The organism is Cellulomonas sp. P5_E12 (assembly GCF_054049315.1).
In genome coordinates this window covers 1-111,688 of sequence record NZ_JBFUMP010000005.1, presented here as the reverse complement: position 1 = coordinate 111,688, position 111,688 = coordinate 1, and the positions used below count along the sequence as shown (strand labels likewise).

113 protein-coding genes, 1 tRNA gene and 1 other RNA gene (1 of these 115 cut by a window edge) are annotated in these 111,688 nt (G+C 71.9%); 59 read left to right on the top strand and 56 right to left on the bottom strand.

What is annotated here, in order from left to right:
• Positions 1-152, top strand: partial view of a polyprenyl synthetase family protein gene (locus tag ACXJKA_RS05930; protein ID WP_456824254.1) — the final stretch only. The gene continues 970 nt to the left of window position 1, outside the view; 152 of the gene's 1,122 nt are visible here — the last part of the coding sequence; the start codon falls outside the window, past its left edge; its stop codon occupies positions 150-152.
• A gap of 24 nt (positions 153-176) precedes the next feature.
• Here the strand turns inward: ACXJKA_RS05930 and ACXJKA_RS05925 are convergent, their stop codons facing one another.
• Positions 177-590, bottom strand: coding sequence for an Rv2175c family DNA-binding protein (locus tag ACXJKA_RS05925; RefSeq protein WP_456824253.1), 414 nt, complete (start codon positions 588-590; stop codon positions 177-179).
• 140 nt (positions 591-730) lie between these two features.
• Between ACXJKA_RS05925 and ACXJKA_RS05920 the strand changes: the two genes are divergently transcribed.
• Positions 731-1,900 carry a LysM peptidoglycan-binding domain-containing protein gene (locus tag ACXJKA_RS05920; RefSeq protein WP_456824252.1) on the top strand — a complete coding sequence of 390 codons (1,170 nt, stop codon included), beginning with the start codon at positions 731-733 and terminating at the stop codon, positions 1,898-1,900.
• 48 nt (positions 1,901-1,948) lie between these two features.
• Positions 1,949-3,982, top strand: coding sequence for a Stk1 family PASTA domain-containing Ser/Thr kinase (pknB, locus tag ACXJKA_RS05915; protein ID WP_456824251.1), 2,034 nt, complete (start codon positions 1,949-1,951; stop codon positions 3,980-3,982).
• A 49-nt stretch (positions 3,983-4,031) separates the two neighbouring features.
• Here pknB and ACXJKA_RS05910 read toward each other — a convergent pair whose 3' ends face one another.
• The 3 genes from ACXJKA_RS05910 to ACXJKA_RS05900 all read right to left on the bottom strand — a co-directional run bounded on the left by ACXJKA_RS05910 (position 4,032) and on the right by ACXJKA_RS05900 (position 7,465).
• Complete coding sequence (locus tag ACXJKA_RS05910; RefSeq protein ID WP_456824250.1) at positions 4,032-5,384, bottom strand: class II 3-deoxy-7-phosphoheptulonate synthase; 1,353 nt, start codon at positions 5,382-5,384, stop codon at positions 4,032-4,034.
• Entirely contained in the window at positions 5,381-6,601 is a 1,221-nt protein-coding gene (locus ACXJKA_RS05905) for a pyrophosphate--fructose-6-phosphate 1-phosphotransferase (RefSeq protein WP_456824249.1), read from the bottom strand. Before ACXJKA_RS05905 ends, ACXJKA_RS05910 begins: the two co-directional genes overlap by 4 nt.
• Positions 6,602-6,679: 78 nt before the next feature.
• Positions 6,680-7,465 (bottom strand): lysophospholipid acyltransferase family protein, encoded by a 786-nt coding sequence (locus tag ACXJKA_RS05900; RefSeq protein WP_456824346.1) that lies wholly within the window; start codon positions 7,463-7,465, stop codon positions 6,680-6,682.
• 149 nt (positions 7,466-7,614) lie between these two features.
• Here ACXJKA_RS05900 and ACXJKA_RS05895 point away from each other — a divergent pair, with 149 nt between their 5' ends.
• Complete coding sequence (locus ACXJKA_RS05895) at positions 7,615-8,220, top strand: hypothetical protein (protein ID WP_456824248.1); 606 nt, start codon at positions 7,615-7,617, stop codon at positions 8,218-8,220.
• A gap of 30 nt (positions 8,221-8,250) precedes the next feature.
• Here the strand turns inward: ACXJKA_RS05895 and ACXJKA_RS05890 are convergent, their stop codons facing one another.
• A complete protein-coding gene (locus ACXJKA_RS05890; protein WP_456824247.1) occupies positions 8,251-9,198 on the bottom strand; it encodes an ROK family glucokinase in 948 nt (315 codons plus the stop codon).
• A gap of 209 nt (positions 9,199-9,407) precedes the next feature.
• Here ACXJKA_RS05890 and ACXJKA_RS05885 point away from each other — a divergent pair, with 209 nt between their 5' ends.
• Positions 9,408-11,222, top strand: a complete 1,815-nt coding sequence (locus tag ACXJKA_RS05885; protein ID WP_456824246.1) for an AMP-dependent synthetase/ligase — start codon at positions 9,408-9,410, stop codon at positions 11,220-11,222.
• Between the two features lie 4 nt (positions 11,223-11,226).
• Here the strand turns inward: ACXJKA_RS05885 and ACXJKA_RS05880 are convergent, their stop codons facing one another.
• Both ACXJKA_RS05880 and ACXJKA_RS05875 read right to left on the bottom strand, forming a co-directional pair.
• A complete protein-coding gene (locus ACXJKA_RS05880) occupies positions 11,227-11,448 on the bottom strand; it encodes a hypothetical protein (RefSeq protein ID WP_456824245.1) in 222 nt (73 codons plus the stop codon).
• A gap of 45 nt (positions 11,449-11,493) precedes the next feature.
• Positions 11,494-12,753 (bottom strand): NYN domain-containing protein, encoded by a 1,260-nt coding sequence (locus ACXJKA_RS05875; protein ID WP_456824244.1) that lies wholly within the window; start codon positions 12,751-12,753, stop codon positions 11,494-11,496.
• A gap of 199 nt (positions 12,754-12,952) precedes the next feature.
• Between ACXJKA_RS05875 and ACXJKA_RS05870 the strand changes: the two genes are divergently transcribed.
• On the top strand, positions 12,953-14,866 hold the full coding sequence (locus ACXJKA_RS05870; protein ID WP_456824243.1) for a DEDD exonuclease domain-containing protein: 1,914 nt from the start codon (positions 12,953-12,955) through the stop codon (positions 14,864-14,866).
• Positions 14,867-14,874: 8 nt separating this feature from the next.
• Entirely contained in the window at positions 14,875-15,156 is a 282-nt protein-coding gene (locus ACXJKA_RS05865; RefSeq protein WP_456824242.1) for an Lrp/AsnC family transcriptional regulator, read from the top strand.
• 23 nt (positions 15,157-15,179) lie between these two features.
• Here ACXJKA_RS05865 and trpD read toward each other — a convergent pair whose 3' ends face one another.
• Entirely contained in the window at positions 15,180-16,247 is a 1,068-nt protein-coding gene (gene trpD, locus ACXJKA_RS05860; protein WP_456824241.1) for an anthranilate phosphoribosyltransferase, read from the bottom strand.
• Positions 16,244-16,681 carry a hypothetical protein gene (locus ACXJKA_RS05855; protein ID WP_456824240.1) on the bottom strand — a complete coding sequence of 146 codons (438 nt, stop codon included), beginning with the start codon at positions 16,679-16,681 and terminating at the stop codon, positions 16,244-16,246. The genes trpD and ACXJKA_RS05855 overlap by 4 nt, the downstream gene beginning before the upstream one ends.
• A 293-nt stretch (positions 16,682-16,974) precedes the next feature.
• Here ACXJKA_RS05855 and ctaE point away from each other — a divergent pair, with 293 nt between their 5' ends.
• From ctaE to ACXJKA_RS05830, 5 genes are all read left to right on the top strand, one after another.
• Positions 16,975-17,622, top strand: a complete 648-nt coding sequence (gene ctaE / locus ACXJKA_RS05850) for an aa3-type cytochrome oxidase subunit III (RefSeq protein WP_456824239.1) — start codon at positions 16,975-16,977, stop codon at positions 17,620-17,622.
• A gap of 69 nt (positions 17,623-17,691) precedes the next feature.
• Positions 17,692-18,477 (top strand): cytochrome bc1 complex diheme cytochrome c subunit, encoded by a 786-nt coding sequence (qcrC, locus tag ACXJKA_RS05845; protein WP_456824238.1) that lies wholly within the window; start codon positions 17,692-17,694, stop codon positions 18,475-18,477.
• A complete protein-coding gene (qcrA, locus tag ACXJKA_RS05840; RefSeq protein ID WP_456824237.1) occupies positions 18,474-19,514 on the top strand; it encodes a cytochrome bc1 complex Rieske iron-sulfur subunit in 1,041 nt (346 codons plus the stop codon). Before qcrC ends, qcrA begins: the two co-directional genes overlap by 4 nt.
• Entirely contained in the window at positions 19,511-21,247 is a 1,737-nt protein-coding gene (gene qcrB, locus ACXJKA_RS05835; protein ID WP_456824236.1) for a cytochrome bc1 complex cytochrome b subunit, read from the top strand. The genes qcrA and qcrB overlap by 4 nt, the downstream gene beginning before the upstream one ends.
• 121 nt (positions 21,248-21,368) lie before the next feature.
• The gene (locus tag ACXJKA_RS05830) at positions 21,369-21,995 is read left to right on the top strand and encodes a superoxide dismutase (RefSeq protein ID WP_456824235.1); all 627 of its coding nucleotides are present in this window, start codon (positions 21,369-21,371) and stop codon (positions 21,993-21,995) included.
• 129 nt (positions 21,996-22,124) lie between these two features.
• Here the strand turns inward: ACXJKA_RS05830 and ACXJKA_RS05825 are convergent, their stop codons facing one another.
• The 4 genes from ACXJKA_RS05825 to ctaC all read right to left on the bottom strand — a co-directional run bounded on the left by ACXJKA_RS05825 (position 22,125) and on the right by ctaC (position 25,688).
• Positions 22,125-22,532: an META domain-containing protein gene (locus ACXJKA_RS05825; protein WP_456824234.1), complete on the bottom strand. Its 408-nt coding sequence runs from the start codon at positions 22,530-22,532 to the stop codon at positions 22,125-22,127.
• Positions 22,533-22,603: 71 nt separating this feature from the next.
• Positions 22,604-23,002 carry a cytochrome c oxidase subunit 4 gene (locus ACXJKA_RS05820; protein ID WP_456824233.1) on the bottom strand — a complete coding sequence of 133 codons (399 nt, stop codon included), beginning with the start codon at positions 23,000-23,002 and terminating at the stop codon, positions 22,604-22,606.
• Positions 22,999-24,807 carry an aa3-type cytochrome oxidase subunit I gene (ctaD, locus tag ACXJKA_RS05815; protein ID WP_456824232.1) on the bottom strand — a complete coding sequence of 603 codons (1,809 nt, stop codon included), beginning with the start codon at positions 24,805-24,807 and terminating at the stop codon, positions 22,999-23,001. Before ctaD ends, ACXJKA_RS05820 begins: the two co-directional genes overlap by 4 nt.
• Positions 24,807-25,688, bottom strand: coding sequence for an aa3-type cytochrome oxidase subunit II (gene ctaC / locus ACXJKA_RS05810; RefSeq protein WP_456824231.1), 882 nt, complete (start codon positions 25,686-25,688; stop codon positions 24,807-24,809). The genes ctaD and ctaC overlap by 1 nt, the downstream gene beginning before the upstream one ends.
• A gap of 246 nt (positions 25,689-25,934) precedes the next feature.
• Between ctaC and ACXJKA_RS05805 the strand changes: the two genes are divergently transcribed.
• The gene (locus ACXJKA_RS05805; RefSeq protein ID WP_456824230.1) at positions 25,935-27,128 is read left to right on the top strand and encodes a cysteine desulfurase family protein; all 1,194 of its coding nucleotides are present in this window, start codon (positions 25,935-25,937) and stop codon (positions 27,126-27,128) included.
• Positions 27,128-27,346 carry a sulfurtransferase TusA family protein gene (locus tag ACXJKA_RS05800; RefSeq protein ID WP_456824345.1) on the top strand — a complete coding sequence of 73 codons (219 nt, stop codon included), beginning with the start codon at positions 27,128-27,130 and terminating at the stop codon, positions 27,344-27,346. Before ACXJKA_RS05805 ends, ACXJKA_RS05800 begins: the two co-directional genes overlap by 1 nt.
• Positions 27,347-27,394: 48 nt before the next feature.
• Here ACXJKA_RS05800 and erpA read toward each other — a convergent pair whose 3' ends face one another.
• Positions 27,395-27,757 (bottom strand): iron-sulfur cluster insertion protein ErpA, encoded by a 363-nt coding sequence (gene erpA / locus ACXJKA_RS05795; protein ID WP_370503438.1) that lies wholly within the window; start codon positions 27,755-27,757, stop codon positions 27,395-27,397.
• 112 nt (positions 27,758-27,869) lie between these two features.
• Entirely contained in the window at positions 27,870-29,051 is a 1,182-nt protein-coding gene (locus ACXJKA_RS05790) for a glycerate kinase family protein (RefSeq protein ID WP_456824229.1), read from the bottom strand.
• 49 nt (positions 29,052-29,100) lie between these two features.
• Here ACXJKA_RS05790 and nadA point away from each other — a divergent pair, with 49 nt between their 5' ends.
• Genes nadA through ACXJKA_RS05770 form a run of 4 tightly spaced genes read left to right on the top strand, consistent with a single transcriptional unit; the run spans position 29,101 to position 31,766 of the window.
• Positions 29,101-30,291 carry a quinolinate synthase NadA gene (gene nadA / locus ACXJKA_RS05785; RefSeq protein WP_456824228.1) on the top strand — a complete coding sequence of 397 codons (1,191 nt, stop codon included), beginning with the start codon at positions 29,101-29,103 and terminating at the stop codon, positions 30,289-30,291.
• Between the two features lie 2 nt (positions 30,292-30,293).
• The gene (locus ACXJKA_RS05780; RefSeq protein WP_456824227.1) at positions 30,294-30,893 is read left to right on the top strand and encodes a DJ-1/PfpI family protein; all 600 of its coding nucleotides are present in this window, start codon (positions 30,294-30,296) and stop codon (positions 30,891-30,893) included.
• Positions 30,890-31,219 carry an antibiotic biosynthesis monooxygenase family protein gene (locus ACXJKA_RS05775; protein WP_456824226.1) on the top strand — a complete coding sequence of 110 codons (330 nt, stop codon included), beginning with the start codon at positions 30,890-30,892 and terminating at the stop codon, positions 31,217-31,219. Before ACXJKA_RS05780 ends, ACXJKA_RS05775 begins: the two co-directional genes overlap by 4 nt.
• Positions 31,220-31,238: 19 nt before the next feature.
• Positions 31,239-31,766 (top strand): acyl-CoA thioesterase, encoded by a 528-nt coding sequence (locus tag ACXJKA_RS05770; protein ID WP_456824344.1) that lies wholly within the window; start codon positions 31,239-31,241, stop codon positions 31,764-31,766.
• An 89-nt stretch (positions 31,767-31,855) separates the two neighbouring features.
• Here the strand turns inward: ACXJKA_RS05770 and ACXJKA_RS05765 are convergent, their stop codons facing one another.
• A complete protein-coding gene (locus ACXJKA_RS05765; RefSeq protein WP_456824225.1) occupies positions 31,856-33,241 on the bottom strand; it encodes a M20/M25/M40 family metallo-hydrolase in 1,386 nt (461 codons plus the stop codon).
• A 26-nt stretch (positions 33,242-33,267) separates the two neighbouring features.
• On the opposite strand from ACXJKA_RS05765, the gene ACXJKA_RS05760 reads away from it, so the two are divergent.
• Both ACXJKA_RS05760 and ACXJKA_RS05755 read left to right on the top strand, forming a co-directional pair.
• Complete coding sequence (locus ACXJKA_RS05760) at positions 33,268-33,849, top strand: DUF3043 domain-containing protein (protein WP_456824224.1); 582 nt, start codon at positions 33,268-33,270, stop codon at positions 33,847-33,849.
• Positions 33,850-33,870: 21 nt separating this feature from the next.
• A complete protein-coding gene (locus ACXJKA_RS05755; protein ID WP_456824223.1) occupies positions 33,871-34,881 on the top strand; it encodes an aldo/keto reductase family protein in 1,011 nt (336 codons plus the stop codon).
• A gap of 40 nt (positions 34,882-34,921) precedes the next feature.
• Here the strand turns inward: ACXJKA_RS05755 and yczE are convergent, their stop codons facing one another.
• Together yczE and ACXJKA_RS05745 are read right to left on the bottom strand one after the other, a co-directional pair.
• On the bottom strand, positions 34,922-35,548 hold the full coding sequence (gene yczE / locus ACXJKA_RS05750) for a membrane protein YczE (protein ID WP_456824343.1): 627 nt from the start codon (positions 35,546-35,548) through the stop codon (positions 34,922-34,924).
• 38 nt (positions 35,549-35,586) lie between these two features.
• Positions 35,587-35,721 carry a hypothetical protein gene (locus ACXJKA_RS05745; RefSeq protein WP_456824222.1) on the bottom strand — a complete coding sequence of 45 codons (135 nt, stop codon included), beginning with the start codon at positions 35,719-35,721 and terminating at the stop codon, positions 35,587-35,589.
• Between the two features lie 63 nt (positions 35,722-35,784).
• Here ACXJKA_RS05745 and yczR point away from each other — a divergent pair, with 63 nt between their 5' ends.
• Positions 35,785-37,245 carry a MocR-like transcription factor YczR gene (gene yczR / locus ACXJKA_RS05740; protein WP_456824221.1) on the top strand — a complete coding sequence of 487 codons (1,461 nt, stop codon included), beginning with the start codon at positions 35,785-35,787 and terminating at the stop codon, positions 37,243-37,245.
• A 4-nt stretch (positions 37,246-37,249) separates the two neighbouring features.
• On the opposite strand, the gene ACXJKA_RS05735 is transcribed toward yczR, so the two are convergent.
• From ACXJKA_RS05735 to ACXJKA_RS05720, 4 genes are read right to left on the bottom strand one after another with little or no spacing between them, the layout of a single operon-like run.
• Positions 37,250-37,462 carry a hypothetical protein gene (locus ACXJKA_RS05735; RefSeq protein ID WP_456824220.1) on the bottom strand — a complete coding sequence of 71 codons (213 nt, stop codon included), beginning with the start codon at positions 37,460-37,462 and terminating at the stop codon, positions 37,250-37,252.
• Positions 37,462-38,526: a quinone-dependent dihydroorotate dehydrogenase gene (locus tag ACXJKA_RS05730; RefSeq protein ID WP_456824342.1), complete on the bottom strand. Its 1,065-nt coding sequence runs from the start codon at positions 38,524-38,526 to the stop codon at positions 37,462-37,464. Before ACXJKA_RS05730 ends, ACXJKA_RS05735 begins: the two co-directional genes overlap by 1 nt.
• Before the next feature lie 5 nt (positions 38,527-38,531).
• Complete coding sequence (locus ACXJKA_RS05725; protein WP_456824219.1) at positions 38,532-38,951, bottom strand: hypothetical protein; 420 nt, start codon at positions 38,949-38,951, stop codon at positions 38,532-38,534.
• Positions 38,948-39,307, bottom strand: coding sequence for a hypothetical protein (locus ACXJKA_RS05720; protein ID WP_456824218.1), 360 nt, complete (start codon positions 39,305-39,307; stop codon positions 38,948-38,950). Before ACXJKA_RS05720 ends, ACXJKA_RS05725 begins: the two co-directional genes overlap by 4 nt.
• A 70-nt stretch (positions 39,308-39,377) precedes the next feature.
• Here ACXJKA_RS05720 and ACXJKA_RS05715 point away from each other — a divergent pair, with 70 nt between their 5' ends.
• Positions 39,378-40,862: a leucyl aminopeptidase gene (locus tag ACXJKA_RS05715; protein ID WP_456824217.1), complete on the top strand. Its 1,485-nt coding sequence runs from the start codon at positions 39,378-39,380 to the stop codon at positions 40,860-40,862.
• Positions 40,863-40,911: 49 nt separating this feature from the next.
• Here ACXJKA_RS05715 and ACXJKA_RS05710 read toward each other — a convergent pair whose 3' ends face one another.
• Positions 40,912-41,250, bottom strand: coding sequence for an oxidoreductase (locus ACXJKA_RS05710; protein ID WP_456824216.1), 339 nt, complete (start codon positions 41,248-41,250; stop codon positions 40,912-40,914).
• Between the two features lie 190 nt (positions 41,251-41,440).
• Between ACXJKA_RS05710 and lpdA the strand changes: the two genes are divergently transcribed.
• The 3 genes from lpdA (at position 41,441) to ACXJKA_RS05695 (ending at position 45,674) form a co-directional block, all read left to right on the top strand.
• Entirely contained in the window at positions 41,441-42,826 is a 1,386-nt protein-coding gene (gene lpdA, locus ACXJKA_RS05705; RefSeq protein WP_456824215.1) for a dihydrolipoyl dehydrogenase, read from the top strand.
• Positions 42,827-42,856: 30 nt separating this feature from the next.
• Entirely contained in the window at positions 42,857-44,689 is a 1,833-nt protein-coding gene (gene sucB, locus ACXJKA_RS05700; protein WP_456824214.1) for a 2-oxoglutarate dehydrogenase, E2 component, dihydrolipoamide succinyltransferase, read from the top strand.
• A gap of 97 nt (positions 44,690-44,786) precedes the next feature.
• On the top strand, positions 44,787-45,674 hold the full coding sequence (locus ACXJKA_RS05695) for a TIGR01777 family oxidoreductase (RefSeq protein WP_456824213.1): 888 nt from the start codon (positions 44,787-44,789) through the stop codon (positions 45,672-45,674).
• A gap of 2 nt (positions 45,675-45,676) precedes the next feature.
• On the opposite strand, the gene ACXJKA_RS05690 is transcribed toward ACXJKA_RS05695, so the two are convergent.
• From ACXJKA_RS05690 to ACXJKA_RS05680, 3 genes are read right to left on the bottom strand one after another with little or no spacing between them, the layout of a single operon-like run.
• Entirely contained in the window at positions 45,677-46,930 is a 1,254-nt protein-coding gene (locus ACXJKA_RS05690) for a hypothetical protein (protein ID WP_456824212.1), read from the bottom strand.
• A gap of 60 nt (positions 46,931-46,990) precedes the next feature.
• Positions 46,991-48,016 carry a Gfo/Idh/MocA family protein gene (locus ACXJKA_RS05685; RefSeq protein WP_456824211.1) on the bottom strand — a complete coding sequence of 342 codons (1,026 nt, stop codon included), beginning with the start codon at positions 48,014-48,016 and terminating at the stop codon, positions 46,991-46,993.
• Between the two features lie 5 nt (positions 48,017-48,021).
• On the bottom strand, positions 48,022-50,247 hold the full coding sequence (locus tag ACXJKA_RS05680) for an MMPL family transporter (RefSeq protein WP_456824210.1): 2,226 nt from the start codon (positions 50,245-50,247) through the stop codon (positions 48,022-48,024).
• Positions 50,248-50,297: 50 nt separating this feature from the next.
• Here ACXJKA_RS05680 and ACXJKA_RS05675 point away from each other — a divergent pair, with 50 nt between their 5' ends.
• Genes ACXJKA_RS05675 through ACXJKA_RS05660 form a run of 4 tightly spaced genes read left to right on the top strand, consistent with a single transcriptional unit; the run spans position 50,298 to position 53,254 of the window.
• Positions 50,298-50,768 carry a MarR family winged helix-turn-helix transcriptional regulator gene (locus ACXJKA_RS05675; protein WP_456824209.1) on the top strand — a complete coding sequence of 157 codons (471 nt, stop codon included), beginning with the start codon at positions 50,298-50,300 and terminating at the stop codon, positions 50,766-50,768.
• Positions 50,769-50,778: 10 nt separating this feature from the next.
• Positions 50,779-51,444 (top strand): lipoyl(octanoyl) transferase LipB, encoded by a 666-nt coding sequence (gene lipB / locus ACXJKA_RS05670; protein WP_456824208.1) that lies wholly within the window; start codon positions 50,779-50,781, stop codon positions 51,442-51,444.
• A gap of 51 nt (positions 51,445-51,495) precedes the next feature.
• Positions 51,496-52,497 (top strand): lipoyl synthase, encoded by a 1,002-nt coding sequence (gene lipA, locus ACXJKA_RS05665; RefSeq protein WP_456824207.1) that lies wholly within the window; start codon positions 51,496-51,498, stop codon positions 52,495-52,497.
• 40 nt (positions 52,498-52,537) lie between these two features.
• Positions 52,538-53,254 (top strand): DUF4191 domain-containing protein, encoded by a 717-nt coding sequence (locus ACXJKA_RS05660; RefSeq protein ID WP_456824206.1) that lies wholly within the window; start codon positions 52,538-52,540, stop codon positions 53,252-53,254.
• A 22-nt stretch (positions 53,255-53,276) separates the two neighbouring features.
• Here the strand turns inward: ACXJKA_RS05660 and ACXJKA_RS05655 are convergent, their stop codons facing one another.
• Positions 53,277-53,801: an RDD family protein gene (locus ACXJKA_RS05655; protein WP_456824205.1), complete on the bottom strand. Its 525-nt coding sequence runs from the start codon at positions 53,799-53,801 to the stop codon at positions 53,277-53,279.
• Positions 53,802-54,020: 219 nt separating this feature from the next.
• Between ACXJKA_RS05655 and glnA (ACXJKA_RS05650) the strand changes: the two genes are divergently transcribed.
• Positions 54,021-55,445, top strand: a complete 1,425-nt coding sequence (gene glnA / locus ACXJKA_RS05650) for a type I glutamate--ammonia ligase (RefSeq protein ID WP_456824204.1) — start codon at positions 54,021-54,023, stop codon at positions 55,443-55,445.
• Between the two features lie 135 nt (positions 55,446-55,580).
• On the opposite strand, the gene ACXJKA_RS05645 is transcribed toward glnA (ACXJKA_RS05650), so the two are convergent.
• From ACXJKA_RS05645 to ACXJKA_RS05625, 5 genes are all read right to left on the bottom strand, one after another.
• Positions 55,581-57,107: a Ppx/GppA phosphatase family protein gene (locus tag ACXJKA_RS05645; RefSeq protein ID WP_456824203.1), complete on the bottom strand. Its 1,527-nt coding sequence runs from the start codon at positions 57,105-57,107 to the stop codon at positions 55,581-55,583.
• A 59-nt stretch (positions 57,108-57,166) separates the two neighbouring features.
• Positions 57,167-57,943, bottom strand: coding sequence for a hypothetical protein (locus ACXJKA_RS05640; protein ID WP_456824202.1), 777 nt, complete (start codon positions 57,941-57,943; stop codon positions 57,167-57,169).
• 202 nt (positions 57,944-58,145) lie between these two features.
• Positions 58,146-58,301 carry a hypothetical protein gene (locus tag ACXJKA_RS05635; RefSeq protein ID WP_456824201.1) on the bottom strand — a complete coding sequence of 52 codons (156 nt, stop codon included), beginning with the start codon at positions 58,299-58,301 and terminating at the stop codon, positions 58,146-58,148.
• A gap of 211 nt (positions 58,302-58,512) precedes the next feature.
• Positions 58,513-59,076 carry a YqgE/AlgH family protein gene (locus ACXJKA_RS05630; protein WP_456824200.1) on the bottom strand — a complete coding sequence of 188 codons (564 nt, stop codon included), beginning with the start codon at positions 59,074-59,076 and terminating at the stop codon, positions 58,513-58,515.
• Between the two features lie 75 nt (positions 59,077-59,151).
• Positions 59,152-59,697 carry an NUDIX domain-containing protein gene (locus ACXJKA_RS05625; RefSeq protein WP_456824199.1) on the bottom strand — a complete coding sequence of 182 codons (546 nt, stop codon included), beginning with the start codon at positions 59,695-59,697 and terminating at the stop codon, positions 59,152-59,154.
• Between the two features lie 118 nt (positions 59,698-59,815).
• Here ACXJKA_RS05625 and ACXJKA_RS05620 point away from each other — a divergent pair, with 118 nt between their 5' ends.
• The 7 genes from ACXJKA_RS05620 to ACXJKA_RS05590 all read left to right on the top strand — a co-directional run bounded on the left by ACXJKA_RS05620 (position 59,816) and on the right by ACXJKA_RS05590 (position 69,443).
• Positions 59,816-62,062 (top strand): GAF domain-containing protein, encoded by a 2,247-nt coding sequence (locus tag ACXJKA_RS05620; protein ID WP_456824198.1) that lies wholly within the window; start codon positions 59,816-59,818, stop codon positions 62,060-62,062.
• Positions 62,059-62,448, top strand: coding sequence for a response regulator (locus ACXJKA_RS05615; RefSeq protein WP_456824197.1), 390 nt, complete (start codon positions 62,059-62,061; stop codon positions 62,446-62,448). Before ACXJKA_RS05620 ends, ACXJKA_RS05615 begins: the two co-directional genes overlap by 4 nt.
• Positions 62,441-63,571 (top strand): adenylate/guanylate cyclase domain-containing protein, encoded by a 1,131-nt coding sequence (locus ACXJKA_RS05610; RefSeq protein WP_456824196.1) that lies wholly within the window; start codon positions 62,441-62,443, stop codon positions 63,569-63,571. Before ACXJKA_RS05615 ends, ACXJKA_RS05610 begins: the two co-directional genes overlap by 8 nt.
• A complete protein-coding gene (locus tag ACXJKA_RS05605) occupies positions 63,568-65,106 on the top strand; it encodes a peptide ligase PGM1-related protein (protein WP_456824195.1) in 1,539 nt (512 codons plus the stop codon). Before ACXJKA_RS05610 ends, ACXJKA_RS05605 begins: the two co-directional genes overlap by 4 nt.
• Positions 65,103-65,705 (top strand): histone deacetylase, encoded by a 603-nt coding sequence (locus ACXJKA_RS05600; RefSeq protein ID WP_456824194.1) that lies wholly within the window; start codon positions 65,103-65,105, stop codon positions 65,703-65,705. Before ACXJKA_RS05605 ends, ACXJKA_RS05600 begins: the two co-directional genes overlap by 4 nt.
• A 94-nt stretch (positions 65,706-65,799) precedes the next feature.
• Positions 65,800-67,785 carry a pectate lyase family protein gene (locus ACXJKA_RS05595; protein WP_456824193.1) on the top strand — a complete coding sequence of 662 codons (1,986 nt, stop codon included), beginning with the start codon at positions 65,800-65,802 and terminating at the stop codon, positions 67,783-67,785.
• 119 nt (positions 67,786-67,904) lie between these two features.
• The gene (locus ACXJKA_RS05590; RefSeq protein WP_456824192.1) at positions 67,905-69,443 is read left to right on the top strand and encodes a DUF4153 domain-containing protein; all 1,539 of its coding nucleotides are present in this window, start codon (positions 67,905-67,907) and stop codon (positions 69,441-69,443) included.
• Here the strand turns inward: ACXJKA_RS05590 and ACXJKA_RS05585 are convergent.
• Positions 69,440-71,134: a hypothetical protein gene (locus tag ACXJKA_RS05585; RefSeq protein ID WP_456824191.1), complete on the bottom strand. Its 1,695-nt coding sequence runs from the start codon at positions 71,132-71,134 to the stop codon at positions 69,440-69,442. The two genes, ACXJKA_RS05590 and ACXJKA_RS05585, sit on opposite strands and share 4 nt — an antisense overlap.
• Positions 71,135-71,418: 284 nt before the next feature.
• On the opposite strand from ACXJKA_RS05585, the gene ACXJKA_RS05580 reads away from it, so the two are divergent.
• Positions 71,419-72,606, top strand: coding sequence for an AI-2E family transporter (locus ACXJKA_RS05580; protein WP_456824190.1), 1,188 nt, complete (start codon positions 71,419-71,421; stop codon positions 72,604-72,606).
• On the opposite strand, the gene ACXJKA_RS05575 is transcribed toward ACXJKA_RS05580, so the two are convergent.
• Together ACXJKA_RS05575 and glnA (ACXJKA_RS05570) are read right to left on the bottom strand one after the other, a co-directional pair.
• Positions 72,597-75,578 (bottom strand): bifunctional [glutamine synthetase] adenylyltransferase/[glutamine synthetase]-adenylyl-L-tyrosine phosphorylase, encoded by a 2,982-nt coding sequence (locus tag ACXJKA_RS05575; RefSeq protein WP_456824189.1) that lies wholly within the window; start codon positions 75,576-75,578, stop codon positions 72,597-72,599. The two genes, ACXJKA_RS05580 and ACXJKA_RS05575, sit on opposite strands and share 10 nt — an antisense overlap.
• A gap of 68 nt (positions 75,579-75,646) precedes the next feature.
• Positions 75,647-76,984, bottom strand: a complete 1,338-nt coding sequence (gene glnA, locus ACXJKA_RS05570; RefSeq protein ID WP_456824188.1) for a type I glutamate--ammonia ligase — start codon at positions 76,982-76,984, stop codon at positions 75,647-75,649.
• 142 nt (positions 76,985-77,126) lie between these two features.
• On the opposite strand from glnA (ACXJKA_RS05570), the gene ACXJKA_RS05565 reads away from it, so the two are divergent.
• Complete coding sequence (locus ACXJKA_RS05565; RefSeq protein ID WP_456824187.1) at positions 77,127-78,815, top strand: NAD+ synthase; 1,689 nt, start codon at positions 77,127-77,129, stop codon at positions 78,813-78,815.
• Positions 78,816-78,838: 23 nt separating this feature from the next.
• Positions 78,839-79,651: a 3-methyl-2-oxobutanoate hydroxymethyltransferase gene (gene panB / locus ACXJKA_RS05560; protein WP_456824186.1), complete on the top strand. Its 813-nt coding sequence runs from the start codon at positions 78,839-78,841 to the stop codon at positions 79,649-79,651.
• 26 nt (positions 79,652-79,677) lie between these two features.
• On the opposite strand, the gene ACXJKA_RS05555 is transcribed toward panB, so the two are convergent.
• On the bottom strand, positions 79,678-79,851 hold the full coding sequence (locus ACXJKA_RS05555; protein WP_456824185.1) for an SPOR domain-containing protein: 174 nt from the start codon (positions 79,849-79,851) through the stop codon (positions 79,678-79,680).
• Positions 79,852-79,923: 72 nt separating this feature from the next.
• Here ACXJKA_RS05555 and map point away from each other — a divergent pair, with 72 nt between their 5' ends.
• The 5 genes from map to ACXJKA_RS05530 are packed head-to-tail and all read left to right on the top strand — an operon-like array spanning position 79,924 to position 83,090.
• Positions 79,924-80,796 carry a type I methionyl aminopeptidase gene (gene map / locus ACXJKA_RS05550; protein ID WP_456824184.1) on the top strand — a complete coding sequence of 291 codons (873 nt, stop codon included), beginning with the start codon at positions 79,924-79,926 and terminating at the stop codon, positions 80,794-80,796.
• Entirely contained in the window at positions 80,793-81,569 is a 777-nt protein-coding gene (gene ppgK / locus ACXJKA_RS05545) for a polyphosphate--glucose phosphotransferase (protein ID WP_456824183.1), read from the top strand. Before map ends, ppgK begins: the two co-directional genes overlap by 4 nt.
• 3 nt (positions 81,570-81,572) lie before the next feature.
• A complete protein-coding gene (locus ACXJKA_RS05540) occupies positions 81,573-82,346 on the top strand; it encodes an MBL fold metallo-hydrolase (protein WP_456824182.1) in 774 nt (257 codons plus the stop codon).
• A gap of 5 nt (positions 82,347-82,351) precedes the next feature.
• Positions 82,352-82,645: a DUF6191 domain-containing protein gene (locus tag ACXJKA_RS05535; protein ID WP_456824181.1), complete on the top strand. Its 294-nt coding sequence runs from the start codon at positions 82,352-82,354 to the stop codon at positions 82,643-82,645.
• 34 nt (positions 82,646-82,679) lie between these two features.
• Positions 82,680-83,090 (top strand): VOC family protein, encoded by a 411-nt coding sequence (locus tag ACXJKA_RS05530; RefSeq protein ID WP_456824180.1) that lies wholly within the window; start codon positions 82,680-82,682, stop codon positions 83,088-83,090.
• Here ACXJKA_RS05530 and ACXJKA_RS05525 read toward each other — a convergent pair.
• The 3 genes from ACXJKA_RS05525 to ACXJKA_RS05515 form a co-directional block, all read right to left on the bottom strand.
• On the bottom strand, positions 83,083-83,532 hold the full coding sequence (locus ACXJKA_RS05525) for a GatB/YqeY domain-containing protein (protein ID WP_456824179.1): 450 nt from the start codon (positions 83,530-83,532) through the stop codon (positions 83,083-83,085). The two genes, ACXJKA_RS05530 and ACXJKA_RS05525, sit on opposite strands and share 8 nt — an antisense overlap.
• 196 nt (positions 83,533-83,728) lie before the next feature.
• Entirely contained in the window at positions 83,729-85,303 is a 1,575-nt protein-coding gene (locus ACXJKA_RS05520; protein ID WP_456824178.1) for a hypothetical protein, read from the bottom strand.
• A gap of 729 nt (positions 85,304-86,032) precedes the next feature.
• Entirely contained in the window at positions 86,033-86,584 is a 552-nt protein-coding gene (locus ACXJKA_RS05515) for a hypothetical protein (RefSeq protein ID WP_456824177.1), read from the bottom strand.
• Positions 86,585-86,749: 165 nt separating this feature from the next.
• Between ACXJKA_RS05515 and ACXJKA_RS05510 the strand changes: the two genes are divergently transcribed.
• The 3 genes from ACXJKA_RS05510 to ACXJKA_RS05500 all read left to right on the top strand — a co-directional run bounded on the left by ACXJKA_RS05510 (position 86,750) and on the right by ACXJKA_RS05500 (position 89,708).
• Positions 86,750-87,748 carry a hypothetical protein gene (locus ACXJKA_RS05510; RefSeq protein WP_456824176.1) on the top strand — a complete coding sequence of 333 codons (999 nt, stop codon included), beginning with the start codon at positions 86,750-86,752 and terminating at the stop codon, positions 87,746-87,748.
• 241 nt (positions 87,749-87,989) lie between these two features.
• Positions 87,990-88,949: a hypothetical protein gene (locus ACXJKA_RS05505; RefSeq protein ID WP_456824175.1), complete on the top strand. Its 960-nt coding sequence runs from the start codon at positions 87,990-87,992 to the stop codon at positions 88,947-88,949.
• A 123-nt stretch (positions 88,950-89,072) separates the two neighbouring features.
• Positions 89,073-89,708, top strand: coding sequence for a hypothetical protein (locus ACXJKA_RS05500; protein WP_456824174.1), 636 nt, complete (start codon positions 89,073-89,075; stop codon positions 89,706-89,708).
• A 185-nt stretch (positions 89,709-89,893) separates the two neighbouring features.
• Here ACXJKA_RS05500 and ACXJKA_RS05495 read toward each other — a convergent pair whose 3' ends face one another.
• From ACXJKA_RS05495 to ACXJKA_RS05470, 6 genes are all read right to left on the bottom strand, one after another.
• The gene (locus tag ACXJKA_RS05495; RefSeq protein WP_456824173.1) at positions 89,894-90,793 is read right to left on the bottom strand and encodes a hypothetical protein; all 900 of its coding nucleotides are present in this window, start codon (positions 90,791-90,793) and stop codon (positions 89,894-89,896) included.
• Entirely contained in the window at positions 90,790-91,053 is a 264-nt protein-coding gene (locus ACXJKA_RS05490) for a hypothetical protein (protein WP_456824172.1), read from the bottom strand. Before ACXJKA_RS05490 ends, ACXJKA_RS05495 begins: the two co-directional genes overlap by 4 nt.
• 42 nt (positions 91,054-91,095) lie before the next feature.
• The gene (locus ACXJKA_RS05485) at positions 91,096-91,353 is read right to left on the bottom strand and encodes a hypothetical protein (RefSeq protein ID WP_456824171.1); all 258 of its coding nucleotides are present in this window, start codon (positions 91,351-91,353) and stop codon (positions 91,096-91,098) included.
• Positions 91,350-91,820 (bottom strand): hypothetical protein, encoded by a 471-nt coding sequence (locus ACXJKA_RS05480; RefSeq protein ID WP_456824170.1) that lies wholly within the window; start codon positions 91,818-91,820, stop codon positions 91,350-91,352. The genes ACXJKA_RS05485 and ACXJKA_RS05480 overlap by 4 nt, the downstream gene beginning before the upstream one ends.
• Positions 91,817-92,536 (bottom strand): hypothetical protein, encoded by a 720-nt coding sequence (locus ACXJKA_RS05475; RefSeq protein ID WP_456824169.1) that lies wholly within the window; start codon positions 92,534-92,536, stop codon positions 91,817-91,819. The genes ACXJKA_RS05480 and ACXJKA_RS05475 overlap by 4 nt, the downstream gene beginning before the upstream one ends.
• Before the next feature lie 273 nt (positions 92,537-92,809).
• Entirely contained in the window at positions 92,810-93,034 is a 225-nt protein-coding gene (locus ACXJKA_RS05470; protein ID WP_456824168.1) for a helix-turn-helix transcriptional regulator, read from the bottom strand.
• Between the two features lie 92 nt (positions 93,035-93,126).
• Between ACXJKA_RS05470 and ACXJKA_RS05465 the strand changes: the two genes are divergently transcribed.
• Entirely contained in the window at positions 93,127-93,654 is a 528-nt protein-coding gene (locus ACXJKA_RS05465) for a helix-turn-helix domain-containing protein (RefSeq protein ID WP_456824167.1), read from the top strand.
• A gap of 1 nt (position 93,655) precedes the next feature.
• A complete protein-coding gene (locus tag ACXJKA_RS05460; RefSeq protein WP_456824166.1) occupies positions 93,656-94,762 on the top strand; it encodes a tyrosine-type recombinase/integrase in 1,107 nt (368 codons plus the stop codon).
• Positions 94,763-94,797: 35 nt separating this feature from the next.
• Here the strand turns inward: ACXJKA_RS05460 and rnpB are convergent.
• Positions 94,798-95,179, bottom strand: an RNA gene (gene rnpB / locus ACXJKA_RS05455) — RNase P RNA component class A.
• Positions 95,180-95,210: 31 nt separating this feature from the next.
• Positions 95,211-95,642 (bottom strand): hypothetical protein, encoded by a 432-nt coding sequence (locus ACXJKA_RS05450; protein ID WP_456824165.1) that lies wholly within the window; start codon positions 95,640-95,642, stop codon positions 95,211-95,213.
• A gap of 82 nt (positions 95,643-95,724) precedes the next feature.
• Here ACXJKA_RS05450 and ACXJKA_RS05445 point away from each other — a divergent pair, with 82 nt between their 5' ends.
• Positions 95,725-96,015, top strand: coding sequence for a LuxR C-terminal-related transcriptional regulator (locus ACXJKA_RS05445; protein ID WP_456824164.1), 291 nt, complete (start codon positions 95,725-95,727; stop codon positions 96,013-96,015).
• Here ACXJKA_RS05445 and ACXJKA_RS05440 read toward each other — a convergent pair.
• A complete protein-coding gene (locus ACXJKA_RS05440; RefSeq protein WP_456824163.1) occupies positions 95,997-96,380 on the bottom strand; it encodes a tautomerase family protein in 384 nt (127 codons plus the stop codon). The genes ACXJKA_RS05445 and ACXJKA_RS05440 overlap by 19 nt on opposite strands.
• A gap of 47 nt (positions 96,381-96,427) precedes the next feature.
• On the opposite strand from ACXJKA_RS05440, the gene ACXJKA_RS05435 reads away from it, so the two are divergent.
• Entirely contained in the window at positions 96,428-97,207 is a 780-nt protein-coding gene (locus ACXJKA_RS05435; protein ID WP_456824162.1) for a YaaA family protein, read from the top strand.
• On the top strand, positions 97,208-98,377 hold the full coding sequence (locus ACXJKA_RS05430; protein WP_456824161.1) for an SLC13 family permease: 1,170 nt from the start codon (positions 97,208-97,210) through the stop codon (positions 98,375-98,377). It abuts the gene before it with no gap.
• On the opposite strand, the gene ACXJKA_RS05425 is transcribed toward ACXJKA_RS05430, so the two are convergent.
• Genes ACXJKA_RS05425 through ACXJKA_RS05410 form a run of 4 tightly spaced genes read right to left on the bottom strand, consistent with a single transcriptional unit; the run spans position 98,374 to position 102,008 of the window.
• Entirely contained in the window at positions 98,374-99,147 is a 774-nt protein-coding gene (locus tag ACXJKA_RS05425; RefSeq protein WP_456824160.1) for a histidine phosphatase family protein, read from the bottom strand. The genes ACXJKA_RS05430 and ACXJKA_RS05425 overlap by 4 nt on opposite strands.
• A gap of 41 nt (positions 99,148-99,188) precedes the next feature.
• Entirely contained in the window at positions 99,189-99,935 is a 747-nt protein-coding gene (locus ACXJKA_RS05420; protein WP_456824159.1) for a zinc ribbon domain-containing protein, read from the bottom strand.
• Complete coding sequence (locus ACXJKA_RS05415) at positions 99,932-101,131, bottom strand: Nif3-like dinuclear metal center hexameric protein (protein ID WP_456824158.1); 1,200 nt, start codon at positions 101,129-101,131, stop codon at positions 99,932-99,934. Before ACXJKA_RS05415 ends, ACXJKA_RS05420 begins: the two co-directional genes overlap by 4 nt.
• 22 nt (positions 101,132-101,153) lie before the next feature.
• Positions 101,154-102,008 (bottom strand): MOSC domain-containing protein, encoded by an 855-nt coding sequence (locus ACXJKA_RS05410; protein ID WP_456824157.1) that lies wholly within the window; start codon positions 102,006-102,008, stop codon positions 101,154-101,156.
• A 93-nt stretch (positions 102,009-102,101) separates the two neighbouring features.
• Here ACXJKA_RS05410 and ACXJKA_RS05405 point away from each other — a divergent pair, with 93 nt between their 5' ends.
• Positions 102,102-102,944 carry a phosphatase PAP2 family protein gene (locus tag ACXJKA_RS05405; protein ID WP_456824341.1) on the top strand — a complete coding sequence of 281 codons (843 nt, stop codon included), beginning with the start codon at positions 102,102-102,104 and terminating at the stop codon, positions 102,942-102,944.
• On the opposite strand, the gene ACXJKA_RS05400 is transcribed toward ACXJKA_RS05405, so the two are convergent.
• The 3 genes from ACXJKA_RS05400 to ACXJKA_RS05390 form a co-directional block, all read right to left on the bottom strand.
• A tRNA-Val gene (locus tag ACXJKA_RS05400) sits at positions 102,904-102,977 on the bottom strand. The genes ACXJKA_RS05405 and ACXJKA_RS05400 overlap by 41 nt on opposite strands.
• Before the next feature lie 60 nt (positions 102,978-103,037).
• Entirely contained in the window at positions 103,038-103,505 is a 468-nt protein-coding gene (locus tag ACXJKA_RS05395; protein WP_456824156.1) for a peroxiredoxin, read from the bottom strand.
• A gap of 29 nt (positions 103,506-103,534) precedes the next feature.
• Entirely contained in the window at positions 103,535-103,957 is a 423-nt protein-coding gene (locus ACXJKA_RS05390; protein WP_456824155.1) for a DUF3052 domain-containing protein, read from the bottom strand.
• A 337-nt stretch (positions 103,958-104,294) separates the two neighbouring features.
• On the opposite strand from ACXJKA_RS05390, the gene aceE reads away from it, so the two are divergent.
• Complete coding sequence (gene aceE, locus ACXJKA_RS05385) at positions 104,295-107,039, top strand: pyruvate dehydrogenase (acetyl-transferring), homodimeric type (RefSeq protein ID WP_456824154.1); 2,745 nt, start codon at positions 104,295-104,297, stop codon at positions 107,037-107,039.
• A gap of 82 nt (positions 107,040-107,121) precedes the next feature.
• Here the strand turns inward: aceE and ACXJKA_RS05380 are convergent, their stop codons facing one another.
• Positions 107,122-107,808, bottom strand: a complete 687-nt coding sequence (locus ACXJKA_RS05380; protein WP_456824153.1) for a hypothetical protein — start codon at positions 107,806-107,808, stop codon at positions 107,122-107,124.
• Between the two features lie 134 nt (positions 107,809-107,942).
• On the opposite strand from ACXJKA_RS05380, the gene ACXJKA_RS05375 reads away from it, so the two are divergent.
• The 4 genes from ACXJKA_RS05375 (at position 107,943) to ACXJKA_RS05360 (ending at position 111,645) form a co-directional block, all read left to right on the top strand.
• Positions 107,943-109,241 (top strand): PucR family transcriptional regulator, encoded by a 1,299-nt coding sequence (locus tag ACXJKA_RS05375; RefSeq protein ID WP_456824152.1) that lies wholly within the window; start codon positions 107,943-107,945, stop codon positions 109,239-109,241.
• Between the two features lie 88 nt (positions 109,242-109,329).
• The gene (locus ACXJKA_RS05370) at positions 109,330-110,307 is read left to right on the top strand and encodes an ACP S-malonyltransferase (RefSeq protein ID WP_456824151.1); all 978 of its coding nucleotides are present in this window, start codon (positions 109,330-109,332) and stop codon (positions 110,305-110,307) included.
• A complete protein-coding gene (locus tag ACXJKA_RS05365; protein ID WP_456824150.1) occupies positions 110,304-111,308 on the top strand; it encodes a beta-ketoacyl-ACP synthase III in 1,005 nt (334 codons plus the stop codon). The genes ACXJKA_RS05370 and ACXJKA_RS05365 overlap by 4 nt, the downstream gene beginning before the upstream one ends.
• Before the next feature lie 88 nt (positions 111,309-111,396).
• A complete protein-coding gene (locus tag ACXJKA_RS05360) occupies positions 111,397-111,645 on the top strand; it encodes an acyl carrier protein (RefSeq protein ID WP_055913595.1) in 249 nt (82 codons plus the stop codon).
• Positions 111,646-111,688 lie beyond the last annotated feature (43 nt).

The window sequence follows — 111,688 nt, the reverse complement described above, 5'->3', positions numbered from 1 at the left end:
TCCGGGGCACGGGCGCGCCCGACGAGGTCGAGGCGCTCATCGACGACCTCGCCGGCCGCGCTTTCGCGCTGATGGACGGCGCGCCGTGGCCGGATCCGGCGCGCGCGCAGCTGATCGGCCTGGCGCACGCCGCGGTCGACCGCCACGCCTGAGCCAGCGGGCGGGTCGACCGTCTCTCAGAGCTCGGCGGCGGCCAGTCGACGGATCTCGGTCTTGCGGCCCGCGCGCAGCGCGTCGATCGGTGTCCCCGGCAAGGAGGCGTCCGGCGTGAAGAGCCACTCGATGGCGGCCTCGTCGGAGAACCCGGCGTCCGACAGCACCGTCAACGTGCCCTGCAGGGATGCGAGGACGGTCCACGGCTGGTCGGCGACGGGATGGGTCGGCTGAGCGGGGTTGGCCAGGTGGCCCGGCACCAGGAACGCCGCGGGGATCGAGAACACTCGCGGGTCGCCCCGACGGGTGCCGACGAGCCGACGCTCCTGCACGATGCGGCGGACCTTCGACGCGTCGAGGCCGATCCGTTCGGCGACATCCGGGACCGTGAGCCACTCGTCGACCAGTCGGTCGAGGGCATCTGAGGAATCGTTCACCCGACAAGAGTACGCAATCGGGAATTACACCGGCGCAATTCCCCCGCGCGCTTTCCACACCAGAGGTATTCGGCTACGTTCGCATTCTGTCACACCAGTCACACAGGCCCCATCCGTTCACTTTCGCACCAGAGGTCACCATGCCGCAGCACGCCACCGCCCGCACCGACGGGCTGCGCCGCGTCGCCACCGGGACCGGCGCGACCCTGGCGCTCGCCGCCGTCGCCGTGACCACGAGCGGGGGCGCCGCGCACGCCGACGACAGCTACACCGTCCGTTCCGGCGACACGGTCAGCCACATCGCCCTCCGGAGCGGGACCACCGTCGCCGCGATCGCGCGCGCCAACGCCCTGGGCAACGCCGCCCGCATCCGGATCGGCCAGGTGCTCACCATCCCCTCGGCGTCGTCCGCGGCACCGGCCGCCGCGCCGGCTCCGGCGTCCGCCCCCGCCGCGAGCTCGTACACCGTCGTGTCGGGCGACACCGTCGGCCGCATCGCCGCGAGGCTCGGCACGTCCGTGCCGGCGATCGTCGCCGCCAACGGACTCGACTCGCGCGCCCTGATCCGCATCGGCCAGACCCTGACGATCCCCGGCGGCTCGGCACCGGCCGCCGCACCGGCACCCGCCGCGGCCGCGGCGGCACCCGCGCAGTCCACCAGCTCGATCGCCTACACGGTCCGCTCGGGCGACACCGTCATCGGGATCGCCGCCGCGAAGGGCACCACCGTCGCCGCGATCGTCGCCGCGAACGGTCTGGACTCCCGCGCAATGATCCGGATCGGTCAGACGCTCGCGATCCCGGTCCCGGTCGCGGCCCCCGCGGCCGTCGGCAACACGTTCGAGGGCCGCACGTACTCCGAGGCCGTGGTGGCCGCCGCCAACGCCAACCTGGCGACGCTGCGCGCCTCGGGCGTGCCGTCGAAGGCGACCATGCAGGCCAAGATCACCGCGACGGCACGGGCGATGGGCGTCGACCCGGCGCTCGCACAGGCGATCGCGTTCCAGGAGTCGGGTTTCAACCACGCCGTCGTCTCCCCCGCGAACGCCATCGGCACCATGCAGGTCATCCCGAGCTCGGGCTCGTGGGCCTCGGACCTCGTCGGGCGCCGGCTCAACCTGGTCGACCCCGACGACAACGTGACGGCGGGCGTCGCCATCCTGCGCGCGCTCGTGTCGAACGCCCCCGACCTGCCGACCGCGATCGCCGGGTACTACCAGGGCGCGACGTCGGTGCAGCGGAACGGCATGTTCGCGGACACCCGGCGATATGTCGCCAACGTCCAGACCCACATGACGCGCTTCCACTGAGGTCGCGCCTGCGGGCCGTGCAGCACTGCCGACCGTAGACTCCCTGGCGTGGGAGCCACCGTCACCGATCCGCTCGTCGGCCGCCTGGTCGACAGCCGGTACGAGGTCGTGTCCCGCATCGCCCGCGGCGGCATGGCGACCGTGTACCTGGCGGTCGACCGGCGTCTCGACCGGGACGTCGCGCTGAAGGTCATGCACGCCCACCTGGCGGAGGGGACGTCCGGATCGGACTTCGTCGCCCGCTTCCGGCGCGAGGCCCGCACCGCCGCCCGGCTCACGCACCCCGGGCTCGTCGGCGTCTACGACCAGGGCGTCGACGGCGAGACCAGCTACCTGACGATGGAGTACATCGACGGCGCCAACCTGCGCCGGCACATCGGCGAGCGCGGCGCGCTGACCGTCGGGGACGCGCTGCGGATCGGCGAGAGCGTGCTCGACGCGCTCGCGGCGGCCCACCGCGTCGGCCTGGTGCACCGGGACATCAAGCCCGAGAACGTCCTGCTGGCCACCGACGGCCGGGTCAAGCTGGCCGACTTCGGGCTCGCGCGCGCGGTCACCGAGGTCACCTCCACCACGACCGGCACGGTGCTCGGCACGGTCGCCTACCTGGCCCCGGAGCTCGTGGTCCGCGGGGTCAGCGACGCCCGCACCGACGTCTATGCCTGCGGGATCCTGCTCTTCGAGATGCTCACGGGCCGCCAGCCCTTCACGGGCGAGACGCCCATCCAGGTCGCGTTCCAGCACGTCAACAACGACGTGCCGGCACCGTCGGAGCTCGCCGACTGGATCCCCATCGAGATCGACGACGCCGTGCGGGCGCTCGCCGCGCGGGACCCCGACGACCGCCCCGTCGACGCCGCAGCCGCGCTCGCGCTCCTGCGCCGCACGCGCGCCGCGCTCGACGAGGAAACGCTCGCCCGCCACGCCGACGTCGCACCCTCCATCGTCCTTCCCGCGGCCACCGACCCGGCCGAGACGGACCTGGACGCCGAGCCGACCGAGTCGGAGGAGGACCTCGAGGCGGACGACCTCGCCGTGCCGGCGACCGATCCCGACCAGGACGAGACCACGCTCCTCGAGACCGGCGACGGCCGCGGTTCCACCGTCGCGCTGCCGATCGGCCTCGGCGTCAGCGCGGCGGAGCTGCGGGGCGGCCCACCGGCTGCGCCGCCGCGCCGTCACCGCGCGCGCTGGATCATCCTGCTCGCGCTCCTCGCCACCCTGATCGGCGGCGCCGCGTGGTGGTACCTGCAGATGGGCCCTGGCGCGTTCACGACCGTCCCGACGATCCTCGGTCAGGACGAGGCGCAGGCGACACAGATCCTCGGCAACGCGGGCCTCGGCGCGTCACCGGTCTCCGAGTTCGACGGCACCGCACCGGTCGGCGAGGTGTTCAAGGCCGACCCCGGCCAGGGCGAGCGCATCCGCAAGGACGGCACGGTCACGTTCACGATCTCCAAGGGCCCGGACTACGTCCAGGTCCCGGCCGGTGTGGTCGGCGAGATGCAGGCCGCTGCGGAGGCCTCACTGAAGGCTGCCGACCTCGAGACGGAGTACACCGACCCGGCCTTCAGCGACACCGTCGAGAACGGCAAGGTCATCAGCGCGACCCTCCCGGACGGCTCCCCGGCCGAGCCGGGCGCGCAGACCCTCCGCCACGCCGTGATCGTCCTCACGGTCTCCAGCGGTCGTGCGCCCGTGACGATCACGTCCGTCGTCGGTGCCACCCTCGAGGACGCCACGGAACAGCTCGGCCCGGACGCGCTCACGCTCGAACCCACGGAGGCGTTCGACGACAACGTGGCCAAGGGGCTGATCATCGCCCAGGACCCCGCGGCCAACGCCGAGGGGCACCGCGGCGACGTCATCAAGGTCACCGTCAGCAAGGGCCCCGAGCTGGTCACCGTGCCCGACGTCGTCGGCAAGAACGGCGCCGGCGCCAAGGAGGCCATCGAGGCCGCGGGGCTGATCTACAAGGCGCAGAAGTACCTGGGCGGCATCCTCGACCGGGTCCGCTTCCAGGACACCGCGGCGGGGTCGCAGGCACCGAAGGGCTCCACCGTCGTCGTCACCATCTGGTGATGACGACGCCCCGGACCGCACGGGGCGGGCCGGGGCGTGGTCAGCGACGTCAGGACGCGCGGAGCAGCTCCACCACCTGGAAGGCCATCTCCAGTGACTGCTGGTGGTTGAGCCGCGGGTCCACGAGGGTCTCGTAGCGCCGCGCCAGGCCCTCGTCGTCGATCTCCTCGGTGCCGCCGAGCACCTCGGTGACGTCGTCTCCGGTGAGCTCGATGTGCAGGCCGCCGGGGACGGTGCCCAGGCCGCGGTGCACCTCGAAGAAGCCGGCCACCTCGTCCATGACGTCCGAGAACCGGCGCGTCTTGTACCCGGACGCGGACGTGATCCCGTTGCCGTGCATCGGGTCGCAGACCCAGGTCACGGGTCGCCCGTCGGCGGTCACCTTCTCGACGAGCGCGGGCAACAGGTCGCGGACCTTGCCGGCACCCATGCGCGTGATGAAGGTGATGCGCCCGGCCTCGCCCTGCGGGTTCAGCTTGTCGATGAGCGCGAGCGCGTCGTCGCCCGTCGTCGTCGGCCCCAGCTTGATGCCGAGCGGGTTCTGCACGCGCGAGAAGTAGTCCACGTGCGCGCCGTCGAGCTGCCGGGTGCGCTCACCGATCCAGACGAAGTGTCCGGAGCAGTCGTACGGCAGGCCGGTCCGCGAGTCGATGCGGGTCAGCGGCCGCTCGTAGTCGAGGAGCAGGCCCTCGTGGCTCGCGAAGAAGTCGACCGACCGCAGCGCGTCGAAGTCCGCGCCGCAGGCCGCCATGAAGCGGATGGCGCGGTCGATCTCGGCCGCGATCTCCTCGTAGCGGGAGTACGCGGGGTTCGCCATGAAGCCGCGGTTCCACTCGTGCACACGCAGCAGCGAGGCGAAGCCGCCCGTGGTGAACGCGCGGATGAGGTTCAGGGTCGACGCGGACGTGTGGTACGCCTCGAGCAGGCGCTGCGGGTCCGGCGTGCGGGCCTCGGGCGTGAACTCGTAGCCGTTGATGATGTCCCCGCGGAACGCCGGCAGGGTGACCCCGTCGCGCGTCTCGCTGTCGGACGAGCGCGGCTTGGCGTACTGGCCGGCCATCCGGCCCATCTTGATGACGGGCAGGCTGGCGCCATAGGTCAGCACGACCGCCATCTGCAGGATCGTCTTAATCTTGTTGCGGATGTTGTCGGCCGTCGCCTCGCCGAACGTCTCGGCGCAGTCGCCGCCCTGGAGCAGGAACGCCTCGCCCCGCCCGGCAGCGGCGAGCTGGGCACGCAGGTGGTCCGCCTCGCCGGCGAACACCAGCGGCGGCAGCGTGGACAGGCGCGTCGTGACGGCCTCGAGGGCGGTCGCGTCCGGCCAGCGCGGCTGCTGGACCGCGGACATCGAACGCCAGGCGTCCAGCCCCGCGACGACCTGCGGGTCCGGCTCGACGCTCATGAGTGGCTCGCGGGGACGAGGGGCTGGCCGATGTCCTCGAGCAGCGCGCCGAACCAGGGCTGCGAGACGTCGAACGCCTTGCCGCCCGCGATGCGCGGGAACTCGATGGCGCGCAGCACGTCGTCCTGCTCCTCGTCGTGCCCGATGACGCCGGACTCGCCACGCAGCGCGCACTCGACGGCCAGGTCGGTCATCGACTTGATGAGCCGCAGGTCCTCGGCGTTCGCGGCCGCGGCGCGCGAGTAGTAGCCGGACTTCTGCACCATGACCTTCTCGGCGCCCAGCTTCTCGGCGAACTGCTTGGCGAACCACTGACCCGGGTTGATCGTGTCGAGCCGCACGTGGCCGAACGCGTCGCGCAGCACCTCGGTGCCGGACGACTCGAGCTGCTCGACGATCTCGTGCATGCCGGCGCCCTCGGACAGGAAGATGTTGACGTTGCCCTGCGCGTCCATGACCTGCTTGAGGCGCGCAGCCTCGGCGTCGATGTCCAGCGCGAGCTCGGGCAGGAACACGGCGTGGATGTCCCAGCGCTCGCGCGTGAGGCCGATGCCCGGCACCCACTCCTGGGTGTCGAGCCACTTGCGGTAGTCGGCCGCTGCGGCGGCGGTGAGCCACCCGCAGTGCCGACCCATGACCTCGTGCACGATGAGCATGCGGGGGCCAGAGCGGTGCTCGCCGATGATGTTCGCGGCGAAGCCGGCGGCCTCCTCGGCGGCGGTCCAGGCGCCCAGCGACTGCTTGATGGGCACCACGTCGTTGTCGATGGTCTTGGGCAGCCCCACGACCGTCAGCTCGTACCCGTTGTCGTGCAGGTACGCCGCGAGGTCGGCCGCCGTCGTGTTCGTGTCGTCGCCACCGATGGTGTGCAGCACGTCGACGCCGTCGGCCTTGAGGCGCTCGGCCGCCACCTGCAGCGGGTCCTCGCCCTCCTTCACCAGCCCGCGCTTCACGCAGTCGGCCGCGTTGGTGAGCTTGACGCGCGAGTTGCCGATGGGCGAGCCGCCGAACTTGTGCAGGATGCCGGCCTTCGCGCGCGTCTCGTCGTCGATGACGATCTTGTCGCCACGCAGCAGCCCGTAGTAGCCGTGCTCGTACGCGATGATCTCGATGTCGGGAGCGATCTCCGTGTACCGCTCGATGAGCCCGCCGACGGCGGACGACAGGCACGGGGCGAAGCCACCTGCGGTGAGGAGGGCGACGCGACGAACCGACATGAGAAACACCTCTCGTTGACACCCTCGGCGCGCACGTTGCGACGGCGCGCCCCCAAGTCGGCGCTCAGGCCGACCGCGTCATCCTACTGACGTCTCCGACTCGCCCTCGGGCGGGACCGGAACCTGGACGTCCGGCACGGGACGGCCGCCGGGAGCCGCGGGCAGGTGGTCGGCCGCGTCGCCGGCGACGGCCGGGTGGCCGGTCGCGATGCGCGCCTTCTGGGTCGCCGCGTAGACGTCCACGTACTCCTGGCCGGACAGGCTCATCACGGCGTACATGATCTCGTCGGTGACGGACCGCAGGATGAACCGGTCGTTCTCCATGCCCTGGTACCGGCTGAAGTCGAGCGGCTCACCGATGAGGACGCCGATGCGCATGACCTTCGGGATCCGCCGGCCGGGGGGCTGCGCCTCGTCGGTGCCCACCATCGCGACCGGGATCACGGGGGCGCCGGACTCGAGCGCGAGGCGCGCGATGCCCGTCTTGCCGCGGTAGAGGCGACCGTCGGGGCTGCGGGTGCCCTCGGGGTAGATGCCGAACAGGTCGCCGTCGGCCAACCGGCGCAAGCCGGTGCGGAGCGCGGCCTCGCTCGCCTTGCCGCCGCCACGGTCGACGGGGATCGTGCCGACGCCCCGCATGAAGCCCGCGGTGAGCCGGCCCTTGATGCCCGAGCCCGTGAAGTACTCCTGCTTGCCGATGAACACGAGCTCACGGTCGAGGACCAGGGGCAGGAAGAACGAGTCGATCACGGCGAGGTGGTTGCTCGCCAAGATCGCGGCGCCCTCCTCGGGCACGTTCTCCGCGCCCCGCACCCACGGCCGGTAGACCAGGTGCAGCAGCGGACCGACGAAGATCCGCTTCATCAACCAGTAGAACAACGGTTCACCTCTCGACCCGACACACGGACTGTCCGTCCACCCGAGCCCCTGTGCTCGTACCCCGACGACCCCCTGCGGCAGGCGGGCCGAGCACGTGCCACCCCGACTGCTCGGTCCGACTCTAGAGTGCTCCTATGGCACCTCGCCCCGACGACCCCGACGACGGCGTCCCGCCGGCGGGCGCGGACGTCCCGCCGCCGACGCCCGACGAGGTGCCCGATCACGCGGCCCCCACGGATGACGAGGCCTGGGCGGCGATCGTCGCCCAGCTGAGCGAGCTCGACGGGTACGACGGGACGGACGACCCGCCGGAGCCCGCGGAGCCGGAACCGACGGCGCCCAGCACCGGGCTGACGTTCCCCGTGGCCCCGTGGGTGGCAGAGCGTCGGGTGGTGCGCCCGGCCCAGGAACCGACCACACCGGCGCCGGAGCGCAGCGGACGAGACTGGGACGGCACGTCGCAGTACGACGACGCGGAGGCCGCGGTCGACTCCGAGGCGCACTTCGTGCCGCCCGATCCCGGCCCGGTCCTCGGCGGTGACCCGCTGCTCACCATGGCGTGGTTCGCCGCGGCGGGCATGCCGATCTTCCTGCTCGTGGTGCTCGTCGCCTGGCGGGACGCCCCGGCCGCGCTCGTGCAGGCCGCGGCCGTGGTGTTCGTCATCGGGATCGCGGTTCTCGTGTGGCGGATGCCCCACCGTCGAGACCCCGACGACCACGACACCGGCGCCGTCGTCTGACCGACCCGGCCGGACGTGACCGGCACGCCGTCAGATGCGCGCGAGGTCGGCCGCACCGACCATGCCCGCGTCGTTGCCCATCGACGCGACGACGATCGTCGCCTCCGGTCGGTGCCCACGACCGGAGAGCTGCTCCGCGAAGCCGTTGCGGGCCGGCGCGAGGAGGAGGTCGCCGGCGTCCGCGACGCCGCCACCGATGACGATGAGCGCCGGGTCCAGCAGGGCGGTCGCCGACGCGGCACCCTCCCCCAGCCAACGGCCTAGCTCCGTGAGCAGCTCGACGGCGAGCGGGTCGCCCTCCTGGGCGGCCTGGGTGACCTGCGGGCCGGTGAGCTTGTCGACGTCGCCGCCCGCGAGCTGGAGCAGGCGGGCCGCGCGCTCGGGCTGGATGATCACTGTCGCCTGGGCGTCGCGCACCAGCGCGCTGCCCGACGCGTACTGCTCCCAGCACCCCTCGTGACCGCACCCGCAGTAGTGGCCGCCGGGCACCACGCGCATGTGCCCGACCTCGGCCGCGACGCCCCAGGCGCCGCGCACGAGCTCACCGTTGGAGACGATCGCGCCGCCGAGACCCGTGCCGACGGTGAGCATGAGCATGTCGTCGACGTCGCGCGCAGCACCGAACCGGAACTCGGCCCAGCCGGCCGCGTTGGCGTCGTTCTCCACGACGATCTTCACGTCGTCGTCGCCGAGGATCGCCTGGACCTTCTGGCGCAGCGGGTAGTCGCGCCACGCGATGTTCGGCGCGAAGAGCACGGAGGACCGGTCGGCGGAGACGAACCCGGCCGCGGCGACGCCCATCGCGTTGATCTCGTAGGAGCCGCTCAGCTCCTGGTAGACCTCGGCGATGGCCTTGTCGATACCGGCGACGTCGTCGGGCGCGGTGTCACGACGCGTCTTGGCGAGGATCGTGCCGTCCTCGTCGACGACACCCGCCGCGATCTTCGTCCCGCCGATGTCCACACCGATGGCGTGCATGTTCGTGTGTGCTCCTACGCGCTCGTACCGTGCTCGCTACCGTCCGGTGCGGGCTCCCACGCTATCCGGCCGCGCGCGCCCGTGACGTCACGTAGCGGCGACGCCGCACCCGGTCCGCCGCAGAGCGTACCCATTCGGGCGCTGCCTGGGTGGCACCGCGCGTCCCGTATCCTCGGGGCACACTTCGCCCCTCTGTCACTGGAGCCAGCATGGACGAGTTCCACACCCCGTTGCGTCTCGAGGTCGACCCCTCGAACAACCTCAACGACCTGCTCGCCGAGCGTGTCACCGGGACACCCGACCGCGTCGTCGTCGAGCACAAGACGCAGCAGGACGGCCCCTGGATCCCGCTGACGGCGCGCGAGTTCGACGCCGAGATCGTCGCCGTGGCCAAGGGCCTGGTCGCCCGCGGCATCCAGCCGGGCGACCGCGTCGGCATCATGTCCCGCACCCGCTACGAGTGGTCGCTGCTGGACTGGGCGGTCTGGGCCGCCGGCGCCGTGCCGGTCCCGCTGTACGAGACGTCCTCGGCCGAGCAGGTCCTGTGGATCCTCACCGACGCCGACGTCTCGGTGCTCGTGGTCGAGACTGCCGCGCACGCGGCGGTCGTCGACGAGGTCCGTGCGGACGCGCCGCACCTGCGCGAGGTCCTCGTCCTGGACGACGGCGCCGTCGACGCGATCGTGGCCGGCGGGGCGTCGACGCCCGACGCCGAGATCACGCGCCGCCGGGGGCTCGCGGTGCTCTCGGACGTCGCGACCATCATCTACACGTCGGGAACCACGGGTCGGCCCAAGGGCGTCGAGCTCACGCACGGCAACTTCTACGAGCTCACCGTCAACGCGGTCGCCGACCTCAACGAGGTGGTCAGCGAGCCCGGCGCGCGGACGCTCCTGTTCATGCCGCTCGCGCACGTGTTCGCCCGGTTCATCGAGGTGCTCTGCGTCCCGGCCGGCGCCGTCCTGGGCCACAGCCCCAGCACCGTGACCCTGCTCGAGGACCTCGCGTCGTTCCGGCCGACGTTCATCCTCGCCGTCCCCCGCGTCTTCGAGAAGGTCTACAACTCGGCCGAGCAGAAGGCCGCCGCGTCGGGCAAGGGCTCGATCTTCCAGCGGGCCGCCAAGACGTCGATCGTCTACTCGCGCGCGCTCGACAACCCGCGCGGCCCCAGCCCGTGGCTGCGCCTGCAGCACAAGGTGGCGGACGTCCTCGTGCTGCACCGCCTGCGCAACGCGCTCGGCGGTCAGGCGCGCTGGGCCATCTCGGGCGGCGCACCCCTCGGTGAGCGCCTGGGTCACTTCTACCGCGGTCTGGGCCTCAACGTGCTCGAGGGCTACGGCCTGACCGAGACGACGGCGCCGGCCACGGTCAACCGCCCGGGTCGCGGCACCAAGATCGGCAGCGTCGGGCTCCCCCTGCCCGGCAGCGGGGTCCGCATCGCCGAGGACGGCGAGATCGAGGTCAAGGGCATCCAGGTGTTCCGCGGCTACCACAACAACGACGCCGCCACGGCGGAGTCGATGCACGACGGCTGGTTCCGCACCGGTGACCTCGGCTCCCTCGACGACGAGGGCTACCTGCGGATCACCGGGCGCAAGAAGGAGATCATCGTCACCGCCGGCGGCAAGAACGTCGCGCCCGCCGTGCTGGAAGACCGTCTCCGTGCGCACCCGCTGATCAGCCAGGTGGTCGTGGTCGGCGACCAGCGCCCGTTCATCGGCGCCCTGGTGACGCTCGACCCCGAGGGCGTTCCCGGGTGGCTGGCGGCCCACGGCAAGCCCGAGATGACGCTCGCCGAGGCCGCCACGGACCCGGACGTCCTCGCGTCGCTGGACAAGGCGGTCGAGAAGGCCAACAAGGCGGTGTCGCGGGCAGAGTCCGTCCGCAAGTACCGGATCCTCGACACGGACCTCACGATCGCCAACGGCTACCTCACGCCGAAGCTCAGCATCCGCCGCAACGAGGTGCTCAAGGCGTTCGCGGGCGAGGTCGACGCGCTGTACGACGGCCCCGCGCGCGACTGACGGCTCACACCGCGCGCACCAGGCGCAGGGGCGGGACGAGACCCGACGCCGCGAGCACGCCGATGGCGTGCTGCTCCGCGGCGTCGAGCTCGACCGCCCCTGTCGTCGTCTCCCCGACCGGCACGGCGACCGGGGCCGGGGCACGCACGGGGATGGTCAGGAAGGTCACGACGCAGTCCGCGCACGCTGTCGCACGCTGGGTGCAGGTGTCGCAGTCGATGATCATGTCGCGGACGCTAGCGGGGCCCACTGACAGGGCGACCGGCCGGCCTCAGAGGTGCTGGAGCCGCGCGACGAGCGTGCTCGACGGCACCACCCAGGCGCCGTCCGCCTCGACGTCGCGCACGACCTCCTGGTCGCTGGTCACCACGACCACCACGCGCCCGGGCGGCTCGGCGTGCACGAGCCGCCGGATGAGGTCGTCGGCGATCTCCCCCACCGCGAACAGCACCCGCACCCCGCGCGCGTACCCACCGGGAGGACCCTGCTGGCCTTCCTTCCCGTCGAAGCAGCACGTGATCTCGGCGCCCGTGCGGGCGGCGACCCCGGCCAGGCCGTCGACCAGCCGCCGTCGCTGCTCGGCCAGCGAGAGCTCGCCGAAGCCGGACTTGGAGACGTTGTAGCCGTCGACGAGCAGGTGCGCCCACGGCTGGCGGAGAAGCTCGTCCAGCAGGGCCGGGTCGTCGACCGACCGGCCGCGCGAGCCGCGCCGGACCACGTCCGGGGTCGCCGTCGGCCCCACCAGGTCCGCGGGCCGGTCCGCGACAGGCGGCAGGGCGAGCTCCGACCGGAGCCCGCTCGCGGCGTCGACGATCGTGTCCAGCAGCAGCCGGACGCGCACGTCGGCCAGCTTGCGGGCGGCGCGGAGCTCGGCACGCGCCGCCGTGCGCTCGGCCTGGGACGCGCGCCGCTCCTCGAGCGCCTGCCGGAGGTCGTCGTCGGCCCGGACGCGCGCGAGCTCGGCCGCATCGTGCACCGCGCGGGCCTCCTCGGTCGCGCGGCGCCCCTCGCTGCGCGCGCGGTCGGCGTCCGACCGCAGCCGACGCAGCTCCCGCTGCAACGCGCCGAGCTGGTCCTGCGCCGCGCGGGCCTCTTCGCGGGCCGCGGCCGCGTCGGCGCGTGACCGCTCGACCTCGGCCTGGGTGCGCTCCAGGCGGGCACGCAGCTGCGCGGCGTCGGGGTCGGCGGCCGCCTCCTGCGGGGGGAGCAGCTCGCGCCACCTCGACGACCTCAGCAGCCAGGCACCGACGGCCGCCGCCAGCGAAGCGTCGGCGGGCCCCTGCATGTCGGGCCCGACCTCGGCCGCCAGCTCGGGGTTCGCCTGCGCCCACACCCGCGCGACCCGGGCACGGAAGGCGTCGTCCTGCAGGGCGGCCCAGAGCGGCCCGGCGCCCGCCGTGGCCCGCCGTCGGGGGGCGAAGCGGTGCACGGCGCGCAACGACGCGGGGACCTCGGCCGCTTCGGCCGCACCCAGCGCGTCCGCGGCGACCTGCACGAGCGCGGCCCGCAGCGGGGTCGGAACGTCGACCACGTCGACTCCTGTCCCTTCCGCTGTCCGGTCCGCGCTGCGCATGCCCAGCACCCTAGGCGGCCCGACCGCGTGACGCGGCCCGACGGGCCCGGGCGAGCGGGTGACCGCCGGGTCATCCACCCGCTCGCGGCCTGAGCAGGGTGCGACGCACCGGGCGAGGAGCCGGGGCGTGTCGGTGGGCGTAGGTAACGTCCGGGTCATGTCGCCCGTCCGCCGCTTGCGCCCCGTCTGGGCGGACGCCATCCCCAACCCCGCGGCACGCCCGGTGCAGCCGAGCCTGGACGACCTGGGGACCCCGTTGTCGGACGTCGTGTTCGTCGTCGTGGACCTCGAGACCACGGGCGGCACGCCTGCCGACTCGGCGATCACCGAGATCGGCGCGGTCAAGGTGCGCGGCGGCGAGGTGCTCGGCGAGTTCCAGACGCTCGTGGACCCGGGCGGGCCCGTCCCGCCGTTCATCCAGGTGCTTACGGGCATCACCACCACGATGCTCATCGGCGCCCCGCCCATCGAGCAGGTACTGCCCAGCTTCCTGGAGTTCTCCCGGGGCGCCGTGCTCGTCGCGCACAACGCCCCGTTCGACATCGGGTTCCTCAAGGCCGCGGCCGCCCGGACCGGCCACGCCTGGCCAGGCAACAAGGTCGTGGACACCGTCCGGCTCGCGCGCCGCGTGGTCACCAAGGACGAGGCGCCGAACCACAAGCTCTCGACGCTGGCCGCTCTCTTCCACGCGACCGTGACGCCGAACCACCGGGCGCTGTCCGACGCGCAGGCCACGGTGGACGTCCTGCACGCCCTGCTGTCCCGCATGGCCCCCCTGGGCATCACGCACCTCGAAGACCTGGCGACGGCCACCGACCCCGTGCCGGGCGACGTGCGGCGCAAGCGCACCCTCGCCGACGGGTTGCCGGACGGACCGGGCGTGTACCTGTTCCGCGGCCCCGGCGACGAGGTCCTGTACGTCGGCACCTCGACCACCTCGCTGCGGCAGCGCGTCCGGTCGTACTTCACCTCGGCCGAGAAGCGCAGCCGGATGATCGAGATGGTGCGCGTGGCGCAGCGCGTCGACCCGATCCCGTGCGCGACACCGCTCGAGGCCCGCGTGCGGGAGCTCCGCCTCATCGCCGCGCACTCCCCCAGGTACAACCGCCGGTCCCGATTCCCCGAACGCATGCCGTGGGTCCGGCTCACGTCCGAGCCGTACCCGCGCCTGTCGGTGGTGCGCGAGGTCAAGGACGAGGACGGCGCGACGTACATCGGGCCGTTCTCGTCGGCGTCGACCGCCCAGCTGGCCGTCGACGCGCTGCACGAGACGTTCCCCATCCGGCAGTGCGCCCGCCGGCTCCCGCTCGTCGCGCCGACGGGTGCGTCGGCCTGCGTGCTCGCGGAGATGGGCAAGTGCGGTGCCCCCTGCACCGGGCACCAGGGCGTGGCCGACTACGCCGACGTGGTCGGGCGCGTCCGCAGCGCGATGCTCGCGGACGCGACCCCGGTGGTCGAGGCGCACGCCGACCGGATCGGGTGGCTGGTGGCGCAGGAGCGGTTCGAGGAGGCCGGTACGGTCCGGGACCGGCTCGGCGGCTTCCTGCGCGGCGCCAGCCGCGCGCAGAAGTTCGCGCCGCTCGCCGCCTGCGCGGAGCTCGTCGCCGCCAGGCGTTCCGACGACGGCGGGTGGGAGCTCGTGCTGGTGCGCTACGGCCGGCTCGCCGGCACCGCGCGCGTCGACCGCCGGACCGACCCCCGGCCCGCCATCGAGACGCTCCAGGCCACGGGCGAGCAGGTGGAGGCGCCCGTCGCCCCCGCCCCGGCGGCGCACCCCGAGGAGACCGACCTGATCCTGGCCTGGCTCGAGAAGCCCGGCGTTCGGCTCGTCGCGGTCGACCGCCCCTGGGCCTGCCCGGTGCGCTCGGCGGAGGCGCTCGGCGACCCCGCCACGGCCGTCGCGACCCTGGTCAGGCCGCGCATCGCCCTCGCGGGCGGCCAGCTCCTCCAGCTGGTCCCCGCCTCCCCGGGCGAGCGGGAGCTGGACATCGCCGAGGCGCGACCTGTGACCCTCGAGCTGGACGACGCGCGGGTCATCCCGATCAGCATCCGACCGCCCCGCACGGCATGATGACGAGCATGCTGACCGCCATCGTGCTGATCGACTCGGACGCCGCGAGGATCCCGGAGGTCGCCGCCGCGATCGCCGACATCCCGGGCGTCAGCGAGGTCTACTCCGTGACCGGAGAGGTCGACCTCATCGCCCTGGTCCGGGTGCGCGAGCACGACGACCTGGCAGACGTCATCGCGGACAAAGTGAGCAAGATCGAGGGCGTCATCCGCACCCAGACCTACATCGCCTTCCGCACGTACTCGCAGCACGACCTGGAGCAAGCGTTCGCCCTGGGGCTGGAGGACTGACCTGCAGCGCAGCGACCAGCCCCCTACGCGCTGCTCGCCGCCCGCCACCGCTCCAGCACGTCGGCCGCAGCCCCGCTGTCCAGCGACTGCCGGGCGTGCTCGCGACCGGCGGCCAGGCGCTCGACGAGCGTGCCGTCGGCGGTCCCGGCCAACGTCCCGTCGGCGACGAGCGCGGCTGCCGTGTTGAGCACCACGGTCTCGCGCACCGCCCCGGCCTCGCCGGCGAGGAGCCGGCGAGCGACGTCGGCGTTGTAGTCCGCCTTGGCGCCACGCAGCGACGCGAGGTCGATGCGCGCGACGTCGAGCTCGGCCTCCCAGTCGACGACCGACTCGGTGACACCGCCGTCGCGGACCTCCCAGATGCGCGTCGGACCGGTCGGGGCGATCTCGTCGAGCCCGTCCTCGCCGCGGAACACGAGCGCGCTGGAGCCCCGCTGGGCAAGCACGCCGGCCATGAGCGGAGCCATGCGGGGGTCGGCGACCCCGATCGCACCCGAGCGCGGCTGCGCGGGGTTGGTGAGCGGGCCGAGGAAGTTGAACGCGGTGCCGATGCCCAGCTCGGTGCGGGCGGCCGCGGTGTGCCGGAAGGACGGGTGGAACACCTGCGCGAAGCAGAAGGTGATGCCGACCTCGGTGGCCAGCTCGGCGACACGGGCGGGCGGGTGGTCGAGCCGGATCCCGAGCTCCTCCAGCACGTCCGCGGACCCGGAGGACGACGAGGCAGCCCGGTTGCCGTGCTTGACCACGGTGATGCCGGCCCCGGCGATGACCAGGGCGGACATGGTCGAGATGTTGACGGTGTGCGAGCGGTCGCCGCCCGTGCCGACGATGTCGAGCGTCCGGCCGGGCACCTCGATGCGGACGGCGTGCGCGAGCATCGTGTCGGCCAGGGCCGTGAGCTCGGCGACGGACTCGCCCTTGGTCTTCAGGCCGACGAGGAACGCGGCGACCTTGGGGGTCGAGGCCGCGCCGCTCATGATCTCGGCCATCGCCCACGAGGTCTGCTCGGGCGAGAGGTCGCGCCGGGCGGTGAGTGTGGTGAAGAGATCGGGCCAGCTGGCCGGGCTCGACCCAGCGGCCACCTCGGTCATCGGGTGACGGCCTGCGCCTCGACGAGTGCCGCGACGGCCGCGTGCACCTCGACGGGGTCGAGCGGGCGGCTGACCACGCCGTCGGCGTTCGACCAGGACGCCAGCCAGGCGTCCTGCGGCCGGCCCGTGAGGACCAGCGTCGGGGGGCAGCGGTAGATCTCGTCCTTGAGCTGGCGCGCGAGCCCCAGGCCGCCGACCTTGTCCGCCTCGCCGTCGAGGATCAGCAGGTCGAGCCCGCCGGCCTCCGTCGTCGCGATGACCGCCGCGGCGGTCGCGACCTCGACCCACTCGATGTCGCCCGCGCCCCGCCGGAGCCGACGCCCGACGGCGAGCCGCACCTGCGCCCGCGCGTCGACGTCGTCGCTGTACAGAAGGATGCGGGGGCCGGGGGTCGCGGCTGCGTGATCGGGCTGCGCCGTGCTCGTGGAGCTCATGGAGAGGGTTCCTCACTCGTCGTCGACGTGACGTCCGAGGGCATCTTGGCACGGCTCGTCCCGCGTCGGCGGGGAGGCCCGCTCTCGGGTCGCCCGGACGCATAGCACGCGGCCCGCGACGCGCCGCACGATGCGACCCGCGCGCACCGTGTCGACCGCCCGCTCGGCGGGGCCAGATCCGCATGATTCCCGGCCGCTACCTCGCGCGCGAGGCCCCAGATCATGACGGTGTGACATTTACCTGAGGCGACGCTGAGGGTCCAACGTCCCATGCGGGGGTGTCATCGGCCATAATGGCGATCGTGTCGACCGCAACGGCTGCCCCGCGCACCAGCCCCCACGTGAGCGTCAACCGACCGAACCCCGTGTCGGTAGGGACGATCGTCTGGCTGGCCAGCGAACTCATGTTCTTCGCAGGCCTCTTCGCGATGTACTTCACGCTGCGTGGAGCAGCGCCGGAGGCATGGGCGGAGAACACTCCGAAGCTCAACGTCACGTTCGCCGCGATCAACACCACGGTGCTGGTGCTGTCGTCGGTGACGTGCCAGATGGGCGTCTGGGCCGCCGAGCGGTTCCAGCCGGTCCGCAGCGGCTCGATCTTCCAGGTGAACCGCTGGGGCATGAACGAGTGGGTGTCCCTCACCTACCTCATGGGCGCCTTCTTCATCGGCGGCCAGATCTTCGAGTACGCCGCCCTGGTCAGCGAGGGTCTGACGATCTCGTCGAGCCCGTACGGCTCGGTCTTCTACCTGACCACCGGGTTCCACGGCCTGCACGTCGTCGGCGGTCTGATCGCCTTCCTCTTCCTGCTCGGTCGCTCGTTCAGCGCCAAGCGCTTCGGTCACCACGAGGCCACCACCGGCATCGTCACGTCGTACTACTGGCACTTCGTCGACGTCGTGTGGATCGCGCTCTTCGCCGTGATCTACCTCTTGAAGTAAGGCGCCGCGGGCGCCCCCGCCCGTCGCTCCGAAGTCCATATCCCCCACGTGCGAGACGAGGATCGATCCGTGAAGGCACTCGCAGCCCGCAGGCAGGATCGGCGTGCGCCGATCGTGCTGCTCCTGCTGGCGCTGCTGCTCACCGGTGGCCTGTACGCGGTGCTAGCACCGACGTCGGCCGATGCGACGCCTGTGAAGGCGAGCACCAACGACATCGCGGCCGGCGAGAAGCTGTTCCAGGCCAACTGCGCTTCCTGCCACGGAGCCGGCGCGTCCGGCACGACGAGCGCCCCGTCCCTCATCGGGGTGGGCGCCGCGGCGGTGGACTTCCAGGTGGGCACCGGTCGCATGCCGGCGCAGATGAGCGGCCCGCAGGCGCAGGTCAAGCCGGTGCAGTTCTCGCAGGACGAGATCAACCAGCTCGCCGCGTTCGTCGCGTCGCTGGGTGCCGGTCCGGCCATCCCGACGGCCGAGCAGGTCGACCCGAGCCTCGGTGACCCCGCCTCCGGCATGGCGATCTTCCGCACCAACTGCGCGATGTGCCACAACGCCGTGGGCGCGGGCGGTGCCCTGTCCCAGGGCAAGTTCGCCCCCAGCCTCTGGGAGACGACGCCCACCCACCTGTACGAGGCCATGCTGACCGGCCCGCAGTCGATGCCCGTGTTCAACGACGCGAACATCACGCCCGAGGAGAAGCGCGACATCATCGCGTTCATCGACCTGCAGGGCGGCGCGTCCCCCGGCGGTCTCACCCTCGGCGCCCTCGGCCCGGTGAGCGAGGGCCTCTGGGCCTGGGTCATCGGCATGGGCCTGCTCATCGGCGCAGCAGTCTGGATCGGAGCGAAGTCCTCGTGAGCAACCACGAACCCGGCCACGAGGCCAGCAACGAGATCACCACCCACGCCGCGGGCACGCTGCCCGACCGGTTCGAGGACCCCGGACACCCCGAGCACCACGACCGCATGGGCGACCACGACCCGAAGGCGAACAAGAGGGCCGAGCGGCAGGTCGTCTTCCTCTTCGCCATCTCGGTCATCGCGACGATCGGCTTCCTGGTGGCGTACTTCGCGCTGCCGCCGGGCGAGACCGTCGAGTCGATGCGTCGCTCGAACCTCGCCCTCGGCATCGGGCTCGCGCTCTCGCTCCTGGGCATCGGCTTCGCGGCCGTGCACTGGGCCAAGGCGCTGATGAACGACCACGAGAAGTCCGAGGAGCGTCACCTCCAGCGCAGCGACGACGCCACGCGCGTCGCCGCCGTCGAGGTGCTCAAGGAAGGTGCTGCGGACTCGGCCATCGGCCGCCGCGGCGTGCTCCAGGGGGCCATGATCTCGGCGCTCGCGCTGTTCCCGCTGGCGATCATCGTGCCGATCATCGGCAGCGTCGGTGAGGACTGGAACGTCTCGAAGTTCCGCCACACGATGTGGAAGAAGGGCACGCGCCTCGCGACGGACCCGACCAACCGCCCGATCAAGGCCGCCGACGTGACCATCGGCTCGGTCTTCCACGTGATCCCCGAGGGACTCGAGGAGCAGGACTACCCGCTCGACGAGAAGGCCAAGGCCGTCGTCCTGCTGGTGCGCCTCGACCCGGCGGACCTCAAGGAGTCCGAAGAGAAGAAGTCTTGGTCCTACAACGGGATCGTCGCATACTCGAAGATCTGTACCCACGTGGGATGTCCGGTCGCGCTGTACGAGCAGCAGACTCACCACCTCCTGTGCCCCTGCCACCAGTCGACGTTCGACGTGGCGGACGGAGCAAAGGTCGTGTTCGGACCGGCGAAGCGGCCCCTGCCGCAGTTGCCGATCACCGTCGATGACGAGGGCTACCTGATCGCGCAGAGCGACTTCAACGAGCCCGTCGGCCCGAGCTACTGGGAGCGTCTGACGAAATGACGACGACAGCCACCCCCACGCCCGTCGAGAAGCTCGCGGCGGGCACGGCGGACTACCTGGACCAGCGCACCGGCGTCGGCACCGCGGTCAAGACGTTCGCGCGCAAGATCTTCCCCGACCACTGGTCGTTCCTCCTGGGTGAGATCGCGCTCTTCAGCTTCATCACGATCCTGATCTCGGGCGTGTTCCTCGCGCTGTTCTTCGTGCCGAGCATGAACGAGGTGCACTACGACGGACCGTGGGCCGCCTTGCAGGGCGTGCAGATGTCCGAGGCCTTCTCCTCGACGCTGCGACTGTCCTTCGAGGTCCGCGGCGGCCTGCTGATGCGGCAGATCCACCACTGGGCCGCGCTGATCTTCATGGCCGCGATCGTCACGCACATGATGCGCGTGTTCTTCACGGGCGCGTTCCGGAAGCCTCGCGAGGTCAACTGGGTCGTCGGCTTCCTGCTGCTGATCCTCGGCCTGGCGGCCGGCTTCTCGGGCTACTCGCTCCCCGACGACGTGCTCTCCGGCAACGGCCTGCGCATCACGGACGGCGTCGTCCGGGCCATCCCGATCATCGGCAGCTACACGTCGTACTTCATCTTCGGTGGCGAGTTCCCGGGTCAGGACCTGATCCCCCGCCTGTTCACGGTGCACATCCTGCTGGTGCCCGGAATCATCCTGGCGCTCATCGGGCTGCACCTGTTCTTCGTCGTGCTGCACAAGCACACGCAGTACCCGGGCTCGGGGCGGACCAACCAGAACGTCGTCGGCTACCCGCTCTTCCCGATCTACGTGGCGAAGGCCGGCGGCTACTTCTTCACGGTGTTCGGCATCATCGCCCTGATGGCGGCGACGATGACGATCAACCCCGTGTGGAACTACGGGCCTTACGACCCCTCGCCCATCTCGGCGGGCGCGCAACCCGACTGGTACATGCTGTTCCTCGAGGGATCGCTGCGCCTCATGCCCGGGTTTACCGAGGTCGTGATCGGGCACTGGACGCTGTCGCTCAACGTGATCATCCCGGCCATGGTCGTGCCGGGCATCCTGTTCACGCTGCTCGCCGCGTACCCGTTCGTCGAGGCGGCCGTGACGGGCGACAAGAGCGAGCACCACGTGCTCGACCGCCCGCGCAACCGGCCGTTCCGCACGGCGTTCGGCGTCTCGCTCCTGACGGCCTTCTTCATCCTCGTGCTGGCCGGCTCGAACGACCTCATCGCGACGCACTTCCACCTGTCGATCAACGACATCACGTGGGCGTTCCGGGCGCTGATCTTCCTGGGCCCGTGGTTCGCGTTCTGGGTGACCAAGCGGATCTGCCTCGGGCTGCAGCGCAAGGACCGCGAGCTGGTGCTGCACGGCCACGAGACCGGTCGCATCGTGCGGTTCGCCAACGGTGAGTATATCGAGGTGCACAAGCCGCTGGACGCGCACGAGCGCTGGCTGCGAGTGCAGCACGACGCCATCCGCCCGCTGGAGATCGAGCCCGCGGAGGACTCCCGCGGCGTGCGGCGCAAGGGCTACGCGCTCGACCGCATGCGCCAGCGTCTCTCGCAGACGTTCTACGAGGACCGCATCGAGCCCGTCACGCCCGCCGAGCTGGCTGCGTCGCACTCGCACGGCGAGCACGACACCATCCAGGCCTCCGAGGAGCATGCACCGGCTGAGCTCGCCGGCGCCGTCGGTGGCGGCCAGCACCTGGTGGATCCGCAGGATGAGACGGCCCCCGACGGGCGGAATCGCTGATCCTGAGCAAGAGTTGATCGTGGAGTCGGGCGGCTCGCCGTAGCGGCGGGCCGCCCGTTTCTTCGTTTGAGCGGGCCGCGGAACGCGGTCCCAGACCGACGCAGGAGAGGTGTACTCACGCATGGCTGACTACTCGCTTCCGGATCTGCCCTACGACTACGCGGCGCTCGAGCCGCACATCTCGGGCCGCATCATGGAGCTGCACCATGACAAGCACCACGCCGCCTACGTGACCGGCGCCAACACCGCACTCGAGAAGCTCGCGGCCGCGCGCGCGGCCGACGACTTCGCCGCCGTGAACCTGCACGAGAAGAACCTGGCGTTCAACCTGGGCGGCCACGTCAACCACTCGGTGTTCTGGCAGAACCTCTCCCCCGACGGCGGCGACAAGCCCACCGGCGAGCTCGGCGCGGCGGTCGACGAGTTCTTCGGCTCATTCGAGGCGTTCCAGAAGCACTTCGCCGCCAACGCCCTCGGGATCCAGGGCTCCGGCTGGTCGATCCTCGCGTGGGACTCGATCGGCCAGAAGCTCGTGATCGTGCAGCTGTACGACCAGCAGAGCAACATCGCCCTCGGCCTCGTCCCCGTCGTCGTCCTCGACATGTGGGAGCACGCCTTCTACCTCGACTACGTCAACGTCAAGGCGGACTACGTCAAGGCGTGGTGGAACATCGTCAACTGGGCCGACGCCGCCGCGCGCTTCGACCGTGCCCGCACGCAGACCGCAGGTCTCATCGTCGCGCTCTAGGCGCACCCCGGTCGTCGCGCTCGCTCTGAGCGCAACGATCGCGAAGGCCGGCACCCGCCCGCGGGTGCCGGCCTTTCGTGCGTCCGAGGGGCCTCGTCGCGCGACGTCCTCCCGCAGGAGCGCGCGACCTCAGTCGGTCTTCTCGAGCGTGCCGATCTTCTTGCCACCGTCGTCCAGCACCGTGAGCACGTCGCCGGAGACCGTCGCCGAGGACGCCCCCGACAGCCACGTGTCCACGCCGTCGCACGCCATCATGGTCGCCGCGAAGGGGCCGAACTCGATGGTCGAGCCGTCGATCTTCCACGTACCGTTGAGCTGGTTGCAGCCGTCCGACCCGCTGACGGTGCCGGCCTCGATCAGCTCGAGGTAGACGAGGGGCTCAGACTTCGGCTGGGACCACTCCCCTGTGACGTCCTTGGCGGAGAGCGCCGTGCCGGAGTCGTCGCCGGAGCCGCTGCTCGTACACCCCGCAAGCACCACCCCGACCGCGGCGACCAGCACGAACGAGCGGGCAGCGAATATGGACAAATGCCTCATGGCGCCGACGCTAGCGCAGCGGACGCAAGAAGACCCCCACCGGAACGGCGGGGGTCTTCTCGAGATGCAGGTCAGTGCGCGTGCTGCCCGCGGGAGTACTCGAACACCCAGCCGACGAGCCCGATGATCCCGAGCGCGATGCCGATGTAGGAGAGCCACCAGCCGACGGCGAGGCCGGCGAACGTGATCGCGGCGGAGATGCCGAGCACGAGCGGCCACCAGCTCCACGGGCTGTACACGCCCTGGTCGCCCGCGCCCTGCTCGATCTCGCCCAGCGGGTCGTCCTCGGGTCGCTCGTCGATGCGCCGCGACAGGAGCGCGAAGTAGGCGCCGATCATGCCGACCAGGCCACCGACGAGCGGGATGCCCACCGTGCCGACAGGCTCACCGTGGCTCCACGCGGCGTAGATCAGGCCGACCGGGACGAAGAACAGCACCCCGTAGAGGAAGAGCTTGGTCTCGAACTTCATCGCGTTCCCTCCTCGTCCGTTCCGGGGCGCTCCTCGACGATCGTCGCGGTGGACTGCTCGGGCTCACCGGTGCCGCTCACGACGCGGTCGGTGGCGACGGCGCTCTCGCCGCGCCGGTCCGCCTCCCAGTCCAGCGGGCCGGGGTTGGGCTCCACGTGGTCCATGGCCGCGACCTCGGGATGGTGCAGGTCGAACGCGGGGCGCTCGGAACGGATCCGGGGCAGCGACGTGAAGTTGTGCCGCGGCGGCGGGCAGCTGGTGGCCCACTCGAGCGAGGCGCCGTAGCCCCACGGGTCGTCGACCGTGACCAGCGGCGCGTTGCGCCACGTGGTGTAGACGTTCCAGAGGAACGGCAGGGTCGAGGCCGCGAGGATGACGGCGCCGACGGTCGACAGCTGGTTCATCCACGTGAAGCCGTCGTCCGGCGAGTAGTCCGCGTACCGACGCGGCATGCCCTTGACGCCCAGCCAGTGCTGGATGAGGAACGTGGTGTGGAAGCCGATGAACAGCATCCAGAAGTGGACCTTGCCCAGGCGCTCGTCGAGCATCCGGCCGGTCATCTTGGGCCACCAGAAGTAGAAGCCCGCGAACATCGCGAACACGACGGTGCCGAAGACGACGTAGTGGAAGTGGGCGACCACGAAGTACGAGTCCGACAGCGAGAAGTCGAGCGCCGGGCTGGACAGGATGATGCCGGTCAGGCCACCGAAGAGGAAGGTGACGAGGAAGCCGATCGTCCAGAGCATCGGCGTCTCGAACGTGAGCTTGCCGCGCCACATCGTGCCGATCCAGTTGAAGAACTTCACGCCGGTCGGCACCGCGATGAGCATCGTCATGAACGCGAAGAACGGCAGCAGCACCGAGCCGGTGACGTACATGTGGTGCGCCCAGACCGTCACGGACAGCGCGGCGATCGCGATCGTCGCGTACACGAGGCCCTTGTAGCCGAAGATCGGCTTGCGGCTGAAGACCGGCAGGATCTCGGTGATGATGCCGAAGAACGGCAGCGCGATGATGTAGACCTCGGGGTGCCCGAAGAACCAGAACAGGTGCTGCCAGAGGATGGCGCCGCCGTTCTCCGGGTTGAACACCTGGGCACCGAGCCGTCGGTCCGCGCCGAGCGCGAAGAGCGCGGAGGCCAGCGGCGGGAACGCCATGAGCACGAGCAGCGACGTCACCAGGGTGTTCCAGGTGAAGATCGGCATCCGGAACATGGTCATGCCGGGCGCGCGCATGGTCACGATCGTGGTGATGAAGTTGACCGCACCGAGGATGGTGCCGAACCCGGCGAGCGCCAGGCCGAACACCCAGAGGTCGCCACCGAGTCCCGGTGAGTAGACAGTGTTGGACAGCGGCGCGTAGGCGAACCAGCCGAACGACGCGGCGCCCTGAGGCGTGAAGAAGCCGGCGCCGGCGATGGTGCCGCCGAAGAAGAACATCCAGTACGCCAGCATGTTGAGGCGCGGGAACGCCACGTCGGGCGCGCCGATCTGCAGCGGCATGATCACGTTGGCGAAGCCCGCGAACAGCGGTGTCGCGAACAGCAGCAGCATGATCGTGCCGTGCATCGTGAACGCCTGGTTGTACTGCTCACGGGACTGGAAGATGTCCATGCCCGGGGCGAACAGCTCGGCGCGGATGAGCAGCGCCAGGATGCCGCCGATGGCGAACCAGACGAACGACGTGATCAGGTACAGGTACCCGATCGTCTTGTGGTCGGTCGAGGTGATCCACTTGATCACCGTGCGTCCGAGGGTCTGGCGCGAGGGCGCCAGGCCGGGAATGTGCTCCGCGACGGCGGCCATCACTTATCGCCTTCCTTCGGAGCGCTGTCCAGGTCCTGCTGGCGGCTGTACTCGAGACCGAGCGAGCCTTCCTGCCCCTTGGCCTTGAGCTCCTCGATGTGCGCGTCGTAGTCCTCGCGCGATACGACCTTGACGTTGAACAGCATCGACGAGTGGTACTCGCCGCAGAGCTCGGCGCACTTGCCCAGGTAGTCACCGATCTGCTGCGGCGTGACCTGGAAGGTGTTCGTCTTGCCCGGGATCATGTCCATCTTGTAGAGGAACGCGGGGACCCAGAACGAGTGGATGACGTCACGGGAGTCGAGCGTGAACTCGACCCGCTCGTTCACCGGGAGGTAGAGCGTGACCTGGTCCTTGAGGACGCCCGTGCCTGCGCTGCCCACGTCCTGCGCGTGCTGCCCGGTGTCGTAGGCGTCGTCGTCGAGGTAGTTGAAGTCCCAGCTCCACTGCTTGCCGATGACCTGGACGTGGACGTCCGCGTCGGCCGCCGTGTCCTGGATGTCGGTCGTGTCGCGGTTGGTGTAGTAGAAGAGCACCCCGACCATGATGATCGGCAGGATCACGTACATGACCTCGAGGGGCACGTGGTACCGCAGCTGCACCGGGAGGGTGTCGTCCCCCTTGCGCTTCCGGTAGACCGCGACGCACCACAGGATCAGGCCCCAGGTGATGAGGCCGACGATCAGCGCGGCGATCCATGAGCCGACCCAGAGGTTGGTGATCCTGCCGGTCTGGTCGGTGATCTCGGCGCTGGAGCTGCCGGGGAGCCAGCCGCGCTCCACCTCGGCTGAGCATCCACTCAGGGCGACGGCGACGACGCCAAGCAGACCGGCCAGCAACAGGGCTGGTCGCCGCGTGCGACGGGGGGTGTCCGGGTGCAACGGGGGGACCTCTCACTCGCGTCCCGTCGACTCCCCGCAATGCTGCAGGGGGCCACCCGGGACCTTCGTCCTCGACCTGTGCAGCCTAGCGCGCCGACCACAGCCTTTCGTGCTGACGACACCCCTTGACGACACCGTGTCAGCACCATCACACCGCGCGACCTTCACCGGACCCGACGGTGCGTGGCGGGCGACGGGCCGGTCGTCGCGCGCCTGGTCACGGCGCTACGGGGTTACGGTGCCCCCGTGAGCAGCCAGCCCGACAACGGCCACGTCGACGCCGCGCGCGACGCGCGTGTGACGCACACCACTGGCCCGAGGGTGGTCCTCGACGCCGGCGGGCGGGCTCCCCTGCTCCCGGCGGCCCGCACGGCGTTCCTCGAGGCCCTCGACCAGGGCTGGGCGGACCCCCGCCGGTTGCACGCCGAGGGCCGCCGCGCGCGGATGCTCCTGGACGGCGCGCGCGAGGCGATCGCGGCGTGCGTCGGCGCGCGGACACCGGAGGTCGATCTGGCGCCCTCTCACACGGCGACCCTGCACGGCGCCGTGCGGTCCGTCGCACGCGGGCGCCGGCGCGGCGGGGCCGACATCGTCGTCGGCGCGGTCGAGCGCGCGGCCGTGCTCAACGCGGCGGACTTCGCGGGGAACCGCGTGACCGTCCCGGTGGACCGGCTCGGGCGGGTGGACGCCGACGCGTTCGCGGCGGCGGCGGACCGGCCGGGCGTGGCGCTGGCCGCCCTCCAGCACGCCAACGGCGAGGTGGGCACCCGCCAGCCGGTCGAGGCGGTGCACGCCGCGGCGCGCGCGGCAGGCGTCCCGCTGCTGGTCGACGCGGGCGCGAGCCTGGGCCACGTCGACGTCGGCGATGCCTGGGACCTGCTGGCCGCGGACGCGGGCGACTGGGGCGGACCCGGTGGGCTCGGCGTGCTGGTCACCCGCACGGGCGTGCGACGCTCGCCCGACTGGCCCGAGGACGAGGACCGCTGGTTCCCCGGCGGTGTGAGCGTGCCCGCCGCCCTGGCCGCTGCGGTCGCCCTCCAGGTGGCGACCTCGACCCGCGGCGCCGACGACACGGCGCGCCGCGAGCTGGTGGACCGGATCCGGGCGCGGGTGGCCGCCGACGTGCCCGACGTGGACGTGGTCGGTGACCCGACCGACCGGCTCCCCCACGTGGTGACGTTCTCCTGCCTCTACGTCGAGGGCGAGGCGCTGCTGACCGCCCTGGACGCCCGCGGCTTCGCGGTCGGCTCGGGCTCGGCCTGCACGTCGAGCGCGCTGGAGCCCAGCCACGTGCTGGCGGCGATGGGGGCGCTGACGCACGGCAACATCCGCCTCGCGCTCCCCCGCGGGACCTCGACCGCGGACGTCGACCGGTTCCTCGCCGAGCTCCCGGGCATCGTCGCCCGCGTCCGAGAGGCCTGGGGGGTCGGCGGGCTGTGATCACGGTCGACGCGCGAGGCCTGCGCTGCCCCGCCCCGGTGATCCGCCTGGCCCGTGCGGCGTCGGACGCCCCGCCCGGGTCGGAGCTGACCGTGCTGGCCACCGACCCGGCGGCCGTCCACGACGTGCCGGCGTGGGCCCGGATGCGAGGCCACGAGATGGTCGGCGCGACGGAGCAGGACGGCGTGCACGCCCTGACCGTCCGGACGCACGCATGACACAGGCCCGGTCCCCTGGTGGGGAGCCGGGCCTGCGGTGAGCTCAGCTCAGCTGAACGACCCGCCGCACGCGCAGGCGCTGCCGGCGTTCGGGTTGTCGATGGTGAAGCCCTGCTTCTCGATCGAGTCGGCGAAGTCGATCGTCGCGCCCTCGAGGTAGGGGACGCTCATGCGGTCGACGACGACCTCGACACCGTCGTAGTCCTTGAGGGCGTCGCCGTCGAGGACCCGCTCGTCGAAGTACAGCTGGTAGATCAGGCCGGAGCAGCCACCGGGCTGGACGGCGACGCGCAGACGCAGGTCGTCGCGGCCCTCCTGCTCGAGGAGGCTGCGAACCTTCGAGGCGGCGAAGTCGGTGAGGAGCACGCCGTGCGTCTCGGTCGCGGTCTCGGTCGCGGTGGTCTCGCTCATGGTCTCTCCTGGGTGCTCGCTGGACGGCACTGCTCACGCGTCAACCCTGGCCAACATCACCAGGGTCGAGGTTGTTCCCATCCAGGGTACGACTCCCCCGACGAGATCCCGCTCAACGTGACCAGGTTCTCGCCACGCGGGCCGACCGCGCGGCGAGGCTCCCGGCCGGGTCGGCCAGCGCCTCGGCCACCTGCTCGGGCGTCTCGCCGACGGCGTAGGCCGAGGTGATGCCCGCGGCGGACAGCTCACGGCGCCCGACCAGCACCTCCCCGGCGACGACGACGGTGGGCACGGCGTGCGCGAGCGCGCGGGACGCCACCTCGGAGACCACCTTGCCGTGCAGCGACTGCCAGTCGAACCGACCCTCGCCGGTCACGACGACGTCGTGGTCGGCGACGAGGTCGTCCAGGCCGACGGCGTCGGCGACGAACACCGACCCGGGCACCAGCCGCCCGCCGAGCAGCGCGAGGCCGAACCCGAGCCCGCCGGCCGCGCCGGCACCCGGCGCTGCGGTGAGCCGCGACGTCGCCGACGAGGGACGCGTGCCGGCGAGCAGGTCGGGGCGCAGCGCGTCGCCCAGGGCGGCCGTCGCCGCGTGCGCGAAGTGGCCGAGGGACCGCTCGAGGTCCTGCGCCTGCTCGGGCGTGGCCCCCTTCTGGGGGGCGAAGCCGGCGCTCGCACCGTGCAGGCCCAGCAGCGGGACGTCCACGTCGGTGGCGACGACGAGCTCGACGCCCCGCAGCCGGTCGCGCAGCTCCCGCAGGCCGAGGAGGTCGTCGGGTCCGACCGCGCCCAGCGATCCGCCGCCGGCGTCGAGCAGGTCGCTCGGCCCGTCGAGATTGAGCTTCCGCGCCAGCCCGACCAGCGCCCCCGCGCCGCCGTCGTTCGTCGCCGACCCGCCCAGGCCCACGACCACGCGGCGGGCGCCCGCCGCCACCGCCGCCGCGACGAGCTCACCGACGCCGCGGCTGGACGTCCGCGTCGGGTCGCGGAGCTCGTCCGGAACCAGGGGCAGGCCGACGGCCTGCGCGGACTCGACGTAGGCGGTCGTCCCGACGAGCAGCAGCACGGCCGGGACGGGCGCGCCGACCGGCGACGTCACTGTCACCGGCACCAGCTCGCCGCCCAGCGCGGCGTGCAGGGTGGCGACGAATCCCGGGCCCCCGTCGGAGAGCGGGCACGTAGTGACCTCGTCGCGTGGCGCCGTCGCCCGCCACGCCCCGGCCATGGCCTGCGCGGCCTCGTCGGCCGTGAGGCTCGAGCCGAAGCTGTCCGGGGCGATGAGCACGCGCACGGGGCATCGTGGCACGGTCGGGCGCGCGCCCGTGTGAAAGGATCGCGTCGTGAGCGTGAGCACCTTCTCCGAGCCGGCTCCGTCGGCCCTCCTGCTGCTGGGACGCGGCGTCGACCTGGCCTCCGAGCGCGGCGTCGAGTGCGTCGGCGACCTCCCCGCTCCGAGCGACCCGGACCTCGTCGAGCGCGCCCGCGCGGCCCGCGCCGCACTGGGCAGCCGGGCCTTCGTCCTGGGCCACCACTACCAGCGCGACGAGGTCATCGAGTTCGCCGACGTCACGGGCGACTCCTTCAAGCTCGCGCGCGAGGCAGCCGCCCGGCCCGAGGCGGAGTTCATCATCTTCTGCGGCGTGCACTTCATGGCGGAGTCGGCGGACATCCTCACGTCCGACCACCAGCAGGTGATCCTCCCGGACCTCGCGGCGGGCTGCTCCATGGCGGACATGGCGGCGATCGACCAGGTCGAGGACGCCTGGGACGTGCTGGCCGACGCGGGAGTCGCCGAGTCGACCGTGCCGGTGACGTACATGAACTCCGCGGCGTCCATCAAGGCGTTCACGGGACGGCACGGCGGGACCATCTGCACGTCGTCCAACGCGCACGTCGCGCTGCGGTGGGCGTTCGACAAGGTCGGCGGCGTCGGCGGCACCGGCAAGGTGCTGTTCATGCCCGACCAGCACCTCGGCCGCAACACCGCGGTGCAGCAGCTCGGGCTCTCGCTCGACGACTGCGTGGTGTTCGACCCGCGCAAGCCCGGCGGCGGCCTGACCACCCAGCAGCTGCGCGACGCCCGGATGATCCTGTGGCGCGGTCACTGCTCGGTGCACGGCCGGTTCTCGGTCCGCAACGTCACCGACATGCGCGCGGCCGTCCCGGACGTCACGGTGATCGTGCACCCGGAGTGCCAGCACGAGGTCGTCCTCGCCGCGGACCTGGTGGGCTCGACCGAGTACATCGTCAAGGCGCTCGACTCCGCCGCGCCGGGCAGCTCGTGGGCCGTCGGCACCGAGCTCAACCTGGTGCGCCGGCTCGCCGCCGCCCACCCGGACAAGAACATCCACTACCTCGACTCGACGGTCTGCTTCTGCTCGACCATGAACCGCATCGACCTGCCGCACCTGGTGTGGGCGATGGAGTCGCTGGTGGCGGGCCGGGCGGTCAACCGGATCGTCGTGGACGCCGACGACGCCCACTGGGCGCGCGTCGCGCTCGACCAGATGCTCGCCCTGCCGGGGTACTGAGCGTGTCCACCGGCCACCATCTGCGCGTCGGCATCTTCATCTTCGACGACGCGGAGGAGCTCGACGTCGTCGGCCCGTACGAGGTGCTCGCGTACTGGGCGAGAACCTCGGAGCTGCGGCCCGAGGTCGTGACGTTCTCGGCCGACGGCTTCGGGGTGCGCTGCGCCAAGGGACTGCGGCTCGTCCCGGACCTCAGCGCGGAGGAGGTCGGCCCCCTGCACGTCCTCGTGTACCCGGGAGGCTTCGGCACCCGGGCGCTCGTGCGCGACGCCGACCACCTCGAGTGGGTGCGCGGGATGCGCGCCGCGACGCCGCTGATGACCAGCGTCTGCACGGGTGCGCTCGTGTACGCCGCCGCGGGGCTCCTCGCCGGGCGGCCGGCCACGACCCACTGGAGCGCGTTCGACGAGCTCGCGAGGATCGACCCGAGCGTCCTGGCGGACACCGAGGCCCGGTTCGTCGACGACGGCGACATCGTCACATCGGCGGGCGTGTCCGCCGGCATCGACATGGCCCTGCACCTGGTGGCCCGCCTGGAGTCCGTCGACGCCGCCAAGGCCGTCCGGCGCGGCATCCAGTACGACCCCGAGCCCCCCGTATGACGGGGCCGCTCGACGCGGCCGTCACCGAGCACGCCCTCCTGCCCGTCCGCGCCGGCCAGGAGGAGGCCTTCGAGCTGGCGCTCGCCGAGGCCGTCCCGCTCGTGGCGGGCATCCCGGGCTTCCGCGGGATCCACGTCTCCCGCGGGGTGGAGCGCACGGGGACCTATCTGCTGCTCATCGGGTGGGACTCGGTCGAGGCGCACGAGGTCGGGTTCCGCGGGTCGCCGCAGTACGCGCGCTGGCGGGAGCTGCTGCACCGCTTCTACGAGCCGTTCCCCGCCGTCGAGCACTTCGTCGCCGTTCTCACCGAATCTACCCGCGAGTAACATCGCGCGGGTGACCCGGATGATCCAGCTCGCACTGGCCACCACCCGCCCCCGGCCCGCCGTCCCCGGTCGCGGGCTCTTCGAGCCGTCGGTCACCCGGATGCGCGTGCACGTCGGCGACCTGGACTTCTACCGGCACGTGAACAACGGCGTGTACCTGCAGATGATGGACGTCGCGCGCGGAAACTTCCTCGCGGACCTCGGCGCCTTCGGGCCGCTGAAGGAGCACGGCTGGTACCCCGTTGTCGCCTCGTCGACCATCTCCTACCGCCGTTCGCTCACGCTCGGCCAGCGCTTCGAGATCTCCACCCGCCTGCTCGGCTGGGACCTGCGCTGCGCCTATCTCGAGCAGACCTTCCGCCGGGGCGACGAGCACGTTGCCCGCGGCGTCGTCGCCGGTCGGTTCCTCGCGCGGGACGGCTCCCGCATCCCGGCGCCCGACGTCATCGGCCTGCTGGGCACCCACGACGGCCCCTCGCCCGAGCTGCCCCCTGACGTGCAGGCCTGGGCCGAAGCCGTCGGCGTCGCCCACCGCGAGACCGCCTGAGGCCCTCTGGTGGGATGAGGGCCTGCGGCTCGACCGACCAGGCCGTCGGCGTCTCCGGCGCGCTCGGTCTCGCGAGCCGGCCGCCGACCTCAGCCGGCGGCGAGCCGCTCCAGTAGCAGCGCCTCGGCCAGCACGACCTTCTCCAGCTCGCCCAGGTGCACCGACTCGTTCGCGCCGTGCGCGCGGCCGTCGGGGTCCTCGACGCCCGTGACCAGGATCGACGCGTCCGGGTAGACCTCGAGCAGGTCGGCGATGAACGGGATGGACCCCCCGACGCCGATGTCCACCGGGTCGGTCCCCCACGACTGCGCGAAAGCCCAGCGGGCCGCCTGCATCGCCGGCGAGTCGAGCGGCGCCTGGAAGGGCTTGCCCTCCTCGCCGTCGGTCACCGTCACGCGGGCGCCGAACGGGGCGTGCTCGACCAGGTGGCTGCGCAGCGCGGCCATGGCGGCGGCGGGGTCCTGGCCGGGCGCGAGCCGGACCGAGAGCTTGGCCGAGGCGCGTGGGGTGATGGTGTTCGACGCGCTGGCCACCCGGGGTGCGTCGAAGCCGATGACGCCGATGGCCGGACGCGTCCAGAGCCGTGCCGTGATCGGTCCCGAGCCGGCGAGCCGGACGCCGTCGAGCACGCCGGCGTCGGCGCGGAACGTCGCCTCGTCGTAGTCCACGGTCGGGTCCGGTGCGTGGACCAGGCCCTCCACCGCGACGTTGCCCTCGTCGTCGTGGAGCGTCGTGATCAGGCGGGCGAGCAGCGTCGGTGCGTCGAGGATCGCGCCACCGTACATGCCGGAGTGCACGGCGTGGTCCAGGACCGCGACCTCCACCACGCAGTCGACCAGGCCGCGCAGCGACGTGGTCAGCCCCGGCACACCGATCGCCCAGTTCGACGAGTCCGCGACGACGATGACGTCGGCCGCCAACAGGTCGCGGTACGCATGCAGGAACGCGGTGAACGTGGGCGAGCCGATCTCCTCCTCGCCCTCGACGAACACCGTGACGCCCACGCCGAGGTCGTCGCCGAGCACGCGCAGCGCCCCCACGTGCGCGATGACGCCGGCCTTGTCGTCCGCCGCGCCGCGGCCGTACAGCCGCCCGCCGCGCTCGGTCGGCTCGAACGGCGGGGTGTCCCAGTCCGCGTCGTCCCCGGGCGGCTGGACGTCGTGGTGGGCGTACAGGAGCACGGTCGGCGCGCCCTGCGGAGCGGGGCGGCGGCCGACGACCGCCGGGGCCCCGCCCGGCACCGAGAGCACCTGGACGTCGTCGAGACCCGCGTCTCGTAGCAGCGCCACGACGGCGTCGGCGCTCGCGGCCACGTGCACCTGGTCGAACTCGGCGTTGGACACGCTCGGGATGCGGACGAGGGCCTCGAGGTCGGCGCGCAGGGCACCGAATGCGGCAGCCGTGCGCGTGCGCAGGGCCTCGGTGCGGTCGCCGGGAACGGTGGTCTGGTGCGAGGAGGCGTCGGTCACGGACAAGCACGCTACTCGACTACCCTGGCGGGGTGTTCGGACGCAGCAACGACCCCCAGCCCGTGACTCCCGCACTGACGGAGAGCACCCCGCCGCCCACGGACGCGGGCAAGGGCCGCCCGACGCCCAAGCGCAAGGTCTCCGAGGCCGCGAACAAGCGCCCGTTGGTTTCGCCGACCACGAAGAAGGCCACCCGCCAACAGGCGAAGACGCAGCGCGACGTCGAGTACCGCGCGATGCAGACCGGCGACGAGCGCAACATGCCCGCCAAGGACCGCGGACCGGTGCGCCGCTACATCCGCGACGCGGTCGACGCCCGCTGGAACCTCGGCGAGTTCTTCCTGCCGATGGCCGCCGTCTTCCTGGTGATCCAGTTCGCGCTGGCCAAGACCGGGTTCGCCGTCATCGCCATCCTCGCCCTGTACATCTACATCATCGCGGCGGCCATCGACGCGTGGCTGATGTGGCGCGGCCTGAAGAAGCGACTCACCGCCAAGTTCGGGGCCGCGCAGATCCCGCGCGGGGTGGCCATGTACGCGGTGCTGCGCGTGTTCCAGATCCGTCCGGCGCGGCTGCCCAAGCCGCAGGTCAAGCACGGCCAGCGCCCGTCCTGACCCCGCCGTAGGGTGGCGGCCATGGTTTCCTACCGCTACCTCGGCCGCTCCGGCCTCAAGATCACCGAGATCACCTACGGCAACTGGCTCACGCACGGCTCGCAGGTGGAGAACGACACCGCGAAGGCCTGCGTGCGCGCCGCGCTCGACGCGGGCATCACCAGCTTCGACACCGCCGACGTCTACGCCAACACCAAGGCCGAGACCGTCCTGGGCGAGGCCCTGAAGGGCGAGCGGCGCCAGTCGCTCGAGATCTTCACCAAGGTCTACTGGCCCACCGGCCCGGGCGGGGCGAACGACTCCGGCCTGTCGCGCAAGCACATCCTCGAGTCGATCGACGGCTCGCTCGAGCGTCTCCAGACCGACTACGTCGACCTCTACCAGGCGCATCGCTACGACGAGTCGACGCCGCTCGAGGAGACGATGCAGGCGTTCGCCGACGTCGTCCGCGCGGGCAAGGCGCTCTACATCGGCGTCTCGGAGTGGACCGCGGACCAGATCCGGGCCGGCCACGCGCTGGCGAAGGACCTGGGCTTCCAGCTCATCTCCAACCAGCCGCAGTACTCGGCGCTCTGGCGGGTCATCGAGGGCGAGGTCGTCCCGACGTCCGAGGAGCTCGGGGTCTCGCAGATCGTCTGGTCCCCCGTCGCCCAGGGTGTGCTCACCGGCAAGTACAAGCCCGGCGCGGCCCCGCCCGCGGGCTCGCGCGCGACGGACGAGAAGGGCGGCGCCCGGTTCATCGGTCGCTTCCTCGAGCAGCCGGACGTGCTGCAGCGCGTGCAGGACCTCACGCCCGTCGCCGACGAGCTCGGGCTCTCGCTGGCCCAGCTGGCCGTGGCGTGGGTGCTGCAGAACCAGAACGTCGCCGCGGCGATCATCGGGGCCTCGCGGCCCGAGCAGGTCACGGAGAACGTCAAGGCGTCGGGCGTGACCATCCCGGCGGAGCTGCTGGCCCGGATCGACACGATCCTCGGCGACTCCGTCGTGTCCGACCCGGCCGAGACGGCCAAGAACGCGCCGCCGGCGCGCTGACGCGACGGTCCGGCCCCGGTGCAGCCGGGGCCGGACCTCGTCACACGGCGACGGGCTCCCGCACCTCGGTCCGCACCGTCAGCCGTGGCAGGAACAGGTGCACCAGCGGGCCGATCGCCAGCGCGTAGGCCAGCGTCGCGAACCCGACGGTGCCGCCCAGCGCCCAGCCGACGGAGACGACGGCCACCTCGATGGTGGTCCGCACCAGCCGCACCGAGCGCCCGGTCCGGCGCACGAGGCCGGTCATGAGGCCGTCGCGGGGTCCCGGTCCGAGCCCCGCGCCCACGTAGAGCCCGGTCGCCAGGCCGTTGAGCACGATGCCGCCCGCCGCCAGCGCGACGCGGACGCCCATCGCGTCCGGCAGGCCGCCGAGCAGCGCGAGGAACGGGTCGACCAGCACGCTGATGACGACGACGTTGGCCACCGTGCCCACCCCGGGTCGCTGGCGCAGCGGGATCCAGCACGCCAGCACCACCACCCCGACGAGCAGGGTGACGGCGCCGAACGAGAGGCCCGTGTGCCGGACGATCCCCTGCGTGAGGACGTCCCACGGCATGCTGCCGAGGCCGGCGTCCACGAGCATCGCGATCGAGGCCGCGTACAGCACGAGCCCAATCAGGAGCTGCACGCCCCGGCGCACGCGTCGCGCGTCGGGCGTCGTCCGGATCAGCACCGCGCGAGCATACGGCCGCACCGATCCGGCGCTCACGGCAGCTGCTCGAACCACTCGCGGTGCGAAGCCGGTGGCGGCCGGTGCCCGAGGCCGTCCCGGTGGACCACGAGGACGAGGGTCACGGTGAGGCTCGCGATCAGGAGGATCGCTGGTATCCACATGCTCATGGCTAGCAATGCTGGCTTGCATGTGGCCTCGCTTGGAATAGCCACTTCTGGCATAGTGGCCTGGTGATCACCCCCGAGCTGCCCGCAGACCGTCGGATCAGTGGCCAACGCCTGGGCTCGGTGCTCGGGGCGTGGCAGCGGCCCGGTCCGGCCTACGTCGCGCTCGCCGACGCCGTCCGGGCCGCGATCCTGTCGGGCACCGTCCCGCTCAGCACGCGCCTTCCCAGCGAGCGCGAGCTCGCCGACGCCACCGGCGTCTCGCGCACCACGACCACAGCGACGTACGGGCTGCTGCGCGACGAGGGGTACCTGGTGAGCCGCCGCGGGTCCGGCACGGTCACCACCCTCCCCGCCGGTCCGGGCGCGCGCTCGTCGATGGCGGAGACGGTGCGCGACGAGCCCGGGATCGTCGACCTCGCGATGGCCGCGCCGTCCGCCCCGTCGTCGCTGCACGGCGCGTACCTGGCTGCCCTCGACGCGCTCCCCCGTCACCTCACGGGCACGGGCTACGCACCGCTGGGCCTCCCGGTCCTGCGCGAGGCGATCGCGCGGTGGTACACCCTGCGGGGCACACCCACGACGCCGGACCAGGTTCTCGTCACCACGGGCGCGCAGCAGGCCATCCACCTCCTGGTCACCGCGCACGCCGGCCCCGGCGACCGGGTGGTGGTCGAGCACCCGACATACCCGCACGCGATCGACGTCGTCCGTTCGGTGGGCGGGCGAGCCGTGCCCGTCCCCTCCGGCGAGGCCGGGCTCGACATCGACCTCCTCGAGTCGACCCTGCGGCAGGTCTCCCCGCGGCTGGTGTACCTCATCCCGAGCCACCGCAACCCGACGGGCACCAGCCTCAGCGACGAGGACAGCGCCCGGGTGCGCGCGCTCGCGCGGCGGCACCGCACGACCATCGTCGGCGACGAGGTGCTCACGGAGCTGACCATGGACGGACAGGCGCCGGGCTCGTTCCCGGGCGACGGCACGGCCGCCGCCTACGTGGTCTCGATCGGCTCGGCGTCGAAGAGCTTCTGGGGCGGGTTGCGCGTCGGGTGGGTGCGCGCGCACCCCGACCTGGTCAACCGCATGGCCACGACGCGGGCGCACGTCGACATCGGCACGGCTGTCCTCGAGCAGCTGGTCGTGGCGGAGCTGCTCGCGAACTCCGACGAGCTCCTCGCCGGTCGCCGCGCGGCGCTGCGGGACCGCCGCGACCTGCTCGCCGGCCTCCTGCTCGACCAGCTGCCGTCGTGGCGGTTCGAGGTACCCGCCGGCGGGCTGTCGCTGTGGGCCGACCTCGGCGCGCCGGTGTCCAGCGCGCTCGCCGCGATCTCCGCCCGGCACAACGTCCGGGTGGTTCCCGGCACCGCGTTCGGGGTGGACGGCAGCTTCGAGCGGAACCTACGGCTGCCGTTCACGACGACGGCCGACAACCTGCGCCGCGCCGTCGCCGGGCTGGCGGACGCGTGGGCCGGCCTGGGCATCACCGAGCCCGCCACGGGACCCGCCGGCGTCCACGCGATGGTGTGACGCGTCAGGTCAGCGGGAGCGTCAACGTCGCGGTCGCCTGAGCGCCCTCGTGCAGCAGGCTCACCGCCTGGACTCCCTGCGCGGCGAGCGTGCGCCAGTGCTCGCCGAGCCACTGCTCGGCGTCGTACTGCGTGGTGAACACCGGGCTCACGGGGCGGTCGAGCACGGCGCCGTCCGCGCCGTCGAACCGCCACTCCCACTGAGGTCGCAGCACCATCAGGCGACCGCCGTCCGGCGGGGCGTCCCGCGCAGGGCCTGGTCGGCCGCGAGCGCCCGGGTGATCCGCGAGGCGTAGGCCGGTCCCTCGTAGACGAGTCCGGTGTAGCCCTGGACGAGCGTGGCGCCGACGGCGACGTACTCGCGGGCGTCGGCGGGGGTGGTGATGCCGCCGACGCCGATGATGACCGCGTCCGGACCGAGGTGGTTGCGCAGGCGGGCCACCACATCGAGCCCGCGCGCCAGCACCGGTGGTCCCGAGAGCCCGCCGGGTCCGAGGTCGTGGCCGATGGTCGTGTTGACGGCAACGATCCCGTCGAGCCCGAGCTCGGCGGCGAGCTCGGCCACCGCGTCGACGTCGTCGTCGGACAGGTCCGGCGCGATCTTGACGAGCAGCGGCACCGCGGCGATCCCGGCGGCGACCGTCGCCTCGTCGGCCGCGACGCGTGTGGCCTCGAGGATGGGCCGCAGCGCCTCGACCGACTGCAGGTCGCGCAGGCCGGGCGTGTTGGGGGACGACACGTTGACGACGAGGTAGTCGGCGTAGGGGGCGAGCCGACCGGCGCTGGTGGCGTAGTCGGCGGGCGCGTGCTCGGCGGGCGTCACCTTCGTCTTGCCGATGTTCACGCCGACCACCAGGCGGCGACCCGCGGGCGTCGCGCGCAGGCGTCGCAGGCGCGCCGCCACTGCCTCGGACCCCTCGTTGTTGAAGCCCATCCGGTTGCGCAGCCCCCGCTGGTCCAGCACCCGCCACAGCCGCGGCGGCTCGTTGCCGGGCTGGGCGTGCGCGGTGACGGTCCCCACCTCGACGAAGCCGAAGCCGAGCATGGTCAGGCCGGCGACGCCGAGGGCGTTCTTGTCGAACCCCGCGGCGAGGCCGAAGCGCGAGGGGAAGCGTCGCCCCCAGACGTGGACGGCACCGCGGTCGGACGAGGCGAACACGCGACGGACGACGTCGCGCAGGCCCGGGACCTGCGCGACCACGCGGATCAACCGGAACGCAACCTCGTGCGCGCGCTCGGGATCCATGCGGCGGAAGACGAGGTCGAACAGCAGGCGGTACACGCTGCTCACCCTAGGTCGTCGGGGGCGGAGCGGCCCGTGCGCCACAGCCACAGCAGCCCGAGGAACGGCAGCACCAGCGGGACGTACCCGTACCCCTGGCCGAACGCCGACCACACGGTCTCGTCGGGGAACTCGCCGACGTCGACCAGGGAGAGGACGCCGACGGTGAGGACGCCGACCAGCTCGATCGACACGGCCCACCACGCGAGCCGACGCCAGTCCTTGGCCAGCGCGATCGTCGCCACCACGTACACGAGACCGGCCGCGAGCGAGAGCAGGTACGCGACCGGCGCCTCGGAGAGCTTCGTCGCCACCTGGTAGATGCCACGGGCCGTCGCGGCGAGCGCGAGGATCCCGTACACGGCCACGAGCAGGCGGCCGGGTCCGCTCCCCGTCGGTCGGTGGTCGTCGGGTCGGTCGGTCACACGGTCCCCCAGATCTGGAGCAGTCGGAATTCGAGGAAGGCGACGGTCACGGCGGCGACGAGCAGGACGACCGAGCTCCAGCGCGTCCGCTCGGCGAACGCCCAGGCGGCGGCGATGGGCAGGATGAGCAGCTGCGTCAGCACGTAGCCCCACAGGAGGACCGCGTCGACGTCGGGGCTGCCGGTGGCCGCCAGGACGCCGGCGACGACGCCCTGCACGACGAGCACCGCCTCGATCACCGCCCCGCCCCACAGCTGGCGCAGGACGACCGCGCGGTCCCGGACGACGAACCAGAGCGCCCAGCCGGCGAGCGCGAGGCACAGCGCTGCCACCAGCAGGGCCAGGGGGACGATCACGGTGCCCCACCGTACCGGCGGGGGCCGCGACGACCGTCCACCCGTCCGGATCTGTCTCTATCATCGAGCCGTGACCCTGACGCTGACCTCCCAGGACCCTGCCCGCCTCGCCGTCGACGCCCTGGTCGTCGCGGTCGCCCAGCAGGACGGAACGCCCACCATCCTCGGCGCCGAGCGCCTGCCCAAGGACCTGCGGGCCCAGCTGGCCGACGCCGCCGCGCTCGGGATCACGGGCGCGACCGACGAGGTCCGCCGCCTGCCCGGCACCGGGCTGGTCGCCACGGTCGTCGTGCTCACCGGCGTCGGCCCGGCCGACAAGATCACCCCTGAGGTGCTGCGGCGGGCCGCGGGTGCTGCCACGCGCGAGCTCGCCGGCACCGCGCGCGTCGGCCTCGCCCTCCCCGCCGACGACGCCGCGTCCGTGGCCGCCGTGGCGGAGGGCGCCCTGCTCGGTGCGTACTCCTACACCCGGTACCGCGCGTCCGAGGCGGCCAAGCGGGCGCCGGTCAGCGTCCTCCAGCTGGTCACCGCCCACCCCCGGGACCGGGCCGCCGTCGCGGCCGTCGCCCGCGCCGAGATCGTCGCCGCCGCCGTGCACGGCACGCGCGACCTGGTGAACGCCGCCCCGAACGACCTGTACCCGGCGGCGTTCGCCGACATCGCGAAGGCGGCGGCGAAGGACTCCGGCGCCAAGGGGCTCAAGGTCACGGTGCTCGACGACAAGGCGCTCGCGGCCGGCGGGTACGGCGGCCTCATCGGTGTCGGCCAGGGATCCGTCCGCGGCCCCCGCCTGGTGAAGGTGGCCTACGCGCCGTCGCGTCCCAAGGCCAAGGTCGCGCTCGTCGGCAAGGGCATCACGTTCGACTCGGGCGGCATCTCGATCAAGCCCGCCGCCGGCATGGAGGCCATGAAGTCCGACATGGCCGGTGCCGCCGCCGTGCTGCACACGGTCCTCGCCGCGGCCCGCCTCGAGCTGCCGGTGGCCGTCACCGGTTGGCTCTGCCTGGCGGAGAACATGCCCTCCGGCACGGCCCAGCGCCCGTCCGACGTGCTCACCATCCGGGGCGGCAAGACCGTCGAGGTGCTCAACACCGACGCCGAGGGCCGCCTGGTCATGGCCGACGGGCTCGTCGCCGCCGTCGAGGAGAAGCCGGACGTCGTCATCGACATCGCCACCCTCACCGGCGCGCAGCTGGTGGCGCTCGGCCACCGCGTGTCCGCCGTCATGGGCACGGACGACGTGCGCGGCGAGGTCGTAGCCGCCGCCGAGACCAGCGGCGAGCAGTTCTGGCCGATGCCGCTGCCCGCGGACCTGCGGGCGGGGCTCAAGTCCAAGGTCGCCGACCTGGCGAACATCGCGGACCGGTTCGGCGGCATGCTGACGGCCGGGATCTTCCTGCAGGAGTTCGTCGGGCAGACCCCGTGGGCGCACCTCGACATCGCGGGTCCGGCCTACAACGAGCGGGCGGCCCACGGGTACACACCCGTCGGCGGCACCGGGGTCGGCGTCCGGACGCTGCTGGCTCTGCTCGAGGGCCGCGCGCCTGGGGCCTGACCGCCCTCAGGGCTCGAACGGTCGCGGCGCACGCGGACCGCGACTGCTGCTAGGCGTGCTTGCGCCGGCCGCGGAGTCGCTGCCGCGAGTTCCAGTCCCGGACGCGCTGCGGGTAGCCGGTGCGCTGCACGTCGTAGACGGGGATCCCCATGTCGCGCGCGAGCTGCCACGCGGTCGCCGGGTCCGGCACCCGCCGACGGGTCCACTCACCGTCCGTGGCGACGAGCATCATCGTCGTCGGCGTGTCGTTGGTCCGGGGCTCGACGTAGGCCTCCACTCCGACGCGCGTCGCGACGAAGTTCTTGAGGTGCGCGAGCGTCGCCTCGCGCGCGTCGCGGTCCGTCGGCGCGTCGGTGGCGGCCGGCTTGCGGCGCGAGAACAGGCCCATGGCGCACGAGAGTAACCTGCGAACCTGCCGGTCGCCGGGGTGTGATCGAGCAGACGGAACACCAGTCATGGGACGACTGTTCTGCTCATCACATGGTCGAGCGCGTCGTCCGGGTCGTTCCAACCCTGTCGGGATGACAGGATGGTCGGCGAGCTCGAGACCACCAAGTCTGCGTATGAGGAGTCTGCACGTGGCCGACACGAACGGCACCGCTTTCGACATCGTCGTCCTGGGCGGAGGCAGTGGTGGCTACGCCGCCGCGCTGCGCGCCGCACAGCTGGGCAAGTCCGTCGCCCTCGTGGAGGCGGACAAGGTGGGCGGCACCTGCCTGCACTACGGGTGCATCCCGACCAAGGCCCTGCTGCACGCCGCCGAGCTGGCGGACCACGCCCGCGACGGCGCCCACTTCGGGGTCCACACGACCCTCGACCACATCGACATGAACGGTGTGAACGAGTACAAGGCCACCGTCATCGGCCGCCTCTACAAGGGCCTGCAGGGTCTCGTGAAGTCCCGCAAGATCACGGTTTTCGAGGGCTACGGCAAGCTCGTCGGCCCCGACACGGTCGAGGTCAACGGTGAGCGCATCACCGGCGGCCACGTGATCCTCGCGACCGGCTCGTACGCGCGCTCGCTGCCCGGCCTGGAGATCGGCGGTCGTGTCGTCACGTCCGACCAGGCGCTGCAGCTCGACTGGGTGCCCAAGTCGGTCATCGTCCTCGGCGGCGGCGTCATCGGCTCCGAGTTCGCCAGCGTCTGGAAGTCGTTCGGCGCGGACGTCACCATCATCGAGGCGCTCCCCCACCTCGTCGCCAACGAGGACGAGTCGCTGTCCAAGGCGTTCGAGCGCGCGTTCCGCAAGCGCGGCATCAACTTCAACCTGGGCGTGCGGTTCCAGGGCGTGACCCAGGACGACAACGGCGTGCACGTCACGCTCGAGGACGGCAAGACGTTCGACGCCGACCTCCTGCTCGTCGCCGTCGGCCGTGGGCCGCGCACCTCGGGCGTCGGCTACGAGGAGCAGGGCATCACGCTGGACCGCGGCTTCGTCATCACCGACGAACGCCTGCACACCGGCGTCGGCAACGTCTACGCCGTGGGCGACATCGTCCCCGGCCTGCAGCTCGCGCACCGCGGCTTCGCGCAGGGCATCTTCGTCGCCGAGGAGATCGCGGGCCTCAACCCGGCGGCCATCGTCGAGTCCGGCATCCCGCGCGTGACGTACTCCGACCCCGAGGTCGCCTCGGTGGGTCTCACGGAGGCGCGCGCCAAGGAGGTCCACGGGGCCGACGCCGTCGAGACGCTCGAGTACAACCTGGGCGGCAACGGCAAGAGCCAGATCCTCGGCACGCAGGGCTTCGTCAAGCTCGTGCGGCAGAAGGACGGCCCCGTCGTCGGCGTGCACATGATCGGGGCGCGCGTCGGTGAGCTCATCGGCGAGGGTCAGCTCATCGTCAACTGGGAGGCCTACCCCGAGGACGTCGCGTCCCTCGTGCACGCCCACCCCACCCAGAACGAGGCCCTCGGGGAGGCGCACCTCGCGCTCGCCGGCAAGCCGCTGCACGCCCACAACTGACCACACGAATCGAAGGAGACACGAGCGGTCATGTCCGACAACGTGCAGCTGCCCGCACTCGGTGAGTCCGTCACCGAGGGGACCGTCACCCGCTGGCTGAAGAACGTGGGCGACACGGTGGAGGTCGACGAGCCGCTGCTCGAGATCTCCACCGACAAGGTCGACACCGAGATCCCGTCGCCGTTCGCCGGCGTGCTCGAGCAGATCCTGGTCCAGGAGGACGAGACCGTCGAGGTGGGCGCCACGCTCGCCGTCATCGGGTCCGGCCAGGCCTCGTCCGGCGAGGGCGACGCTCCGACAGCAGAGGAGCCCGCAGCCGAGGCGCCCGCCGCCGAGGAGCAGGCGCCTGCCGAGGAGCCCGCCGCCGAGGCCGAGCCGCAGGAGCAGTCCACCGAGTCGCACGAAGAGCCGGCCGCAGCGCCCGCGGCGGAGTCCACGTCCGGCGGGGCCAGCGAGAACGTCGTGCTCCCCGCGCTGGGCGAGTCCGTCACCGAGGGCACGGTCACCCGCTGGCTCAAGGCCGTGGGCGACGAGGTCGCGGTGGACGAGCCGCTGCTCGAGATCTCCACCGACAAGGTCGACACGGAGATCCCGTCGCCGTTCGCCGGCACGCTGCAGCAGATCCTGGTGCAGGAGGACGAGACCGTCGAGGTCGGCGCCACGCTCGCCGTCATCGGCTCCGGCTCCGCGCCGGCCGCCGATGCCGCTCCTGCTCCTGCTCCTGCTCCTGCTCCCGAGCAGAAGGCACCCGAGGCCGAGGAGAAGGCTCCCGAGCCGCAGACCGCTCCGGAGCCGGCCGCCGAGCAGGAGTCGGCCGCGCCGGCGCCCGTGCCGGCCACCCCGACGCCGGCTCCGGTGCCCGCCACCCCGGCTCCCGCCGCGGCTCCCGCGCCCGCTGCACCCCCGTCGGTCTCGGGCACCTACCTCACCCCGCTCGTCCGCAAGCTCGCGGCCGAGAAGGGTGTCGACGTCGCCGCGCTCGTGGGCACGGGCGTCGGCGGTCGGATCCGCAAGGAGGACGTCCTCGACGCGGCAGCCAAGGCCGAGGCCGAGAAGGCAGCAGCCGAGGCGGCCAAGGCCCAGCCGGCCGCCGCCAAGCCCGCCGCCACCGCCAAGCCCGCCGCGGCCGTCCCGGCGGTCTCACCGCTGCGGGGCACCACCGAGAAGGCCAGCCGGCTGCGCCAGATCATCGCCGAGCGCATGGTCGACGCCCTGCACTCGCAGGCTCAGCTGACCACGGTCGTCGAGGTCGACGTCACCCGGGTCGCCCGGCTGCGCGCCAAGGCCAAGGAGGACTTCAAGGCACGCGAGGGCGTCAACCTCACGTTCCTGCCGTTCTTCGTGCTGGCAGCCGTCGAGTCCCTCAAGGCGTTCCCGAAGATCAACGGCGTGCTCGAGGGCAACCAGATCACCTACCACGCGCAGGAGAACGTCGGCATCGCCGTCGACACCGAGAAGGGCCTGCTGGTCCCGGTGGTCCGCGACGCGGGCGACCTGAACCTCGCCGGCATCTCGCGCAAGATCGTCGACCTCGCGGGTCGCACCCGCCAGAACAAGGTCACGCCGGACGAGCTGAGCGGCGCCACGTTCACGGTGACCAACACCGGCTCGGGTGGCGCGATTATCGACACCCCGATCGTCCCCGGCGGCACGTCCGCCATCCTGGGCACCGGCGCGATCGTCAAGCGCCCGGTCGTCATCCAGGACGCGGACGGCGCCGAGGTCATCGCGATCCGCTCGATGTGCTACCTGTCGCTCTCCTACGACCACCGCCTGGTCGACGGAGCGGACGCCTCGCGGTACCTCAGCGCGGTCAAGGCCCGCATCGAGGAGGGCGCGTTCGAGTCCGAGGTCGGCCTCTGACGCACGACCGCACGTGATCGACCGACGGCCCGGTACCCCGCAGGGGGTGCCGGGCCGTCGACATGTCGGCGGGACGTCCCGACCGTAGGGTGACGGCATGCAGGTCGTCGTCGCGGGGTCGCACGGGTTCATCGGCAGCAGGCTCGTCCCGCACCTGCGGGCGAGCGGGCATCGGGTCACGGTGCTCGTGCGGGGCGAGACCAAGGGCGCCGACCAGATCGCGTGGGACCCGGTGGCCGGCCGGCTCGACCCCGCCGCGCTCGCCGGCGCGGACGCGGTCATCAACCTCGCGGGCGCGAACCCCGGGTCGAGGCCGCTGACAGAGGCCCGCAAGCGCGAGGTCCTCTCGTCGCGGCTGCTGACCACCCGGCTCCTGGCGCGGACGCTCGCGGAGCTCGACGACGGGCCGCAGGTGCTGCTGCAGGCGTCGGGGATCGGCGCCTACGGCTCGCGCGGCGACGACGTGCTCGACGAGGACGAGCCGATCGGCACCACGTTCTTCGCGAACGTCGTGCGGCAGTGGGAGGCGGCCACCGCACCCGCCGCCGACGATGGCGTCCGCGTGGTGCACCTGCGCACCGGGATCGTGCTCGGGCAGGGCGGCGGGGCGCTGGGACCCTTGCTGCCGCTGATCAAGGCCGGAGTCGGCGGGCGGCTCGGGTCGGGGCGGCAGTTCTGGCCGTGGATCACGCTGCTGGACGAGGTCCGGGCGATCGAGCACCTGCTCACGGCCGACGTGCAGGGTCCCGTCAACCTCGTCACCGCACCCGCCCGGAACGCCGAGGTGGTCGCCGCGCTGGCCGGTGCGTTCCACCGACCGGCGGCGATCCCGGTGCCGTCCTTCGCGCTGCGCCTGGTACTCCGCGACTTCTCCTCGGAGGTGCTCGGGTCGATCCGGGCGGTCCCGGCAGTGCTGGACGCCAGCGGCTTCGCCCCCGTGCACGGCGACCTCGCCACGGCCGCGGCCTGGGTGGCCGCCGGCTGACGTCAGCGTCCGACCACGTCCCACACGCGCCAGCCGTCGTCGGTCCAGCGCAGGCCGAGCACCACCGTGCGGGCCGCCGGAGCGGGCGTCTGCGCCGGCGTCGTCGTGACGGCGGACACCGCGACGTCGGTCGTGGTGCCACGGCTCCCGTCGTCCGCGACGAGCCACGCGTCCTGCACGTCGACGGTGAGCCCGTCCGCGCGCCGGCCGGCACGGTCGGCCAGGAGCCGCACGTCCGCGGTGTGCGCGGGGCCGTCGGGCACCTCCGCCGCGTCGAGCGCCGCCGGGTCCGCGTCGCCCACCGCCGCGGCCCGCAGCCTGGTGAGCTCGGCGGCGGCCGCTACCGGGTCGTCGCGGTCCAGCACCACGTCCGCCCGTGCGGGCACGCGCTCGGTCAGCCCGCGGGCCACCGCACCGCCGACCAGCACGACGACGACCGCGGTCGCCGCGGCGCCGACCACGATGGCCCGGCGACGCCGTCGGGCCCGTTGCGCACGCCGCACGCCGCGCGGCACGGCGTGCTCGCGGCGGGCGCCCGCGGCCAGCGACGACGACGCGAGCGCACCCGCGTCGGGCAGCCGGACCGGCTCCGGCTCCGCGATCCGGTAGCACCGGTCCACCACGCGGCCCGCCTCGAGCCCGGAGACGGTCAACAGCTCGGCCAAGGCCTCCCGCAGCGCCGGCCGGTCGGCCGCGTCGGACACCAGGTGGACGTCCTCGCTCGGCAGCTGGGCGAGCACCGTGGTGACCAGGCGCCGCACGTCTGCCTCGGGGTCGCCCGCCGCGAGCACCGCACCGCGCAGGTCGGTGAGGACCGGCCTACCGTCGGGGCGCACGACGACGGCCGACGCAGTCACGCCACCGTGGACCATGCCCGCGTCGTGGAGGGCGCCGAGCGCGCCCGCGACCGGGATCGCCACCGTCGCGGCCTCGCCGTCGCTCAACGGGGCGCGCGCCGCGCGGACCTGCGCGAGCGTCAGGCCGGCCACGTGCTCGACCACGAGCCCGAGCCGGCCCGGCGAGAGCTCGACCACGTCGAGCAGCTGGGCGAGGTGCTCGTGCCGCAGGGCGCGGAGCCGGGCGACGCGCGCCGAGAGGAGCTCGTCGGCCACGGCGGGCACGACATGGAGCTCGAGCCGCCGGTCGGAGCCGTCGAGCGCCACCGCCAGCCAGCCCTCGCCCGCCAGGTCGACCGGGCGGAACCCGACGTGGGCGAGCACGGTCTCGACGTCGGCCGGCACGAGGAACGCGTCCATGCCGGTCATCCAAGACCCCAGCGGCCGCGCGCGTCGGGCGTCGTCCACAGGCCACGCCCCTCAGTCGAGCAGGACCACCCGCCGCTCGTCCGCGGACACCTGGGCGGCGTCCAGGACGCGTGCCGTGCGCGCCGCGTCGGCGGGGTCGACGGGCGGCGGGCCGCCGTCCACCACCCACCGCACGACGGCGCGGTAGAGGTCGACGTGCCCGCCCGCGGCGCGCGGCACGGGCGTGCGTTCCGCGCCGCGGACGAGCCACCCCTCGTGGACCGGCTCGCCCGGCCGGCGGGTCTCCTCGTAGGCGTCGTCCAGGGCGCCGAAGGGCGTCGGCTCCCCCTCGAAGCTGGTGACCAGGAAGGCGCCGCCGTCGCCCAGCACGCGCGTGCGCGGCCCCGGAGCACCGACGACCGCCCCGGCCTGCAGGTGGCTCACGACGCCGTTGCCCTCGTGCACGAGCGCGAGGAACACGTCGTCGGCGGCGGGTGTCGAGCGGGAGTGCAGCTCGGCGTAGACCTGGGACACCGGCCCGAAGAGCTGCACGGCCGAGTCGACCAGGTGGGCACCCAGGTCGAGCAGCAGGCCGCCGGACTCCGGGTCGTTCTCCTTCCAGCGGTCCTGCGGCACGGGACGGAACCTCTCCCAGCGACGCTCGAACCGGTGCACGTTCCCCAGCTCGCCGCTCGCCAGGAGCCCGAGCAGCGTGAGCTGCTCGCTGTCCCACCGCCGGTTCTGGAAGACGGTGAGCCGACCGTCGGCGCGGTCGGCCAGCGCCTGGGCGTCGGCCGCGCTGGTGGCCAGCGGCTTGTCGACGAGCACGTGCAGACCGGCGTCCAGGGCTGCGGTCACGTGCGCCACGTGCTCGCCGGTCGGGCTCGCGACGACGACGAGATCGAGCTCGTCGGCCCGCGCGAGCAGCCCCTCGACGTCGGGCACCACGGCGGCGCCGGGCCAGTCCTGCTCCACCTGGGCGGCCCGGCTGCGCGTGACGACGCCGGTCACGCTCTGCCCCGCCTCGCGCAGCAGCCGGGCGTGGATCCCTCGGCCCGCTCCCCCGTACCCGACCAGCCCGACCCGCAGCGACTCCATGCGGCTCACTCTAGGTCGGCGGGTGCGGCGTCCTTGCGGGCGAGCGCGCTGGGCCACCACGTGCGCCGGCCGATGTCGTGCACGAGGGCCGGCACCAGCAGGCTGCGGACCACCAGCGTGTCGAGCAGCACGCCGAAGGCCACGATGAACGCGATCTGCGCGAGGAACAGTAGCGGGATGACGCCCAGGGCCGCGAACGTGGTCGCCAGCACGACGCCCGCCGACGTGATGACGCCGCCGGTCACCGCGAGCCCCCGGAGCACGCCCGCCCGCGTCCCGACCTTCACGGACTCCTCGCGCACGCGGGTCATGAGGAAGATCGAGTAGTCGACGCCGAGGGCCACGAGGAACACGAACGCGAACAGCGGCACGACGGGGTCCGCGCCCGCGAAGCCGAACACGTGGTTGAAGAAGATCGCGGACACCCCGAGCGCCGCAGCGAACGACAGGACGTTGGCCACCAGCAGGAGAGCCGCCGCGACGACCGACCGCAGCAGGATCATGAGGATCAGCCCGATCACCAGGAGCACGACGGGGACGATCACCCGCAGGTCCCGCTCGCCCGCCAGCTGCGTGTCGAGCGACTCGGCAGCGGCACCGCCCACGACCGCGTCCGGGCTGACCTCGTGCACGGCGGTCCGCAGGTCCTCGACCGTCGCGACGGCCTCCTGGGTGTCGGCCGAAGCCGTCGTCGAGACGTCGAGGCGCACGCGTCCGTCGACGACGACCGGCGGTGCGTCCGTCGCCGGAGCGCCGGCGGGAGCGCCGGTGTACGGCACCACGGCCTCCACGCCGTCGACGCCCTCGGCCGCCGCCGTCACGGCGTCGACGTCGGCCTCGTCCACGATGACGATCGCGGGCTGCACCGCGCCGGCCGGGAAGTGCTCGGACAGCACCGCCTCGCCGCTGACCGCGTCGACGTCGGTGAGGAAGATGTCGACCTGGTTGGTCCCCGACGCGTTGAGCGTGGGCAGGAACGCCGCACCGACGCAGAGCGCGAGCGCGGTGACGATCCACACCGCCCGGTCCCGCCGGCCGACGAAGCGCGCCGAGCGCGCCCACAGGCCCGTCCCGACCGTGGGGTCGACGACCGTCGCGTCGACGGCGTCGTGGCGCGGCGCACGCGGCCAGAACAGGACCCGCGAGCGCTTGCCGAACACGAGCAGGAGCGCCGGCAGGAGCGTGAGCGCCCCGAGCATGGCGGACGCGATCCCGATCGCCGCGACCGGGCCGAGGCTGCGGTTGGAGCCGAGGTCGGACAGCAGGAGGCAGAGGACGCCGGCGATCACGGTGCCGGCGCTGGCCGCGATGGGCGCGACGCACGCCCGCAGCGCCCGACCCATGGCCGCCGCCGGGTGCTCCACATGGTGGAGCTCCTCCCGGTACCTCGCGACGAGCAGCAACGCGTAGTCCACGGAGGCGCCGACGACCAGGATCGACAGGATGCCCTGGGACTGTCCGTTGAGGACCAGCGTGCCGTTCTTGGCCAGGTGGTAGACGACCAGACCCGCGAGGCACAGCGCGAACACGGCGGTGAGGATGACGACGAACGGAAGGAACGGCGAGCGGTAGACGATCGCCAGGATCAGCAGGACCGCACCGAGCGCGACGAGCAGCAGGACGCCGTCGATGCCGCCGAACGCGGTGACCAGGTCCGCGACGAACCCGGCGGGTCCGGTGACCCAGGCGTGCAGGCCCAGGTCGCCCGCGCTGGTCGCGGTCGCGCCGAGGTCCGCCTCGAGCGAGTCGCGCAGTGCCTGCACGAACGAGTCGGTGACGCCCTCGTCGCCGGCCAGCAGGTCGTCGGCCTTCGCGCCGTCCAGCGAGAACGCGACGAGCATCGCCTGCCCGTCCTCGGACGGGACGACCGCCGGCTCACCCACGAGGTAGTCGGACCAGGTGCCCTCGTTCCCGGCCGGCAGCGCCTGGTCGGGCACCCCCGCCGCCCACTCCTGGACGGCCGCGAGCTGGTCCGGGGTGACGTCGCCGCCGTCCTCGGGCTCCAGGACGACGAGCGCCGGTAGGGTCTCGGTGTCGACGAAGCCCTTGCTCTCCTCGGCGGCCCGGGTGGACTCGGCCGACGAGGGCAGGAACGCCGAGGCGTCGTTCGTCTGGACCTGCGACAGCTTGCCCTGCGCCATCCCGCCGACCGACCCGATGCCGAGCCAGACCACCAGGGCGACGCCGACGAGCACGGCACGGACGATCGTCGAGCGGCGATTACTCAGCATGCTGAGTATCATTGGCGACGATCCTCCGAAGAGCAAATGGAGGCGGGATCATGGAGCACGAGGACGAGACGGCGGACACGCTCGACCCGGCCTCGCCCGACCCCGCGCACTGGCCCGTCGGACGACTCCTGTCGGCGGCGTCCCGACGCGTCGAGCGGGACTGGAACGCGCACCTGGCCGCGTGGGACCTGAACCACGCCAGCCTGCCGGTGCTGGTCCACCTGGTGCGATCGTCAATGTCACAGCGCGAGCTCGCCGCCGCCTGCGGCGTGACCGAGCAGACCATGAGCCGCGTGCTGGCCCGGATGGAGCGCACCGGGTACGTCACGCGCACGCCGCACGAGGCCGACCGCCGCCGGCACGTCATCGCGATCAGCGACGCAGGCCGGGGCGCCCTCGCCGTCGCCTCGGACCGCGAGTTCGCCGAGGAGCTGGTCACTCGGGGACTGACCCAGGAGCAGACCGAGCAGCTGCGCGGCCTCCTCGCCCTCGTGGCCCGTCCTGCCGCGGACGCGGGTTAGCCTGACCGACATGCGGTTCGACGAGCTCGACCTCGGCACGCGCCTGCTCCCCTACGAGCCGACGTGGCAGCTGCAGCGCGAGGCGCTCACGGCGGTCGCCGACGGCACCCGCGAGGACGTCGTGCTCCTGTGCGAGCACGAGGACGTGTACACGGCGGGCCGACGGACCGCGTCGTGGGACCGACCCGTCGACGGCACTCCCGTGGTCGACGTCGACAGGGGTGGCCGGATCACGTGGCACGGGCCCGGGCAGCTCGTGGGCTACCCCATCGTCAAGCTCGCGACCCCCATCGACGTGGTGCGCTACGTGCGTGCGCTCGAGGAGGCGCTCATCCGCACGTGCGCCGACCTCGGCCTGACCGCGATCCGCGTCGACGGCCGCAGCGGGGTCTGGTTCCCGGCCGACGAGCTGCGCCGGGAGCGCAAGGTCGCCGCGATCGGGGTGCGCGTCTCCCGGGGCGTCACCATGCACGGCTTCGCGCTCAACTGCGAGCCCGACCTGGCGGCGTTCGACCGCATCGTGCCGTGCGGCATCACCGACGCCGACGTGACCTCGCTGTCCGTCGAGACGGGCCGGCGGGTGACCATCGCCCAGGTCGTCCCGCTCGTCCGTGCGCACCTCGTCGACACGCTGCTCCCGATCCTCGAGACGCGCGCGGCACCGGCCACGGTGTGACGCGCGACTCCCCTGCAGCCGACGCGGCGACCGCGGGTTAGTCTGACCGGCGTGACGATCGCAGCCGATGGCCGACGCATGCTCCGTATCGAGGCGCGCAACTCCGAGACCCCGATCGAGCGCAAGCCGGAGTGGATCCGCACGCGCGCGACGATGGGCCCCGAGTACACCGAGCTCAAGGGCCTGGTGAAGCGCGAGGGCCTGAACACGGTGTGCGAAGAGGCCGGCTGCCCCAACATCTTCGAGTGCTGGGAAGACCGCGAGGCGACGTTCCTCATCGGCGGCGACCAGTGCACCCGGCGGTGCGACTTCTGCCAGATCGACACGGGCAAGCCCGCCGACTTCGACGCCGACGAGCCCCGCCGCGTCGCCGCGTCCGTGCAGGCCATGGGGCTGAAGTACTCGACCGTCACCGGCGTCGCCCGCGACGACCTGCCCGACGGCGGTGCGTGGCTCTACGCCGAGACCGTCCGCCAGATCCACGCCGTGAACCCCGGGACCGGCGTCGAGCTGCTCATCCCCGACTTCAACGCGACCCCCGAGCTGCTGGCCGAGGTCTTCTCGTCGCGACCCGAGGTGCTCGCTCACAACCTCGAGACGGTCCCCCGCATCTTCAAGACGATCCGGCCCGGCTTCCGCTACGACCGGTCGCTGTCGGTGCTCACCGCGGCGCGCGAGGCGGGGCTGGTCACCAAGTCCAACCTCATCCTCGGCATGGGCGAGACCACCGAGGAGGTCGTCGAGGCCCTGGCCGAGCTCCGCGAGGCCGGCTGCGACCTCATCACGATCACGCAGTACCTGCGCCCGTCGGTGCGGCACCACCCCGTGTCGCGCTGGGTGCGCCCGGAGGAGTTCGTCGAGCTGTCGGCCGAGGCCGAGCGCCTCGGGTTCCTCGGCGTGATGTCCGGGCCGCTGGTTCGCTCGTCGTACCGCGCCGGCCGCCTCTGGGGCCAGGCCATGCGCCGCTACGGCCGCCCGATCCCGGAGGCGCTCGCCCACTTCGCCGAGCCGACGACGTCCCGCCAGGAGGCGGCGAGCCTGCTCGCCCGCTGATCGTCAGAACGGCTCCGCCGGGTCGGTAGACTTCGGGCCCATGGCCCGTGACAACTCCCCCGCCGCTGCACCGACCGGCAAGGTCAAGAAGACCCGCTGGTACCACCAGGTGTGGCAGGCGTACCAGATGACCCGCAAGAACGACCCGGCAGTCACGTGGATCGTGCTGGCGGTGTTCTTCGGCATCATCGCCGTCGGTCTCGTTATCGGCCTGCTGATCAACCACTGGGTCTACGTGCTGCTGCTGAGCATCCCGTTCGCGGCGCTCGGGGCGATGTTCATCCTCGCCCGCCGCGCCGAGACGGCCGCGTACACGCAGATCGAGGGCCAGCCGGGTGCGGCCTTCGCCGCCCTGGGGACCATCCGTCGCGGCTGGACCTTCGCGCAGGAGCCCGTCGCGGTCGACCCCCGCACCCAGGACATGGTGTTCCGCGGCGTCGGACGCCCCGGTGTCGTCCTCGTCGGCGAGGGCCCCGCGTCGCGCATCGGCAAGCTGCTGGAGTCGGAGCGCAAGCGCACCGCACGCGTCATCTCCGGCGCCCCGATCACGCTCATCCAGGTCGGCGACAGCGAGGGCCAGGTCACCCTGCGCAAGCTCCCGCGCGCCGTCCAGAAGCTCCGCCCGAAGCTCTCCAAGCAGGAGGTCGCCGAGGTGAGCAAGCGCCTCACCGCCCTGGGCGGCATCAAGCTCCCCGTGCCGAAGGGCGTCGACCCCATGCGCGCGCGCCCCGACCGCAAGGGCATGCGCGGCCGCTGACCGGCCGATGGCCGTCTGAGGGTCAGCGACGGACGATGGCCGTCCCCGCGACGCGGTCGTGCAGGCCACGGCCGTCGCTGTCCCACACGACGGCGGGGACGACGAGGCAGAGCAGGACGGTGCGCCCGAGGGCGCTGAGGAAGCCGGGGGCCGCGGTCGCCCACACCGGGTCCGTGCGCTCGGCGGGGCGGTCGGGGAACACCCGACGCACGCGCAGGCCCAGGAGCCGGTGGCCGAGCGTGTTGCCGATCGAGCCGACCAGCAGCACGTTCTCCAGCGCGAAGATGCCCAGGGTGGCCAGCGGGTTGCCGCGGGACAGGAAGAACGCGGTCGGGTCCACGACGAAGAACGCGCCGGAGATCAGCAGGCACGCTGTCCAGTCGATCGCGAGCGCCGTGACCCGGCGCCCCAGCGGCGCGAGCGCGCCCGAGCCCGACCCGGGCAGCCCGAGACGCACCCCGCGCGGGACCGCGCGCGTCGCGTCCGGACCGTCGGGGTCGTCGGGGGTGCCGCCAAGCCACGAGCTGAGGTCACGACGATCTGCCACCCGAGCAGGGTAGGCGACCGGCCGCGATCGACCGCACAGCGGGCCATCCTCCAGTGAGACGCCGATGCCCACCTCAGCCGGCAGGCATAGGGTCAACATTCGTTACACGAGGGACGGGCTCGTAACGCTGTCGAAACACTTGGTACACGACAGAGAAACGCCGCGCTCGTAGCCTCGCCTTGCCCGACCCCACGGGTACCACCGACCGAGGAGCAGCGGATGTTCAGCAAGCCAGAGGAAGTCCTGGCGTTCATCAAGAGCGAGGACGTGAAGTTCGTCGACGTCCGGTTCTGTGACCTGCCCGGCACGATGCAGCACTTCAACGTCCCGGCCTACTCGCTGGAGCTGGACTTCTTCACGGACGGCCAGATGTTCGACGGATCCTCGATCCGTGGCTTCCAGGCGATCCACGAGTCGGACATGAAGCTGATCCCGGACATCAGCACCGCGTACATCGACCCCTTCCGGGTCGAGAAGACGCTGAACATCAACTTCCACATCGTGGACCCGTACACCGACGAGCCCTACAGCCGCGACCCGCGTCAGGTCGCCGCGAAGGCCGAGGCGTACCTGAAGTCGACCGGCATCGCGGACACGGCGTTCTTCGCCCCCGAGGCCGAGTTCTACATCTTCGACGACGTCCGCTTCCACACGAAGCAGAACGAGTCGTTCTACTCGATCGACTCCTTCGAGGCGGCCTGGAACACCGGCCGCGAGGAGGAGGGTGGCAACCTCGGCCACAAGATCCCCTACAAGGGCGGCTACTTCCCCGTCCCCCCGGTCGACGGCTTCTCGGACATCCGCGACCAGATCAGCCTGCAGCTGGACGCCCTCGGCCTCGGTGTCGAGCGCGCCCACCACGAGGTCGGCACCGCCGGCCAGCAGGAGATCAACTACCGCTTCGACAAGCTCGCGATCTCGGGCGACAAGGTCATGCTCTTCAAGTACGTCGTGAAGAACGTGGCGCACGAGAACGGCAAGACCGCGACCTTCATGCCGAAGCCCCTCTTCGGTGACAACGGCTCCGGCATGCACGTCCACCAGTCCCTCTGGAAGGACGGCGAGCCGCTGTTCTTCGACGAGAAGGGCTACGGCGGCCTGTCCGACCTCGCGCGCTGGTACATCGGCGGCCTGCTCAAGCACGCGCCCTCGCTGCTGGCGTTCACCAACCCGACGGTGAACTCCTACCACCGCCTGGTCCCCGGCTTCGAGGCCCCCGTCAACCTGGTCTACTCGGCCCGCAACCGCTCCGCGTGCATCCGCATCCCGGTCACCGGTTCGAACCCGAAGGCCAAGCGCATCGAGTTCCGCGTGCCGGACCCGTCGTCGAACCCGTACCTGGCGTTCGCCGCCATGCTCATGGCCGGCATCGACGGCATCCAGAACCGGATCGAGCCGCCGGACCCGGTGGACAAGGACCTGTACGAGCTGCCCCCCGAGGAGCACGCCCTCATCCAGCAGGTCCCGGGCTCGCTCGGCGAGGTGCTCGACAGCCTCGAGGCCGACCACGACTTCCTCACGGCGGGCAACGTCTTCACGCCCGACCTGATCGCGACGTGGATCGACTACAAGCGCAACGCCGAGGTCGACCCGATCCGTCTGCGGCCGCACCCGCACGAGTTCGAGCTCTACTACGACGTGTGATCGTCCCGACCCCTGGCTGCTCCCAGGGGTCGGTGACCTGCAGTGACGACACCCCCGTCGCCCTCGTGGCGGCGGGGGTGTCGCACGTCTGCCACCAGACGGTGCGGCGATCGCTGCCCCGGTGACCGTGGTGGGTCACGTCGGCATGTTGTGCGCTTCCTTCTCGCCGCCGCCGAACCGTTCGTTGATGAGGCCGTGCCGCAGGCCGCGGTCGCTGACCGTCAGCCGATCCATGCCCACCTTGTCCATGACGGTGCGCACGATGCAGGCGCCGGCGAGGATCACCTCGGCGCGCTTCGGCTGCAGTCCCACGATCGACCGGCGCCCCTCGGCATCCTGCGTCCGGTACAGCTCGATCTGGCGATCGACCTCGCCGCGCTCGAGGACGGAGCCCTGGACGGCATCCGGGTCGTAGCTCTCGAGGCCCAGCTTGACGGCCGTGAGGTTCGTCATCGCCCCGCCCATCCCCACCAGGGCGTCCGGCGCGGGCCGGTCGTCGAGCCGGTCCAGGTCGCCGGCGATCGCGGCGAGCGCGGCCTCGAGCGTCTCTCGCGAGACCTCACTGTCGAGCCCGAAGCGCTCCGTGTAGCGGGCGGCTCCGACGTCGACGCTGAAGCGCTCGTCGACGGCATCGCCGTGGCCGAACGTGAACTGGGAGCTGCCGCCGCCGGTGTCGAAGACCACGATCGAGCCGTCCGCCACCTCGAGCCCCGCCAGCGCGGCGACGTAGGCCAGGCGACTCTCCTCCTCACCGGAGACGACCTCGACGGACACTCCAGTCGCGGCTTCGATGACGGCCAAAACGTCAGCTCGGTTGTCGGCCATACGCAGCCCGGCCGTCCCGACGGCGGCGATCTCCCTGACCAGGTGCCTGCGCGCCTCCGCGACCATCCCGCGGATGGCGTCCGTCGTCCGCTCGAGCGCCTCGGGCGAGATGCTCCCCGTCTGCGCGAGACCCGCGCCGAGCTGGGTCACCTCGGCGCGATCGACCAGCGCCTCCCACCCGCCCGCGACCGGCTGGCCGATGTGGAACTTCACGGAGTTCGTGCCCACGTCGATGGTGGCGTAGCGCGGCGGCTGCCCGTCGAACAGGGCTCCCAGCCCACGCGGGTAGCTCGTGTTGACCCGGTTGCCCAGGCCCACGGCTCGGACGGCGGCCACCACCGCGTCGAGATCCTCCGACTCGATCGCGAGCGTCCTGGTCACCCACTCGCCGACCTCGACCTCGGAGAGCTCACCGATGCAGCCCTCGATCGTGTGTCGGACGCGCCGCTTGCGGACCGGTACGGAGCGAACGCCGGGGTGGGGATCCACCACCTCGCTGAGGAGCTCCTCGAGGCTGTACGTCTCCCGCAGCAGGTCGGGCACGGGCTGGCGCAGCGCGGCAAAGACGGCCTCGATGTCGTCGCGGCCGAGGGGGAACTCGGCCTTCAGGACCGGTTCCCACCGCTCCAGCCCACCCGTGCCGACCTCGCGCAGGAGCTTGATGTCCATGAGCCCGTCGCGCACCTTGACGGTGTCGCCGTACACCGACAAGAGGTAGAGCTCGTCGCTCTGCTTAGTCCCCGTCGGCGTCTGGCCGGCAAGAAACTCCTCCGCCGGTCCGAACTGGACGCCGAACGTGCGCCACTCCCAGCGCGGGATGATCTCAGTGGTCGCCATCGGTCACCACGTCCTCGACGTGGTCGGTGCCGATGCGACGGACTGCTCGATGAGGCGCCTCATGCCGGCTTGGCCTGGAGCTCTGCCGAGAAGAACTCCAGTGCCGTCTTGGTCTTCGTCTGCTGCTCACCGGTGATGTCGACGCCCTTGTCTGCGAGGAGCCGCCGGAGCTCGGCCGTGACGGCGATGACTTCCGTCGGGTGGCACTTCGTGGACAGCTCGAGGATGCGGGAGCCGTCCGGGTAGAACCACATCTCGGCGACGAGGCCACGGCCGAACGTCTCCGGCACGACCTTCAGCTTGAGCACGAAGATCGGGCCGAGGATCGACAGGTCGTCCAACTTCAGACCGTCGGGGGCGTGCTCGGCGAAGAACGCCCGCTGCTCCTTCGAGAACAGCTTCCGGAGCGACTGCTCTCCGGACACCGAGGCGCGGACTGCGGTCGCGGGGAGCTTGCCCTTCAGCGTCGCGGAACAGACGTAGCTGCCGGGCACGATGTCGACCTCGACGTTGAAGTTCGGCGACCGTCGGATCTCGCCGGGGAGGTCGGTGGGCACCACGGGCCGCAGCTTGACGACCGAGTCGTCGCCCCGTCCCTGGATCCGCCGCGCTCGCACCACGACACCGGCCTTGCTGAGCCGGAGGTCGGGAGTGTCGAGGAAGTACACGTGGCGGATCTGGGCGTCGATCGGGTCGAGGCCGAGCGTCGCCGTCGTCGATCGATGTGCGACCTCGGGCACGGTCACCTTGAGCTCGACGCTGTCAGCGCCCTGCAGCAGCTCCCGGAGCCGGAGCAGCTCGTCCGACAGCAGTGGCAGGCTCCCCGTCGCGGTCACGTCACTCACTCTCTGCCCGCGCCGCACAGGACGCTCCGACGTTTCGCAATCTACGCCGTCGGCGCGCCCGATATGGGCGCTGACGTGGCTGAATACGTCGGAGCCTCGGTGTGCGAGGAGAGATTGTCCAGCCCGCACGAACAGCGAGCCGGCCGCCCCCCTGTGGCGGCCGGGTCGTGCGCACGACGACCGACGACGAGCCTCAGTACGAGCACCAGTGCGGCCCCCTGCAGTACGGCAGGGCGACGGAGTGTGTCCCGTCTCCGCTGCCCGGCGACGCGTGGAGCGCGCCGGTCCCGAACGCGCTGAGCCCACCGGCCAGGACGACGGCGGTGACGATGCCGAGGAACTTCTTCATGATGCCCTCCAAGGTGGTCGGCGCCGCGGAGCTGCGGCGCTGATCACCGGTGTGGCACCCACCGGTATCGCGGGGCGCCGGACGCGGTATCACTTCGGTATCGCGACCGTTGACCCGTCGCGCGCACGGGCGGAGAGTCGGGCCATGGGCATCCAGGTGCTCGGACCTCTCGCCGGGCGTACGAGCCCACGAGCCCCGACGAGGGCTGACGTCAGTTCAGCGACGCGTCCTCGGCGTACGTCGACACGATCGCCAGGTCACCGCCCTGACGACGCAGCACCCGCCGCCACAGCCCCGTGGGCTCGCGCGTGAGCAGGTCGTCGGGCAGGGCGTCGACGAGGAACCAGGACCGCTCGTCGAGCTCGCGCTCGAGCTGGTCCTCCGACCAACCGGCATACCCCGCGAACACCCGGACCCCGCGCACGCGCGCCCCGACGGTCTCCGGCACGGCGTCCAGGTCCACCAGCCCGAAGGGCCCGATCACGGCGTCGACGTCGGGCGACGCGGTCGCGCCCACCGCCAGGACCGCCACGCCCATCGCCGTGTCCTGGCCGACCGGGCCGCCGAGGAACAGCACCGGGGGGTCCGTGACGTGCGCGTGCCACTCGGGCAGCACCACGCCGACGTCGACCGACGACGGCCGGTTGAGCACCACGCCGAGCGCACCGTTGTCGCCGTGGTCGAGAAGCAGGATGACGGTGCGGTGGAAGGCCGGCTCGCGCAGCGCAGGCGCGGCCACCAGGAGGCGGCCCCGCATGGTCGGGCGGTCGGTCATGCCCCCATCATCACCGACACTCGTCGCCGGTGAGCGTGGTGCCGCACAGGATCCGGGCAGGGACGACCCCGACCGTCACACCACCCGACCGAGGGCGATCGCGGCGTACATCAACGCCGCCACGGTCTCGCCGTCGGTGATCGTGCCGTCGGCCACGAGCCGCAGGACCTGCGCCCATGGGATGCGCCGGACACCGGTGATCCCCTCCTCCGCCTGCTCGACCGGCACGTCGGAGACGCGCAGGCCACGGGCAAGGAACACGTGCTCGGGCGCGTGGCACACGCCGTTGAGCGCGAACATCGAGCCCACGGGCTCCCAGCTGTGCGCCTCGAGACCGGTCTCCTCGCGCAGCTCGCGGCGGGCCGCCAGCTCCGGCTCCTCGCCGTCCGACCCACCCGCCGGCACCTCGAGGGACACCGCGCCCGTGGCGTAGCGGGCGACCTCCACGAGGACGACCTCGTCGTCGTCGGTGAGCGGGACGACGAACACCGCCGGGTTCCGCAGCTCGACCACGCCGTAGATCCCGATCCCGCCGTCGGGGCGGTCGACCTCGTCCTCGCGCACGCGGATCCAGGGGTTCTCGTAGACGGTCGTCGAGGTGCGCGTGCGCCAGGCGTTCATGACGCCAGCCTGGCAGACCGCACATCGGGAGCTCGTCGCCGTCATTGCACACGTCCGGCGCCCGCGAGCACACTGAGGTGCGCCCGGGACGTCGAGACCCGGGGAAGGGCGGCCACCGATGGCCGAGCTGCAGAGCGGGACCGTCAGCCAGGCGGAGCACGATCGCCTGCGCCGCGCCTACGACGACGCCACCGACCAGTTCGCGGCCGCGAACGCGGTCCTGTCCGCGCTGGGGTCCGCCGCCGATCCCGATGCCGTGCTCGACACGATCGTTGACACGGCACGGCGGCTGTGCCGGGCCCAGACGGTCCTGGTCTACCTCATCGACGGCGACCGGTTCACGCTCGCGTCGTCGGTCGGCCTGACCGCCGAGCTGCGGAGCTACTGGCGCGAGCACCCCATCCGGGTGGACGGCGACACGATCGTGGGTCGCGCGGCCACCCGCCGGGCGGTCCAGCAGATCTCCGACGTCCTCGTCGACCCCGCCTACCGCCGGCGCGACCTCCAGGAGATGGTCGGGTTCCGCACCGTGGTCGCGGCCCCGATGGTGCTGGACGACGAAGTGGTGGGCGCTCTGTCGCTGCTGCGGAGCGAGGTGGACCCGTTCGACCCGGGCGAGGTCGCCCTCCTCGAAGCGTTCGCGGCGCAGGCTGCGATCGTCGTGCGGCACGTGGACCTGCTCGCGGCGCTCGACGCGCGCGGAGCCGAGCTCGCCCGGCGCGTGGACCAGCTCGAGGCGCTGAGTGCGGTCGGCGGGATCGTGAGCTCGAGCCTCGTCCTGGACGAGGTCCTGGCCACGATCATCAAGAACGCCGTCCGCTTCTCGGGCTGCGACGGCGGCTCGATGATGGAATACCTCGAGGAGGACCAGGTCTTCTCGGTCCGCAGCGCGTACGCCAGCAGCCCCGAGCTCCTGGCCGCGCTGCGTGCCGTGCGGATCGAGCTGCGCGGCACGCTCGTCGGAAGGGCGGCGCTCGAGCGGCACCCGGTCGCGGTCCCCGACCTGGACGAGGTCGACCTCGATCCTCACCTGGCGGTCCTGCACGCCGACGGCTGGCGCTCCGTCCTCGCCGTCCCCGTGCTGCGCGGCGAGCGGATCGTCGGCGCGCTCGTCGTGCGCCGTCGCTCCGTCGGACCGTTCGCACAGGAGACGGTCGACTTCCTGGAGACGTTCGCCAGCCAGTCGGCGCTCGCGGTGACCAACGCCCGGCTGTTCCGCGAGCTCGAGGTCAAGACGGCCGAGCTGGAGGTGGTGAGCCAGCACAAGTCGGAGTTCCTGGCGAGCATGTCCCACGAGCTCCGGACGCCCTTGAACGCCGTCATCGGGTTCTCCGAGGTCCTCCTCGAGCGGCTCTTCGGCGACATCAACGAGCGTCAGGAGGAGTACCTGCGGGACATCCTGAGCTCGGGGCAGCACCTGCTCGAGCTGCTCAACGAGATCCTCGACCTGTCCAAGGTCGAGGCCGGCCGCATGGAGCTCGAGCCGTCCACCTTCTCCGTGCCGGCCGCGATCGAGTACGGCATCGCGACCGTGCGGGGACGCGCCAACGACCACGACATCGCGCTCGCGCTCTCGCTCGACCCGACGGTCGATCTCGTCGAGTCCGACGAGCTGAAGTTCAAGCAGGTCGTGGTGAACCTGCTGAGCAATGCGGTGAAGTTCACGCCCGACGGCGGCCATGTCGTCGTCGCTGCGCGGCACGTCGGGCCGGAGCTGGAGCTCACCGTCACGGACGACGGCCCGGGCATCGCGCCCGAGGAGCGCGAACGCATCTTCGAGGCGTTCCAGCAGGGACGGCGTGGTGCTCCTCGGGAGGAGGGCACGGGGCTCGGCCTGACTCTGTGCCGACGGCTCGTCGCGCTCCTGGGCGGCCGGATGTGGCTCGAGACTGAGGTCGGCGTCGGGAGCACCTTCGGCTTCGTGGTGCCCTCGGGCACCGCAGCGGGGACCGGCTCGACCGAGTCGAGCGACGACGCTCCCGTGGTGGTCCTCGTCGACGACGACCGCGCCTCCCTCGACCTGCTCGCCGCCTACCTCGACGAGTTCGGCGTGCGGGTCGTCCGGGCGCGCGACGGCAGGGCCGGGCTCCACGAGATCCGGTCGTTGCTGCCGGCGGCCGTCGTGCTGGACCTGCGCCTGCCGGGCATGGACGGCTGGCAGATCCTCGAGCGCCTGAAGGCCGACGAGGCGACGCGCGACATCCCCGTGGTGATCGCTTCCATCGTCGACGAGCGGCCACGCGGCATCGCCTCGGGTGCGGCCGAGTACCTCATCAAGCCCGTCGCCCGCGACGACCTGGTGCGCGCGCTGCGCCGTGCCGAGGCCCTGCCCGTCGACGCCAGTGCCACCGGGGGGATGCTGTGACGACATCGGGTCGCATCCTCGTGGTCGAGGACAACGCGCTGAACCTCAAGCTCATCCGCGACGTGCTCCAGGTCCGCGGCTACGACGTCGTCGAGGCCAGGTCGGGCGAGGAGGGCGTCAGCCTGGCGCACGTCTGCTGCCCCGACCTCGTCCTGATGGACCTCCAGCTCCCCGGTATCGACGGGGTCGAGGCGATGCACCGGTTGCGTCGGGACCCGGTGGTCGCCGACGTGCCCGTGGTCGCCGTGACCGCCTTCGCGATGCAGGAGGACCGTGACCGCGCGCTGGCCGACGGCTTCGACGGGTACCTGTCCAAGCCGATCAGCGTCCGGGCCCTGCCGTCCCAGGTCGATGCGTTCATGGTGATCGGGCACGCCCATGCCTGAGGAGGTGACGATCCTCGCCGTCGACGACCTGCCTCAGAACCTGCGCCTGCTGCAGGCGGTCCTCGAGCCGCGGGGCTACCGACTCCTGCTCGCTGGGTCGGGCGAGGAAGCGCTGGATGTCCTGCACGATCCGGGTCACGACGATGTCGACCTGATCCTGCTCGACATCGTCATGACCGGCATCGACGGGTACGAGGTCTGCCGTCGGGTCCGGGCGGACCCGACCACCGCCTACCTCCCGGTGGTGATGATCACGGCGAGCGGGGACCAGGAGAAGCTGCGCGCCATCGAGGCCGGGGCCGACGACTTCGTCACGAAGCCCTTCCACCAGGACGAGCTGGTCGCCCGGGTGGCGTCGCTGGCCCGCGTGAAGCGGTACCAGGACACGATCGCCCGGCAGGCGGCCGAGCTGGCGGGCTGGAACGCCGAGCTGGAGGAGCGCGTCCGCACCCAGGTCGACGAGCTGCAGCGCCTGCACCGGCTCCGACGCTTCCTCCCACCACAGCTCGCCGACCTGGTGATCGACTCCGGTGACGAGTCGCTGCTCGACAGTCACCGTCGGGAGATCGTCGTGGTCTTCTGCGACCTGCGCGGCTTCACCCCCTTCGCGGAGCAGTCCGAGCCGGAGGAGGTGATGGCGGTGCTGCGCGAGTACCACCGGGCGCTGGGCGAGCTCATCGACGAGTACGAGGGGACGCTCGAACGGTTCACCGGCGACGGCCTGATGGTCTTCTTCAACGACCCGGTGACCTGCGACGACCCCGCGTGGCGGGCCGTGGCGATGGCGATGGCGATGCAGGACCGGGTCGCGGCACTGGCCGTCGGCTGGTCCCGCCGGGGCCACGAGCTCGGCTTCGGCATCGGCGTCGCGCAGGGCTACGCCACGCTCGGACGGATCGGGTTCGAGGGCCGGTCCGACTACGCCGCGATCGGCAGCGTGACCAACCTCGCCGCGCGGCTGTGCGCCGAGGCGACAGCCGGCCAGGTCCTCGTCAGCCAGCGCGTCTTCTCCGCTGTAGAGGACCGCGTCGGCGGGCGACCCATGGGTGAGCTAGACCTGCGCGGCTTCAGCAGGCCCGTGGGCACGTTCGCCGTCGAGAGCGCGGGGGTGAGGCAGCCGTGACCACGCTGGACGACCTGGACGAGGCGGAGCGCCAGGAGCGGTTCTCGATGCTCCAGCAGCGGATGAGGTCGGTCTGGGACGTCATGCGGCAGCACCACGAGGACGAGTCCGTCGTGGTCATCCCGTCCGTCGGGGTCGATGCCAAGGCGAGCGCCGGGCTGGTCCAGGCCTACGAGGAACGCTTCCTGTTCCTGCTCCTCCTGCTCCGCCAGCCGTTCCTGCGGATGACCTACGTGACCTCGACGCCGATCAAGGACAGCATCATCGAGTACTACCTGGCACTCCTGCCGGGCGTCATCCCCAGCCACGCCCGCGCACGCCTCACGCTCGTCTCCGTCGACGACGCCTCGCTGCGCCCACTCAACGAGAAGGTCCTCGAGCGGCCTCGGTTGCTGGCGAGCATCGCGGCGGGGATCCCCAACCGCGCCCGGTGCCACCTCATCGCCTACAGCACGACCGAACGGGAGCGCGACCTCGCCCTCCACCTGGGCATCCCGATGTACGGCTCCGACCCGCACCTCGCCGACCTCGGCAGCAAGACCGGTTGTCGAGGCCTCTTCGCCGACGAGGGTGTCCTGCACCCCGCGGGTGCCGAGGGCTTGCGCAGCCCGGACCACGTCGTCGACGCCGTGCTGGCGATGCTCGCCGAGCGCCCCGGCACCGCCGCGGTGATCGTGAAGCTGAACGACGGTGTCTCCGGCAACGGCAACGCGGTGGTCGACCTGCGGGACCTCCCGGGCAGGGACCTGCGCGCCGAGGTGGCCGACCGTGTGGCGACCCTGGAGCTGGAGTCGGCGACGTTGAGCCGCGACGACTATTGGCACCGGTTCGCCGCCGGCGGTGGCGTGGTCGAGGAACGGGTCACCGGCACCGAGCTGCGCAGCCCGAGCGTCCAGCTCCGCGTCCTGCCCGACGGCACGGTCGAGCTGCTCTCCACCCACGACCAGCTGCTCGGCGGACCCAGCGGCCAGCGGTACCTGGGGTGCACCTTCCCCGCGGACCCGGCGTACAGCCGGCTGATCAGCGAGCCGGCGGAGATCATCGGCCGCCGCCTCGCACGGGAGGGGGTCCTCGGCCGGTTCGCCGTCGACTTCGTCGTCGTCCGCGACGGGTCGGGTGCCTGGACGGCGCACGCCATCGAGCTGAACCTGCGCAAGGGCGGGACCACGCACCCGTTCCTCACGCTGCAGTTCCTCACCGACGGCCGCTACGACGGGCCCTCGGGCCGATACCTCACGTCAACCGGTGACGAGAAGCACCTGGTCGCCACCGACCACCTCGAGGCGCCCGAGCTGCGGGCGCTGCGCGTGGGCGACCTCTTCGACGTCGTCGCCAGGCACGGTCTGCACTTCGACCAGTCCCGGCAGACGGGCGTGGTGTTCCACATGATCAGCTGCCTGACGGAGCTGGGCCGCGTGGGCCTGACCGCCGTCGGCAACACGCCGGAGCAGGCGATGGACCTCTACCGACACGCCGAGGAGGTTCTCCTGGCGGAGGCCGTGGCGGCCGGGCGCTCGCGGGTGCTGCCGGGATGACGACGGACGCCGTCGACCACGTCTGGTACGTCGCCTACGGGTCGAACCTGAGCGCCGACCGGTTCCGCTTCTACCTGCGCGGCGGCCGGCCGTCCGGGAGCCTGCGCACCTATCCCGGGTGCCGCGACGGGACCGAGCCCGCGCGCACGGTCCCGCTCGTCGTGCGCGGGAGCCTCTCCTTCACCGGGGCGTCGACGGCCTGGGGTGGGGGCACCGCGGTCTTCGACCCCGACGGGACGGGACGGGTCGCCGCGGCCGCCTACCTGCTGAGCGCCGGACAGCTGGCCGACGTCCTTGCCCAGGAGATGCGCCGCGACCCCGGCGAGGACCTGGACCTGCAGACCCTCCGGCGCGAGGGTCGGCACCGCTACGGGCCGGGGCGCTACGAGACGATCGTGCACCTGGGTGTCCGCGACGGGATCCCGCTGGTGACCCTGACGTCCGAGCCGTTCGACGACGCGCCGCTGGCCGCCCCGACCGACGCCTACCTGCGGACGATGGAGGTGGGCCTGCGCGAGACGCACGGGTGGGGCCCGGCCGAGGTCCGCGCGTACCTGGCCGCCATCCCGGGCATGAGCGAGGCGTACTCGTCGTCCTGATGGGATTGCGCTTACCGAGTCGGATGTGCCACGGTGGGGAACCGGTTTCTCACGGCTTCTCACCCCGTCCACCTGCTCGAGACAAGGACGTCTCATGCGAGCTCGTCGCACCCTCATCGCCACCCTGGCCGCCGGAGCACTCCTCCTCCCGGCGACGACCGCCCACGCCGCTCCCCCGCCGACCCCGGTCGACCTGGGCACGGCCGTGCTCCCTCCCGGCGACGGCTGGGCCTCCTACGAGGGACCCACCGTCCCGGACGGCAAGCCGACCGTCGCGACGGGCACCACGGGCGGTGCGGCCGCGGACGCCGCGCAGGTCTACGTCGTCGACACGTGGCAGGAGCTGCGCGACGCCCTCGCCGGCAAACCCGGCGGCAGCCAGACCGACGCGCGCACCAATACCGTTCCCCGCATCGTCTACGTCACGGGCACCATCACCGCGTTCGACCCCGCCGTCAGCTGCGACGACTACGCCGGCCAGGTCACCGTGTCGGACACCGGTCAGCCGTTCCGCATGGCCGACTACATCGCGCACTTCGACCCCGCCGGCCCGTGGGGCACGGCCAAGCCGAGCGGGCCGCTCGAGAACGCCCGCGTCGCCGCCGCGGCGATCCAGGCCGCCCAGACGCTGCAGCACGTCGGCTCGAACGTCACCCTCGTCGGCGTCGGCCCGGACGCGCAGATCGTCGGCGCGAGCATGCGGATCCGCGACGCCCACAACGTGATCGTCCGCAACCTCACCATCTCCGACGCCTATGACTGCTTCCCGGTCTGGGACCCGACCGACACGGCCGTCGGCAACTGGAACTCCGCCTACGACAACGTCTCGATCTGGACCTCGACCAGCGTCTGGGTGGACCACAACACGTTCGACGACGGCACCCACCCGCACGAGGCGCTGCCGACCGTCTTCGGCCGCCCCTTCGAGGTCCACGACGGGCTGCTCGACATCACCCACGGGTCCGACCTGGTCACGGTGTCGTACAACCAGCTCGACCAGCACGACAAGACCGAGCTCATCGGCTCCTCGGACTCGCGCCCGCAGGACCGGGGCCAGCACCGGGTGACCATCCACCACAACCACTGGATCGACATCGGCCAGCGCGCCCCGCGGGTGCGGTTCGGGGACGTGCACGTCTACGACAACCTCTACACGCAGACGACCGAGGGGCTGTTCCAGTACTACTGGGGCGCCGGGATCGAGTCGAGCATCTACGCGGAGAACAACGCCTTCGAGCTCGCGCCGGGCGTCGACCCGGGGCGGATCATCACGCGGTGGGCGGGCACGCAGCTGTTCGAGACCGGGTCCACCGTCAACGGTCAGCCGACCGACCTGCTCGCCGCGTTCAACGCGACGGCGCCCGTCCCGCTGGCGCCGACGGCCCGGTGGAACCCCGCCGACGTCTACGACTACGTGCTCGATCCGGTGCAGGACGTTCCCGCCATCGTGCGCGCGGAGGCGGGTGCCGGGGTGCTGGCGTCCGGCACGCCGGTGGCCACGGGCGCTCCCGGCACGGCGGTGGTCAGCGACGACAACGGCCGGGACACCGGCCTGCGCGACGGCTCCTACACGGTGACGGCCAACCTGTGGTGGGGCCAGAACGCCACCGTCGCCCGCCTCTACGAGAACGGCGCGCTCGTCGGCGCGCAGTGGCTCACGGGCACGACGCCGCACGCTCAGACGGTGACGTTCCCCGTCGCCGGAAAGGTCGACGGCACGTACTCCTACGTCGTCGAGCTGCTGAACCCGTACGGCACCAGCAGCTCGGCACCGCACACCGTGCGCGTCACCGACGCCGCCCCCGGCAGGGCGGTCCTCAGCGACGACAACCGCGACGGCGACGGGTCCTTCACCGTCACGACGAATCTCTGGTGGGGCACGAACGCAACCCACTACGCGCTGTACCGCGACGGGGCGCTCGTCGACGAGCAGGACCTCACGGCGGCCACCCCGAACCGCCAGTCGGCCACCACCAGCGTGACCGGCCTGGCGCCCGGGACCTACCGGTTCGTGGCCGTGCTGAGCAACGCCGCGGGCAGCACCCCGACGGCCGAACGGGTGGTCACCGTGCGCCGCTGACGCCTGTGTGCGGGCTGGGCACCAGTTGTGGAGGGCCGCCGGTCCACTGCACACAACGTGCACGGGACCCCCGCGCAAGTCTCTGACGTGCAGGGACACCGGTGCCTAGCGTGGCGCTCATGACCGACTCCGGTGCACCGACTCCCCCGCCCCCGCCCGCTCTCCCCGGCCCGCCGCCCTCCTGGACGGCGGGCCGGGCCGTTCCCGTCGCGCGCGAGCCGGGCCGGCTCTCCCGCGTCCTGGCGCCCTTCTGGGCGGAGCGCCGACGACCGGTCGCCACCCGGACGCTCGTGGTCTGCGGCACGGTCGGGGCGCTGGGCGGGGCGCTGCTCGTCGGGCACCGGCCGGGCCTCGGGGTCGCGCTGGTGGGCCTTGCCCTGTGGGTGGCGGCCGCTCCCGAGCTGATCCGGCGGCGGTCGGTGAACGACCTCGTGACGGCGGTGCTGTCGATCGCCCTCGTCGCCGTCGTCGCGGTCCGCGACGCGGGGTGGGTCGTCGTCCTCTGCGCGCTGGCGGCGGCCTGGGCGGGCGTCGTCGCCGTCACGTCCTCGAGGTCGGCGCCCGCCGCGGTGCTCGCGCCGCTCAGCTGGGCCGCCGGCGCCGTGCGGGCGCTGCCCTGGGTGGCCAAGGGCATCGAGACGCGGCTCGGGTCGCGCCGCGGACAGCTGCTGGTCGCGCTGCGCAGCGTGGCCATCACCGTGGGGCTGCTGCTGGTGTTCGGTGTCCTGTTCGCCAGCGCCGACCGCGTCTTCGCCAGCCTCCTGCCGCGGGCGCAGGGCGACCTGATCCCCGGCCAGTTCGTGGTCGGTGCCCTGATCGCTCTCGTCGCGGCGAGCCTGGCGCACCTCGCCCTGGCTCCCCCCAGCTGGGCCGACCTGCGACTGGCGCCGGGCAAGCCCGCGCGGCGCGGCGAGTGGCTGCTGCCGGTGGTCGCCCTCGACGCGATGGTGCTCCTGTTCGTGATGGTGCAGGTCGGCGCGCTGCTCGGCGGGCACCGGCACGTCCTGGAGTCCGTCGGCCTGACCTACGCGCAGTACGCCCGGCAGGGGTTCTGGCAGCTGCTCGTCGTCACCGCGCTGACGCTCGTGGTGGTCGCCGTGGCCGCCCGTCGCGCCCCGCGCGAGACCGCGACCGACCGACTCCTGGCCCGGGTGGCGCTCGGTGTCCTGTGCGTCGGCACGCTGGGGGTCGTCGCGTCGGCGCTGCGCCGCATGGACCTGTACGTCGAGACGTTCGGGCTCACCCGCCTGCGCGTCTTCGTCACCGTGGTCGAGGTCGCGCTCGCCGCCGTCCTCGTCCTGCTGCTGGTCGCGGGGATCCGTTGGCGCGGCCGGTGGCTGCCCCGCGCCGTCGTCCAGGTGGCCGCGGTCGCGATGCTCGGCCTCGCCCTGGTCAACCCGGACGCGCAGATCGTGCGGCACAACACCACGGCCGACCTGGGGGCGGACCTGGACGTCGGCTACCTGGCCGGGCTCTCCGCCGACGCCGTGCCCGCGTTCGCGCAGATCGAGGACGATCCGTTCCTGCGCTCGTGCCTGCTGGCGTCCGCCGACGTCACCGCCGCCACCGGCCTGGCCGAGTGGAACCTCGGCCGGGAGCGCGCGACGCAGCTGCTCGCCCAGGACGCCGGCTCCGGCTCGGCGTGCGCCGAGCGCTAGACGATGACCTCCTCCTCGTCCACGGACGGAGCCGCGGCGCGTGGTCGTGCGGCGAGGGTGGCCAGTCCGAGGATGAGCAGGGCGATGACGAAGACGGTGACGACGTAGGCAGGAGTGAGCGTGTCGGCGAGGACCAGGGCCAGGGCGGCCAGGGCGATGACCACGACCCGGATCAGGGTGCGTTGCTGGTCCAGCCAGACCCCGACCGGTCCGGTGCCGATGCCGTGCCGGTCCCCGGCGCCACGCACCCAGGCGGTGGCCTGGGAGGAGGACGCGCGCAGCTGGCGGGCCGCGGTGGTCCCGCCGGCGGCGAACGCGATGATCGCCAGCAACAACCCCAGGACCAGGCCGACGCGCAGCTGGACCCGCAGCAAGGAGATGACCTGGTCGTAGATCGCGACCGCGGTGTCCACCCGTTGCACCGTGGGCGGTAGGGAGTCGGCGTACAGGGACCGGCCGACAGCCAGGGCGGCACCCAGCAGCACCATCGCCCCCGCCAGGGACAACCCCGCGATCACCAGGGCCCGGGAGCGGCGTTGCGCGGCCAGCACCCCGGCGGCCAGCAACCCCAGGGACAGGTAGGGCAGCCACGCACCCAGCACGTCGATCAGCCGGTAGGCGTTCTGCAGCCGCACCAGGTCCGCGCTGGACGCGATCGGGAACGTCACGCTGATCGTCGGGATCCGGGAGACCAGGGTGAACCCGGCCTGCTCCAGGGTCGTCTTGACCTGCTCGATGATCGGGGTGATGTCCAGGGTGAGGACCCCGGTGTCGCTGATCTTGGCCAGCGCGTCCGGGTCCCCGCGCAGGGTCGCCACGATCTGCTCGTGCGCGGCCCGGTTCGCCTCGACCCAGATGGTGTCGAACGCGTCCGAGGTCACGATCTTGGTCACGTTCTTGTGCACCACGTTGGTGATCGCGTCCTGCAATGGCTGCTGCAACGACTGCACCGCCCCGGCCACGATCGGCGGCAGGTCCAGCCCGGCGACCGCATCGGTGGCCTGGGTGGTCAGCTCCTTGACGTTCAACGCGTCCACCACCGCGGTCGTGACCCGGTTGGACACCGCGGACTGCACCAACGGGTCCGACGCGATCGGCGCGACCGTCTCCACGTAGCGGTCGGTGTCCACCACCAGACCCCGCGCCCACGACCCCACCACCGCCACCGGCGCCAACAGCGCACCGATCAGGATCAACACCACCGCCGCCGCCGAACGCCCCACCTTGCGCCGTCGACGCGGCGGCGGCACCACGACGACGGGAGCCTGGGTGGTCTCCGCCCGCAGTCGGGCGTTCTCGGTCTCCAGCAGCTGCAGGCGGGCGAGGAGCACGGCCCGGTCCTCCGTCGGCGACGACGGCGGGACCACGACGTCGACGTGCTCAGGGATCTCCTGCGTGTCGTTCTGCGGCGCGACGACGCCCGAGGTGTCGAGCGGCAGCGTGTCGTTCTCCGACGCACCGGGCGTCTCGGTGTCGGGCGCCACCCCGTCGGGCGCGACACTCTCGGGCTCGGCCGCGTCGGGCGCGACGCTCTCGAGCCCGGCCGCGTCGCTCTCCGGCTCGACCCCGTCGGAAGCGACGCTCTCCGCTTCGACCGCCTCGACCGCGTCGGGCGCGACGGCGTCCGGCGTGACGGACGGCGACTCCGTGTCGGGGGTCGGCGGCGCGTCGTCGTCGACGGGCGGGTCCACCGTCCCCTCCGGCTCCGCGGCCGGCGTAGAGGCGGGTCGCCGCGGCTTGCGGGGCGACGGAGTGTTCTCGACCACGGGATCCCCCGGATATGTCCGACATGTACTGCGACGGGTCGAGCATGTCAGTTCCCCTGCTCAGAGCGCGACAGGCAGCCCCGCGCGGCTTGTCGCCCGGTTGCCGCCCGGTCCGCGCGGGGCCGTCGGCGGGCCCGGCTCGACCGATACGGTGCGACTCGAGACGAACGCCGCCCGCGAGCCCGCTCGCCCACCCGTCGGGGGGAACGATGCCGAAACCACGCGACACCGGACCTGTCATCCTGGCCACGACGGACCCCCGCAAGCCCCCCGCGTGGCTCCCGCGGGCGCTCGTCATGGCGACCGTCGCCGTCTTCCTCGGCCTGTTCGCGTGGAAGGCACTGGCCCAGCTGGGCAACGTCATCTTCATCGTCGTCATCTCGTGGTTCCTGTCGCTGGCGATGGAGCCGCTGATCCGCTGGTTGGTCGCACGCGGCCTGCGGCGCACGCGGGCCACCGGCGTCGTGATGGCCGTGTCCCTGGTCGCGATCTTCGTCGTCATCGCGCTCTTCGGCGGGCTCTTCCTCACGCAGCTGCTCGAGCTCGTGCAGTCCCTGCCGGAGTACTACGCGCAGTTCGCCGACTGGGTGGCGACGAACTTCGCCGTCGACATGCCCGAGGCGGACGAGCTCCTCATCAACCTGAGCGCGCACTGGCAGGAGCTCGCGCCGGGGCTCATCGGCCTCGGCTCGTCCATCCTCGGCGGCCTGTTCACCGCGAGCTCCGTGCTGCTCGTCGTCTACTACATGGCGAGCGCCGGCCCGCGGCTGCGTGCAGCGATCTGCCGCCTGCTGGCACCGGCCCGGCAGCGGGAGGTGCTGCGGCTCTGGGAGGTCTCGCAGGAGAAGGTCGCGGACTTCATCAACTCGCGGATCGTGCTCGCCGCGCTGTCCACGGCCTTCACGTTCGTCTTCCTGACCATCCTCGACATCCCGTACGCGCTGCCGCTCGCCGCGTTCACCGGGATCGTCTCGCAGTTCGTGCCCACCATCGGCACCTACATCGGCGGCGCGCTCCCCGTCGCGGTGGCGCTCGCCGTCGACCCCGTGAAGGGTCTGCTCACGCTGGCGTTCATCATCGGGTACCAGCAGCTGGAGAACCTGATCTTCTCCCCCAAGGTCTCGGCGCGGTCGCTCGAGATCAACCCCGCGGTCTCGTTCCTCGCCGTCATCGGGTTCGGCGCGGTGTTCGGTCCCATCGGGGCGTTCCTCGCCCTCCCGGTCGTCGCGACGATCCAGGCCGTCTCCTCGACCTACGTGCGCCGGCACGACCTCGTCGACGACGAGCTCCTGCAGGAGGACGAGCAGGCACTGCAGCGGCAGCGCGGCTGGGTCGACGTCCCGGAGGACGAGCCGACGGATCCCGAGCTCGCCGGCCGCCCGACCGATCAGCCGTAGAAGACGCGCTCCACCACGGCGCGCGCGCGACGAGCGGTGCGGAGGTAGTCCTGCTCCAGCTCGCCGCCGGACCCCGCCGGATAGCCGACCACTCTCGCCAGGCCCGCCAGCGCCTGCCGGTCGTGCGGCAGCACGTCGGCGTGCGCGCCGCCGCGACCGCTCCACAGCACGTTGGCATCCCGCAGCCGGCTGGCCAGCAGCCACGCCTCGCTCAGCACCCGGGCGTCGTCGGCGTCCAGCAGCCCGGCCGCCGCCGCGGCGTCGAGCGCCCCGAGGGTGGCCGTCGTGCGCAGCGCAGGAACGGCGTGGGCATGCTGCAGCTGCAGCAGCTGCGCCGTCCACTCGACGTCGGAGATGCCGCCTCGCCCGAGCTTCAGGTGACGGGCCGGCTCGACGCCGCGCGGCAGCCGCTCGGACTCGACGCGCGCCTTGATCCGGCGCACCTCGCGCTCGGCCGCCGGGTCGATGCCGCCGGCCGGGTAGCGCAGCGGGTCGACGAGGCGGACGAACCGCTCCCCCAGCTCGGCGTCGCCGGCGACGGGTCGGGCCCGGAGCAGCGCCTGGCTCTCCCAGGTGGACGACCAGCGCCCGTAGTACTCGGCGTAGGAGTCGAAGGACCGCACCAGGGGCCCGTTGCGGCCCTCCGGGCGCAGGTCGGCGTCGACCTCGAGGGTCGGCTCGGGGCCGACGGACCCCAGCAGCGAGCGGAGCTTCGTCGTCACCTGGAGCGCGAACTCCTGAGCGGTGACCGCGTTCTCGCCCTCGACGGGGTCGTGCACGAACAGGACGTCGGCGTCGGACGAGTACCCCATCTCGCCGCCGCCCCACCGCCCCATCGCGACGACGAGCAGCCGCGTCGGGTTCTGCTCGAGCCCGCGCTCGGCGCGGACCTCCCACTCGGCGACACGGAGCGCGCCGACCAGCACGACGTCCGCGGCGACGCTGAGGCTGCGCGAGGCCCGTTCGCCGGTGACGACGCCGAGCACGTCGGCCGCGGCCGTGCGGGCCAGCTCGCGCCGGCGCAGCCCCCGCAGCGCGGTGACCGCGGGCACGGGCTCGTCGGAACGCGTGAGGATCGCGTCGGCCTCGGCCGTCAGCCGCTCGAAGGTCCGCGGCACCAGGTCCGCGTCGTCGGCCAGCCACGTGACCGACTCCGGGGACCTGGTCAGGGCGTCGGCGACGTAGCGGGACGTGGACAGCACGAGCGCCAGCCGGCGGGCGGCGGTGCCCGAGTCGCGCAGCAGCTTGAGGTACCAGTGCGTCGTGCCCAGCTCGTCGGACAGCCGGCGGAACGCGAGCAGGCCCCCGTCGGGGTCGGCACCGTCCGCGAACCAGCCGAGCATCACGGGCAGCAGCTGGCGCTGGATCGACGCGCGCCGCGAGACGCCCTCGGTGAGGGCGGCGATGTGCCGCATCGCGCCGGCCGGGTCGGTGTAGCCGATGGCGGCCAGGCGTGCCTTCGCCGCGTCCGGGGCCAGGCTGGCCTCCTCCGTGGACAGCTGTGCCGTCGCCGGCAGGAGCGGCCGGTAGAAGAGCTCCTCGTGCAGGCCCCGGACCTCGCGCCGGGCAGCCCGCCACCGCTCGTTCAGTCCCCCCGCACCCTCGGCGCGCATGCCGATCGAGCGGGCGAGCCGCCGCAGGTCCGGCTCCGAGGTGGGCATCAGGTGCGTCCGCCGCAGGCGGTACAGCTGGATCCGGTGCTCGAGCACGCGCAGCAGGCGGTAGCAGACGGCCAGCTGCGCGGCGTGCGACCGCCCCACGTAGCCGCCAGCGGCAAGGGCGGCGAGCGCGGTCAGCGTGCTGGGGCTCCGGATCGACTCGTCGGCGCGGCCGTGCACCAGCTGGAGCAGCTGGACCGTGAACTCGACGTCGCGCAGGCCGCCGACGCCGAGCTTGAGCTGCCGGTCGGCCTCGGCGGCCGGCACGTGCCCCTCGACCCGTCGGCGCATCGTCTGCGAGTCCTCGACGAAGTGCTCGCGCGTCACCGCGCTCCAGACGAACGGCTGCGTCATCTCCACGTACTCGCGCCCGAGCGCCTGGTCACCGGCCAGCGGCCGAGCCTTGAGCAGGGCCTGGAACTCCCACGTCTTGGCCCACCGCTCGTAGTACGCCTTGTGGCTCGCGAGCGTGCGGACGAGGGGCCCGTCCTTGCCCTCCGGGCGCAGCGCGGCGTCGACGGGCCACAGCGCGGGCTCGGCCGACGGGGTCGAGCACGCGCGCGCGAGCCCGGCTGCCAACCGGGAGGCCGCGGCGAGCGCCTCGGCCTCGTCGACACCGTCCACGGGCTCGGCGACGTAGATGACGTCGACGTCGCTCACGTAGTTGAGCTCGCGTCCGCCGCCCTTGCCCATCCCGATGACCGCGAGGCGGACGCCGAGCCCGTGGTCGTCCAGGTCGGCGCGGGCCAGGGCGAGCGCAGCCTCGAGGGCCGCCCCCGCGAGGTCGGCCAGGGCCGCCGCGACGCCCGGCAGGCGGCTCAGGGGCTCCGTGCTGGTGAGGTCGGTCGCGGCGATCCGCAACAGGCGGCTGCGGTACGCCAGGCGCATCGCGTCGGTGCCCGGCGACCCCACGACCGTCGCCACGGGGACGTCGGCGTCGGCGTCGGCCCCCACCGCGGCGAGCAGCTCGGCCCGCACCGAGGCGACCGGCACACCGGTGCCCGGGGTCTCGTCGAGGATCACCCGGAGGTTGTCCGGGTGCGCCACGAGCGTGTCGCCGAGCGCCACGGACGCACCGACCACCGCCAGCAGCCGCGCCCGCGCCGGACCGTCCTCCTCGAGGATGCCGCGCAGGATCCCGAGGAGCTCCGGGTCGCCGACGACGGCGCCCGCGAGCTTGGCCAGGGCCAGCAGTGCCTGGTCCGGGTCGGCGACGTCCGCCAGCGGTGCGATCAGCACGTCGGCGGGCTCGTCGACGACGCGCAGGAGGGCCGCGTCCGCCAGCAGCCGCTCCGCGCGGCCCGCGTCGGACACGCCGACCCGCGTGAGGCGTCCGGCCAGAGACGCCCCGCGTCCGGCCGTACGGCTGCCCTCCGGGACGCTCACAGGACCGGGAGGAACCGCCGCAGCTCGTACGGCGTGACCTGCGAGCGGTACGCCTCCCACTCCTGACGCTTGTTGCGCAGGAAGTAGTCGAACACGTGCTCGCCCAGCGTCTCCGCGACGAGCTCCGAGTGCTCCATGATCGAGATCGCGGCGTCCAGCGACTGCGGCAGCGGCTCGATGCCGAGCGCGCGGCGCTCGGCGTCGGTGAGCTCCCAGACGTCGTCCTCGGCGCCCTCGGGCAGCTCGTAGCCCTCCTCGACGCCCTTGAGGCCGGCCGTGAGCAGCAGCGCGAAGGCGAGGTACGGGTTGGTGGCGGAGTCGATCGCGCGGTACTCGATGCGGCTCGAGTTGCCCTTGCCGGGCTTGTACATCGGCACGCGCACCAGCGCGGACCGGTTGTTGTGACCCCAGCAGACGTAGCTCGGAGCCTCGGCGCCGCCCCACAGCCGCTTGTAGGAGTTCACGAACTGGTTGGTCACGGCGGTGATCTCGGGGGCGTGCTTCAGCAGGCCCGCGATGAACGAGCGCGCGGTCTTCGAGAGCTCCAGGTGGCCGCCGGCCTCGTGGAACGCGTTGCGGTCGCCCTGGAACAGCGACAGGTGCGTATGCATGCCGGAGCCGGGCTGGTCGGCCAGCGGCTTGGGCATGAAGGAGGCGAAGACGCCCTGCTCGAGCGCGACCTCCTTGACCACGGTGCGGAACGTCATGATGTTGTCCGCGGTGGTCAGGGCGTCGGCGTACCGCAGGTCGATCTCGTTCTGGCCCGGGCCGGCCTCGTGGTGGGAGAACTCCACGGAGATGCCCATCGACTCGAGCATCGTGATGGCGGCGCGCCGGAAGTCGTGCGCCGTGCCGCGCGGGACGTGGTCGAAGTAGCCGCCCTGGTCGACGGGCACCAACGGCTGTGTCGGGTCCGCGGGGGCGTCGAAGAGGTAGAACTCGACCTCGGGGTGCGTGTAGAAGGTGAACCCCTGGTCGGCGGCCTTGGACAGCGCGCGCTTGAGCACGTTGCGCGAGTCGGCCAGCGACGGCTCACCGTCGGGCGTCAGCAGGTCGCAGAACATGCGCGCCGTGCCGTGCCGCTCCCCGCGCCAGGGCAGCACCTGGAACGTCGAGGGGTCGGGCTTGGCGATCATGTCCGCCTCGTACACCCGGGTCAGGCCCTCGATGGCGCTGCCGTCGAAGCCGATCCCCTCGGAGAACGCAGCCTCCAGCTCCGCCGGGGCCACCGCCACCGACTTCAGGATCCCGAGCACGTCGGTGAACCAGAGACGGATGAAGCGGATGTCCCGCTCCTCGACCGTGCGGAGCACGAACTCCTGCTGCCTGTCCATGCGGTACATCCTGCCTGATGAACCGCGTTGCGGAGCGTCACTGTCCGAGGTGCGTCGGCACGGGTCCGCCGGCGGTCCCCGCGCACGTGAGGACGGCCACGCGGCGCGGTCGGCGGGCGGCACGATGGTTAGGCTCGACCCCATGTCTCATCCCCGCATCGCCCTCGCGCAGATCGACACGCGCGTGGGGGACGTCGACGCGAACGCCCAGGCGGTGCTGGACTGGGCGCGCACCGCCGCGCAGGCCGGCGCGGACCTGGTGGTCTTCCCCGAGATGACGCTCACCGGCTACCCGATCGAGGACCTGGCGCTGCGGGCGTCGTTCCGCCGCGGCGCCGAGGACGCCCTGCAGCGCACGGCGAAGGCGCTCGCCGACAACGGGCTCGGCGGGCTCGCCGTGCTCGTCGGCACCGTCGGGGAGAAGTCCGTGACCCCGGTGCACGAGCCGGGCGCACCCGAGGGACCCCGACGACCCACCAACCAGGCGGTGCTGCTGCAGCACGGGCAGGTGCAGGTGCGCTACGACAAGCACCACCTGCCCAACTACGGCGTGTTCGACGAGTACCGGATCTTCGCGGCGGGCGACGACGTCTGCGTGATCGACGTGCAGGGCCGCCGCGTCGGCGTCGTCATCTGCGAGGACATCTGGCAGGACGGCGGGCCGGTCTCGCAGATGGACGAGAACGAGGTCTCCCTGTTGGTCGTGCTCAACGCCTCCCCCTACGAGGAGGGCAAGGGGTACCAGCGGGTCGAGCTCGCGGCACGGCGCGCGCACGAGGTCGCGGCGCCGGTCGCCTACGTCAACCTCGTCGGCGCGCAGGACGACCTCGTGTTCGACGGCGGCTCGTTCGTCATCGCGACCGACGGCACCGTGCTGACCCGCGCGCCTCAGTTCGTCGAGCACCTGCTGGTGTGGGACCTGCTGGACGACGACGACGCGCCGGCCACGGGCCCGGTCGCGAAGCCGCTGGCACCCGACGAGGAGGTCTACCGGGCGCTCGTCGCCGGCCTGCACGGGTACGTGACGAAGAACGGCTTCCACTCCGTCCTGCTCGGCATGTCCGGCGGTATCGACTCCGCGCTGGTGGCGGCCATCGCCGCCGACGCCATCGGCGGCGAGAACGTGGTCGGTGTCTCGATGCCGTCGGTGTACTCGTCGGACCACAGCAAGGACGACGCGCAGGACCTGGCCAAGCGGATCGGCGCCGACTTCCGCGTCCAGCCGATCAAGGCCATGGTCGACGCGTTCGAAGGGGAGATCCCGCTCGAGGGAGTGGCCGCGGAGAACCTGCAGGCCCGGGTCCGCGGCGTCATCCTCATGGCGATCTCGAACCGCGAGGGCCACCTCGTGATCGCGCCCGGCAACAAGACCGAGCTCGCGGTCGGGTACACGACGATCTACGACGCCGGCAGCATCGGCGGCTTCGCCCCCATCAAGGACGTCGACAAGTCGCGGGTCTGGGCGCTGGCGCGCTGGCGCAACAACGCCGCGCTCGACGGCGTCTTCGGTCCCGACGAGCTGCCGCCGATCCCCGAGTCGTCGATCACCAAGCCGCCGTCGGCCGAGCTGCGGCCCGGCCAGGTCGACCAGGACTCGCTGCCGCCGTACGAGCTGCTCGACGAGGTGCTGGACGCCTACGTCGAGAGCGCCGAGGGCCGAGCCGAGCTGCTGGCCCGGGGGTTCGACCAGGACGTCGTCGACAAGGTCCTCGCGCTCGTCGACCGCGCCGAGTGGAAGCGTCGGCAGTACCCGCCGGGCACCAAGGTCACCGCGCTGGCCTTCGGCCGCGACCGCCGGCTGCCCATCACCACCCGCTGGCGCGAGCCGTGAGCACCCCGACAGGAGCACCTGGAATGACCCAGACCCCGAAGCGCGTCCGCGTGCACCACCTGCGCGAGGCCAAGGAGCGCGGCGAGCGGCTGACGATGCTCACGGCGTACGACGCCGTGACCGCGCGGATCTTCGACGAGGCCGGGATCGACATGCTGCTCGTCGGCGACTCGATCGGGAACACCATGCACGGGCACACCACGACGCTTCCCGTCACGGTCGACGACCTCATCCCGCCCGCCCGGGCCGTCGCCGGCGCCGCCAAGCGCGCGTTCGTCGTCGCCGACCTGCCCTTCGGCTCGTACGAGGCCGGTCCGGCGCAGGCCCTCGAGACCGCCGTGCGGATGATGAAGGAGACCGGCGTCGCCGCCGTGAAGTTCGAGGGCGGCAAGCGCGTCACCGCGCAGATCAAGGCGCTGACCGACGCCGGCATCCCCGTCGTCGCGCACCTTGGCTACACGCCGCAGTCGGAGAACTTGCTCGGCGGCCCGCGGGTCCAGGGCCGCGGCGATCTCGCCGCCGAGCTGCTCTGCGAGGACGCCGTGGCGATCCAGGAGGCCGGCGCGGTCGCCGTGGTGCTCGAGATGGTGCCCGCGCCGGTGGCCGCGCGCGTGACGGAGATCCTGCACATCCCCACCATCGGCATCGGCGCCGGCGCCGAGTGCGACGGCCAGGTGCTCGTCTGGGTCGACATGGCGGGCATGACGGACTGGTCGCCGCGCTTCGCCAAGCGGTTCGGCGAGATCGGGGCGGCGCTCAAGGCCGCGGCCTCGGCCTACGCCGACGAGGTGCGCAGCGGCACGTTCCCGGACGCGGCCCACCGGTTCGACGCGTGACGGCGGGGGTTTAGGCCGCCGGCCGATCAGGACGGCTGCTCGTCCTCGGCGTCCCAGTCCTGGTTGCGCTTGCGGGCCTTCTCCAGCGCGTGGGTGGCTTCCTCGCGCGTCGTGTACGGCCCCATGAGCTTGGTCCAGTCGCTCTGCCGGCCCTCCTCGACCTCGTGGGTCTCGGTGTTGAACCAGAAGTTGCCTGCCACGGTGTATCTCCTCTCGCCGGGGGCATCGGCCGTGACCGGCCCCGATGCCCTCCTGTCCGTAGACTGCCAGGTATGTCGACCGTGCACGCGCCACGAGCCGCCCTGGTCCCGGGGACGCTGAGCCCGCTCCGTGCGGTACCCGCGGCGATCGCCCGCCCCGAGTACGTCGGACGGTCGGGCCCCGCGCACTGGTCCGGCAGCAACGTGCTCGAGCCGGAGATGATCGACCGCATCCGGGTCGCGGCGCGCCTCGCGGCCCAGGCCCTCGAGCTGGTCGGCAGCCACGTCGCGCCGGGGGTCACCACGGACGAGCTCGACGCGATCGGCCACGAGTTCCTCGTCGACCACGGCGCGTACCCGTCGACCCTCGGCTACCGCGGCTTCCCCAAGTCGCTGTGCACGTCGATCAACGAGGTCATCTGCCACGGCATCCCCGACTCGACCGTCGTCGAGGACGGGGACATCGTGAACATCGATGTCACCGCCTACATCGGCGGGGTGCACGGCGACAACAACGCGACGTTCCTCGCCGGGGACGTCGACGAGGAGTCCCGGCTGCTGGTCGAGCGGACGCGCGAGTCCCTGAACCGCGCCATCAAGGCGGTGGCGCCCGGCCGGGAGCTCAACGTGATCGGTCGGGTCATCGAGAAGTACGCGACGCGTTTCGGGTACGGCGTGGTCCGCGACTACACCGGGCACGGCGTCGGGCCCGCCTTCCACACCGGGCTGATCGTCCCGCACTACGACGCGGCGCCCGCCTACGACACCCTGATCGAGCCGGGGATGGTGTTCACCATCGAGCCCATGCTCAACCTCGGCACCCCCGACTGGGTCATGTGGGACGACGACTGGACGGTCCTCACGGCCGACGGCCGACGCAGCGCACAGTTCGAGCACACCCTGCTGGTCACCGACACCGGAGCGGAGATCCTGACCCTGCCATGAGCGACCACAAGCACACGAAGTCCCCCGACACGGCCTTCGGCATCGACATCGGGGGCTCCGGCATCAAGGGCGCGCCGGTGTCGCTCGCCGAGGGTGAGTTCGCCGCCGACCGGCTGCGCATCCCGACACCCCAGCCGTCGACGCCGCAAGCCGTCGCCGAGACGGTGGCCAAGGTGGTGGACTCGTTCCACCTGGCCCAGGACGTGCCGATCGGTGTCACGTTCCCCGCCGTGATCCTGCACGGCGTCGCCCAGTCCGCGGCCAACGTCGACAAGTCGTGGATCGGCACCGACGTCGAGAAGGCCGTGCACGAGGCGACCGGTCGCAAGGTGCTGGCCGTCAACGACGCCGACGCGGCGGGGTACGCCGAGGTGCAGTACGGCGCCGCCAAGGGCATCGACGGCGTGGTCCTCGTGGTCACCCTCGGGACCGGGATCGGGTCCGCACTGATCGTGGACGGGCACCTGGTGCCCAACACCGAGCTGGGTCACCTGCAGATCGACGGGTACGACGCCGAGTCCCGCGCGGCCGAGAGCGTCCGCGACCGCGAGGGCCTCGACTGGGCGCAGTGGGCGGAGCGCCTGCAGCGGTACTTCACCGTCGTCGAGAACCTGTTCTGGCCCGACCTCATCGTGGTCGGCGGCGGCGTGAGCAAGCATCACTCCGATTTCCTTCCGCTGCTCGACATCCGGACCAAGATCGTCCCGGCGAAGCTGCGCAACGCGGCCGGCATCGTCGGCGCCGCCGCCCTCGCGGCCGAGGCGCGCGGCTGACCCGTGCGCGACCTCGTGGAGGTCGCGCGGGGCGTGCACGTCGCGACCAGCCAGGTGTACGCCACCACCTCGACGGTGGTCGTCGGCACGGACGGCACGTGCCTGGTGGTCGACCCGGCCGTCACCGCGCGGGAGGTCGACGAACTCGCTGCGGCGATCCGCGACCGGGGATGGACCCTGGTCGCCGTCTGGTCCACGCACGCCCACTGGGACCACGTCCTGGACGGCCCCGGCTTCAGCCGGCTCCCCCGCTGGACGGCCGGCACGACGGCCACCGACCCCGAGACGTTGGCCGCCGAGCGGGACGCCGACCCCGAGCTCGCCCGCACCGGCGAGGCGCCGGCGCCGATCGCCGCGCTCCGCACGTCCTACCCTCGCCGGACGCCCGGCGTGCTCGAGTGGGACGGACCGCCCGTGCGCGTGCTGCGGCACGACGCGCACTCCCGCCCGCACACCGCTCTCGTGCTGCCGGAGGTCGGCGTCCTCGTCGCCGGCGACATGCTCTCCGACGTCGAGATCCCCCTGCTGGACCTGACCGCGCCCGACCCGGTGGGCGACTACCTCGCCGCGCTGGACCTGCTCGAGTCCGCCGGCGCGGCGGTCGTCGTCCCTGGTCACGGCCTCGCCGGGGGCGCCGACGAGCTCCAGCGCCGACTGGCCGCGGACCGCGCCTACCTGGCGGCCCTCGTCGCCGGGACCTCGTGCGACGACGACCGCCTGGCGCTCCCCTGGGCCGCCGCCGCGCACGAGGCCCAGCGCGCGGCCGTGGGACGATGACCGGTATGGGATGGCTCGTCGCCGTCGTCGCGCTCGCGGTCCTGCTCGTCGCGATCGACCGCATGACCGCGCGCGGCTGGTTCGACCGCCGACGCCACCGCGAACGGCGTCCTGCCGAGAGCGCGGCGGCCAGCGGGATGCTGGGCGACCTCATCGACGTCTTCCAGCCCAACCGGGTCCACCTCACCGCCGAGCAGGAGCGCCAGAAGCTCGACATCCTGCAGACCGGCGACTCGGCGGGCAGGCTCGACCTCGACTCCGGCGTCGTCCGCCTCGACCCGGAACCGCCGCCCCGGTAGCGCTCGTGGGCCGGTTCGCTCTAGCGTGCCGCGCATGGCACCTGTGGTCTCCCACCTGGTCATCGACTGCGCCGACCCGCACACCCTGGCCCGCTGGTGGCGCGACGTGCTCGGGTGGACCTACCTCTGGGAGGTGGCGGAGGACGACGACGAGGTCGCGATCGGGCCGGCCGACGGCGGTTCCACCGGCTGGCTGTTCCTCAAGGTCCCGGACGTCAAGACCGTGAAGAACCGCCTGCACCCCGACCTACGCCCGCCGAACGGCTCCGACCAGGCCACCGAGCTCGAGCGCCTGCTCTCGCTCGGTGCCACGCGCGTGGACATCGGACAGGGGGACGTCCCGTGGCACGTCCTGGCCGATCCCGAGGGCAACGAGTTCTGCCTGCTGCGCAGCACCCCCGACCAGGTCGCGGCGATCCTCGCCGCACAGTCGACCGTCAGCTGAGCGCGGCTCGCACCAGCGTCGACAGCTTCTTGCCGTCCGCCGACGCCCCGGCCCGCGCCGTCGCCTCCTTCATCACGGCACCCATGTCCCGCACGGAGCTCGCGCCGACGTCCGCGATGACCGCCGTCACGAGTGCCGCGAGCTCGTCGTCCGACAGCTGCGCCGGCAGATAGGTCTCGATGAGGTCGGCCTCGGTGGTCTCCGTCGCCGCCCGCTCGGCGGCCCCGGCGTCGGTGTAGATCTGCGCCGAGTCACGGCGCTTCTTCACCTCGCGCGCCAGGATCTTGAGCACGTCGTCCTCCGACAGCTCCTTCTCGACCGCCCCCGCCTTCGCCTCGAACCGCACGGCACCGATGATCTGGCGCAGGATGCCCGTGCGCTCGGTGTCCCGGGCCTTCATGGAGGTGGTCAGGTCGGACGTCAGCTGGTCGAGGGTGCTCATGGGAGCCATCGTGCCCCGGCTGCGCCCATCGGCGCAGTCGGAATGCCGGGCGCACGAAGACCTCCGGCCGCGGTGCGGAACCCTGTGCAGGTCCGCTCCACGACCGGAGGTCTTGGTCGACGACCCGCTCACGCGGATCGTCACACAGCCTCAACCCATCCGCGCCGACACCTCGGCGGCGATGGGATCGACCACGTCAGCGGGTAGCCCGCCGACGAAACACCGTCAGGCCCAGACCGGAGAAGACGAGGACCAGCGCGGCCCCCAGCGTGATCGCCACGCCATTGCTTCCGGTCTGCGCGAGCTCTGCCGAGGCGGGGTCCTCCGCGGCAAGAACCTCGGAGTAGAACCCGGCGGATTCGGTGGTCTCCGCGGCGAGGACCTCCGCTTCAAGCGGCGTCACCGGGGTGACCGGGGTGACCGGCGTGGCCGGGACCACCGGGATGGCGGGGGTGGCGTAGCAGAGCGCATCCTCGTCCGTGAACTGGTAGCCCGTCGCCGGGGCCAGCACGATGGTGTGGAGAGCCGAACGGCCATCCGCGTTGATGTCCCACTCGTCCGACAGGCCCGTCAGGACCGTCTCGTTATCCGTGGAGAACACGTACAGGTGGACCAGACCAGCGTCAGAGCGGTCCACGAGCAGGGTGACCTTGCCGTCGTCGAGCAGGTAGGCGTTCGAGTTCCACTCGTTCTGCACAGCGGAGTCGGGCACGTCGAACGTGCCAGCCTCCTCGCAGGTGGGCGGGTTGGCGAACAGGTCTGGCACGGCGAAGGTCGGAGGTGTCACCAGGCACGGCTCGGTGTTCGTCTCCAGGGTGTTCGCGTCACCCCACGAGTTGACCCGGTTGCCAGACGGCCAGGTGTAGCCCTCGTCGGTGGTGCCGATGAGGCGACCGTCGTCCGTGATGATCCACGAGACGTGTCCACCGTCAGCGGGCAGGACCCACTCGGCGTTATCCGCACCGCACTCGTCCGTGACGGACGGGAACGGGTAGGCGATCACGGTCGGCGCGCACGCTTCGGTATTCGTCTCGGCAGCCTGGCCCCACGAGTTGACCAGCAGGTGGCTGGGCCACACGAACCCGGCGGCGGTGATCTCACCGATGAGGCGACCGTCGTCGGTGATGGTCCACGAGATCCGGTTGTCGCCGGTGGGCAGGACCCACGTCGCGTTCCCGGCTCCACAGGCATCGTTGACCTGCGGGGTCGGCCACTGGATGACGACAGGCGCGTCCGACGGGCACTGGATCACGACGGGCTCGTCGTACGCCTCGTGGTCCACGACCCACACGTCGTCGCCGTACTTGGCGTCGGTCGGAGCCACGTAGTCGTGGTTGCTGACCTGCGTGCTCGGGCCACGGTGGAACCAGGACGAGTTACCGGACGCGCCGCTGGACTCGTTGAACGTCCCCTCGGCAGTGCGGTCAGGACCACCGTTGACGTGACCGTCAGCGCCGCCCTGCCAGGTTCCACGGGAGTCCGTGGGCCAGGCGGGGGTGTAGTCCTGTGCGCCCTGGCTGTTGTTGGGCGACCAGTTCCACCAGTTCCCAGGGACGGTGGTGAACGTCTCCGGGTGACCGTCGGTGGCGGGCGTGATGATCGGCCCGCGCTTGTAGTGCCCGGTGGCCTCGTGGTGGATCGGCGTGCCGAAACACACCTGGTGCTCGTCAACCCCGTCGCCACCTGTCGCGGAGGCGCTGGTGCTGAGGCCGATCACCCCCAGGCCGATGAGACAGACGGTCGTGAAGACCGCAGTGATGCGCTTGAACATGTCGTACCTCTCGGTGGGTCCACTCCTGGTGGACTTGAAGCTCTGCCGAGGCAACGCCGGGCGGCGTCTCGGCAAGTCGTTGTAAATCGGCTCCGGTGCGTGGTGACCGGGATGGCGGCGGGCTCGGCAACGAACGACGAGACGCTCAGACAGGACTCAGAAGAGGCAGAGGCCTTGACCTTTGACCCAGCGATCGGGGTGCGGCACCCGAGGGTGTCTCGCTCCCTGCCGATCGCTCAGATCAGTGCGCCAGCGCCAGCGCTGGCTATGCGTCCAGTGTGCGTGGTCACCATTGGAGGCATGTAGGCCCAAGGTCCTGCCTCGAGGATGGCGGCAGAGGTGCCCCACACATCCCTCAGCGGACAGGTCGAATATCTCGCCGCGCCGGGCGCCGTGAAGGCGGATGAGTCAGTCGATACGCCGGGAAGGACTCTTGCAGGTCTCTGACCAGCAGCGATCCGTCGAAACGGCGCTCTGACCTGCAGAAACGTCTCACGTCATCTCACGCGAGATCACGCGTTTTCTCGACGTCCCACGGACTAGCCACGGACTAAACAGCCGTTCAGTTTTTCTGACAAGTCGCGAGCGAGCCTGTCGGCACTCCCCCGCAGCGTCCGGCGCATCGACTCGCGTCCGCACGCCCCGAGCTCTTCTTTGAACAAATGACGGATGTTGGCTCCGGACAACATCGGCTAGAGATATCTCACGGCGTGCGAACGATCGCACTGGTCACGGGTTGGTGGGATTGGGGTTGAGGGGTACTGGTAGTCCTGCCGCAAGACGCAGTTGGAGCGCGTCGATCCACAGTTCGATGCCGACGCGCTCGTGTGGCCGAAGTGCCTCGATGGCGGTCGTGAACTCGTCGTGAGTCGGCACGATGCCGGAATCGAAATCACCGAGGTGCTTGAACGTCTTCAAGACCCACCCGTCCGGGTCTCTTTGGTGCAGGTACGCCCGGTGAAGCAGGCCGTTTCGGTGCTGGTCCATCAACCCGGGGATCGTCCGCATCCAGATCCGGCAACGGGCCCGCCAGTCGTTGACGTCCATCCACTCGGGCCGCCACGGGTCGTCCAGACGATCAATCACGAGGGTGCACTGCTGGGCGAAGGCGCGGGTGCGCCCGTTTTTCGGCTGCGGCAGGTCGAGGGCTGCGGCGATCTGGTAGGCCGCGAACTCGATCCTTCCCGACGTGAGAGCGATGCGTCCGATGTCGGCGAGCCACTCGTTCGGCACGCCGCCATACGTCTCGTCGTCAGACTGCGAGTCCTGATCGTCGGTCATGGCCGCACGATAGAGGAGGTGGCGCTCTGTCTCCGGCAGACCCTCGGGCCTGATCGTCCCTGGCTCGTTTGGGTGCCCGCCGACCGAGTTCGGGTGAACTGACCCATCGTCGAGTCGTGGCGTGTCGCGCTTCGGCATTGAGCACTCGTCGCCATGATCAGGCGCATGAGCGGATCGGCGGGAACCCCCGAAGAGGGCTGGCGACGGGGCAGCACGACGACACCGCTCGAAGAACTTGCCGAGCATCTGCTCGCAACAGCGTCGCACCACGCACGGACTGCTATCCGCGACGTGAGCAGCGCGAACCAGTTCGTCCTCCTGGATGCTGCGATCCACACGGGCGGTGCGATCGAGATGGTCGCGAAGGCTGCTGTCGCCGAACTGGAGCCGTTGCTGCTCAGCAGCAGTGGAAACAGCAAGGGCGAGCTGCTCGACGCTCTACCAAAGTTCCGAGCGGCGACATTCACGTCCGCGAAGCGACTCAGGACCATCGACGCATCCGTGGCCGTTGCCATGGTTGGACGAATCCATCCAGCATGCGCCGCGCTCGGAACAGCCGCGACAGAGGCGCTGGAGATACGCAACGAGGCAGTGCATCTCGGCGTCGTGCACCCCGAACGGCTGACGGAGGCAGTTCAGGCAATGGCCTCTTACATCAACTCTGTGCTAGGTGCACTGGACTTCCCCGAAACGATGTTCTGGCGGTCAGCGACCAGCGACGCGCAGGTTCTGCAGGCCGAGCGCATGCGCCGACTCCTGAGTCTTGCTCGTCGCCGGATCTACGTCGCGAAGAAGTCGCTCGATCTCAAGTTGAGCATCGTGCCCGAGGCAGATCGCGAGCATTACATGCTGCAGCGCGAGCGCCTCCGCCCGGTCTTCGAGGAGAGCGCCGAGGCGCCATGCCCGGCGTGCGCGCGATCTGCTGCTCTCGGCTGGGGCATCGACGTAGACGTCGAGAAGGACCACGACGGCGGCTTTTACACAGTGGTGGCGGGCTACACGTTCGAGGGCCTCGCCTGCCCTGTCTGCGATCTGGAGTTGAAGGCCGACGAGGCCGAGGCGCTGGGTATCGACGGGACATGGCAGCAGCCGTCGGCTGAAGACGACTTCGACCCCGAATGGCTCGCGGAGTTCGAGGCCGAGAACGAAGACCTTCCGGGCTAGCGCAGAGCGCCGCTGACAGCGTCACGCGACGACGACAGCAGATCGACGCTGCCCGAGCGCCCACGAGCCGGGTACGAGCGCACAGCAGGCGGTGCGTGCTCGAAGGGACCGACGTTCACCGTGCGTGACGCGATGACTTCGCACCAATCGTGGGTGCGGCATGCGATCTCGCTGGACGCGCGGGCATTAGGCACAGTCGAATGACCTGCGGCGCGGGGGCCGGTCTGGGAGCGTGAGGTCCGTGACCGAAACGCCAGACAGCGGATGGGCGATCGAGCCCGGTGAACGATTGCCGCGCAAGCAGCTGCACGACCTCTACGGCGGAGTCAGGCAGGGGGGAGTCTCGCCGTCGTCGACGTCCGCAAACGTCCTTCTCTTCACCGATGCCAAGGCAAACGCCGATCACGGATACGTCGCGGACCGTTGGGTGCGACCGGATCTATTCGAGTACTGCGGCGAGGGGCAGTCAGGCGATCAAGACATTCGGAGGTACAACCGCTCGATCGCGGAGCACCGTGAGGTTGGCAAGACCCTCCGACTGTTTGAAGGCTGGAGGGGTCTGGTCAAGTACGTCGGCGAGTTCGGTGTCGACGCTCGGGAGAAGTTCTACTACGCGTACGGCCCCGGAAGAGACGGGTCGGATCGCCGCGTCGTCATCTTCCGGCTTCGACCTGTTGGGCATGTGTCTCGCGACGACGATCCGTTCGACGAGCAGGAGACCGCCGAGCTTCACCTTCCCGACCTCCCGGCACTTCGGCCCAGGACGCTCACGGGGAGCAGTTACCGAGCCGCGAGCGAGTCAACTCAGACGCAGACCGATCGGCTCCCGTTCTCGGTCGACCCAGACGAACAGGATCGAGCGCTCAGAGCACATGCAGGTGCTCAGAACCTTCTGGCACAGGCTCTTCGTGACAGCGGCGCTATCCCGCTAAGTCCGGGACAGGGGGACCCAAACTTTGACCTCGCATGGCGCGACGGTGTGCACACGTTCGTCGCCGAGATTAAGTCGATAGTTCCGGAAAACGAGTCGAAGCAACTGCGGTTGGGCATCGGGCAAGCGTTGGACTACGCCTATCAACTAGGCGCGACGCCGGTCGTCTTCGTCGATCGGCGTCCCGAGAGTGATCGGTGGCTGGCGATAGCCGAGCGCGCTGGGGTCCTGCTTGGTTGGCCTGCAGCCATGCCGCAGCTCATGCAGTGACATCACATCGCAGCAACCCGCGGGCTTGAACGCATCGCACAACGTCGTCGACGCGCGCAACTGTCGCGCGCTGTCCTGCCCGAACCGGCCCTCCCGCGCGGTCCGCATCGATAGCCTCGCCGCATGTGGACTTCGATTAACGTCATTCTTCACGGCGACGCCCAGCCGTGGTACAGCGACTGGGCAATTCCGATCGTCACCGCGGTCGTACCTGCGCTCGTCGCCCTTATCGGAGTTTTGGTGAACGCTCGCCGGACCGCCGACATGCTCATTGCTGCCGAGGGAACCCGCAACGACAACGACCGAGCCGCCGAACTCGACAGGCGCGATGCGGAGCGTCGTCAGTTTCTCAGGGGGGAGGTCGCCGAGTTGGCTGCCGCCGCTCGTGAGCGGAGCAAGGGCGCAGAGATGACAGCAGCCCATCTGGCGGTGAATGGCTACGCTCCGGTACCCGAGGAGCAGTCTGAGCGGCACCGAACGGCAGTCGACCGCCTTGCGGCAGCCATAGACCGCATCAGGTTGACGATCAGCGATCCCGAAATCGAGTCGTGCGTTGACGGCGTATGGGAGGCGCACGTGGAGCTCCAAAAAGCCCTGGGCATCTCGTTCGACGGTCTCAGGAAGCGCGGCTCAGTCTCCCGTGAGGATCTGCAACCGCTTTTTGATGCTTCCGACGCGCTCGATGCGGCCACCGACGATCTCGTTGCCACCTCGCGTGCCGCCCTTGCAGAGCCGGTGATCAAGGTCCCATCCGAATAGTGCCCGCAGGGCGTTCGGCGGCGAGGGTGCCGAGTCGATCCGAGCAGGCTCGCCGCGATCGGAGGCGATCTCGTCGACGGTGCCCGTGTGCGCGAGAGACGGAGCGCAGGGTTCTGCGGGCGCCTCGGGAAGAAAACGTGGGCGGTCCTGCGCGCTCGTCGTCGTCATCGTCGCGACTTCCGCGCTCACCGGCGGTGCACTCGCCAGAACTCTTCGAGTTGGCCGGCCCTGCGTGCTGCGCTGTTCTCTGCGTGTCTGCGTCGCTCGATGAGTTCGGCGTACGCGACTCGTGCGTTCTCTTCGAGCAGGCGCTGCTCTGCTGCTGCTTCTTCGGCGCGCAGTCTCTGCTGCCATGTCAGCCCGGCAGCGGGTGCTGCTGCTGGCGCGGTCGGCTCTGCTTCGTGTGCATCGTGTTCGTCGTGTTCGACGTGCGCCCAGCGTTGCCCTCCTGCGACGAGCTGATCGGCTGCGGCGAGCAGCAGCGCGATCTCGGCTTGATCGTCGATGCGTTGCCGATGCACGGGCCCGGACTTGATCGCGCGTTCGGCGTCGTCGAGTGCTGAAAGCGTTGCTGCGCTCGGACCTGGGCGCGGCGTTCTGATCTGCAGCCCGCGACTGCCGGGGATGCCTGCGAGATCGACGACCGACACTTCGCGCAGGCGGGCACCGCGACGGCGGACTGCTGCGAGCCCGTTGCGCTTGTTCGGTGCGCTCCATTCGTCTTGCTCCGGGTCGGGCACGAACCCGACCGAGACGTCGGCTGCGAGCCCGGACGCGACGAGCGCGCGCACTTCGTCGAGTCTGGCCGCGCCGCCGACGAGAGTGCCGGACGCGTGCAGGCCGTCGCGCTCGGTCCAGAACCGATCGAGCCAGCCAACCGGGCGTGACCTGTCGTGGTACGTCAGCAGTCGCACACGCGCTGTCGGTGTGACGACGGACTGTTCGTCCCACGCTTCGCGGTACGCGATCAGGTCCCCGGACGGGATGCGCTCGACGAACGGTGACTCGCCGAACTTCACTGCGAGCACTTCGATCGTCACGCCGTCCGGGTCGACGCTGATCGGTGTGTCGGTCGTGACGCTCACGGCTCGACGTCTTCGCGCTTGGCGACTGCGACGCCGAGATGGTTCACGACGACGCGCGGCCCGGCTGCTGTCGTGATCTTGTCGCCGTCGACTTTGCGCACACGCAGCTCGGGCTCGTCGCCGACTCGTCTGCGTGTCGCTTCGCCTGCTGCTGCTCGTCGTGCTCGTTCGCGGGCGAGCTCGAGGTCGGTGTCTTCGGGGCGGATGTACCCGCGCAGGTAGTCCTCGTGCTTCGGGATGTGCAGCGTCGTGCTCGGCATGGTGGTCGCCTCCGTGGCGGTGGGCATGCGGTCGGCGCGCTGTCACGCGTCCCGTGGGAGGTTGTCGCCGTCGTCAGGCCCGTGCAAGTGCGACGAGTCGTCTGGCAGATCGCCGCCGACGCCGTAGTCGAGTTGCATGTTCAGCAGCGCCGGGCAGGTCGGGCTGACGTGCACGACTGTCGCAGCGATCGGGTCGCCGTCGACGTCGCGGCGCGTGATGACGGTGAATCGCTCGCAGGTGCAGCCGATGATGCTGCGCCCGATCAGATCGGCGAGCCCAGCAGCAGCGTCGGGTGTCATTGGGTCACCAGCGCGTGACCGAGCCGCAGGTGCTCGACGACGGACGTCCAGGCGACCGACATGGGCGTCGTCGTGCGCTCGTCATCGAACGAGCCGACGTCGACGACGATCACCGCGCGCAGCGCTGCTGTCAGGCACTCGCTGCAGCCGGCCAGTGCAGCGACGAGCGAGTCGACCTCGACGCGTCGTGCGCGTGCTGCAGCAGCGCGTGCAGCGCGCTCCTGTTCGGCGTACTCGCGAACGCGTTCTGCCTGGGCTCGTCGCTGCGCGATCGCGTACTGGTCGTGACTGTCGCATCGTCGCCCAGGCTCGACGACGCGTCGACAAGTGCCGCCGTGTCCGTTGTCTGCGCCGCACCAATGCTCGGGGTCGTGCACGACGCAGGGATCGCCGCTCGTGACGTTCCGGCAGGGCCGCCCGGATCGAGTAGCGACGCCGCAGCGGTGCGGATCGGTCGTGGTCGTCATCTGGGCTGCCTTCCGTTGAGCCGGGCGAGCGCCGAGACGACGACGCCGTCGACAGATAGTTCGGGGTGCTCAGTGCGGATGCTCTCGACAGCAGCGAGCCCTGCAGCGCCGTGGCGGTCGAGCTGTGCTCGTCTTTGAGTCGCTTCGTCGTCGTGCACGTCGTTGTGCGCAGCGCTCTGGTGAGACGACAGACGGGCTGGATGTTGTCCTGTCTCCTGTTCCTTCTTCTCCTTCTTCTTCCTATGCGGTCGCTGAGCGTCCCGCGTCATGGTCGCTGAGCGTCCCGCGTCATGGTCGCTGGGCGTCCCACGTTCGTGGGTCGCTGAGCGTCCCGCGTCGGCTGCGTCGAAGGCCGACAGATTGAGCCGGTACTGCGTCGGTCGCCCGGGTGCGGGCTTGCGCGCTCGGGTCAGCGCGCCTGCTTCGAGCAACACCGGATACGCGCGCCGGATCGCTCGGAACCTGTTCGCACGCACCCGACGTGCGTCGGTCGCCGCGTCGCTGTCGTCGTCCTGATCAGGTTCGGCTGGCAGCCGTCCGTCCATGCATTCGGCCAGGTAGCCGAACCCACCCCAGAACGTTCGAGCCGGTCGACCGTCGCTGTCGTCGTCGAGAGTGATGTTCGCCAGCGCGACGAGCACGAGCATCGGCCACGGGTGCTCGGCCTGCAGGTGACCGAACTGCAGGAGCGCGAACCGCACGTTGGTCGCACCCATCACAGCCACCGCCCCGGCCCTCGCAGGACGATCGTCCCGTGCTTGTCGACGGCGACGATCCGCGCGCCCGTCGCTAGTTGCCAGCGCGACAGTTGCCGGACCGGGTGCCGAGTCATGCAGCGACCCGCAGATGCTGCTGTGACGTCGCTGGTGGCTCGCTGCTGCTCGACTGGACCTGTCCGGCATCGTCAGCGAGTGTCATCCTGGGTCCCGTCTTCGTCCTGGTCGTCGTAGACAACGAGCCGGGGTGCCACGTCGGGCGCCCCGGCTCTGTCACGTACGCACGACGCGTGAACGCTTGGCAGCGGGCTGCGCGTCTGAGCGCTCGGCGGCCCACGCGTCGATCGCGCTCTGACGCCAGAGCAGACGACGACCCACCTTGACCGGCTCAGGCAGCAGGCCCCCGTAGGACCAGTTCAGGACAGTGCCGCGCGCGACGTGGAACTGCGAGGCGACGTCGTCGCTCGTGATGAGCGGGTCATCTGCTCTGGGGATCATCGTTGTGACCTCTCGGCGAAACTGCGTGATCTCGACACATCTCACCGTGTCACGCCTTGCCGCGTGCGTCTACAGGCCGCTACTGTGTAGATATGACACAGTCGCCTGCGCCGAAGCGTCCCCCCGCTCGACCGCTCGCTGCGCAGCTCGCGCGCCGGTTCAAGCAGATGCGCGAGGCTCGTGAATGGAGCGCCCGCGAACTAGCCGAGGCGTGCAAAGCAGCGGGCTATGGGCACATGACGCGCGACGTGATCGCTTCGATCGAGATGGGCCGGCGCATCGACATCACAGTCGACGAACTCGCTGTGCTGACGCATGTGCTCGGCGCTGCAGACCCTGAGGCTTCGTCTCCGACTGCATCGATCTTGCTCGCCGACGCTGGGCTCGCTGCAGCACGCGCAGGCGGTCCTCGGTGGCTCGCTGAACCAGACGTGTGGCTCGCGTTCGCCGGTGCTGAGTACGACCGCGAGCGGCGGCTTAAGAGCCTGATCGAAAGGTTCGCGACCGAAGCAGGCGTGATCTTGGGCTTCGATGCCGATCCAGAGATCGAGGGGAAGCAAATCCTGGACGCGATATTCGTCAAGCCGACCGAACCCGTTCACGACAGCGAGGACATCTGAGATGGCGAACATCAGCGCGAAGCGCCCAGACGGCAAGTACCGCGCGCGAGTCAACGACCCGCGCACCGGGCGCGAGATCGCGAAGCACTTCGATCGCAAGATCGACGCGCAGCGCTGGATCGACGAGCACACAGCGAGCGTCGTGACCGGGACGTTCGTTGACCCAAGCGCCGGGCGGATCACATTCAAGGACTACGCCGAGCACTGGCGTTCTGTGCAAGCACACCGCCCGTCGACAGCAGATCAGGTGCGCCGGTCGCTCGATAGGCACGTTTATCCCGTGCTCGGGAGCAGACGAATCTCGACCATCATGCCGAGCGACCTCAAGGCGCTCGTCAAGCGCATGTCGCTCACGCTCGCACCGTCGACGGTGTCAACGATCTACAAGCACGTCTCGGCGATCTTCAAGGCCGCCGTCGCCGATCGTCGCATCGTCGTCTCGCCATGCTCGGACTTGTCAGTCCCGAAGCCGCGCAAGGCGAAGGTCGTACCGATGACGACCGAACAGGTCTTCGCGCTCGCGGACGCGATGCTGCCGAAGTACCGCGCGGCAGTCATCTTGTCGGCGGGGACCGGCCTTCGGCTCGGCGAGGTGCTCGGGCTGTCAGTGAGCCACATCGACTTCCTTCGTCGTCACGTCGTCGTCGACCGGCAGCTCGTGCAGATCGCTGGTCAGCCGCCGTACTTCGGGCCGCCCAAGACGGACGCGTCGTATCGGACCGTCCCGCTCCCTCAGATCGTCGTCGACGAACTCGCCCATCACCTGGCGGAGTTCCCACCGTCGAGCAGGGATGGGCTCGTCTTCACGAACGCGATCGGCGCACCGATCCGGCGCACAAGCATGTGGAGCGTCTGGCAGGACGCTGCAGCCGCGAGCAACGTCCACGGCGAGTCTTTCCACTCGCTTCGTCACTACTACGCGTCGCTGCTGATCCGTCACGGAGAGTCCGTCAAGACAGTGCAGGCACGGCTCGGCCACGCGTCGGCTGTCGAGACTCTCGACACGTACTCGCACCTGTGGCCGGATTCTGACGACCGGACTCGTGAGGCCGTCGACGCAGCGATGGGACGAAACGACTCACGGACTACACACGGACTAGCGCGGTAGCGCAGCACCGTTCCTGCAGGTCAGAGCGATAAATGCGGATGAGTCAGTCGATACGCCGGGTTCTGTCCTCGCGCGCGGTTGCCCGCGCTGCGCGAGTGGCGGCCATCCCTCTACGACGTACGTTGCCGCACGCCTCCAGCGGCCTACCCGGGAGCTCGGGCGAGCAGCCCTCGAACGCTCCCTGTCTGACCTTGCTCCGGGTGGGGTTTACCTAGCCGCACCGGTCGCCCGGCACGCTGGTGGTCTCTTACACCACCGTTTCACCCTTACCCGACCGGCGGACCGGTCGGGCGGTCTGTTCTCTGTGGCACTGTCCCGCGGGTCACCCCGGGTGGGCGTTACCCACCACCCTGCTCTGCGGAGCCCGGACGTTCCTCGGCGAGCCCGAGGGCTCGACGCGGCCGCCTGACTGACTCATCCGCGCCGTCAGCCTAGTCGGCGCGCGAGGTCACGGGCACCGGCCCGTCAACGTGAACCGGGTGTCGGTCTCGGTGTCGTCCGCCGTCGCCCCGGTGCCGGAGGCGTCCACGTCGCCGGTGTCGGCGACCTGCACGTTCGAGATCGTGCCCTGGAAGCCGTCATCGCCCGTGACGACGATGCTGCCCTTGCCGCCCTTCACGGCCACGGTCACCGTGGCGCCGTCGCCCTCGAACGTCACGTTCAGCGTTGCCTTGTCGGGGTTCTCGCAGGTCGACGCCGTGCCGGAGACCGAGAGCTTGCCGTCAGCGGTGCTGAAGGAGAACTCGCCGAGGCCGCTCGTCGATCTCGAGCCGCTCCCACCGTCGTCCGCGGAGCTGCAGCCCGCGAGCGACCACGAGAGCGTGGCAGCAAGGGCGAGAATGGCGAGGGCCGGGCGACGATGGACGACGAGTCCGCTCATCTCTGGAGGCTAGGCCCGCCTCGGGCCGAAAGCACCTGGGAAGTTCACCCATCCGCGTCGCCTCTGGCCCCGAACCACGGGTATGGACACCACACACGGACTGACCAAGCGCGAGCGCGTCATCCTCGCCCACCTGGCCCTGCCCCTCACGCTCGGCGAGATCGCCGGATCGCTGTTCGTCACCCGGAACACGGTGAAGTCGCAGGTCCGCTCCATCTACCTCAAGCTCGGGGTCGCCGATCGCGAGTCGGCGCTCACGCACGGGCGGCGCCTCGGGCTCGTGCCCGCCGACCTGGGCATGCCCGAGATCGGGCAGAGGCATCGGCGACTGACGGAGGTGCCGCACCCTGCCGTTCAGACGTCGACGCGGTAGGTCAGCGACAGCTCGTCGCCGGAGACTCCCCGGATCCCCCAGTTCTCCGGCGGGCTCTCGATGATGATCACCTCGAGGTCGTCCGCGGACAGACCGAGGGTGGGCGCGACGTCGTCGTAGAACGCAGCGATGAGCGCCCGGCGTGCCTCGCGGCTCCGGCCGGTGAAGCAGAGGATCTCGACCACCAGGTAGTCCTTGCCGCGCGGAGCCACCAGGTCGTCGCCGTCGAGCAGCAGGAAGCGGTGGAACCTCTTGTCCGGGGGCAGTCCCCAGGTGCCGACGATCACGCGATGGATCGCGTCCGACACCGACCCGCGGCGGTCCTGCCAGACGTCGCGGCGGCCGTAGATCTTGACGTGCGCCATGTGGTCCTCCTCGCGCTGGGGCGTCGCGCGGAGCCTACAGTTCAGGCGTGCTCGTGCTCCTGCCGCCCTCCGAGGGCAAGACGCCGCCGCGCGCCCGCGGCCCCCAGCTCGACCTCGACGGACTCGGCGCGCCCGGTCTCACGCCGGTGCGGGAGAAGGTGCTGGACGCGTTGATCCAGGTCAGCGCGACGACGGACGCCATGCGCGTCCTCGGTGTCGGGGCCAGCCTCGCCCACGAGGTCGCCCGCAACACCGACCTGCGCACCGCCCCGACGGCTCCCGCGAAGAAGGTCTACTCGGGTGTCCTGTATGCGGCGGCGGGGCTCGACCGCCTCACACCGACCGCGCGTGCGCGGGCCACGGACAGCGTGCGGATCGTGTCGGGCCTGTGGGGCCTCGTCGCGCCGGACGACCAGATCCCCGCGTACCGGCTGTCCATGGGCACCGATCTGCCCGGCATCGGCCCGCTGGCGGGAGCGTGGCGCGGACCCCTCGGGGTCGAGCTCACCGACCGGGCCGAGGGCGAGCTCGTGGTCGACTGCCGCTCGGCCACGTACCTCGCCGCCTGGCACCCGCCGGCCTCGGCCGACTGGGTGGCCGTCCGGGTGCTGCGGGAGCTCGACGGGCAGCGGTCCGTCGTCTCGCACAATGCCAAGCACACCCGCGGCGTCCTCACGCGGCACCTGCTGACCCGCCGCGGCCGGGCACCGCACGACGCCGCGTCGCTCGCGCGGGTGGCGCAGGAGCTCGTCGGCTCCGAGCTGATGGCCGCCGAGCTGGGTCCGCCCGCCCGCGGAGCCCGGACGCTCTCGCTCGTCGTGGCCTGAGTGAGCCGCCGACGGCACGTGCCGTGGTGGTTCGTCGCCGTGGCCGTGAGTGCGCTCGCCGTAGTCACGGGTGCACTGCCCGCCGACGACGCCCGCGCGCTGGCGGAGCGGACGCTGCCCGTGCTCGTGTTCGTCGCCGGGCTGACCGTCGTCGCCGAGATGTGCGCGGGGGCCGGGCTGTTCGACGCCGCCGCGGGCCTCGCGTCGCGCGTGGCGGGCGGGCACCGGTGGGCGCTGTGGGGCCTCGTCGTGCTGCTGGCCGTCGTGAGCACGGCCGTCCTGTCGCTCGACACCACCGCGGTGCTCCTCACCCCGGTCGTCATCGCGCTCGCCCGGCGCACCCACACTCCCCCGTTGCCGTTCGCGCTGGCGGTCCTCGCGCTCGCCAACACCGCCTCACTCGTGCTCCCCGTCTCCAACCTCACCAACCTGCTCGCCGACCACACCCTGCGCGCGGCGGGTGTCGGCTACCTCGGGCTGATGTGGGCGCCGGCGCTCGCGGCGGTCGTCGTGACCGTGGCCGTGCTCGCCGTCCGGGACCGACGGTCGTTGCACGGCGGCTACGACGTGCACCCGCCGCGCGCGGTCCGCGACCGCGTGCTGCTCGCCGTCTGCGCCGTCGCCGTCGGCGTGCTCGCGGTCGCCTTCGTCCTCGGCGCCCCGACGGCACCGACCGCGGTCGCCGTCGCGGTCGCGCTCCTTGCGGCCACGCTCCTGCGGCACCAGAGGCTGCCGGTGGCCGCGCGCGACCTCGTGCCGTGGCGGACCCTGCTCGTCGTCCTCGGGCTCTTCGTCGTCGTCGAGACCGCCCACGCGCACGGCCTGGGGACGGTGCTCGCCCACGCGGCCGGGACCGGGAGCACTGCGGGCGACCTGCTCAGGGTGGCCGCGGTCGGCGCGCTCGCGTCGAACGCGATCAACAACCTGCCCGCCTACCTGGCGCTCGAGCCGGCCGTGGCCGCGGACCCGTTGCGGGTGGCTGCGCTGCTCATCGGCACGGGCGTCGGGCCGCTGATCACGCCCTGGGGCTCGCTGGCGACGGTCCTGTGGTGGCAACGCTGCCGCACGGTGCTGCTCGACGTGCCCGCCGGGACGATCGTGCGGCAGGGTCTGCTGCTCGCGCCGCTCGCGGTGGTGGCCGCCACCGCGGCGCTCGTCGCGACCTCCTAGGACCGTCGGTCGGTCGTCGCCCAGCCCTCGCTCGGCACCCCGACCACGGCGATCTCGTCGCGGCGGTCCGCGAACAGCCGCACGATGCTCACCGAGGCCGGCGCGACGCGCAGCTGGCTCCACGACGACGGCTGCGCGCCCATGGTGACGCCGAGCGCCGCGCGGATCGAGACCGCGTGGCTCACGACGACAACCGTGCGGTCGACGCCCTCCGCCAGCAGGGCCTCGAGCCCGCGCTGCAGCCGGCGCCCGACGTCCTCGATCGACTCACCCCCGGGCGGTCGCACGTCGGCCTTCGTGTGCCACGGCTCCAGCTGCCCGGGCCAGCGCTCCTCGATCTGCTCGGACGTCAGCCCCTGCCACTCGCCGAAGTTCGCCTCCTGGAAGGTGGCGTCGGTCCGGACGGGCAGGCCCAGCGTCTCCGCGATGATCGCGCTGGTCTGCTGCGTGCGCACCATCGGGGAGGCGACGACCTCGCTCGGGTACGGGATGTCGCCCCACAGGTCGCGGCCGATGCGGTCCACCAGGTCGGCGGCGTCGCGCGCCTGCCGCAGCCCAGTGTTGTCGAGCGGCGGCCCCGGCTCGCCGGAGCCCGAGTAGCCGCGCGCGACGGTCATGGTCGTCTGGCCGTGCCGGACGAGGACGACCGTGACCGGCTGCTCCTCGTCGAAGCGGACACCCGCACCGGACGGACGTGGCGCCCGCGAGGTCGTCGGGGGCCCTGTGGGGTGGGCGGTCGAGTCGGTCAACGGTTCGGCGTCGTCGCTCACGATCGCAGTCTGGCGCTCCCGCGCCCCGTGCGCGACCCCCGTCAGCCCTTGGCGGGCTCGGGGAGCCGGACGAGGATCCGCCCGCACTCCTCGCAGCGGGCCACCTGGTCCGCGGGTGCTTTGACGATGGCCTCGACGTCGAGCGGGTTGAGCTCGAGCCGGCAGCTCTCGCACCGCCGACCGCGCAGGGCTCCTGCACCCTTGCCGCCCAGCTGGGCACGCAGCTTCTCGTAGAGCGCGACGAGCCCGGCGTCGAGGCCGTCGACGGCCTTCGCGCGCTCGGCGCGCACGACCTCGGCGTCCGCGTCGAGCGTCGCGTACGCCGCGTCGCGCTCGGACTCGACCGCGGCGCGCTTGTCGGCGAGCGACTCGTGCGCGGTGGTCACCTCGGCGAGCGCCGTCTCGTGGGCCTCGAGCCGCTCCATGACGTCCAGCTCGATCTCCTCGAGCTCCGCCTGGCGACGCCCGAGGGTGCCGAGCTCGCTCTGCAGCGCCTGCAGGTCCTTCGGGCTGCCGTGCCCGGAGTCGAGCCGCGACTGGTCGCGCGCGGCGCGTACCCGCACCTGCTCGACGTCGGCCTCGGCCTTGGTCAGCTCGCGCCGCAGGTCGCTCACCGCCGTCTGGGACGTCACGAGCGCCGTGTGCAGGTCGGTGACCTGCGAGTCCAGCTCGATCAGCCGCGCCAGCTCCGGCAGCGTGCGCTTCTTGTGGGCGATCTGGTCCAGGCGGGTGTCGAGCTCCTGGACGTCGAGCAGTCGGCGCTGGTCCGCTGCGGGTGCAGTCGTCACGGGTGTCCTTCGGTCGAGGCGTGTGGTGCGGCAGGCTCAGGGCTCGCGACGCGACCCGTCCACGGGTCGGTGCGCAGCGTGCTGACGCGCGTGACCACCGTAGTCCCCGCAGCCGTGACATCCCGCTCGAGCGCCCGGGCGGCGTGGGCGAGCCAGGGCCACTCCGAGGCGAAGTGCGCGACGTCCACGAGGTACGGCGTCGAGACGCCCTCGAAGTCGGCGCGCTCGCGCAGCTCCGAGGCCGGGTGGTGGCGCAGGTCGGCGGTCACGTAGGCGTCGACCCCGGACGCCCGGACGGCGTCGAAGAGCGAGTCGCCCGAGCCGCCGACCACGGCGACCCGCTCGACGCGCCCGTCGGGGTCGCCAGCGAACCGGACCCCCTGGGCGGTCGCGGGCAGCGCACGAGCGACGTCGGCGGCGAACGCGGCGAGCGTCGTCGGTTCCCGGAGCGCACCCACGCGGCCGATGCCCGTGCTCCCCGGCCACGATGCCACCTCGAGCACGTCGAACGCCGGCTCCTCGTACGGGTGGGCGGCTCGCAGGGCGGCCACGACCGCCGCCCGCAACCGGCGCGGCGCCACCATCTCGACGCGCGCCTCGACCACGCGGGACGCCTCGCCGGCGGACCCGATCGTGGGCGTCGCCGCCTGGGACGGGGTGAACGTCCCCTCGCCGGTCGACGTCCACGCGCACCGCGTGTACTCCCCGAGCGCGCCGGCACCGGCCGCGGCGAGGGCATCGACCAGGCGCTCGGCGTCCCCGACGGGGACGAACACCACGTGCTTGTCCAGCGGCTCGGCGGGTGCCGCGTCCAGGGGCACGGTGCCGACGAGCCCGAGCGCGTCGGCCAGCGCGTCCGCGACGCCGCCCGTCGCGGCGTCGGCGTTGGTGTGCGCGGTGAAGAGGCCGACGCCGGAGCGGACCAGCCGGTGCAGCAGCGCGCCCTTGAAGGTGGTGGCGGCGATCGAGTGGACCGGCCGCAGGAAGAGCGGGTGGTGGGTCACGACGAGGTCGGCCTCCCACGCGACGGCCTCGTCGACCACCGCGGCGACCGGGTCGACCGCGAACAGCACCCGGCGCACGGGCTGGTCCGGGTCCCCGGTCACCAGACCCACCGCGTCCCACGACTCGGCGGTGGACGGCGGGTAGCGACGCTCGAGGAGGTGCACGACGTCGGCCAGGCGGGGCGCGCTCACGCCCAGCACGCTACCGGGCGGCTCATCGCACCTCGACCGGGTCACCGACCGCGATCCGGCCCGTGCGCACGGGGACCATCTGCACGCCGAACCACAGCTCGCCGTCCCACCGCCGGTGCCGGGCGAGTGCCACCAGCGGCTCGCGGCCCTTGACCTGGGTGTCGGGGTCGATCGTCGTCATGACGCAGCGCCCGCACAGGTCGGCGAACCGCAGCTCCACGTCGCCGACGGCCAGCGTCGACCACCGGTCCTCCGCGAAGGCCTCGAGATCCCCGTCGACCACAAGGTTGGGCCGGAACCGCCGCATGTCGAGCGCCTGCCGGGCCTCGGGGGCGGGCTCGCCGCGGGACAGCGCCCGGTCCACCCGCTCGTCGTGGATCTCGGCCGCCCAGGCGTCGAGCCGCGCGAGCGAGGCCGTCGTGGTCACGTGCAGCGGCCCGCTGTCGTTCAGCGACATCGGGTCGTCCAGGGTGCCGCCGTGCTTCTCCGCCATGCCGCGCCGGGCCGGGTCGTCGAGCCAGAGCAGCCGAGCGGCGCGACCGACCAGGTCCGAGCACCACGCGTCGGCCTCGTCGCCCGCGCGGGTGGCCGTCTCCAGCCTGCTCATCCGCACCGCGACGTCGGCAGGTCCCTCGGGCTCGGCGACCCAGAGCGGCTCCCGGTCGCGGGCGGTCAGCCGGACGCCGCCGTCCACCGGCGTGGCCCGAGCGCCGAGCATGCCCGGGTGCTTGCGCGCCGTGATCGTCTCGCCCGACCGGTCGACGAGCATCCACCGACGGTCCCCCCGCGGGCCCGACTTGTCGATAGTCATGGCGTCCAGAGGACTCCCCGCGAGAGACTTCACCGGGTAGACGGTGAGGGCGGACACGTAGGGCATGGGCGGACCATAACAACGCCCTCCAGGTGAACGGCGCACGAACGCCACTGCCTGCGTGCGAGAATTGGATGCTCGGGGCATCGGTCACGAGGGATGAAGGGCTTGGTCCGGGTGCAACGGTTCATCGGTCGCGGGGCACGCGGGCTGCGCGAGCTGGCGCTGCTCGTGCTGCTGTGGATCGGCTACACGGTCGTTCGCGCCACGGCCGGCACCGACGTCGACGCCGCGAACGGGTCGGCGCTGAAGATCCTGGGTCTCGAGCGGACGCTGCACATGAACATCGAGCAGTCGCTCGACCACTGGGCGGCCGGCGTCCGTGGCGTCGAGGTCGTCGCGTCGTTCTGGTACGCGTCGCTGCACCTCGTGGTGACGGGGTCGGTGCTCCTCTGGCTGTACCTACGCCACCCCGACGCCTACCGTCCGCTGCGCAGGGCCCTCGTCATCGCCACCGGCGTCGCGCTCGTCTGCTACCTCGCCCTCCCGACGGCGCCACCGAGACTGCTGCCCGGGTACGTCGACATCCTCCAGCACACGGCCGACGTCGGCTGGTGGCCAGGCGCGGGCGGGAAAGGCTCCGTGCCGACGAACGAGCTGGCGGCGTTCCCGTCGATGCACGCCGGGTGGTCGCTGTGGGTCGGGCTCGCCCTGTTCGTCGCGGCACGCCGGCCCGCGATGCGCTGGATCGGCGCGTGCTACGCCCTGGGCACCGCCGCCGTCGTCGTGCTCACGGGCAACCACTGGATCCTCGACGTCGTCGTCGGATGGGTCGCGGTCGCCGTGCCGGCCGTGTGGCTCCTGCGCCGCGCGGCTCTCCCCACCGACCGGTCGGGAGAGCCGCGCGAGCACGAGGAGCGTGTGCCGACGCCGCGAGCCGCGGTGGGCTCAGACGGCACGGTGGGCCCGGCCGGTTTCGAACCGGCGACCTCCGCGGTGTAAGCGCGGCGCTCTGACCAGCTGAGCTACAGGCCCCGACGAACACCCGCCGGGGCGGGCATCTCGACGGGCGCACAGCCTACCGGGCGGTGCCGGTCAGGCGGCGAGGTCCTCGATCGCCTGGCGGTAGGCGGCGAAGTCGCGGGCGCGCCCCGGAGGGTTGACCAGGCTCCAGCGCAGCACTCCGTCGGCGTCCACCAGGAAGCTGCCGCGCACGGCGAACCCCTTGGCCTCGTCGAACACGCCGTAGGCGCGAGCCACCTCGCCGTGCGGCCAGAAGTCGGACAGCAGGTCGAACCCGAAGCCCTCCTGCGCCGCCCACGCGCGCAGCGAGTGCCCGGGGTCGCAGGACACGACGAGCACGTGCACGCCGGCCGCCTCGAACTCGCTGATGTTGTCGCGCAGCTCGCACAGCTCACCGGTGCACGTCCCCGAGAACGCGAACGGCACGAACACGATCACGACGGGTCCGCCGCGCAGCCCGCTGAGCGTGACCGGGGTGCCGTGCGTGTCGGGCAGGGAGAAGTCGGGCGCCGGGGCGCCGAGCAGGGGGGTGTCAGCCATGTCGCGGACTGTAACCGTCCGCGACGTGGTCAGCGACCGCGTCCGCGGGCTCCCAGGCGGGTGGCGGACCAGTCGGTGGCGATCGAGAAGGTGCTCATCGCGTGCAACCCCGAGGTGGTCGCGGCCTCCTCGATGTCGCTGTGCGAGACATGTCCGGAGCGGCCGGCCTTGGGCGTGAGGACCCAGATCGGCCCGCCGTCGTCCAGCACGGTCATCGCGTCCACGAGCGCGTCCGTGAGGTCGCCGTCGCCGTCGCGGAACCAGATGACGGCTCCGTCCGTGACGTCGTCGTACTCCTCGTCGACCAGCTCGGCGCCGGTCACTGCCTCGAGGCTGGTGCGCAGCTCGTCGTCGACGTCGTCGTCGTAACCGAACTCCTGGACCACCTGGCCCGAGGTGAAGCCCAGGCGGGCGGCCACCTGCGACGCGCCTTCGTCCGCGGTGGATGACACGTCCGGACCGCTCCCTTCGTTCTCGGTGTCCCGGTGACGGGACACCTGCTCATTGCCGCACACGCTAGCCCACCGCACCCGGCCGGGCGCACGCAAGACCTGCACGGACGAAGGTGTCGACAGGCTCGCGACGCAGCTCAGCACCGGCACTGTCGTGGACGTCACGTGGACGTTCTTGGTACTCGGTGTGACTTTCGGGCCCTCGCGGACCGAGAATGGGTGTCGACTACCCGCACCCGTCGAGCCGCCCACCCAGGCGTGCCCAGCACGGGCCGGGCCAGATGCGCCGCCGACGCCGACCGGGCTCGTGCGCGCGGACGAGAAGCAAGGAGCGCTGGTGGCTTCGATCGACGAGACGGGACCGCTCATCGGCGGCCTGCTCAGCCAGGTGCCGGACATCGATCCGGACGAGACCGGCGAGTGGGTGGAGTCCCTCGACGGACTCATCGACGAGAAGGGCGGCCCGCGCGCGCGCTATGTGCTGCTGAGCATGCTGCGGCACGCGCGACAGCGGAACGTGGCCATCCCGGCCTCGCTCACCACCCCCTACGTCAACACCATCGCGGTGCACGACGAGCCCTACTTCCCGGGCGACGAGGCGCTCGAGCGTCGCTACCGCTCGTGGATCCGCTGGAACGCCGCGGTGATGGTCACGCGGGCGCAGCGCCCCGGGATCGGCGTCGGAGGGCACATCTCCTCGTACGCGTCGGTCGCGACGCTCACCGAGGTGGGCCTCAACCACTTCTTCCGCGGCAAGGACCACCCGGGCGGCGGTGACCAGGTCTACTTCCAGGGTCACGCCTCCCCCGGCGTCTACGCTCGCGCCTTCCTCGAGGGTCGGCTGTCGGCCCACCAGCTGGACGGGTTCCGCCAGGAGCTGTCCCACCCGGGCGGCGGCCTGCCGTCCTACCCGCACCCGCGCCTCGCACCGGACCTCTGGGAGTTCCCCACGGTCTCGATGGGCCTCGGCCCTGCGTCCGCCATCTACCAGGCGTGGACCAACCGGTACCTGCACCTGCGCGGCATCAAGGACACCAGCCAGCAGGACGTCTGGGCGTTCCTGGGCGACGGCGAGATGGACGAGCCCGAGTCCCGCGGCATGCTCCAGCTGGCCGGCCAGCAGGGCCTGGACAACCTCACCTTCGTCGTCAACTGCAACCTGCAGCGGCTCGACGGCCCGGTCCGCGGCAACGGCAAGATCATCCAGGAGCTCGAGGCGCAGTTCCGCGGCGCCGGCTGGAACGTCATCAAGGTGATCTGGGGCCGCGAGTGGGACGCCCTGCTCAACGCCGACAAGGACCGCGCGCTCGTCAACCTGATGAACACGACGCCCGACGGCGACTTCCAGACGTACCGCGCCGAGAGCGGCGCGTTCATCCGCGAGCACTTCTTCGGCCGCGACCCGAGGACCAAGCAGCTCGTCGAGAAGATGTCCGACGACGAGATCTGGGCGCTGAAGCGCGGCGGGCACGACTACCGCAAGATCTACGCCGCCTACAAGGCCGCCCGCGAGCACACCGGTCAGCCGACGGTCATCCTGGCGCACACCATCAAGGGCTACGGCCTGGGGTCCGGGTTCGCCGGCCGCAACGCCACGCACCAGATGAAGAAGCTCAAGTCCGACGACCTCAAGACGCTGCGCGACTCGCTGCACATCCCGATCACGGACGAGCAGATCGACGAGAACCCGTACGTCCCGCCGTACTTCCACCCGGGAGCCGACGACGAGGGCATCCAGTACCTGCTCGAGCGTCGCCGTCAGCTGGGCGGGTTCGTGCCGGAGCGCCGCACGACGCACAAGCCCCTCGTGCTGCCCGCGGACAAGGTCTACGAGGGCCTGGCCAAGGGTTCGGGGCACCAGGAGGTCGCCACGACGATGGCGCTCGTGCGCCTGTTCAAGGACCTGGTGCGGGACAAGGAGTTCGGCCACCGACTGGTGCCGATCATCCCCGACGAGGCCCGCACGTTCGGCTTGGACTCGATCTTCCCGAGCGCCAAGATCTTCAACACGAACGGCCAGAACTACATGGCCGTGGACCGCGAGCTCATGCTCTCCTACAAGGAGTCCGAGTCCGGCCAGATCATGCACACGGGCATCAACGAGGCCGGCTCCGCCTCGGCGTTCCAGGCCGTCGGCACGTCCTACGCGACGCACGGCGAGCCGCTCATCCCGTTCTACTTCTACTACTCGATGTTCGGGTTCCAGCGGACCGGTGACCAGTTCTGGGCCGCCGGTGACCAGATGGCCCGCGGGTTCCTCATCGGCGCCACCGCCGGCCGCACCACCCTGACGGGTGAGGGTCTGCAGCACGCCGACGGCCACTCGCCGCTGCTGGCCGGCACCATGTCCCACGTCGTGCACTACGACCCGGCATACGGGTACGAGATCCGGCACATCGTCAAGGACGGCATCGAGCGGATGTACGGCCAGGGTCACGACCGTGACCGGGACGTCATCTACTACCTCACCGTCTACAACGAGCCGATGCAGCAGCCCGTGGAGCCCGAGGGCGTCGACGTCGAGGGCATCCTGCGGGGCATCCACCTGATCGCCCCCGCCGAGGGTGACGGGCCGCGCGCCCAGATCCTGGCGTCCGGCGTCGCGGTGCCGTGGGCGCTCGAGGCCAAGAAGCTCCTGGCCGACGACTGGGGCGTCCAGGCGGCCGTGTGGTCGGTGACCAGCTGGAACGAGCTGCGTCGCGACGGCCTCGCCGCCGACCAGCAGGCGTACCTGCACCCCGGCGAGGAGGAGCGCGTCCCGTACCTCACGCAGAAGCTGCAGGGCGCCGAGGGTCCGTTCGTCGCGACGACGGACTTCGACCACCTCGTCGCCGACCAGGTGCGGGCGTGGATCCCCGGCACCTACGCGACGCTGGGCGCCGACGGCTTCGGCTTCTCGGACACCCGGGCGGCGGCTCGTCGGCACTTCAAGATCGACGGCCCCTCGACGGTGGTCCGCGTGCTCCAGCAGCTCGCCCGCTCGGGCGCCGTCGGCCCCGAGGCCCCGGGCCAGGCGATCGAGCGCTACCGGCTGTACGACGTCACCGCCGGCACGTCCGGCAACACCGGCGGCGACAGCTGACCGGCTGACACGACCAGCACGCCGAAGGCCCGGGCTCTCCAGAGCCCGGGCCTTCGCGCTGTCCTTGTGGTGTCCCGACCTGTCAGGTGCCGGGCATGGTCTGCTGGGCGTGCGCGACGTCGCGGGCGAGCTCGGCCTTCAGCTCCGCGACGGCCTTCTGGTCCGGGTAGAGGTCGAGGGCGGCGATGTGCTGCTTGGCCTCCAGCGGGCGGCCCGCCTCGATGGACGCGAGGACCAGCTGGCGGGCGACCTCGGGGTCGTGCTCCCGCGGACGCCAGTGGCCCACGCCGAGGCCCAGGGCATCGACCGGCAGCTCGGCCTCGCGCAGGACGGCCAGGGCCGCGACGAGCGCCCTGCCGGAGGGGTCGCGCTCCGCGGCCGTGGTCAGGCGGCGCACGGTCCCCTCGTGGTCGTCGTGCACCGACAGGCGCGCGACCTCGATGAGGGGGTACCAGGCCCGCGGGTTGCCGGCGAGCTCCTCACCCAGGGCCCAGACGGCAAGGTCCGCAGCGCGCTGGCTCTCGCCCTCGTCCGTCGGCCCGGCGAGCGGGTCGACGTCCGTGCTCGACTCCGCGGCGCGCCGCCGGACGATCTCCGCCAGCGCGACGAACGCGCGCTCGTTGTTCGGGTCGTCGCTGAGCATGGAGCGCAGGGCGTCCTCGTGCAGGGTGTCTCCGCGGCGCGCGACCTTCGTCGGGCGGCGTGAGCCGACCCGCGAGGCCGAGGTCGGCCGCCGCATGAGCTGACGCAGACGGGGCAGAAGTGCCATGACGTGACCCTATCCGCTAGGGGCGTGGCCCACCGGGCTCCGGAGATTCCTCACACACCGGGCACGGCCGCGCCGAGGCCGTGCTGCACCCTCGTTTGTCGACTTCCCACAAGGCTGGACCCTATGCTCGGCCCATGTCCAGCACCGCCCAGGGGACAGACCCCGCCCCCACCGCGCCCCCCGAGAAACCGGACGTCACGACGGCGGCACGTGCCCGACGGTCCTCGACGCCGCGCGGACGGGTGCCCGTCCTGGAGGCCCGCGGCGGGCCGGAGACGCAGCGCCGGGTGCGCGACAGCGCCGGGCTGCTGTCGGCGGCGGCGATGCGACGGCTCGACGACGACCTCGAGTGGTACCGCGCGCTCCCGGCCGAGGACCGGTCGTGGGTGGGCCTGGTCGCCCAGGCGGGCATCACGGCGTTTGTCACCTGGTTCGCGGAACCGACCCGGCCGCCGCACGGCGTCGGGGACATCTTCGCCGCCGCTCCCCCGGAGCTCACCCGGTCGATCTCGTTGCAGCACACGCTCCAGCTGGTGCGGGTCGTCGTCGACGTCGTCGAGACGCACAGCGACCGGCTCGCCGCACCGGGCGACGAGCGCGAGGTCCGCGAGGCCGTCCTGCGCTACTCCCGCGAGGTGGCCTTCTCGGCGGCGGAGGTCTACGCCCGCGCCGCCGAGGTGCGCGGAGCGTGGGACGCCCGCCTCGAGGCGCTCGTCGTCGACGCCCTCGTGCGGGGCGACGTCGACGACGCGCTGCGCTCGCGCATCGCCGCGCTCGGGTGGAGCGGACGGGGATCGACGCTGGTCATGGTGGGGACGACGACGTCCGCGCTCGACGACGTCCGGGCGGCCGAGCTGCGTCGGGCCACGCGCCGCGCGGCCGACGACGCCCTGGTGGGCATCCAGGGCGACCGCCTCGTCGTGTTCCTCGGCGGCGAGGGCGACCTCCGCACGGCGGCCGCCACCCTGCTCCCGAGGTTCGGGCCGGGGCCCGTGGTGATCGGGCCCGCGGTGGGCGACCTCACGGACTCCGCGCGCTCCGCCCGCGCCGCCTTGTCCGGCCTGCTCGCGGCCCCCGCCTGGGAGCAGGCGCCCCGACCCGTGCAGGCCGACGAGCTGCTGCCCGAGCGAGTGCTGATCGGCGACGTGACCGCGCGCACGGCGCTCGTCGCGCAGGCGTACGCGCCGCTGGCGGCGAGCCCGGGGTCCCTGCTGGAGACGCTGTCGGCGTACCTCGGCACGGGCCGGTCCCTCGAGGCCGCGGCCCGGACGCTCTACGTGCACCCGAACACCGTCCGGTACCGCCTGCGCCGGGTGTCGGACGTGACCGGGTGGGACCCGCTGGACGCGCGGGAGTCCTACGTCCTGCAGACCGCGCTGGCCCTCGGCCGGCTGGACGCCGCCGCGGCCACGCCGACCGTGAGCGCGCGCTGACCTCTTGTAGGAGTCGCACAAGGGCGCCCGAGAAGGTTGGTGCACGCCGTGAGCCGGGTCGGCGTCCAGGGCCAGGCAGAGTGGTCGGGTGCTCGCAGTCGTCTGCCCCGGTCAGGGCGCCCAGTCCCCCGGCATGCTCGCCCCGTGGCTCGAGCTGCCGTCCGTCGCCGAGTCGATCGCGCGGGCATCCCGCACGACCGGCCTCGACCTGGTCGCCCACGGCACCACGTCCGACGCCGAGACCATCCGGGACACCGCCGTCGCCCAGCCGCTCCTCGTGGCCACGGCGCTGGCGAGCCTGCGGGCCGTCCTCGACCTCGACGCCGACGCCTCCCTCGCGGTCGCCGCGCAGAGAGTTGCGGGCGTCACCGCCGGGCACTCCGTGGGCGAGCTCGCCGCGGCCGCGATCGCGGGCGTGCTCACGGACGACGAGGCCCTGCGCCTGGTCACCGTGCGCGGTGCGGCGATGGCCCGCGCGGCGGCCGTGACGCCCACGGGCATGTGCGCGGTGCTGGGCGGCGACCCGGACGAGGTCCTGGCGGCGCTCGCGACCCACGGCCTGGTCCCCGCCAACGTCAACGGCGGCGGGCAGGTCGTCGCGGCGGGCACGCTCGACGCCCTCGCCGCGTTCGCCGCCGCCCCGCCGAGCCGCGCCCGCGTGGTCCCCCTGCAGGTGGCCGGCGCGTTCCACACCGAGCACATGGCGCCCGCGGTCGCCGAGCTGCGGGCTGCCGCGGACGACGTGACGCCCGGCGAGCCACAGGTGCGGCTGCTCACCAACTCGGACGGCACCGTCACGGCCTCGGGCGCACGCGCCCTGGAGCTCGTCGTCGCCCAGGTGGCCAACCCGGTCCGTTGGGACCTGTGCCAGGCCACGCTGCTCGAGCTCGGTGTCACCGGCCTGCTCGAGGTGGCACCGGGAGGAGTGCTCACCGGGCTGGCCCGGCGTACGCTTCCCGGGGTCGAGACGGTGGCTGTCAAGACCCCCGCCGACCTCGATGCCGCGCGCGATCTCGTCCGTCGGCACGCCGGAACCCCCGCACCAGCTCAGGAGAACCCGTCGTGACCCGTCCCACCCTCACGCAGGCCACCGGGCCGGCGCACACCCGCATCCTCGGCCTCGGCGGCGTCCGCGGCGAGCGGGTGGTGCCGAACGACGAGCTGGTCGGGCCCATCGACTCCTCGGACGAGTGGATCCGGCAGCGCACCGGCATCATCACGCGGCGGCGTGCCGAGGCGGGCACCGACGTGCTCGACCTCGCCGAGGCGGCGGCGCTGCAGGCGATCGCCAACGCGGGCCTGACCGGCGCGGACATCGACGTGGTCATCCTGTCGACCGTCACCTACTTCCACCAGACGCCCGCCGGCGCCGCGATCATCGCGGACCGCATCGGCGCGACCCCGGCGGCGGCGTTCGACATCTCGGCCGCCTGCGCCGGCTACTGCTACGGCATCGGCCAGGCCGACGCCCTGGTCCGCGCGGGTACCGCCCGGCACGTGCTCGTCATCGGCGCGGAGAAGATGAGCGAGTTCGTCGACCCGACCGACCGCTCGATCTCGTTCCTGCTCGGGGACGGGGCCGGCGCGGTCGTCATCGGCCCGTCCGACACGCCCGGCATCGGCCCGACCATCTGGGGCTCGGACGGCAGCCAGGCGCAGGCGATCCGGCAGACGCACTCGTGGCTGGCGACGCGCGACGAGGGCGCCGGCTGGCCGACCCTGCGCCAGGAGGGCCCGAGCGTCTACAAGTGGGCGGTCTGGCAGATGGCACCCGTCGCGCAGAAGGCCTTGGACGCCGCCGGGGTGACCGCGGACGAGATCGAGGCGTTCATCCCGCACCAGGCCAACATGCGGATCATCGACCAGATGATCAAGACGCTGAAGCTCCCGGACACGGTCGTCGTCGGCCGCGACATCGCGGACACCGGCAACACGTCCGCCGCCTCGATCCCGTTGGCCGCCGAGCGGCTGCTGCGCGAGGGCCAGGTGTCCAGCGGCGCGCTGGCTCTGCAGATCGGCTTCGGCGCCGGCCTGGTCTACGCGGCGCAGGTCGTCGTCCTGCCCTGAACCCCGAGGTTCGACCACTGCGGTTGTACCGTTCGTCCGACCCCACAGCTTCATCCCCGAAGCACCACCCGACACGAGGAGACACCCCATGGCGTACAGCGAGCAGGAGATCCTGGCCGGTCTGGCCGAGATCGTCAGCGAGGAGACCGGCCTGCCCACCGACTCCGTCCTGCCCGAGAAGTCCTTCACCGACGACCTCGACATCGACTCGCTGTCGATGATGACGATCGTCACGCTCGCCGAGGAGAAGTTCGACGTGCGCATCCCCGACGACGAGGTCAAGAACCTCGCCACGGTCGGCGACGCGGTCACGTTCATCACGGGCGCCCAGGCCTGAGCCTGAGCCACCGGGGTCGGTCCCGGGCTCCTACGCCCGGGAC

Coding starts and splice junctions, on each gene's coding strand:
- ACXJKA_RS05920 (WP_456824252.1), top strand. CDS start 731: ATGCCGCAGCACGCCACCGCCCGCACCGACGGGCTGCGCCGCGTCGCC.
- ACXJKA_RS05910 (WP_456824250.1), bottom strand. CDS start 5,384: ATGAGCGTCGAGCCGGACCCGCAGGTCGTCGCGGGGCTGGACGCCTGG.
- ACXJKA_RS05905 (WP_456824249.1), bottom strand. CDS start 6,601: ATGTCGGTTCGTCGCGTCGCCCTCCTCACCGCAGGTGGCTTCGCCCCG.
- ACXJKA_RS05900 (WP_456824346.1), bottom strand. CDS start 7,465: ATGAAGCGGATCTTCGTCGGTCCGCTGCTGCACCTGGTCTACCGGCCG.
- ACXJKA_RS05895 (WP_456824248.1), top strand. CDS start 7,615: ATGGCACCTCGCCCCGACGACCCCGACGACGGCGTCCCGCCGGCGGGC.
- ACXJKA_RS05890 (WP_456824247.1), bottom strand. CDS start 9,198: ATGCACGCCATCGGTGTGGACATCGGCGGGACGAAGATCGCGGCGGGT.
- ACXJKA_RS05885 (WP_456824246.1), top strand. CDS start 9,408: ATGGACGAGTTCCACACCCCGTTGCGTCTCGAGGTCGACCCCTCGAAC.
- ACXJKA_RS05880 (WP_456824245.1), bottom strand. CDS start 11,448: ATGATCATCGACTGCGACACCTGCACCCAGCGTGCGACAGCGTGCGCG.
- ACXJKA_RS05870 (WP_456824243.1), top strand. CDS start 12,953: ATGTCGCCCGTCCGCCGCTTGCGCCCCGTCTGGGCGGACGCCATCCCC.
- ACXJKA_RS05865 (WP_456824242.1), top strand. CDS start 14,875: ATGCTGACCGCCATCGTGCTGATCGACTCGGACGCCGCGAGGATCCCG.
- trpD (WP_456824241.1), bottom strand. CDS start 16,247: ATGACCGAGGTGGCCGCTGGGTCGAGCCCGGCCAGCTGGCCCGATCTC.
- ACXJKA_RS05855 (WP_456824240.1), bottom strand. CDS start 16,681: ATGAGCTCCACGAGCACGGCGCAGCCCGATCACGCAGCCGCGACCCCC.
- ctaE (WP_456824239.1), top strand. CDS start 16,975: ATGGCGATCGTGTCGACCGCAACGGCTGCCCCGCGCACCAGCCCCCAC.
- qcrB (WP_456824236.1), top strand. CDS start 19,511: ATGACGACGACAGCCACCCCCACGCCCGTCGAGAAGCTCGCGGCGGGC.
- ACXJKA_RS05830 (WP_456824235.1), top strand. CDS start 21,369: ATGGCTGACTACTCGCTTCCGGATCTGCCCTACGACTACGCGGCGCTC.
- ACXJKA_RS05825 (WP_456824234.1), bottom strand. CDS start 22,532: ATGAGGCATTTGTCCATATTCGCTGCCCGCTCGTTCGTGCTGGTCGCC.
- ACXJKA_RS05820 (WP_456824233.1), bottom strand. CDS start 23,002: ATGAAGTTCGAGACCAAGCTCTTCCTCTACGGGGTGCTGTTCTTCGTC.
- ctaD (WP_456824232.1), bottom strand. CDS start 24,807: ATGGCCGCCGTCGCGGAGCACATTCCCGGCCTGGCGCCCTCGCGCCAG.
- erpA (WP_370503438.1), bottom strand. CDS start 27,757: ATGAGCGAGACCACCGCGACCGAGACCGCGACCGAGACGCACGGCGTG.
- ACXJKA_RS05775 (WP_456824226.1), top strand. CDS start 30,890: ATGACGGGGCCGCTCGACGCGGCCGTCACCGAGCACGCCCTCCTGCCC.
- ACXJKA_RS05770 (WP_456824344.1), top strand. CDS start 31,239: ATGATCCAGCTCGCACTGGCCACCACCCGCCCCCGGCCCGCCGTCCCC.
- ACXJKA_RS05755 (WP_456824223.1), top strand. CDS start 33,871: ATGGTTTCCTACCGCTACCTCGGCCGCTCCGGCCTCAAGATCACCGAG.
- ACXJKA_RS05745 (WP_456824222.1), bottom strand. CDS start 35,721: ATGAGCATGTGGATACCAGCGATCCTCCTGATCGCGAGCCTCACCGTG.
- ACXJKA_RS05735 (WP_456824220.1), bottom strand. CDS start 37,462: ATGGTGCTGCGACCTCAGTGGGAGTGGCGGTTCGACGGCGCGGACGGC.
- ACXJKA_RS05710 (WP_456824216.1), bottom strand. CDS start 41,250: ATGGGCCTGTTCTCGCGCCGCAAGCCGGCCGCCACCGACGCGCCGACG.
- sucB (WP_456824214.1), top strand. CDS start 42,857: ATGTCCGACAACGTGCAGCTGCCCGCACTCGGTGAGTCCGTCACCGAG.
- ACXJKA_RS05695 (WP_456824213.1), top strand. CDS start 44,787: ATGCAGGTCGTCGTCGCGGGGTCGCACGGGTTCATCGGCAGCAGGCTC.
- ACXJKA_RS05690 (WP_456824212.1), bottom strand. CDS start 46,930: ATGGACGCGTTCCTCGTGCCGGCCGACGTCGAGACCGTGCTCGCCCAC.
- ACXJKA_RS05685 (WP_456824211.1), bottom strand. CDS start 48,016: ATGGAGTCGCTGCGGGTCGGGCTGGTCGGGTACGGGGGAGCGGGCCGA.
- ACXJKA_RS05680 (WP_456824210.1), bottom strand. CDS start 50,247: ATGCTGAGTAATCGCCGCTCGACGATCGTCCGTGCCGTGCTCGTCGGC.
- ACXJKA_RS05675 (WP_456824209.1), top strand. CDS start 50,298: ATGGAGCACGAGGACGAGACGGCGGACACGCTCGACCCGGCCTCGCCC.
- lipB (WP_456824208.1), top strand. CDS start 50,779: ATGCGGTTCGACGAGCTCGACCTCGGCACGCGCCTGCTCCCCTACGAG.
- ACXJKA_RS05660 (WP_456824206.1), top strand. CDS start 52,538: ATGGCCCGTGACAACTCCCCCGCCGCTGCACCGACCGGCAAGGTCAAG.
- glnA (WP_456824204.1), top strand. CDS start 54,021: ATGTTCAGCAAGCCAGAGGAAGTCCTGGCGTTCATCAAGAGCGAGGAC.
- ACXJKA_RS05645 (WP_456824203.1), bottom strand. CDS start 57,107: ATGGCGACCACTGAGATCATCCCGCGCTGGGAGTGGCGCACGTTCGGC.
- ACXJKA_RS05635 (WP_456824201.1), bottom strand. CDS start 58,301: ATGAAGAAGTTCCTCGGCATCGTCACCGCCGTCGTCCTGGCCGGTGGG.
- ACXJKA_RS05630 (WP_456824200.1), bottom strand. CDS start 59,076: ATGACCGACCGCCCGACCATGCGGGGCCGCCTCCTGGTGGCCGCGCCT.
- ACXJKA_RS05625 (WP_456824199.1), bottom strand. CDS start 59,697: ATGAACGCCTGGCGCACGCGCACCTCGACGACCGTCTACGAGAACCCC.
- ACXJKA_RS05620 (WP_456824198.1), top strand. CDS start 59,816: ATGGCCGAGCTGCAGAGCGGGACCGTCAGCCAGGCGGAGCACGATCGC.
- ACXJKA_RS05610 (WP_456824196.1), top strand. CDS start 62,441: ATGCCTGAGGAGGTGACGATCCTCGCCGTCGACGACCTGCCTCAGAAC.
- ACXJKA_RS05600 (WP_456824194.1), top strand. CDS start 65,103: ATGACGACGGACGCCGTCGACCACGTCTGGTACGTCGCCTACGGGTCG.
- ACXJKA_RS05595 (WP_456824193.1), top strand. CDS start 65,800: ATGCGAGCTCGTCGCACCCTCATCGCCACCCTGGCCGCCGGAGCACTC.
- ACXJKA_RS05590 (WP_456824192.1), top strand. CDS start 67,905: ATGACCGACTCCGGTGCACCGACTCCCCCGCCCCCGCCCGCTCTCCCC.
- ACXJKA_RS05580 (WP_456824190.1), top strand. CDS start 71,419: ATGCCGAAACCACGCGACACCGGACCTGTCATCCTGGCCACGACGGAC.
- glnA (WP_456824188.1), bottom strand. CDS start 76,984: ATGGACAGGCAGCAGGAGTTCGTGCTCCGCACGGTCGAGGAGCGGGAC.
- ACXJKA_RS05565 (WP_456824187.1), top strand. CDS start 77,127: ATGTCTCATCCCCGCATCGCCCTCGCGCAGATCGACACGCGCGTGGGG.
- panB (WP_456824186.1), top strand. CDS start 78,839: ATGACCCAGACCCCGAAGCGCGTCCGCGTGCACCACCTGCGCGAGGCC.
- map (WP_456824184.1), top strand. CDS start 79,924: ATGTCGACCGTGCACGCGCCACGAGCCGCCCTGGTCCCGGGGACGCTG.
- ppgK (WP_456824183.1), top strand. CDS start 80,793: ATGAGCGACCACAAGCACACGAAGTCCCCCGACACGGCCTTCGGCATC.
- ACXJKA_RS05535 (WP_456824181.1), top strand. CDS start 82,352: ATGGGATGGCTCGTCGCCGTCGTCGCGCTCGCGGTCCTGCTCGTCGCG.
- ACXJKA_RS05530 (WP_456824180.1), top strand. CDS start 82,680: ATGGCACCTGTGGTCTCCCACCTGGTCATCGACTGCGCCGACCCGCAC.
- ACXJKA_RS05525 (WP_456824179.1), bottom strand. CDS start 83,532: ATGAGCACCCTCGACCAGCTGACGTCCGACCTGACCACCTCCATGAAG.
- ACXJKA_RS05520 (WP_456824178.1), bottom strand. CDS start 85,303: ATGTTCAAGCGCATCACTGCGGTCTTCACGACCGTCTGTCTCATCGGC.
- ACXJKA_RS05515 (WP_456824177.1), bottom strand. CDS start 86,584: ATGACCGACGATCAGGACTCGCAGTCTGACGACGAGACGTATGGCGGC.
- ACXJKA_RS05510 (WP_456824176.1), top strand. CDS start 86,750: ATGAGCGGATCGGCGGGAACCCCCGAAGAGGGCTGGCGACGGGGCAGC.
- ACXJKA_RS05500 (WP_456824174.1), top strand. CDS start 89,073: ATGTGGACTTCGATTAACGTCATTCTTCACGGCGACGCCCAGCCGTGG.
- ACXJKA_RS05490 (WP_456824172.1), bottom strand. CDS start 91,053: ATGCCGAGCACGACGCTGCACATCCCGAAGCACGAGGACTACCTGCGC.
- ACXJKA_RS05485 (WP_456824171.1), bottom strand. CDS start 91,353: ATGACACCCGACGCTGCTGCTGGGCTCGCCGATCTGATCGGGCGCAGC.
- ACXJKA_RS05480 (WP_456824170.1), bottom strand. CDS start 91,820: ATGACGACCACGACCGATCCGCACCGCTGCGGCGTCGCTACTCGATCC.
- ACXJKA_RS05475 (WP_456824169.1), bottom strand. CDS start 92,536: ATGGGTGCGACCAACGTGCGGTTCGCGCTCCTGCAGTTCGGTCACCTG.
- ACXJKA_RS05470 (WP_456824168.1), bottom strand. CDS start 93,034: ATGATCCCCAGAGCAGATGACCCGCTCATCACGAGCGACGACGTCGCC.
- ACXJKA_RS05465 (WP_456824167.1), top strand. CDS start 93,127: ATGACACAGTCGCCTGCGCCGAAGCGTCCCCCCGCTCGACCGCTCGCT.
- ACXJKA_RS05460 (WP_456824166.1), top strand. CDS start 93,656: ATGGCGAACATCAGCGCGAAGCGCCCAGACGGCAAGTACCGCGCGCGA.
- ACXJKA_RS05450 (WP_456824165.1), bottom strand. CDS start 95,642: ATGAGCGGACTCGTCGTCCATCGTCGCCCGGCCCTCGCCATTCTCGCC.
- ACXJKA_RS05445 (WP_456824164.1), top strand. CDS start 95,725: ATGGACACCACACACGGACTGACCAAGCGCGAGCGCGTCATCCTCGCC.
- ACXJKA_RS05440 (WP_456824163.1), bottom strand. CDS start 96,380: ATGGCGCACGTCAAGATCTACGGCCGCCGCGACGTCTGGCAGGACCGC.
- ACXJKA_RS05410 (WP_456824157.1), bottom strand. CDS start 102,008: ATGCCCTACGTGTCCGCCCTCACCGTCTACCCGGTGAAGTCTCTCGCG.
- ACXJKA_RS05405 (WP_456824341.1), top strand. CDS start 102,102: ATGAAGGGCTTGGTCCGGGTGCAACGGTTCATCGGTCGCGGGGCACGC.
- ACXJKA_RS05395 (WP_456824156.1), bottom strand. CDS start 103,505: ATGGCTGACACCCCCCTGCTCGGCGCCCCGGCGCCCGACTTCTCCCTG.
- ACXJKA_RS05380 (WP_456824153.1), bottom strand. CDS start 107,808: ATGGCACTTCTGCCCCGTCTGCGTCAGCTCATGCGGCGGCCGACCTCG.
- ACXJKA_RS05375 (WP_456824152.1), top strand. CDS start 107,943: ATGTCCAGCACCGCCCAGGGGACAGACCCCGCCCCCACCGCGCCCCCC.
- ACXJKA_RS05360 (WP_055913595.1), top strand. CDS start 111,397: ATGGCGTACAGCGAGCAGGAGATCCTGGCCGGTCTGGCCGAGATCGTC.